The following is an 89,088-nucleotide window of genomic DNA, read 5'->3' on the forward strand; positions in this document are numbered from 1 at the left end:
CACGCTGCCGTGCAGATCCAGGAGTTCTTTGGCTTTCTCCTCAGAGATATTCAGTTCATCCATGATCATGCGTACGCCGCGGTCTACCAGCTTGTGGTTCGTGAGCTGCATGTCTACCATTTTGTTGCCTTTCACGCGGCCCAGTTGGATCATGGTGGAAGTGGTGAGCATGTTCAAGGCCAGTTTCTGACCAGTGCCGGCTTTCATGCGGGTGCTGCCGGTCAGGAACTCGGGGCCGGTTACTACCTCCACCGGGAACTTGGCCACGGCCGCCACTTTGCTATCTGCGTTGCAGACGATGCAGCCCGTGGTAATGCCGCGCTCGTTGCAGGCCTGCAAACCGCCAATCACATACGGGGTTCGGCCCGAGGCCGCGATACCTACCACCACGTCTTTCTCGTTCACGCCGTACGCGTCCAGGTCCAGGATAGCCTGCTGGTCGTCGTCCTCGGCGAACTCCACGGCTTTCCGGATGGCTTTGTCGCCGCCGGCCATGATCCCGATGACCAGGTCAAACGGCACCCCGAAGGTAGGCGGGCACTCAGACGCGTCTACCACGCCCAAACGGCCGCTGGTGCCCGCGCCAATGTAAAACAGGCGGCCGCCTTCTTTCAGCTTTGCCACCGTAGCCTCCACCAGTTTCTCCAACTGCGGAATGGCTTTCTCTACGGCCAGCGGCACGGTTTTGTCTTCTTGGTTGATGTTGGTGAGGAGTTCCTGCACGCTCATCTTTTCTAGATGATTGTAGTTAGATGCGGTTTCAGTTGTGCTCATGCGGTAAGTTTCTGTTGGTGGTACAGGCTCAGGCCTTGAATTGGACTTTCTACTATCTGACCTACGTGAATCTGGTGCTGTTGGGCTACCGTGCGCAGGATATCTGAGAAATAGAACGCAATGGAGCCCACAAAATGGGTTTCTTTCTGCTGGTAATTGGGGTACTTCATGACCGTCTTCCGGAAGAAATCACCGAAGCACTGGCAGATCAGTCCGTAGATGAACGGGTGTTCCCTGTGGTCTGACAGGAACCGGGCGTACGTGGCCATGTAGCGGTTGGGGTAGGGCTGGCGGTAGACGTGGTCCACAATCTCGTCGCGGTTGGTGTTGTAGCGAGCCATGAACAACTCATGCACGTCCTGGGGAAGTTCCTGGTTCAGGAAAGCCTGTACCAGCAGTTTGCCCATGTAGCCGCCGCTGCCCTCGTCGCCTAAGATAAAGCCCAGGTTGGGCACGTTCTGCACTATCTTTTGGCCATCATACAGGCAGGAGTTGGAGCCGGTGCCCAGGATGCAGGCAATGCCTTCTCTCTGGCCGCACAGCGCACGGGCGGCGGCCTCCAAGTCATGGTTCACCTGGATCTGGGCGGCAGGAAAAATCTCCTTTAGCGCCGAGGCCACTGCTTCCTTCTTGTCTTTGGCGCTGCAACCGGCACCATAGAAATAGATTTCCTGGGGTATGTGGCCGGCTAACTGCGCTAAAAGGTTGTCCTTCAACGTAAGGGCGATTTCCTGGCTGTTCTGGTAATACGGGTTGATGCCCGGAGTATGGGCCTGGGCTTTCACGCCTTCGCCATCTAGTAAACGCCAGGCGGTCTTGGTAGAGCCGCTGTCCGCAATAAGAATCATAGGAATTGAATCAAGAACTAAGGCCAAATCTCTGAAAAACCGCCCAAAACAGAGCTATTTTTTTAAGATTCCGATGACAGAAAACTTATCAAACACATACTCGGTGTGGGGCGCGTCCTTCAGTTCCTCCGTAAGGTCCTGGCCGGCCCAATGCTCATAGTGGTTCCCCCGCCGCCATAACCTGGACTTGGTCACATCATAGATCTCGCCCTTGTAGGCCACCCAGATCTCATCCCGGTCTTGTCCGTTTCTGAGGGCTAACTGCGCGCGGGTGTATTCTTGGAGGTTCATAATGTGCTAATGTGGGTAATATGCTAGTGTGCTATTTGTAAATTTGAATATGTGGTAATTAGAAAATGGACGGCTGTGTGCTTTTAGTGATTAAGATATTACAGAAAGCTGATGGCTTTCCTTTTTAGAGCTGTTTTCTGAAAAACTGGTCAGAAGCGTCTTTCGCTCTTTGCTTGCTCTTTCGTCGCATCTAGCCTTTCATTCTCTCCGCATCTTTCCCCACTTTGTCATCCTGAAAGGACCTTGTGGGCGAACTGTAATGCAGTTGGCTACTAAAGGAAAAGTCATCATTGAAAACAAACCTGCTAATTAATGCGCTTTTTCATAGCGACCTATTATGCAGCTTGCCCACAATATCCTTTCAGGATGACAAAGTAGGGAGGGAATAAGCCTGCATAAATTTTCTGGCGGCACTTTTAGTTACAAGTATCTATGCCTTCTGGATTCAAAATGCCTACTCCATAAAATAGCACATCAGCACATTAACCAATCAGCACATTACAGCCTCGCCTGCATCACAATCCAGCGATTGGGGACTTCGCCGTCGGCGGCGGTGAGGTAGTCTTGGTAACTGCAGGGCACAATGAGGGACGGGCGGCGGCCCGATAGGTCGTCTACCTGCATCCACCATTTCTCGTTCTGCCGGTTTTTGAAGAAGTACATCTTGTTGGGGTTGTCATGGAAACCCACCGAAAACCGCAGGAATTGGTTGCTGTGGAAATCCAGCGTGCCCTGCCGCTGGTAGAAGCCCTCAATGCTGTACCAGACCATAGTAGCCAAAGTGATAGCCGTCAAGGACCGGTGGTCAAACTCAGGGCGATAGCCGTAGAAACCTAGGGAACTGAGTTGGTCATTCTGGCCGGCGTACCAGCACAGTTGGCAGGCTTCCTCGCCGGTAAGCCCGAAAGGGTTTGCGGTAGCCTGGCCGGGCGCGTCCTGGTGCCGGATGGCCGAGACGTCAAAGCTGATCAGATCGGCTTGCCGGATGATGGGCTCCATCTCCTGCATCTGCTGGCGCACCTGGCCCAGGCGGTACAGTTCAAAATGAAGTTTTTCAAAGGCGGCCAGTGTGGTGGTATCCGTGAGGTAGGTCTGGTGCCCAATGTGGCTGAACCCGAAAAGATAGTTGGGGTCGTGCAGGAGAATGCGGTGCAGATGGTGTTGGTCTGGGGCGGTGTCTTCCACATGCGCCATGTCGGGTTGGCTGTCTACCATCACCAGGTTCACCGTTTTAGACAAATGCTCATACCCCAGGAACTGGCCATAGGTGAGGTCATGCGAACCGCCCAGCAGAATAGGGAACTTGCCGGCGGCAACCAGAATTTCAATGACTTCTTTCAGGCGCAGGTAGGTGTCTTCCAGGTGGATGCCCGGCAGCAGGTTGCCCAGATCCATGAGCAGCCAGGAGCCAGTCCCTTTCATGAGGCGGTACAGTTCCTGCCTTATCCTGTTGGGGCCCTCGTACGTGAGATCGGTGGCGTCTGGGGTGCCACGGTACTCCGGCAAGCCAATAAGCACCACCTCGGCAGAGCGCCAGTCTGGGAACGAGTGGATAAAAGGCGCTAAATAACCGCCCACGGATTTGGGCTTGTCTGTCCCCCCGAAGAGTTCTTCCGGAAGAGGTTCAAAGAAGATGGAAAGGTTCATGCAGTACTTGTGGCAAAAATCAAATTTAGGTATTTATAAGCCATGGGGAATAAGCATTTTTAACAATTCGGTTAAAGACGCGGAGCCTGATTTTGTTTTTTTTAAATGATTTTGCGTTATATTAACCGACTATTCCACTTAGAAAGAAGAATCTATGAAGGTGACCCGGGTTTTTGATTTACTAACCAACCAGTTAGAACAGTTCCCGCAACCAGACTGTCTGGCCGCAAAAATCAATGGAGAATGGGTGAAATACAGCACCCAGCAAGTATTGGAGACGGCCAATAAGCTGAGCCTGGCCCTGATCAAGTCCGGCATCAGGAAAGACGACAAGGTGGCCCTCATCTCCATGAACCGCCCGGAGTGGACTTTCGCCGATTATGGCATTCAGCAGACGGGTGCGGTAAGCGTGCCGCTGTACCCTACCATCACGGTGGAGGATTACCGCTACATCCTGAAAGACTCTGAGACCAAACTCATCCTGGTTTCTACCGAGGACCTGTATAACAAAGTAAAAGAAGCCGTGTCAGACGTGCCCGGAGTGCAGGAGATCTACACCTTTGACCATGTGCCCGGCGCCAAACACTGGTCTGAGCTTCTGAAAATGGCCGATGGAGAGGACTCCGCTACCCTGGAGCCTTACAAAGCCGCCGTGCAGCCAACAGACCTGCTTTCCATTATCTATACCTCCGGTACCACGGGCGCCCCCAAAGGGGTGATGCTCTCGCACAACAACCTGGTGAGCAATTTCACCTCGGTGATGCCGTACGTGCCCGTGAACAAGGAACACCGGGCATTGAGTTTTCTGCCGCTCTGCCACATCTATGAGCGCATGGTTTCCTGCATCTACTTCTCGGTGGGGGTGTCTATCTACTTTGCCGAGAGTATTGAAAAAGTAGGCGATAATCTCAAGGAGGTGGGGCCGCACATCTTCGTGACCGTGCCGCGCCTGCTGGAGAAAGTCTACGACAAGATTGTGGCCAAAGGCGGCGAACTGACCGGCGTGAAAAAAGGACTCTTCTTCTGGGCTTTAGGCCTGGGGCAGAAATACGATACCCGCACCTCGTCGGGTGCTTTCTATGATCTGCAGTTGAAGTTGGCACGCAAGCTTATCTTCTCTAAGTGGCAGGAAGCTCTGGGCGGCAACGTGCGCGTGATTGTGTCTGGCGGTGCCGCTTTGCAGCCGCGCCTGGCCCGCGTGTTCTGGGGCGCCAACATCCGCATCATGGAAGGTTACGGCCTCACCGAGACCTCGCCGGTAATTGCCGTGAACCGCTACGAGCCTGAGAACAACGTAATTGGGACCGTAGGTCCGGCTGTGGATGGCGTGGAGATCAAGATTGCCGAGGACGGGGAGATCCTTACCCGCAGCCAGAGCGTGATGGTGGGCTACTACAAACGCCCCGACCTTACCGCTGAGGTCATTGACCCGGATGGTTGGTTCCATACCGGTGACATAGGCGAACTGGTGGAAGGCAAATTCCTCAAGATCACCGACCGCAAGAAAGAGATGTTCAAGACCTCGGGCGGGAAGTACATCGCACCGCAACTGATAGAGAACAAACTGAAGGAATCGTTGGTGGTGGAGCAGGTGATGGTAGTGGGTGAGGGAGAGAAATTCCCGGCGGCGCTCATTGTGCCTGCTTTTGACGGACTGCAGGAGTGGTGCAGAATCCGCAGCATTCCTTATACCAACAATGAAGACATGCTGCAGAAACCCGAGGTGCTGGCCAAGTTCCAGAAGGAGGTAGATAAAGCCAACGAGCACCTGGCGCAGTACGAGAAGATCAAGAAGTTTGTGCTGCTGCCTAAGCTTTGGAGCGTTGAAACCGGCGAGATGACGCCTAAGCTCAGTATCAAACGCAAGGTCATCACCAACAACAACCGGAGCTTGATTGAAAACCTGTACCGTACGGCCTAGGGTAGAAAAACAGAAGAGGAGACGCTTACCAAGCGTCTCCTCTTCTGTTTCAGTCTGGGTTGGTTTAGCCCTGTTTTCCAGAATGTAGGGTATAAACGGAGTTCTGCACGGAAACCAGAAGCAGTTCTTCGTTGCTAAAGTAGCAATGCAGCGGGCCTTCTTTTGTCACCGCCGAAAGCAAGGTGGATTGAGCGGGGCTTGTGTTAACAGATTGAAAAATTTTTCGTTTATAGTATGCAAGCATAACATTTTTTTCTAAATTTGGTAAGAGACTGAAACACCACATGAAAGCAAACGAGACGGTAGACTATAACATAAAGGTATGTTGGCATGCCATCGCGCGCATGTACAATACCCAGGCAGTGAAAAACGACATCACCACTTCCATTGGGTTTGTACTGCTCAATATTGACCCCGAGAAAGGGACACCGGCCACCAAGATCGCGCCTTTGCTGGGGCTGGAGGCCCGTAGCCTCACCCGCATCCTCAAAAGCATGGAGGAGAAAGGCCTCATCTACAAGGTAGCCGATGAGCAGGACAAGCGCTCCGTCAGGATTCTGCTCACCGAGCTGGGGCTGGAGAAGCGGGAAGTAAGCCGGGTCACGGTGCGGCGGTTCAACCAGAAGGTACGGGAGATGATTCCTGAGAGCCAATTGCAGGTGTTCTTCCAGGTGGTAGGCCAAATCAACAGCCTCATTGAGTCAAAGAAGGTGTTCTGAAGCTGGGAGGCAGAGATATTTTCTGGTTTTGCGCCTGTTTTCTGAGAAAAAGGTCTAAAACGTGACTCGGATAAAGCCTTCATTTCTTGTGGGCTAAGAAGTACTAAAGGGAAAAACCGTGCGTCCCCCAAAAGCGCACATTCAGATACATAAAAGAGTAACTATGAAGAGAATCATTAAGAAAGTGGCGGTGCTGGGCTCGGGCATTATGGGTTCGCGCATTGCCTGCCACTTCGCTAACATTGGCGTGCAGGTGCTGCTACTGGACATGGTGCCGCGCGAACTACTTCCGGAGGAACAAGCCAAGGGCCTTGCCCTGGAAAACAAGTTGGTGCGCAACCGCATTGTGAACACCGCCCTGCAAACCGCCATTGCCTCCAACCCTGCCCCCCTTTACCGTAAAACCGATGCCCGGCTCATCCAGACCGGGAACTTTGATGACGATCTGCCCGGCATCGCCACCTGCGACTGGACCATCGAAGTGGTGGTAGAGAACCTCAAGATAAAACAAAGCGTGTTTGAGCGCGTGGAGCAGTTCCGCAAGCCCGGCACCTTGATCACCTCCAATACCTCAGGGATTCCCATCCACTTGATGCTGGACGGCCGTTCCGAGGACTTCAAAAAGCATTTCTGCGGCACGCACTTTTTCAACCCGCCCCGCTACCTCAAGTTGCTGGAGATTATTCCTACTGAGCAAACCGATCCCGAGATTACTGCTTTCTTATTAAACTACGGCGACCTGTACTTGGGCAAAACCACCGTACTGGCCAAAGACACGCCGGCTTTCATCGCAAACCGGGTGGGTATCTATGGCATCATGCAGGTGCTGCACGTGATGGAGAAACTGGGCCTGAACGTGGACGAAGTAGACCGTTTAACAGGTCCGGTAGTAGGCCGCCCAAAATCAGCCACCTTCCGGACTTCCGATGTGGTAGGTCTGGACACGCTGGCCAAAGTGGCGCAAGGCTTGTACCAAACCGGCGAGGCCGATGAAAAGCGTGACCTGTTCCAACTGCCCGGCTACATCCAGCAGATGCTGGAGAAAGGTTGGCTGGGCGATAAAACCCGTCAAGGCTTCTACAAGAAAACCAAAACCCCTGAAGGCGCCACCGAGATACTGACGCTGGATTTGAAAACCATGGAATACGGGCCTAAGCAGAAAGTCCGGTTCCAGAGCATGGAAACCCTAAAGCCCATTGAAGACTTACGCAAGCGCCTCAAAGCCTTCAGCCAGGCCCAGGACAAAGCCGGCGATTTCTTCCGGGAAACTTCATTCGGTCTGTTCCAATATGTGACCAACCGCATTCCGGAGATCTCAGACGAGCTGTACCGCATTGATGATGCCATGCGCGCCGGTTTCGGGTGGGAACTGGGTCCTTTTGAAACCTGGGATGCCTTTGGTGTACGCGAGACCGTTTCTGCCATGGAAGCCGCCGGCTACAAACCTGCTGCCTGGATCTATGAGATGCTGGAAGCCGGCCACGAGGCATTCTACCGCAGCCAGAACAACCAACGCCAGTACTATGACATTCCTACTAAAGACTACAAGCAGATACCGGGTACCGAGAACTTCGTCTTGCTGGATGTGCTGCGCGGAACCAACGTAGTTTGGAAAAACTCCGGATGCTCCATCATTGACTTAGGCGACGGTATCCTCAACGTGGAGTTTCATTCCAAGATGAACGCCATCGGGAGCGAGATCATCCAGGGCCTGAACAAAGGCATTGACCTGGCGGAGCAGAACTTCCGGGGCGTGGTGGTAGGCAACGAGGCTGCGAACTTCTCCGCCGGAGCGAACTTAGGCTTGGTGTTCATGTACGCTCTGGACCAGGAGTACGACGAGCTCAACCTCATGATCAAGCAGTTCCAGAACACCATGATGCGCATGCGCTACTCGGCTATTCCGGTAGTGGCCGCACCGCACGGCTTGACCTTGGGAGGAGGCTGCGAACTCTGCCTCCACGCCGACAGAGTACAGGCCGCGGCTGAGTCTTACATTGGCCTGGTAGAATTTGGCGTGGGCTTGATCCCGGGCGGAGGCGGCACGAAGGAGATGACCTTGCGCACCTCGGCCGCTTACGAAGAAGGCGACACGGAATACAACGCCTTGCGCAACGTGTTCATGACCATCGGGACGGCCAAAGTCTCCACCTCAGCCGCAGAAGCATACGACCTTGGTTTCATGCGCCACGGAGATGGCATCACTTTAAACACCAACCGTCAGCTCGCCGAAGCCAAGGCTGAAGCCATTCTTATGGCCGAAGCCGGTTACACCAGACCTACGCCAAAGACCAACATAAAGGTACAGGGCCGCGGAGGTTTAGGGATGTTCATCACCGGTGCCCACGCTATGCACGCCGCCGGTTTTATCTCTGAGCATGATCGCAAAATTTCTGAAAAGTTGGCCTACGTGATGTGCGGTGGTGATCTGTCTATGCCGTCTGAAATATCGGAACAATACCTTTTGGACTTGGAGCGCGAAGCCTTCCTGAGTCTCTGCGGGGAGCGCAAGACCCTGGAGCGCATCAAGAGCATCCTGACCACTGGTAAGCCCCTGCGGAATTAGCGTTAACGTTTAATTGTTTCAGGAAAAGAGGAAGTCGCGTTTAGTGCCCTTTTTCTCCAAAACACCTCAAAAACAGAAAAGAAAATGCAAACTGCCTATATAGTTGCCGGATTCAGAACCGCCGTGGGGAAAGCGCCCCGCGGAGTATTCCGGTTTACCCGGCCCGATGATTTGGCCGCCGATGTGATCAAGCATCTGCTGGCCTCGGTGCCGCAATTAGACCCTGCTCGCGTAGACGACCTGTTGGTTGGGAACGCGGTACCCGAGGCGGAGCAAGGCCTTCAGATGGGACGGATGATTTCCTTGTTGTCCTTGCCCATCAACGTGCCGGGTGCCATCATGAACCGCTACTGCGGCTCTGGGATTGAGACCATTGCCACGGCTTCCTTCAAGATTCAGTCCGGCATGGCCGATTGCATCATTGCCGGGGGCACTGAGTCTATGAGTTTGGTGCCGGTAGTAGGTTGGAAAACGTCTCCTAACTACAAAATAGCCAAAGAGCACCCTGAGTATTACTTGAGCATGGGTTTAACCGCTGAGGCGGTGGCGCATGACTTCAAAGTAAGCCGTGAAGACCAGGATGCCTTTGCCTATGCCTCGCACCAGAAAGCCATCAAAGCCATTGAGGAAGGTCGGTTCAAAGATCAGATCGTGCCTATCAACGTGGAAGAAACTTACCTGGACGAGAACGGCAAAAAGAAAACCCGCTCCTACGTGGTAGACACCGATGAAGGTCCGCGTGCCGATACGTCTATAGAGAAATTGGCCAAACTGCGGCCGGTATTCGCCGCAAATGGTAGCGTGACGGCCGGTAACTCCTCGCAGACCTCAGACGGCGCGGCCTTTGTGATTGTGATGAGCGAGCGCATGGTGAAAGAACTGAACATTGAGCCGATTGCCCGCCTGATGTCTTACGCGGCTGAAGGCGTAGACCCGCGCATCATGGGCATGGGACCGGTGAAAGCCATTCCGAAGGCCCTGAAAATGGCCGGCATGAACCTGCAGGACATTGACTTTATTGAGATGAATGAGGCCTTTGCGTCGCAGTCAATTGCTGTGATGCGGGAACTGGGCATCGACCCAGACAAACTCAACCCCAACGGAGGCGCCATTGCCTTAGGTCACCCGCTGGGTTGTACCGGTGCCAAGCTGAGCGTGCAGCTCTTCAGTGATCTGCGTCGCATGAACAAGAAGTACGGCATGGTAACGGCCTGTGTGGGCGGTGGCCAGGGGGTTGCCGGTATTTATGAGTTTTTAAAATAAACAGCATCTAAACATATGGAAACTGTAAGCAGAACATTGAAAGGCGGGGAGTTCATCATCAAGGAGACAAACGCCCAAGACGTTTTCACTCCAGAGGATTTCTCTGAGGAGCAGCGCATGATGGCCGAGACGGCCCGGCAATTTGTGGACACAGAGGTGCAGCCTTTAGTAGAGCGCATGGACAACCACGAAGAAGGGTTGTTGGAAGGCCTCATGAAAAAGGCAGGAGATTTAGGCTTGTTCGGGGTGGCTATTCCGGAGGAGTACGGCGGGCTGAACATGGACTTTAACTCGTCTTTGCTCGTAACCGAATCCGTTGGTCCAGGTCACTCCTTTCCGGTGGCGTTTGCGGCGCACACGGGAATAGGGACCTTGCCTATCTTGTATTTCGGTACCGAGGAGCAAAAAATGAAATACGTTCCCAAGCTGGCTACCGGCGAGTGGACCTCGTCTTACTGCTTAACTGAGCCGGGTTCCGGGTCTGATGCCCTGGCGGCAAAAACCAAAGCCGTGTTGGACGTGGAAGGCGAGAACTACATCCTGAACGGCCAAAAAATGTGGATCACCAACGCGGGCTTTGCCGATGTCTTCATTGTGTTTGCGCAAATAGACGGCGATAAATTCACCGGCTTCATCGTGGAGAAAGGCACTGAAGGGTTGAGCCTGGGCAACGAGGAGCACAAAATGGGCATCAAAGGCTCCTCTACCCGCCAGGTGTTCTTCACCGATTGCCGAGTACCGAAAGAAAACGTACTGGGCGAAATTGGGAAAGGCCATTTGATTGCCTTTAACATCCTTAACATTGGCCGGATTAAACTGGCCGCGGCATGCTTAGGTGCCTGTAAAAGCGTAGCCGATCTTTCGGTGAAATATGCCAACGAGCGCATCCAGTTCAAGATTCCGATCTCTAAGTTCGGTGCTATCCGCCATAAACTGGCGGAGCAGGCCATTCGCATTTTCGCGGTGGAGTCAGCACTTTACCGAGCTGGTCATGACATCTACAACAAAGAGCAGGAACTGCTGGCCGCCGGAAAAAGCTACAACGAAGCTGTGCTGGAAGCTGCCCGTGAGTTCGCCGTAGAAGCTGCTATCCTGAAGGTGGACAGCTCCGAAGTGCTGGATTATGTAGTAGACGAAGGGGTGCAGATTTACGGAGGCTACGGCTATTCCGCTGATTATCCTATGGACCGCGCCTACCGCGATGCCCGGATCAACCGCATCTTTGAAGGAACCAACGAGATCAACCGCATGCTCATTGTAGACATGGTCTTGAAGAAAGCCATGAAAGGCGAACTGGACTTGATGGGGCCTGCCGCTGCCGTGCAGCAGGAATTGATGGAAATTCCTGATTTCGGAGACGAAGACACCACCCTGTTTGCCTATGAGAAAAAGGCTATTGGGAAGTTCAAGAAAGCCATGTTGCTGACCGCCGGAACTGCCGTGCAGAAGTTCATGATGACCCTGGACAAGGAGCAGGAAGTCCTGATGTACATCGCGGATATGGCCATCCAAGCCTACATCGCGGAGTCTACTTTGCTGCGTGTGGAGAAACTAGTAAGTCGTGACGGCGAAGAAGCGCATGCCCGCCAACTGGATATGGTGCGTGTGGTCATCAACGATGCCGCGGACCGCATCAACAAAGCCGGTAAGGAAGCCATCGCCGCTATGACTGAGCCAGGAGATGAGCAGAAACTGCTGCTGATCGGTTTGAAACGCTTCACCAAACTGGAGCCGTTCAACACCAAAGAAGCCCGCCGCCGTATCGCTGCTGAGATGATCAAAGCCAACGAGTTTGTGTACTAACCAAGTTTTAGGCATGTTTTAGCTAAATGCCACTAAAAACAGAAAGCCCCGCCAATATGGTGGGGCTTTCTGTTTTATGAGCAAAACAAATATCCAATTCTAGGCAGGGGCAATCCCTTGTGGTTGCCCTTTACCGTGGTATTTGCCAAAGGGCAACCACAAGGGATTGCCCTACCTTATTTCAGCCTCATTTAATAAAATCAGCCTTAAAACAGCTCAATCTTTGAAGGTAATCCGACTTAGCCTTAGGCCTTTGGAGGATTTATTGGGCCGGTTCACGGCGGTGATGGTGCGTTCGTTGAGCCAGGTAGTGAAGTCTTTCACGAAGGCTACCTGCTGGTCATTGGCTACGTTGAGGCCTACGGCTTTGGGCGGTTCGGCGGCACCGGTTACCAGGTGAATGGAGCGGGTATACAGATCGGTTTTGCCCTTTAGAGTCTCCAGGGTGAGAATCTGCAGACGGTTCCCGGTGAGGTGCGCGTTGTACGAAATGCCAGCAAATCCTTCAGCAGCAGGAGCGGTCTGGTTTTTTAGGATTACTGAGTTCCAGGTGGGGTGTAGGTACTCGTCATAGGCAAACAGCAGGAGTTCCTTGGCGTGATAGTCGCTGTTCTCTCCGCCTTCGGTGTATTTTTTCTCTGCCATGATCAGGGTCTGGCCTTCGGTGCTGATGAGGATATCAGAAAGGTAAATGTCTTCCAGGCGTTTGGCGCCGGTGGCTTTGTTGAGCTTTTCGGTGAACTCGGGCGTAAACCGGAACTCATCCGCGAAGCGCATGTTGCCGGCGGCGTAGTCAAACCTTACCATCTTCAGGCTGTGGTACTCGCCTTTCTTCTCCTCGGCTACCAGCACGGCCGCGTAAAGGCTGCTATCTTGGTGCAACTTGAAGTAAGTGTCCATCACGTACACCTTCTCGCCATCAAATACCCCGCCCACCTGGACCTCCATCACTTTGATCTCGTTGTCGCGGTTGTTGTAGCGGCGCACGCTCAGGCGCATGGAGTTGTTGGTAAGGATGCTCACGAACTGGTTTCCGTGGTTGTCAATCTGCACCTGGGCGCTCACCTGGGTGCCGGCGCCGGCAAAGTCATAGGTTCTGTCTTTTATCTTGGTAAGGGAGGCGTCATAGACCGCGGCCTGCATGGAGCGAAGTTCCTCATTGCGGGTAACAGCATGGTAGACTACCAGTTTTGAGGCATCGGCGGAGGTGGCAACTGCCAGGCGGCGGCTTTTGCTGGGGGCTTCCAGCAACTTGGTTTGCTTTATTTCTTTGCCGGTATTTACGTCAAACAGGCGGCCGTAGAGCGCTTGGCTGCCTTGATCGGCTTGTACACGATGCGTGATTAGCAGAACGGTCTGATTGTTGTAGGAGAAAGCTTCCACCGTTTCCTGGCCTAAGAGGGAAACCGGGGTGGTCCAGGTGGGCTTCAGGTCGGCACCGTAACGGATAACCGCATAGCTGTTGTCGGCGGTACGGCTGAGGATCACGAAATCTGTGGGGCTTACCGTGTAGGCTTTCTTAGGAATCCGTTGGTTGTACTGGTCACCGGCTGCCTCGGGGGTATAGGAGAAAGGAGATGACTTTATTTTTTGGGCCTGCGCCGGGCTAATTACGGGCAATGAATTTACCAGAAACAAGAAAAATAGAAGCAGGAAAGGGTAACGCATAAATGTATAATTTGAATTTTGGCAAATATACCCCATATGTTCATGTAAGACATTAATTATATGCGAGTAGAAGAGGGGTAATATAATAGAAATGTTAAATGTGTAGCGGAATAATGTAATTAGAAAATTAATGTCTAACTTTGCAGCCGTTTGTAAATCAGGTAGAAGGGTATACAAATAATTAAAAAATTTTATATTAAAATATAGGAATTGTGGCTAACGAACACTTGTGGATAACTTTTAGGACATAATGATAACCCAATTGTAGTGTAACCGTAAATGCCTAGGCTTGTCAAAATAGTGATAAGATAGAATGGAAACTCCGGGGGAAATCTGTTAAAGAAGACTTAACAAAAACATGATTTTCTGTTGATAGTTCTTTGTGATTGAGACACGTATTTTGCTTGTATAGTTGATTAAATATCTTTTTATAGTTAGTTTATGAAATTCATTTTTAAAATGCTCTTTTTAGTAGGGATGATCTTAGTTGGAAAATTTCTAAAAGAGGATGCAACCAGTGAAATCAGTAAGAAAGGGAATAGTGCAACCGAGGATACTTACTCGTTGAATATCCAGGAGACTTCCCCTAGAGCCCAGCAAACCAATACCTTAGTAGTACCAACCGCTAAAAACCAAAATTCTGAAGAAACCTTTACTTACTCCTTCAATTAATTTAGTTCGCTAATTACCAGAAGTAAAAGATCCAGACTAAGGTCTAGCTGATCCGGCTCCAATTCACGGCGTTGGCACTCAGCGACCGGATGTGCCGCAGAAGGTTGGCATGCTCCGGAAGACTTAAGTCCGGATCTTTTTCTATGATCTGCAGGGCCGCATGACGGCTCTCTTTCAGGATTTTAGCATCCTTTGCCAGATCAGCTATCAAAAGGTCCAGCACGCCGCTTTGTTGGGTTCCCATCAAATCTCCCGGGCCACGCAGTTTCAGGTCAATATCGGCAATCTCAAAGCCGTTGTTCGTGCGCACCATGGTCTCTATGCGCGTTTTCCCTTCTTTGCTCAATTTGTAGCCCGTCATTAAGATACAGTAGCTTTGCTCGGCGCCCCGGCCTACGCGGCCCCGCAGCTGGTGCAACTGGGCCAGGCCAAACCTTTCGGCATTCTCAATCACCATTACGCTGGCATTGGGCACGTTAACGCCTACTTCAATCACGGTGGTGGCCACCATGATGTGAGTCTCATGCTTCACAAAGCGCTGCATTTCAAAGTCTTTGTCCTGCGGTTTCATTTTGCCGTGTACCATGCTCACGCGGTACTCCGGGAAAGCGCGGGTCACGCTCTCGTACCCGTCCATTAGGTCTTTGTACTCCAGTCCTTCCGATTCTTCAATGAGCGGATACACAATGTACACCTGACGGCCCAGTTTGATCTGCTCCCTGATGAACCCGAACACTTTTAGGCGATTGCTGTCATAGCGGTGCACTGTGATGATCTCCTTGCGGCCGGCGGGCAGCTCGTCAATCACCGATACTTCCAGATCGCCATATAAGGTCATGGCCAGCGTTCGGGGGATTGGCGTGGCCGTCATGACCAGCACGTGCGGGATGACGCGTGGGTTCTTCTGCCAGAGTTTAGACCGCTGGGCCACCCCAAAACGGTGCTGCTCGTCCACTATGCAAAGGCCCAGGTTCTGGAACTGCACCTCGTCTTCCAGCAGGGCGTGCGTACCCACAATCATCTTCATCTCGCCGCTGCGCAGTTGCTCGTGCAACACGCGGCGATCGGCTTTTTTGGTGGAGCCGGTGAGTTTGCCCAGCAGAATGCCCAAAGCCTCGGCGTATTTCTTTAGGCCTTGGTAATGCTGGTCGGCGAGGATCTCGGTAGGGGCCATGATGCAGGCCTGGGCGCCGTTGTCGGAGGCCAGGAGCATGGTCACAAAGGCCACGATGGTCTTGCCGCTGCCCACATCGCCCTGAAGAAGGCGGTTCATTTGCTTGCCCGCGGTTACATCCTGGTAAATCTCGCGCACTACCCGTTTCTGAGCGTTGGTGAGGTCAAAGGGCAGGTGGTTTTTGTAGAACTCGGTGAGCGTGGGCGTTTTGCTGAAGACCTGGCCCGCCAGTTCTGCTTTGCGTTTGGTGCGGGTGCGCAGCAGCTTGAGCTGGGTATAGAAAAGCTCCTCAAACTTCAACCGGAAGCGCGCAGCCTGCAAGGTGTCCCAGTTGGTGGGGAAGTGCACCTGCAGCATGGCCTCGCGTTTGGAGACCATGCGGTAGTGGTCTACCAACTCGGGCGTAAGGGTTTCTGAGAGGTGCGTGGGCGCCTGTTTGAGCAGATCGGCCATCATCTTTCCGATGACCTTGCTGTCTACCCGGTGGTTCTTGAGTTTCTCGGTGGTGTTGTAGACGGGCTGCAGAAAGCACTGGCCTTGTTTTACCTCGGTGGCTTCCTCCAACTCGGGGTGGGCCATGTTGAACTTGCCGTTGAACAGGCTGGGCTTCCCGAAGGCGATGTACTCCTGGTTTACTTTCAGTTGCACGTTCAGCCACTTTACGCCTTTGAACCAAACCAGTTCCATCTCACCCGAGGCGTCTCTGATAATCGCCGAGAGGCGCTGTTTGCGGCCCTCGCCCAAAAGGTTTTTCTCCAAGATACGGCCCTTGATTTGCACGTATTGCATGTCCTCGTTCAGGTCCGCGATTTCGTGGAACTGGGTACGGTCCATGTACCGGAAAGGGTAATGCTGGATGAGATCGCCGTAGGTGAAAATGCCCAGTTCGGTCTGCAACAGCGTGGCGCGCTGCGGACCAACCCCTTTCAAGAACTCAATTTTGGTATGGAAAAAGCCTGATGACACTGATAGGAAAAGCAGCTATGTTTTAAGCCTGTTTCCAAGAAATGGCATCGGAAACGGGAAGAGAGCCGCCCCGTAAAATTACGCAAAAGATAGGAGGCGGGCTAATGGGATTAGCCGGTTTTGTGTCAAGGTCAAAGGGCATCCCTTGTTTGGCGACCTATGCTGAATTTTTTCCTGGGTAAGGTGAAATTGGGTGTTTAAACCCGAATCCAAGTATAGGGTATTTCGTATGTAGCTATATCTATTCACTAAAGAAAGGAGCTAACATCTGTGCTAGGCTGTTACTGGTTAACGGTAAGCACCTATCACGCTGGGCGAGCGTTAAGCCATGGAGTGGCAAGTAAGGAGCCTCGGTGTACACCGGGGCTTTTTTTGCCTGTTTTCTGGGAATCAGCTTGTAAACGGTCTCCTCGCCCTTGACGCAAACAGCAAGAGGAACCCCCATTATGGAAGTTCCTCTTGCGGACAGTACGCCTTTGCTGAAGCGCTTAATTTCCCCGGTAGGTGCTGTACCCATAAGGAGAAAGGGTAATAGGCACGTGGTAATGGTCCTTGTCTTTGTTTTGAAACACCACCTCAATAAATGGATAGAAACTGTCTACCTTCTGGACTTTGAAATAATCGGCTACCAGAAAGGTGAGCCGGTAAATGCCTTTCTCTGATTTCTGGTAGTCCAGAAAGTCTTTGATGCGGCCGTTTGCGTCCGTGGTTTTAACCTCTACCTGCGACCAGGTTTTGGTCTGCTCATTGAGCTTCTCCAGTTTTACGGGAACACCCACGGCAGGCTTACCTGTGGAGATATCCAGAATGTGGCTGGAGAGTTGGTGGGTATGCGTCTGGGCAAAGGCGATGGTGGTGAGTACGCTCAGCAGGATGCTGAAAAGAATCTTTTTCATGGCTTGTTCTTAGGTTAAAAATTAATGAATTGTAATACCGGCTTCTGTAAGGGCGGTGGCTTTGGCAATGAGGTCATCCTGTTCCGGGCCTCCGCCGCCGGCCACACCCACTGCCCCGATGACCTGTCCTTGGTACCAAAGGGGAACTCCTCCGCCTAACAGGAGAAGCTCTGGCAAATGGGCCAGGTTCTGCGTGTCAGGGTTGGTTTTGGCGTTTCTGCCCAGGAGGAGGGTCATGGTTTTGGTGGAAAGGGCGGTAAAGGCTTTCCGGCGGGCGGCCTCAGTATTATGCGGTCCCACGCCATCGCCTTTGAGAAGTAAAATGGTCTGCCCCGAGGCATCCACCACCGCAAAGGCGATTTCCTTTTGCAGGGTGCCAGCCTGGGCCACGGCTTGGCGGTGCATCTGCAGGGCCGCTGCTAGGGTGAGCTGGTGGGAGGCTACGGTGAACTCCTTCCGGTCTGGAGCGGTACTGGAGGCTTGTCTGGCTGACGGGGTGTTTTTCTTGGAGGCTGCCTCCTGCGCCAACAGCAGGCTGGGGAAAAGCAGAAACAATAAAAAGGCGGTATTTTTCATGCGGGTGGCTCTTTCTACAAAGGTACCAGAGGCAGCACCGCCAAACATTGACCTAGGACAACGTTTTCAGAGCCTGGCTTTTACCCTGCTTAAGGTGCTGGGAGTGAGGCCCAGGTACGAGGCCGCCATCTTGTTGGAGACGCGCAGCAGAAAATCTGGCTGGTACTGAATCACCCATTGCACCTTCTCCAGCGCGTCAAACCCCTGAAAACCGTAGATTCTCTTCTGGGCGGTGATAAAGCCCAACTCAAGAATCTGCCGGTAAATGAACCCGAACGCCGGCACGGTATCTACCAACTGGTAAAAATCTGTTCTGGAGATTTGCAGCAGCTCAGACTTCTCAATGGTTTGCATGTACTCAGTGGCGGGGGCGTGTTCAATGAAACTGGGCAGGGCGGTGCCAAAGCCTCCCTCAAACGCGAAGAACCGTGACGTCTCTACCCCGTCTTTGTTCAAGGTGAAAAGCCTGATGCATCCTTTGTTGACAAAATAATACTGCTGGCAGGTCTCGCCATACTGGAGCAGCAGTTGGTTGCGCTTGGTCTTGAGAGGCGTAAAATGCGCGCAGATAGCATCCAGCGTGTGGTCATCTGTGGGCACTCTGGCCGTGATGTAGTCTCTTAACCGTTGGTACATGCTGCAAGTAGAAGGAAGTTGTCTTTCACTAACCGTTTTCCCTTATGCTTGTTTTACCAAGAGCCAGACAAGCCATTTCAGAGTTATTTTCCTAAAATCAGGCTCAAAGCGGAAGATTGGTTTTGTTGCTCTACCATGTGCTGCACCTTCTCAGAAACTACTTCCTTGAGGTCGTATTAAAAATGTAATTGGAGTTGCCTCAGAAACCGTCTTGCCGTACATCTTGATCACCCCAGGTTAGGGCTACTTCAAATGCAGCCTGAACCCAAACACCGGTAACTCTCCTTGCATGAAGTCCAGGTCTTCTGATCTGCTGAACCCAAGCTTTTCGTACATCTTCCAGGCGGTTTGCATGGCCTTGGTGCTGTGGATGATGACTTGCGACAGTTGATGATCTTTCGCGCGTTGGATACACGCTTGGGTCAAGGCCCTGCCGATACCCAGCCCTCTGGCCTCGGGGGACACCGCCAGCAACCGGAAGCCAGCGGCATTCTTCTCCTGGGTGGCCGTGCCGCCTGAGCCGTAAAATTGCAGGTCTCGGAAGAAAACCACGCCTCCGTTTAGGGTGCCTTTTTCAGAAACTGCCACCAAAATCTCTACCCCCGGGTGTTGGGTAAACTCCCCGATGTTGGAAAGCATCTGGTAATAGGCCGGCTGTTCCTCAGGTTTCGGGAAGCCGTCCAGTTGGGAGTACACCTGCACCATGAGTTGGCCTAGCGCTGCAAATTCATCTGGGGCTGCTTTTCTGATGGTGTAAGGTTGGGGTTGCATCTGGTAAAAGCGTTTGACGGTAAGTAAGTAGAAAGCGGAATACAGCAGCCCACCTTTATTCTGCTGCGTAGTGGGGTTGAAACTACCCATAAGGCTTCATTCTGGCAAACCCGCGTTGGGTATGACCTTGCCTAGGCTGCGTCCGTATGATACTGGAAGCTTTCAGGCCATTTCCAATAATCTATTATTTCTCTTCCCATGAAAATTGCTACCTACAATGTGAACGGAATACATGCCCGCTTGCCGGTTTTGCTTCGTTGGCTAACTGAAACCCAGCCGGATGTGGCCTGTCTCCAGGAATTGAAGACGCCGCAGGAGAAGTTTCCGGAACAGGCATTGTTGGACATAGGCTACCAGGCTATCTGGCACGGGCAGAAAAGCTGGAACGGCATCGCGATCCTGGCCAAAGGGCAGAAACCCGAGGAGGTGGGCAGAGGGCTGGCGGGTGACCCTGAGGATGACCAAAGCCGCTACTTGGAAGCCAGGGTGAACGGGGTGTTGATAGGCTGTCTGTACCTGCCCAACGGCAATCCGGCCCCCGGGCCTAAGTTTGACTACAAGCTGCAATGGTTTGATCGGTTTAGAGCCCGCGCCGCTGAGCTGCTTTCCTCCAATAGCCCGGTGGTGCTGGCCGGCGACTACAATGTGATTCCCACTGAAATGGATGCCTACAAACCCGAAAGGTGGGTGGAAGACGCGCTGTTTCGGCCAGAGACCCGCGCCGCGTTTGAGCAACTGATAGCCCAGGGCTGGACTGATGCGCTTCGGCAACTTCATCCTAATGAAACCATCTACACCTTCTGGGACTACTTCCGGAACGCCTACGGCCGCAACGCCGGCCTCCGCATTGACCATCTGTTGCTCAGTCCCGACCTGGCTGGAAAGCTAGCCTCCGCTGGAGTAGACCATGAGGTAAGGGGCTGGGAAAAGTCCAGTGACCATGGCCCCGTCTGGATTAAGCTTGATTTATGAAAAACGGCTTATAAATAGAAAGGCTTGTTTGAGAGTTAGCGTCTCAAACAAGCCTTTTTGTATTTAGAAAGCAATGCCTTAATTCCGTTTAGGGCCAGTTTTCTCAAAAGCAGCATCTAAACGCTACATCATTTTACCTGCTCTGTCCAGTGTAAAGTGTTTAACAAGTGCACGGCGTCTTTCTTCAGGTATTCAATGACTGGGGCCAGGGAGTCATTGGAGGTGGCGGTTCTGAAATAAAGCGCGCCCCGGAAGAAATGCTTGGTGCTGTCAGTGAGGTAGAACTGGAATTGACTGGGCACCTCGCCCTCCAGTTCAAACACGCTGGCGGTAATACCGGTGGGCGTCTTGATCTGGGTTTCCTCAATGGCGTAGGCTTTTATCTGGTGCCGGGAAGTAAGTTTGCGGGCATCCTCTACCAAGCCGTTGAACATCTTAGGGTCTTGGTTGAAGTTCTTGTACGTTAACTGAATATTGGCCTTAAAACGAGGGTAGTAGATGTCTATCCAGTGCGGCTCCGCAATGCGCGAGGAGTCTTTCAGGATTTTGGCGTAGACGGAGTGCTCAAAGGTATAGGGGTGCTGCTCCTGCAGTTGGGTGTACTGCGGATCAGGCAGGTCAATGCGGTTGAAGCCCTTTGGTTTAGGCGTGTACTCTTCGGCGCAGCCAGACAGAAACAGGAATCCGCCCAAAAGGGCGATAAAATTGAAAAGGTTATTCTTTCTCATTATGCGGGTGGGGTACCGGCTCGTGTACCCGTACTTTCTTTATTTTTTTACTGTCGGCGGCTTCAATGCGGAAGAGGTAAGGGCCCCACTGAATTTCTTCGCCGGTGTGCGGAATGCGGGAGAAAAGACGCAGCATGAGGCCGGCCACAGACTCCACGTTGTCTTTGGTGTCTTTCATCAGATCGGCAGGCGGGTCCACTATCTTGCAGAAATCGTGCAGCGAGGTACGTCCCTCAAACAGGTAGGTGTGCTCGTCTAATTGCGTGTAGTAGTGGTCCTCTTCTTCGTCTAACTCGTCGTGGATCTCCCCTACAATTTCCTCAATCACGTCTTCCAAGGTAATGAGACCGGTGGTTTCGCCGTACTCGTTCACCACCAACGCCATGTGCACGCGCCGCTCCTGAAACTCGCGCAACAGCTCGTCTATCTTTTTGTTCTCCGGTACAAAGTAAGGGGTTCTGATCAGGTTTTGCCACACAAAATCTGCGGGGGCGTTCAGGTAGGGGAGAATGTCCTTTACATACAAGATGCCGTCCAGCTTGTCCAGCCCCTGGCTGTACACCGGAACGCGCGAGTACCCCCACTGTTGAATCTGCTTCAGGAGGGCAGAATACGGCAACCGACGGTGCAAGGCAATCACATCTACCCTGGACCGCATGATCTGCTTAACGGTTATGGAACTGAAATTCACGATGGCTTTCAACAACCCTTTTTCTTCTGGCGAGGCAGGTTCTGTGGGGGCTTGGTCCAGTGAAAGGGAAAGTTCTTCTGTGGGCGAGGGCGTGCCAAAGGCCACCCGGGTTTGCCCCACCAGTTCTTTCAACGGAAGAATGAGCGAGACAAAAGGTGAACCGATGGCCTGAACAGACTTGAGAATACCTAAAAGTACCGGGCTGGAAGAAGATTCCTGTTTGCGGCGTCCCCAGTTGGCGAAGTACCCGCGCAACATCAGGAAGACGGTTGCCAGTACAGCAAGGCTTGCACTGGCCCAAAGCCAGGGATGGCCGGTAGAGGCAGCGAATAGGTTTCTCAGAAGCCAAAAGCCTGTTAAACCGGTCAACAGGTGAAGGGTAGACGCCAGAAATACCCCGGCCAGAACAGCGTTCTCCGGTTCTGTGTAAAGGTTTGTTGGCAAAGCCGCCGCCTTTTGGGCAGACGTTAAGGAAGTGGTGCTAAGAAACTGTTGAAAGGCCGCCAACGCAGCGGTAAGGACAAGGGTGCCGACTAAGAGCAGCGCCAGGAGAGCAGAAGGAAGAACCCAATCCACCTCATGTACGGCTGGAAGGGATAAAGTTAAGAGAGAGCCCCAACTGGAGGGCTCTCCTAATGGAGGTATACTTTCCAAAAGTCAATGTTTGGTTCAACAATAGGTTAGAAAGGCAGATCGTCTGGCTCCTCGTCATAGGCCACAGACTTAGAGCTTCCACCTTTGCTTTGGCCAGCGGTGCTGCTGGTATTGCTTACGCTGGCAGGGGCGGCATCGTTACCGAAGCTTCCGCCGTTTTGGCCTGCGCCACCTTCGCCGCGTCCGCCTAACATAGTCATGTTATCGGCCACAATCTCAGTGCTATAGCGCTGCACGCCATCTTTGTCCTGGTAGCTGTTGGTTCTTATTCTACCTTCAATATAGACAGACTGGCCTTTCTTCAGGTATTTCTCTGCCACCTCTGCCAGGCCGCGCCATACCACAATGTTATGCCACTCGGTGCGCTCCTGCCGATCTCCGTTCTTGTCTTTGAACGTTTCAGAGGTGGCCAGCGGGAAACGGGCTACCGCCACGCCGCCTTCTAAGTGACGCACTTCCGGATCTTTGCCAAGGTTGCCAATTAAGATAACTTTATTAATGCTTGCCATAGATTGAAATCTGGTGGTTTAAATTTGATTTAGCTTATAAAAATACTAAAAAAAATGCTCATTTAAAAATGAATGAATCAAAATAGGCTTAGGAAGTTCTTCTATTTCATCAATAGAATATAGCTGTATTCCTATGGATTCTTCTGTTTCTTCCCTTAAACGAAAAGGAAGCGAAACCAGATAAAATTGCGCCGATATTTTCTGGTGGCTCAGGATGTGCTTGTACACTTTGCCGGTGCTGGTGAAAGAAGCCGACGGAATGCCCAATGCTTCGGAAACCTGTTCCTGGAAAACCTCAGGGTCGGGGTGAAGCGTGTCTGTCTCCACCAGGAAGAAATCATACAGGCTTTGCCAGATGTCGTTTCCGGGCCGTTTTTTCAAATACAACCTGTTTTCGTGCTGGAGTACCAGATAGTGCAAAAACCGGTGACGGCTGCTTTTGGCTTTCTCTTTCACGGGCAGCAGGTTCACCAAACCATTCTGGAATGCGAAGCAATCCTGCTGCAAGGGGCAGAACAGGCAATCTGGGTTCACCGGCGTGCACTGGATAGCCCCAAACTCCATAATGGCCTGGTTGTAGGTGTCTGGATGATCGGTGGGAATCTGGTGGTTGGCAATTTCCTCAAAGACCTTCTTGCTGGCAGGCGCGGCAATGTTCTCGTGGCGGCCAAACACGCGGGCCAGCACACGGTACACGTTTCCGTCCAGCACTGCCACCGGCTCACGGTAGGCAAAGGAGGCAATAGCCGCCGCAGTATAGGAACCAACGCCCTTTAACTGCAACAATCCCTGGTAGTTACCTGGAAACTGGCCGTCAAACTCAGCCACCACCTGTTTAGCCGTGTAGTGCAGATTTCTGGCCCGGGAGTAGTAGCCTAAACCTTGCCAGAGACGCAATACTTCATCTTCGGGGGCGTTTGCTAAGTCATGCACCGTGGGGAAACGCTCCATGAATCTAAGGTAGTACGGCAGCCCTTGCCGCACCCGCGTCTGCTGCAGGATTATCTCCGAGAGCCAGATGGCGTAAGGGTCTGTGGTCTCCCGCCAGGGCAAAGGGCGCTGATGGCGGTGGTACCATTCTATAAGGGTATTACTAAAGAAAGTGGGGGTGCTGGTGGCCATGAAAAGGCTTTAACATATTGGTTTGCTGTTCTTACGCCGCCGCAAGAGAAGCAGATTTTTACATAAATTGTTTTACTTTCCGAAAAGGCCGACTACCTTTGTGCCCCGATTTCAGGGTGCTGTAGCGATACAGTAAACGTTTGTACAAACATATTCATCTTTACTCAATTACTTTAAAAGATTAAACAAGTGACTAAAGCAGAAGTTATATCAGAAATTGCGGATAAGACAGGGATTGAGAAGTCTGATGTTGCAGCCACAGTAGAAGCGTTCTTCAAAGTAGTGAAGGACTCCATGGCCGATGGTAATAACATTTACGTGCGTGGCTTTGGGAGCTTTGTAAACAAGAAGCGCGCTAAGAAGGTTGCCCGCAATATCTCCAAAAACACGTCTATCATCATTGACGAGCACTTTATCCCTTCCTTCAAGCCGTCTAAGACATTCGTTGCTAAGATCAAAAACAGCAAAAAAATCAAAGAACCAGTAGTTTCTTAGTTTTTTGTACCTTTGCAGCCTTAACTATTTGCTTCATAATAATTTCCGGATAACAAGAGTATGTCAAAAGGTCGGATAGCCCTCATTCTTTCTGCCGTGGTGCTGGCCGTATTGATGGCGTTGTTACCGAAAGTCATTATCAATAAAGATAAGAAAGGCGAATTTGCCGCTAATGGAGCCCCTGCCTCGGCGGGCGAGTCTTCGCATGACCCTAACCATGAGGGCCACGAGGACCACGCCGCAGAAGCAGCAGCTCCTGCCGCTGCGCACGTGGAAGCTACCCCCGCCCAGTTGAAGGAGATCGCAGAGCTGCGTACCAAGTTCAGCCGGGAAAGCAATTCACAAGCCAAAGGCAAACTGGCCGATGAGCTGGCGCAGAAATACGCGGCCATCGCCAAGCATGACAGTGCAGGTTTCTACTATGAGCAGGTAGCGCAGGTGAGACCCGGTGAGAAAAGCTTCCAGAAGGCGGCCGATCAGTACTTTGAGGCATTCACCTTTGCCGCCACGCAGGAACGCTCCCAGGAGCTGGGTGGCAAGGCGCAGGGGTTGTATGAGCAGGTCCTGAAAAACAACCCGTCTAACCTGGATGCCAAGAACAACCTGGCCATGACCTATATCTCCAGCAGCACACCCATGCGGGGCATCACCCTCCTGCGTGAAGTGATTGCCGCTGACCCTAAGAACGAGAAAGCCCTGTTCAACCTGGGCGTGCTGTCTATCCAGTCTAATCAATATGAGAAGGCGGTAGACCGGTTCAATGAACTGCTGGCCGTTAACCCCAACCACGTGGAGGGCACTTTTTACATGGGGGTGGCGTTAGCGGAGACAGGTAAAAAGGCAGATGCCCAGAAAGCTTTCCTTAAGGTGAAGCAAATAAGCAAAGACCCTGAGGTGCAGGCCTCAGTAGACAGTTACCTGCAGCGCCTGAACGGCGCACAGTAAAAGAGAGTTAAAATATTTTTCACACATAAAAAATCAACACTATGCCTTGCGGTAAGAAAAGAAAAAGACATAAGATCTCTACTCACAAAAGAAAGAAGCGTCTTCGTAAGAATAGACATAAGAAAAAATAAGGCCCGGCCTTTGATTCTGAGAGCCCACATTACCAACTAAGGTAATGATGGGCTTTGGTATATTCTTCCACCTAAGCATCTAATACATTGAGTAACGAATTAATTATTAATTCTACTCAAGATGGAGAACGAATAGCCCTTCTTCAGGATAAGCGACTTGTAGAGTATCACTTCGACCGGAATGATACAAACTACTCTGTAGGGGACATTTTCCTGGGCACCGTGAAAAAGGTGATGCCTGGTCTGAACGCAGCGTTCATTGACATTGGCTACACCAAAGACGCGTTCCTGCACTACCATGATTTGGGAGAGAACATCAAGACTCTCAACAAATTCGTGAAGACGGTGCAGACCCAGAAGAACACGCCTGCCAAGCTTAATTCTGTGAAGTTTGAGCCTGAAATAGACAAGCTGGGTAAGATGGCCGATGTCCTCAAAAAAGGGCAGCAGATCTTAGTACAGATTGTAAAAGAGCCAATATCTACCAAGGGGCCCCGGCTCTCTTGCGAGATTTCCCTGGCTGGCCGCTACCTGGTGCTTGTGCCCTTCTCTAACACGGTAAGCGTGTCAAAGAAGATTGTGAGCAAAGAGGAGCGTACGCGTCTAAAGCGCCTCATCACTTCCATTAAACCGGAAAACTTTGGGGTGATCATCCGTACCGTGGCCGAAGGCCGTGAGGTGGCGGAGTTAGACAAAGACCTCCGTACCATGCTGGCTACCTGGGAAGAAGGCATTGCCAAGTTGCGCACCGCCAAGGAGCGTGACAAGGTAATTGGGGAGCTAGGACGCTCCTCCTCCATGTTGAGAGACATCTTGAATGAAAGTTTTGACAGCATTGTGGTGGATGACGCCAAACTGCACGACGAGATCAGAACTTACATTGAATCCATAGCCCCGGATAAGCTGAAGATCCTGAAGCATTACTCGGGTAAGGTGAAAACCTTTGAACAGTTCAACATTGAAAAGCAACTGAAATCCCTTTTTGGGAAGACGGTGAGCATCCCCGGCGGGGGGTACCTGGTAATTGAACACACCGAGGCCCTGCACGTGGTAGATGTGAACAGCGGAAATAAATCCAACTCCGAGACGGACCAGGAAGCGACCGCCCTAAATGTGAATCTTACCGCGGCAAAAGAGGTAGCGCGTCAGTTGCGCCTCCGGGACTTGGGCGGAATCATTGTAGTGGACTTCATTGACATGAAGTCGGCCGAGAACCGGCAACGCGTGCAGGATGTAGTGAAGGAGGAGATGAAGAAAGACCGGTCTAAGTACACGGTGTTGCCCATTTCCAAGTTCGGCCTCATGCAGATCACCCGCCAGCGCGTAAGGCCTGAGCAGAACATTGTAACCGGCGAGGTATGCCCTACCTGCGGAGGCAGCGGCAAGATATCCGCCAGTATTCTGGTAACCGACGAGATAGATCAGACCATTGAAGATCTATTGACCCGCCAGAATCAAAAGAACATTACGCTGTACGTGCATCCGTTCTTGCACGCGTACTACACCAAAGGCATTCTCTCCAAACAGCGGAGATGGTTCCTGAAGCACTTCAAGCGGGTGAACGTGATGAAAGATACGGCGCTCGCCCTCACAGATTTCAAGGTGATGGATGAACACGGCGACGAAATTGAGCTGAAATCGGCTTACACTGAAGTAAATGGGTTACAAGACCGCGCGGTAGAGACAGAGTAAAACGTTTCCTCCGCCTGCGATATAAAAAAAAAGCCCCCGTTGTGAAACGGGGGCTTTTTCGTTGCTGTACAGATTGCTCTGTTTTGGGCTTCCTTCTACAGAAACAGGCCCAAAACGGAATTAGAACTTGATCCCGAAGTCCAGGGCAAAAGAGCTGTTCTTGAGTTCCACCTTGTTGTCATTGAAGATGCCGGCGTAGTAATCATCGTCTACATCGGTGAGGCCGCGGTGATAAGAAAGCCCCCCGAATATTTTGGTGCTTTCGCCCAGTTGCCACTCGGCGCCGGCGCCCAGCACGGCGCCAATCTCAAAGGTGTTGAAACGCTTGGTGAAGCGGTCACCCTCGGCGTCAACCTTCTTGTCGTTCACTTTGGCCGCCAGCAGGGTGTTCAGCGACGTGCCCGCCTGGAAGTACAAGCGCGTGTCGGTGGCTACCTCGTTGGTAAAGAGCTTCAGGGAGATGGGAATCTCCAGGTACTGCAGGTTGATATCGTCTGAACCAGAAACAACCGTGGAAACTCCGTCTGTAGACTGGGTGTAGTTGTATGATACTTCGCCGCCTTTTACGTTATAGATCAAACCAGTGCTAAAAGCGTAATTCGCCCCGAAGAAATAGTCGGCGATGACGCCCATGCCAAACCCTACGCCCGCGCCCTCATTCTTAAAGTTGTACTGGTCTTTGGCAATGGTACGGGTGGAGGTAACGGACGGGGCTACTTTCACCCCAATCTCTATCTGCGCAGAGGCTTCCTGCGAGAAAAATAAAAGAGCGGCCAGAACCAAAACCAGGGGAGTAAAACGAATCATCTTCATAGGGTAAGAGGGTATTAAGAATTAGTACGTTAAATTTGCTTAAAGATAAAGGAAGAATAAGGATGCGAGGCTATTTATTGCTGCTGTTTACTGTTGTATTGTTTTTTAGTTGTTCAAAGAAAGAAACGTGTGAGATTCCGGAGGAAGTATCCCGTATTGCGGTAGACCTAAAGATTGACCGCTTGGAGGAACGCTTTTTCAAGATAAAAACTGTGCCAGAGATGCAGGCTTTCTTGAAGGAGGAGCCGCTGCTCAGAGACAGGTTCCTGCTGCGCGACCGTTACCCCTCAGAAGAACTCATGGCCCAGAACCTGCTCCGCTTGGCCACCGATACCAGCATCCATAAACTGCATCAGCAGAGCAACGCCACGTTTGGCGACATGAAGACCGTGGAACAGGGCCTGGAGAACGGTTTCAAGCACGTGAAATACTATTTCCCATCTTTCCACCTGCCCAAGGTGCAATCCTTCATCTCGGGCTTAAGCCGCGATTTACTTGTGAGCGACAGCCTGGTGGTGCTGGGCCTGGACTTCTTCATCGGGAAGAAAGCCTCATATCGGCCGCAGGCGCCGGAGTACATCCTGAAGCGCTACGAGAAAGAGAACCTGGTGCCGTCTGTCATGCTGCTGGTCTCCAACAAATTCAACAAGACCGATTTTGTGAACAAGGAGATGCTGGACGAGATGATAGATTACGGCAAGTCTTACTATTTCACGCAGAAAATGCTGCCCTGCACACCAGACTCGCTCATTATCTGGTACTCTGGCCAGGAACTGGCCGATGTGAACTACAACGAAGGCAAAATCTGGGCGCACCTGGTGGAGAAAGGTTTATTGTATGAGACCAGCCAGTTTACCATCAGGAAGTACATTGGCGAGCGGCCCAACGTACCCGAGATCAGTGAGCGTTGCCCCGGTCGTATCGCTACGTGGGTAGGCTGGCAAATTGTGCGCAAGTACATGGAGAATAACCCAGACGTGACGTTGCCCCAACTCATGGAGGAAAAAGACGCCCGCAAGATTCTGGAGCGGTCTAAATACAAACCGCAGAAAAAGTAAGTTTTCCGTTTAGGGGCTGTTTTCTAGAAAACAGCCCCTAAACGTTACCTCCCTCCCCGTTGCCATGCACATTGCGCTGTTTCACCAGTATCACCATAACCCAGACTGCCCGGCCACGTGCCGGCATTACACGTTTATGGCAGAACTGGCGAAACGGCACCAGATCACCCTTATCACCTCCAGCGCCTGGGAGAGCAAACGCCTTACGCAACAGTATGACTGGGTACCGCCCGGCGTGGAGTTGGTATCCATTGACGTGCCGTACTCCAACAAGATGGGCGTGGTGCAGCGGCTGCAGGCTTTTGGGTCTTTTGCTACGCATGCACTGGTGAAAGGCTTACGGATGCCCAAGCCCGATGTCATCTGGGGCGTTTCTACGCCCTTGACCACGGCTTGGGCGGCAGCGCAAGTGTCCCGGTTCAGGAAAGTGCCCTGGGTGTTTGAGGTGCAGGATCTCTGGCCTTCTTTCCCCATCCAGATGGGCGCGGTGCCGTCTAAACTCGCGCAGCGCCAGTTGTACCGCATGGAAGCCTCCTTGTACAGGCAGGCCGCCCACATCATTCCGCTGTCTGCTGATATGGAAAGGTATATCCTGGACAAAGGCATCGCTCCCCAGGAAGTGACTACACTTGTAAACGGCACAGAGATACCTGCGCAGCCCATCTCTTTGGTCGAACAGCAGGCCTTGCGGGAGGAGTTGGGATTGCAGGGGAAGAAGGTGGTTCTTTATGCCGGAACCTACGGCCGCGCCAATGATATACCCTTGATAGTAAAGGCAGCCGAGTTGCTGCAACACCATCCGGAGATATGCTTTGTTTTCACCGGTCAGGGTTTTGATGCTCCTTTGCTGGAAACAGCCGCAAAACAGCAGAGCAATATCAAGCTATTGCCGCCTTTGCCCCGCCACGAAATCTTCCGCCTGTTCTCTATCGCGGAGGTGTCAGTTGTGTCTTTTATTGACTTGCCGGTGCTGGAAGCGAACTCCCCGGGAAAGCTTTTCGATAGTCTGGCGGTAGGAACTCCCGTCATCGTCACTAATCCCGGCTGGACCAAAAAGTTGGTGGAAGCGCAAGGCTGCGGTTGGTACGTACCCGCCGGAGATGCCCAAGCCTTGGCTCATTCTCTGGAGCAGAGATTATCGCAATCTGAGGAAATGACTTTCATGCGCGGGAAGGCAGCGCGAGTGGCCCGGGAGCAGTTCGATCGCCTCAAGATGATTCCTGTATTGGAAAAGATCTTTGAGCAGGTGACGCAGCAGAAAAGGTAACCCGTTCCGTCTTCCAGATGCAGTGTTCCACGTGACGAAAGACCTGCGTCGCTCTTTCAAGGGCAGCTATTCTTTCATGGCGATGTCAATGATTTTCTGGCCCGCATCGCCCAGGTAGGTTTTCACCATTTTCTCATAGGAACGGTACCCTTCATCCACGTTGGTCATCATGATCAAGCCTCTCTTTGATTTGGGAAGAATGAAGAACAGCGCGGCGGCCCCGTGATCCGATCCGCTGTGCGACAAGGCGTATTCTCCGTTCCCCAGATCATAGACCTCCATCCCTAGCCCGAAGTAGATGTTATCCTTGGTTTTTACCTGGTGCGAAACCATTTCAGCGTAGGTCTCTTTGGAAAGCCCGGCCCCGTTCATCACCGAGATCAGAAACTTGCTGTAATCTTCCACCGTGGTTAGAAGGTCATCGGCGGCATTGGCGCTGGTGTTCTTGTAGGTGTCGTAGAGGCCGCCTTTCGTGTTATGCCACAGCGCAAACCGCGTTTCATCCACGCCTTTGTCCCAGACGTATTTGGTGTCCTTCATGTTCAAGGGTTTGAAGAGGAGCGAATCGGCTAGTTGATCTAGGGTTTTGTTGAATTTCTTCTCTATCGCTTTTCTCAAATACTCCATGCCTTCCCCTGAGTACTGGTACTTGGTGCCGGGGTCAAATTGGAAAGCGAGTTTTTTGGATTCGTTCAGCCAGCGCCAATTGGGGAAACCCGTCTGGTGGGTCAGGACGTGGCGGGTAGTCAGTTTTTTGCTTCTGGGGTCATGGGCAATATCAGGGTCGGTCCAGTAGGTGGCCAGGGGCTCGTCTAGCTTCCATTTGCCGGCGTTCACCAGTTTCATGGTCACCATGGCGGTGATGGGTTTGGCCAGCGACGCCACATTGAAAATGGTGTTGTAAGGAGCAGGCGTCCCTTTTTTCAGCTCCCCGAAAACTTTCACCTGCTGGAGTTTTCCTTCCTTGATAATCCCGATGGCCATGGCCGGAAACTTGTTTTCCTTGAGCCAGGCCTCTATCTCTGCGTCGTTGGCAAAGGCCGCTTCTCCTACTCTAGGGGTAGTCGCGTTCACGTGGTCATAGCTCAGGCTCCGCACCAGTTTCCAAGCGCCATTTTCCAGGTTCCAAACGTGGGTGAACCGAGCGGTGCTGGCGAAGGTCTCGGCTTTTCCGGCCTCTTTTTCATAAAAGCGGTGCTTTCCCGTCTGGATGGCCCCGTACAGCACCTGATTGTCTTTGTACAGGGGAAACACCTCGGTACTGCCGGGGACCAATTCCCTCCGCGACTGGTACGTAGAGGGCGATTTGCATAAACCGTTCTTAAAGCTGGAGATAAAGGCCGCTTTCGTGGGCGTGATGCCGCCTTTGTCATGGTAGAACTCAAAATTGTCGCTCACCACGTTCTCAAACTGGGCCATATTACAGGTGTTGAACCCCACATTGAAGAGGAGGCTGTCCTGTACCATAATGGCTTTGTACAGCTTTGAGCTAGGCGCTTCCTGCGCCTGTCCCAAGAAAGACACAGAAAGGAACCCGAGTAGCAGGACCAGTATCCTGAGGTTTTTTGAAGGCATCATCAGTGTAGTTCTTTTTTGTCCAGGGGATTCAAAACGAAAGTACTACTACAAGAGACAGCCAACATCCCTTTTACCCTCTGCGGAGAAGGTGAAAAGCACGAATAAATTTCAGCGCTGTTTCTGGGCTGATTTTAAGAATTTGAGGCTAAAGCGAAGTCCAGAGGACTGATTTCTTCCGGTCTCCTTAGCTGATATCCGCTAACTTGATGATTTTATCCCCTGAGAAGGTGAAAACTGATTTGCCTTGCAGGGTTAGTTCATCGCCTTTTTTCATGCCGTTGGGCAGGTCCGTTGCCAGGATGGCACTGTACGCAATGTTAACCTCGGTCTGGTTCCCCTGGTGGTTCAAAGACGTGATCGTTTGTTTTCTGGAAGAAAAGTAGTTTTTAGCCTGCTCTGCTTGCGCTTTAAAGGCCTGCAGCCCGGTCAATGACAGGTTTGTTTCGCCGTTGGCGATGTTTTCGAACACCACGGCCTCATCAAAATCGCGCACCATGCCTTCCACATTAAAGTGGTTGTAGCTGTCTGTGTAATTCCGGATGATTTCCTCTCTGTCTGTCATAGCGGAGTAAGGTTACGCAAGCGATTTATTTTCTATTCGGTTAATGGCCGTCAGCGGCGGATACTGTAGAAGGATGGACAAGGGCAGAGGCTAGACGCGCTCCGGGGTTCCGTGGCCATATTTTTCTAGATAGCTGTTCAAGGTCCTGGACAGTTCTTCATGGCTGATGTCTAGCCCGGCGGCAGCGGTATTGAAGGGCGAGCCATAGTTGCTTACGTTGAACTGCATCATTTTCCGGCGGAAGAAACGGGTCTCCTGTTCAACCCAGAAATTTGGGTCCGCTACCTGAATAATGAAAAACTGCTGCCCCTGGATGCTTACCTCCTCAAAGCCTAGAATGTCTTTCCATGTCAGCACCAAGGGATTAGATCTGGTAGGGTAGAATCTCAAGCCGGTGGGATCAATGATGTAGGCCAACTCTGTTTTGAGTACTCTTTTGGTGGCCACCACCGCGCAACCCCCGAAGAACACAACCGCGGCCAAGCCTACTCCCTTCGGGATGAGCGGATTTCGCCCGGCCCAGCCGGTGAGGTTCTCTGCGTTCAGGAAAAGCCATACTCCTAATACCACAAACAAGAGCGCGCCAAAAAGCAGCAAAACCGATTTCTTCTTACTGGTGTAGATTTCTATCCTGTCCATGGATTTCTGAAGGGGTTCACTTTTTAGGCAGCAGTGCCTAGGGAGCTTTCCTGCGGAGGCAGACTATTTGCGCCCACCTGCCCGAAATATATCTTTAATATACTATGTATGCCGTAGAAAAGAAAATCCACCTGGTTTTTGGCCTGATTTCGTCAAAACTCCTTTAAAACGGCTCGCTTATCCCAGCTTGTTCTCCGGGTCATCGGGTTTGTTGGGCCAGTTCTTTTGGTAGTAGGCGCAAAAGTGGGTGAGGGGGCAGCGCTCGCACTGCGGGGTACGCGCCAGGCAGATGTAGCGCCCGTGCAGAATGAGCCAGTGGTGCGCTTTGGGCACCAGGTCTACCGGAATGTGTTTGAGCAGCTCTTTTTCCACCTCCAGCGGAGTTTTGGCTTTGGAACTTACCAGCCCCAGCCGCTTAGAAACCCGGAACACGTGCGTGTCCACTGCCATAGCGGGCATGTTGAAAATCACGGAGGCAATCACGTTGGCGGTTTTGCGGCCTACGCCCGGCAGTAGTTGCAGTTCTTCTATGGAAGAAGGTACCTCGCCCCCGAAACGCTCCGTCAGCATTTTGCCTAAGCCGGCCAGGTGCTTGGCTTTGTTGTTGGGGTAAGAGATGCTTTTGATGTACGGGAAGATGTCCTCTGAAGTGGCGGTACCTAGTACGGCTGGCGAGGGAAAGGCCTCAAACAAAGCCGGGGTGACCAGGTTCACGCGTTTGTCGGTGCACTGGGCGCTCAGGACCACGGCTACCAACAGTTCATACGGATTGCGGTAGTCCAGCTCCGTCTCCGCTTCGGGGAAGTTCTGGGTGAAATAGGAGATCAAATGGCGGTACCGCTCTGGTTTACGCATTAGGGTAGAAGATTAGAATACAAACTTAGGCAAAAGGAGGCTTTCTGCCAGAATATATGGTTGTTCTAAAAAGGAATGGGCTTATACAAAGAATGCAAGCTCAGCCAGAAATGCGATTTTGTTTGTCCGATGGAAACAGGGGAGTGGTTTTGGAAAGCGTCTAGTTTGAAGTCAAACCTTTCTTTTTAAATACAAGCGCCTTGACTACGGTGGCATCATCAAGGCGCTTGTATTTGGGAGTAAAGACGCTTACCGGTTGAAATCTACCAGAATCTGCACCCTTTCTGCGTAGGGATCGCTCATGCGGGTAACCGTTACCATGTCCGTCTCGCCGTAGTATTTGGCAATCCCCTTGATAATGCCCACGGCCACCCCGCACATGCGGCGCTTGGAGTAATAGTCAATGATCAGGCGATTCTCGCCCTGCTTTGTCACCAGCAACTTTGGAGGAGAAGTCCTGCTGTCTTCCTTCTTTACGGCCCCGTGCATGGACTCCTCGGTGTTGAGCAGCATCTCGTAGGTTCGCCACTCAGGCTTGATGTATTTCTTGTAGACCAGCAGCAAGTCGGGCACTAGGAACTCCCCGTATTGCTCCATGAGCTCGTAGGCGGAAATGCCTGTGTCCTCGGAGGCTTGGTGTACGATGGCGAAAAGCTCGTCGGTGGGGTACATGCCTTGCATCTGGTAGGAGGAATGCTCCACCCCCACTTTCTCCAGCAGCCGGACCCAGGTGCTGTAGTCGTAGGTGCCTTCCACAAAACGCTTCAGCAGCACGAAGATGGAGCCGTGCATCATGTCTTGGAGACCCGTTTCAGTTGTCATTTGTCTGTTTTTTGTCAGGAATATATACGGGTAAGCGGCTGAAGGTTTCCAAGGTGCCTTAAGAGGCGACCGGTACCGGTTCAGGGACCCAAGATAGTCTTTAAAATTCCTTGTCAAAAGGGAAGCGGCTGAGGTACTGTGGTTTGCTGAATTTTCCTTTGAGCAGCCTTCGTTCAGCAGAAGATTGGAATTGGGTGCGATTTCTTAAAATCAAGTCAGAAACCCAGGTTAGGATAGGGGAAAGGAGTCTTAGCGCGTTCAAATAGCAGTAAGCCACTCTTCTGCTGCTGGGTGATCTTGGAAGGTAGAGACCATGACGCCTTTGATCCCAAATTCAATGGCTTTATCGGTGGAGCGCCTGGCGTAAACATCTGGCGAGTAAACGTGGGCCAGGAACTTGCATCCGGCTTTCGCCATTCTGGGAATCTAATCCAGTGCCACCCACTCCGCAGCATCTGACCACATCCCCGTCACGTGCGTGTTGTCATTCAGAAGCTTGGGGCAGCGGTAATCCGTTAGAAACCTAAGGATTTCTCGTAGCCGTCGCGCACGTTTCCTCGGTCTGCTCGCCCAGCCAGTCGGCAGAAGGGGTGTCGTTCACCACATTGTACCAGATGGTGACGTGAGGCTCATGGGTTAACAACTGGCCCTTCATGCCAGGGTTCTTTTGAAATGTCCTGGATTAGGTGGTGCCCCGCTCAATGTTCTCCATCACCACAGAGGCAAGGCTCTCCAATACGCGCTGGTCAGACTCAGAGAACTTCCTTGGTTCTTTGTCCACGAGGCAGAGGGCGCCAATGTTAAAGCCATCGTTGGTTCTTAAGGGCGCAGCCGCGTAAAAGCGCAGGCCTAAATCACCGGTCACAAAAGGGTTGGCCAAAAGACAGGGTTCCTCCAGCGCGTTTTCAAACACCGTGGCTCCGTTCTTGAGCACCGCCAGGGAGCAGAGGCTGGTGCCCCTGGGTACCGGTGGAGCGGTGTCTAACCCTGCGTTGCCTTTGGTATGCACATACTCACTGTCTACAAAGTTGACAAGCGCGATGGGGACAGAGAACATGTGGGCGGCCATGCTGGCAATGTGTTTGAAGGTGCCTTCCTCGCGGTGGGTATTCAAAATATATAGGCTATGTAATTTGGCCAGCCTCTCCTCTTCGTTCTCTGGTATAATCGGCAAGCCGAACGTGTTCTTCATTGGTGTTGTAAGAATATGATTGGGCTTTTGCTGAGTAGTTGTTTTTACTCCTAAGTGTCTCAGTTGGGGGTTTGACATCCTTCAAAGGTAATGCTTTCATCACTTGCCGCACCATCATTTACCGGCACAGTTCAACTTTCTTTTTTTACATACTTTTCTACAACCAATTTCTTCAGTTATAAGGCATAAGGATCAGCTAAACCGATAAATTGGAGCCGGCGCAAAAGCCAGTTCTCGTAGAAAAATGCTCTTTTCTGGAAAACAGGCCTAAAACAGGAAGCCCTGACTATTGGGGATAGTCAGGGCTTCCTGTTTTACTTACTCTTGATTCTTTTACGGATGCAGACTTACAGTTTTGGAGTAACTGATGATGGCATCAGTGACCCGCTCGCTTGGTAGGGTGAGTGCTTCCTCTAAGCTTAGCTGGGTGAGGAGCAGATCAGCACAGGCTTCGGCTAGTTCCTGGTCCACCATTAAGGCTTCTTCCAGGGCCAGGCGTTGCTTTTTAGGCAGTTCGTTGTAAAGGTACTGTACTAGATCATGATGAGTAAAGGTTTTGGTCATAGGCTGTTTTATCATTGGACATTTTTTTCCGCAGGTTAATTAATGCGTATCTCATTCTGCCCAAAGCCGTGTTGATGCTGACACCGGTAGCCTCTGCGATCTCCTGGAAACTCATGTCAGCGTAGTGGCGCATGATGAGCACCTCTTTCTGCGCGGCCGGTAACTGTTGGATCAGTTCCCGTAGGCGGGCATGCGTTTCCTCTTTGATCCGGATGGATTCCACTGATTCTTCAGAGAAGCTCAACGTGTTGAACACATTGCTGCCGTCTTCCAAAGTAATCATTGGGCTCCGTTTCTCCCGACGGAAGTAATCAATAGCCAAGTTATGGGCGATACGGCAGATCCAGGATGAAAATTTGCCCTCTTCGTTGTAACGACCGCTCTTCATGGTATGGATAGCCTTCACAAACGTTTCCTGTAACAGGTCTTCGGCTGTGTAGGTATCTTTCACTATAAGCAGAATAGTGGTATAAACCTTGCTCTTGTGGCGGTTAACCAATTCCTCAAAGGCGCTCTCGTTACCAGCGATATACGACGTTACTAACGCCGAATCATTTAGCTGTACTGTATTCATCTAAATCTACAAATAAGGTAACGTAGAGGTTTATGCCATATTGTGAGGTTAGGTTAGTAAGATTGGTTTTATGTGATTACCAAATATAGAAAATAGGGCATTGAAATGCAACGCCAAAAAATATTCTAAAAAACTTTTTTTTCGTTTTGGACTGCTTTTCAGAAAACCCACTTTAAAACAGGTTAAACGCAGAAAACAGAACTGCCTCAAATATCACACCAATAAAAGGCGACAAACGCCCGTTCTGGCCGGTTTTGAGGCATAAACCACCCAAAAATGTCTTGGTTTATGCACCGTTAAGCTACTGAAAAGTTTTTGCCCACTTTTTAAAAAAGAAGTCAAAAAGGCCAAATCCTTCTTCAAAGATCCTGGCCGAACGGCAAAAGTAACAATCTCAGGCTTCCCGCCCCAATAAAAAGGAGATAAATTGACTTTGTCTAGCTTGGGGCTAATGCGACAGCGGTCTTTTCTTGATCATGCCGCCCGAGGTGTCATTGATGCTGTGCATGATGATGAAGGCCCCGGGGTCCAGTTCGGTGATCAGGGTTTTAAGCCTCTGTACCTCCAGGCGGGTAACCACGCAGTATAAGATGTCGATCTCCTCGCCGGAGAAACCCCGCTGGCCTTTGTAGATGGTCACCGCCCGGCCCAACTGGGTTAGAATAGCCTGCCGCATGGTGTCACTGTGCACCGATACAATGGTAACGCCGGTGTATTCCTCAATCCCGTTGATGATGAAGTCAATGGTCTTGGAAGCGGTAAGATACGTGAGCACCGAGTACATGGCCGGCTCGGCGCCCAACAGAAAAGCCGCCCCCAGGAAAAGGAAGAGATTAATGACTAGGATCACATCGCCAATGGTGAGGCTGGTGCGTTTGCTCAAAAGCAGCGCCATAATCTCGGTGCCATCCAGCACGCAGCCGCCCCTGATAGACAAGCCAATGCCCGCCCCCAGAAAGAACCCACCAAACACCGCCGTGAGCAATTTGTCATGGGTGATGCTGGGGAATTCTATGGTCAACAGAAGTACTGACAACCCGATGACCGCCAGCAGGCTTTTGAGCGCAAAGGAACGGGCCACCTGCGTGTAGCCGGCAATAAGGAAAGGCGCGTTGATGAGCAGAATTAACAGTGGCAGCGGAATCCCCGAGCTTCTGGACAAAAGCATGGAAAGGCCCGTTACCCCGCCGTCAATGAAATGGTTGGGAATCAGGAAGCCTTTGAGGCCTACGCCCGCGGAGCAGATCCCGAAACAAATGAGCAGGACATCGCGAAACCTTCCCCAGGGGCGCTTGATTTTCAGGGCTGCGAGCTTAGGCGGTAAAGGCGGATTCAAGGAAACAGAAGCTTATGATTTACTTAACCGGTGGAGAAAGCGCCTGCAGCTGTTGGTTGACAGAAGTCAGCTGTTTGTTCAGGCCGTTATAGTATGCTTCAATGCTTTGGCGTTCTTGGGCGGTGAGGTTGGCTTCCAACAGGGCGTTGCGCTGTTCCTGCAGTTTCACTAGCTGCTCCAGCAGTTGGATTCTCTTTTCCTGCGCCAGGCTGTAGGTGAACTTCTGCTTTTGGTTTCCCGCCGATACGATCTGGCCGTTTACCGTTAGGATGCGCACCTCCGTGTCGCCTACTACTTTCTTCTCGTGCTCTATAATAGTGTTGTGGGTGAAAATGTCATCGGCTACCAACACCACTTTGCCTTGGGGGTTCACGGCGTTCTTCTGTTTGAGCGTGTAGGTCTTGCCGCCGGCTAAGCTTACCTGGCCCGATGGCGACACCACTGTTCCGTTGCTGTACTGAACGGGTTCCTGTACCTCATAGAGTTTGCCGCCCCGGTGCTGCACCAGTTTTCCCTGTTGCCAGAAGATAGTGTTGTCTTTGATATTGGACCGCGTGATAAGGGAGTCTGAGGTCTGCTGCGCCAAAGACAATTCGGAAAGGCAGATAAAAGCCAAAAAGAAAGATAAGCGGTATAGAACGGTTCTTTTCATAGGTGTGAATTTGAATCAGGTTCTATATACGGTATTTGCTATCTAGATGATGGGGTTAAGGCTCGCAGAAAATAAGTTGCTATAGGTGGGATAAGTAAAAGATGCAGAAAGGTTCTTTGAAAAGTTAAAGATTTGGCAAATCCTTCTTAAAAATGCGGTCGTATAAACCTGTGTATGGAATATGAATTTAGCATGACGCCTGAGTTTAGGGAGGAGGTAAAGAAAGACCTCAAAGTGAAGGAGAAGGCTAATGCCGAAATCAAGGATACCCTGGCCATAGAGCGTACCTCTTTTGCAAATGAGCGGACGTTTTTGGCTTACTTGAGAACCTCGCTGTCGCTCATTATAGCAGGGGTTTTCTTGCATCAGTTTTTCAATTCCACGGTTTCCATGTGGATTGCCGTTTTTCTTATTCCGTTGGGAATAGTCATCGGCGGAATTGGTTACCGGAAATTCGCGAAAAAGCGTGCCTTGATCCAGCGCAAGCGCGATGCTTACGTGCCAGCAAAACAGATGCTGGTTTTGCTGAAAGCTGAGAAATCTATGCAGATGAACATCAGTCAGCAATGATTGAGATTGGTATGAAAATTGTACTTAAATGAAATAAGGAAGTGCGGCGATAGTACGAAGAGGTGCTGTTGGAATGCAAAATCGCCCACTTTCTTTTCTTTTCTCTTCCCGAATGGCGGGCCGCGTTTTTAGCTTAACGTTACCCATGTCATCTTACCATATACCCCCTACAAAGCAGCAACGGCAGCCCTTGAAAGGCTGCCGTTGCTGCTTTGTAGGTATTCCCTTTCTTCTAGATCAGAGACGGCTAGTTTTGGGGTAGATTTCTAAAAACAGGCAGTAATCGTCTTAAGGCTTTACCAGCGGCGTGGCCCAAAGGCCCATTTTCATTTGGAAGATGTTGGCAATACTGGTGGCTTTCTGCTTGGCTAATTCGGCCATTTCACCGGCAAACAGTTCTTCCACCGTTTGGGTGAAAAGCGCAATCCAGCGGGTAAAATGTGTTCGGTCTACGGGTAAAGCCAAGTGCTTGGGAAAGGGTTGGCCTTTGTAGGCCATGGAGCCAAACAATACCGTACTCCAGAACTCATACATCTTGGGCAGGTGGTGCTCCCAGTCCACCCTGGCAAACTCATTGAACACCGGGCTCAGTAGTTCATCTTGGTTTACATGGTCATAGAAAGCATCCACCAATCTCTTGATGTCTTCCTCAGTGGTTATATCAGGTTTCAGTTCTTCGTTCATATTGATAGGGGTAGCAGGTCGCCTCCCGTTCGTTCAACAAGGCAAGGTTACGCATTAGTGCCGTCCGGCGAAATGATGTTGGTCATTTTAGGGCCATTTTTATGAAAACAGGGGTGAAGTATGGGAAATAGTAAAGGAAGCGTTAGGACCATAGATGGAAACTTTCCCCTGTTCCCCTTTGAAGTAGAAATTCTATATCAATAATAGTGTAGTTGGAAACCGTAAAGCAGCCTGCGAACTGACCTAATGAGTGGTTAGGAGGCTCTCGCCTCACGGCAGTTGCAAACTGCCGATCATTTTGGGTCCAAGTCACAGACTTGAACCATGGTACTGGAGAGTAGACGCCATGATCAGCAGGTGTAAACACCCCTCTGCGCTCCCCTCAAGGGGAGAATCTCGCTTAGTAGGCGCATTCCCGTTTCAAGCCTTTCGGTTGAGCGCCTTGTCAGGTTCCGGTGCCGAAGGCATTGCGACTGAAAGGAGCAAAGGAAGCTGGCGCAGCGCGAGGCCGGAAGGCGGGGCCTCGCGGCCGTGAGCGCTCGGAGCCCAACTATGAAACAACCCAGCTCATGCACCCACGGTAACAGCGCAGCCACGCCAGCAGAAGCAGACTACAATTCCCTCTCAAAACCACCATCCCTGCAAATCAAAAACAAAGCGAGAGCTAATCGTAAGAAATCTCTCTTTTTCCTGTCCTGCTATTACTTCCTGTCTTACCTTTCCAGCGCTTTAGGCAGAGTATCCACTTATCCTTTATGCTATGGATGACCTTTTTGCCGCCCGGTCGCAGATGGCGCTGTCGCTGGGTTTTCACATCATTTACGCCTGCATCGGCATGGTCATGCCGTTCTTCATGGCTGTTTCCCATTACCGCTACCTAACCACCCACCAGGATGTCTACAAACGCCTCACCAAAGCGTGGAGCAAGGGCGTAGCCATCTTTTTCGCCACAGGTGCCGTTTCGGGGACCATGCTGTCGTTTGAGTTGGGGTTGCTGTGGCCAAGGTTCATGGAGCACGCCGGACCAATCTTCGGGATGCCTTTCTCGCTAGAGGGGACGGCCTTCTTTATTGAAGCCATTGCGTTGGGCTTCTTCCTGTACGGCTGGGGTAGGTTCAATCCGTGGTTCCATTGGTTCACGGGCGTAGTAGTGGGAGTGAGCGGATTGGCTTCCGGGATTCTGGTGGTAGCTGCCAATGCTTGGATGAACAGTCCCGCCGGGTTTGACTACGTGAACGGGCAGTACCTGAACATTGATCCCATCAAAGCCATGTTCAACGATGCCTGGTTTTCGCAGGCCTTGCACATGACGTTGGCGGCTTTCACCGCAACGGGTTTTGCCGTAGCGGGCCTGCACGCGCTCATGATCCTGAAGAAGCACAATGTGGTCTTCCACGCCAAAGCATTCAAGATCGCCGCCATTTTTGGGGCGGTGGCGGCCATTCTGCAACCCATCTCCGGTGACATCTCCGCGAAAGACGTAGCCCAGCGGCAACCAGCGAAACTAGCTGCCATGGAAGCACATTTCCACACCGAGAAATCAGCGGCGCTGGTGCTGGGCGGTCTGCCCGATGAAGATGCCAGGCAGGTGAACTATGCTATCAAAATACCCGGCATGCTCAGTTTCCTGGCGCATGGCAACTTTGAGCAGGAGGTGATAGGCTTAGACAAATTCCCGAAAGAAGACCAACCGCCGGTGCTGGTGACGCACATCGCGTTTCAGATCATGGTAGGATTAGGCTCGTTCCTGATGCTGGTGTCTTTGCTGTATCTGCTGGCGCTCTGGAAGAAAAAGAAATGGCTCTACAGTACCTGGCTGTTGCGACTGTTCGTGCTGGCCATTCCGCTGGGCTTTATCGCCATTGAGGCCGGTTGGACCGTGACCGAGGTAGGCCGCCAGCCCTGGATTCTCTATGGCATCATGCGTACCGCAGACGCCGTGACTCCTATGCCGGGCATCGCCTATTCCTTTTACCTGTTCACGGGGATTTATCTGTCTCTGACGCTGGTGGTGGCCTATCTGCTGTACCGACAAATCAAATCGGTGCCTACGCTTTATGACATTACCCCCGAACCTGCGCACGCCACACATTAACCAGAAGCCATGCTATACGTTGTCATCGCTTTTCTCTTCCTGGGTATTCTCCTGTACTTTCTGCTGGGCGGCGCCGATTTTGGGGCCGGTATCATAGAACTGTTCACCCACCGGCGCAACATCAGGAAAACCCGGACTACTATGTACCACGCCATCGGGCCTATCTGGGAAGCCAATCACATGTGGCTCATCATTGCCATCGTGATTTTGTTTGTGGGTTTTCCCAAGATTTACGCCACCATGTCGGTGTACCTGCATATTCCGTTGGTGCTGCTGCTCATTGGCATTATTGCGCGAGGCACGGCTTTCGTGTTTCGGCACTATGATGCGGTGGTAGATGAGATGCAGGTAGTCTACAACAACATCTTCGTGTACTCCAGCTTCCTGACGCCGTTATTTCTGGGCATCATCGCCGGAAGTGCGGTGTCGGGGCATATTGATGTGCAGGCAGACAATTTCCTGGATGCGTACGTGTTCAGTTGGCTGCATTGGTTTTCGGTGGCGGTGGGGTTCTTCACGGTGGCGCTCTGCGGATTTCTGGCGGCCATCTACTTAATCGGCGAAGCCGAGGAGCAGGACCGCCGACGGTTTGTGGAGAAAGCCTTGATTCTGAACATCGTGGCCGTGGTGTGCGGCGCGTTGGTGTTTGTGGCGGCCCAGGTAGAAGGCGTTCCGCTTTTGGAGTGGCTTTTCGGGAATGCGGTCTCGTTCACCGCCATTGTGCTGGCTACGCTGTCACTGGCGCTGCTGTGGTTCTTGCTGGGACGAGGACAGGGGAAGGTGCTGCGGGTGCTGGCTGGGTTTCAGGTGACCATGATTCTGCTGGCCATCGGGTGGGCCCATTTCCCCGATTTTATTTTACTGCGCGGCGGCGATCACCTGTCTTTGCTGGAGACCCAGGCACCGGCGGCTACCATCACGGCGTTGGGCTGGGCCCTGGTGCTGGGCAGCGTGTTTATCTTGCCCGCGCTTTTCTATCTGTTCTACAGTTTCCAGACCAAACCCATCCATGATTACGAGGTGTAAGCTGCCTGTTCGTATCCAATGAGGCCAAGGGGGGGTTCTGCGCCAATTTTCCAAAAACACCCTTAAAGCAGGGACGATAAAGGTATCAAATGAAGCGGCCCGATTGGTATTGTTCTACCAATCGGGCCGCTTTTCTATTTATTAGATCAGATGCGTTACTTGACCACTTCCACCAACTGGCATTTTTTGAGCCAATGCAAGGCTTCGGTTTCTGAGGTGAAGCCTTCAAAATCGGCGCCTGATCCGTACCAAGGCAGGGCTCGCATCTGCGTAGCCGAGGACTTGGTCTCAAGGTCATTGGCGTGAGCCGGAGAAACCAGGTAAGCCACATGGGTAATATGCCCCAGTTGGCCGTGCAAGGCCGGGAAGTAGGTTTCACGCAACCAGTCAACGTCTTCCTTGGAGAGAGGGCCCCGGCTTCTGATATCAAACAGCCAGTAACGGGCTTGCGTATCTTTGGCTAACTCCAAAACCTGCTGGTACACTTCCCGGGCTGTGAAGGCGTACACCGGCTGTGGCCAGCGCAGAATCAACACATCCAGGTCTGGACGGTAGGTCAACGCAATGGCATCTAGAAATAATGGAGACATAGGGAAACGCTTATTTACAGTAAACTTACAACATTACACACAATCATAGCCATTTTCAAGCCAAATAGGTGGTAAGCTTTTGAATATAGTCAACAGCTATATTTGGTTCAGCGTTCATTCTTAAGGCGTAATAACCGTAATCCATTGAAAAATGCAATACCTTTGAATTCCCTATTTCCTGACTTGTGACAACACCTACCCCCAACCAAGAGGAGCGGCATGATCCGTACGCCGTGCTCCGGATTCCTGAATTCAGACTTTTCGTTTCTGCCCGCTTCTGCATTACCCTGGCCATGCAAATACAGGCCGTGGTAGTGGGTTGGCAGATCTACGACATCACCAAAGACCCCTTTTCGCTGGGACTGATCGGGCTAGTGGAGGCGATTCCGTCTATCACGGTGGCACTGTACGCAGGGCACGTGGCGGACATCATTCCACGCAAGCGCATTATCATTACCGTCCTGAGTGTGCTGCTTTTCTGTTCGTTGGCGCTTTTGTTCTACACCCTGGATGTTGGTAAAATCCTGCACGCCTTTGGTACGCTGCCCATCTACTCGGTGATTTTCCTGAGCGGCATCGCACGCGGATTCATGGGGCCGGCCGTGTTTGCCTTCATGCCGCAAATGCTGCCAGACCGTAAAATGTATGCCAATGCTATTACCTGGAGTAGTACCACCTGGCAGGCAGGCTCGGTGGCGGGTCCGGCCATTGGGGGCTTGGTGTATGCTTTTGGCGGTGTGACGGCGGCCTTTGGGGTAGATGCCTCGCTGGTGCTGCTGTCGCTTTTACTGTACACGTTCATCGCTGCCCGGCCCTTGCCGGTGAGCGAAGGTCCGAAACTCAAGATCAAGGAAAGCCTGCAGACCGGCCTCAAGTTCGTGTTCGGGAACCAGATCATCTTGAGTGCGCTGGCCTTGGATATGTTCGCGGTGCTCTTCGGCGGAGCCGTGATTCTGTTGCCGGTATTCGCCTCGGATATCCTTAAGATCGGACCGCAGGGCTTGGGCTTGCTGCGTTCGGCGCCAGCTATTGGCTCTGTGACCATGGCGTTGTTCATGGCCTATCGGCCGATTACCTTCAACGCTGGGAAGAAAATGCTGTGGGCAGTGGCCGGGTTCGGGGCGTGCATCATTGTGTTTGGCTTATCTAAGTTGTTCTGGCTCTCGTTTGGGATGCTGCTGCTGAGCGGCGTGCTGGACAGCGTCTCGGTGATCATCCGGTCTACCCTGATCCATACGCTTACGCCCGAGCACATGAAAGGCCGCGTCTCCAGCGTGAACAACATCTTTGTGGGCTCCAGCAACGAGATCGGGTCTTTTGAATCGGGTTTGGCCGCCAAACTGCTGGGCGTGGTCCCGTCGGTGGTATTCGGGGGCACCATGACCATTCTCATCGTCGCCTTTACCGCCTGGAAAGCCGATAAGCTGCGCAAATTAAGTCTGTAGAGACCAAGCGCCACCTGGTCTCTTTTCCGCATTTTAAACCCGTTTTTACAGAAACAGCCTAAAAACAGCGAGGCCCGCCAGAAAAGATCTGGCGGGCCTCGCTGTTAGCAGCAAGAACTTAGGCCTTGCCGGCTACGGTGAGCTTAGCGGCTTTGGTGGCCTCATTTTTAGGTTTTTGAGGGCGGCTGTTGCCGTAAGAACCTTGGCTGATCTTGCCCTTTTTGCTTTTTTTATCTCCTTTTCCCATGGTGAATGTAGTTGGTTAGATTGAAACATTGGGTAACAAGTTCTCTTGTGCGAGAGTCAGGAAGAGAAAGTTACAAAGTCTGCGAAATAAGCGCAAGTTTCTTTCTGCGTTTCGGGCCTGGTTCTCAGAAAGTAACCTTAAAACGGAATCCGCGGGTACCCTTCTAAAAACCAATGCGTATGCCTACCTTTGCGGCTTGGCCTTGCGCTCATTTAATAACACGGGTAAACAGAATTATTCTGCCCCGGTTGTTGTTCTAGAGAGGCTATAATTCCATATGACAGAAGATCTCATCCAACAAGATACCGAATTAGACGCGCTGGACGCCCGCGAGCACATCATCATCAAACGGGCCCGCGTCCATAACTTAAAGAACCTGAGCGTGGCCCTTCCGCGCAACCAGTTCATTGTGGTCACCGGCCTTTCCGGTTCCGGTAAATCATCTTTAGCCTTTGACACGCTCTACGCCGAGGGGCAGCGCATGTACGTGGAGAGCTTGAGCTCCTACGCCCGCCAGTTCCTGGGCCGCATGGACAAGCCCGACGTGGATTACATCCGCGGCATCAGTCCGGCCATCGCCATTGAGCAGAAGGTGAGCATCCGGAACAACCGCTCCACTGTGGGCACCAGCACCGAGATTTATGATTACCTCAAGCTGCTGTACGCCCGCATTGGCAAAACCATTTCTCCCGTTTCGGGGCAGGAAGTGAAAAAAGACACCGTCTCCAGTGTAGTTGATTTCCTGATGACCCTGGAAGACGGAACCCGCATCATGATCCTGGCGCCGCTGCAGCAAAGCAAAGACCGCAAGCTTAGTAAAGAACTGGACTTGCTCCTGCAGAAAGGTTATTCCCGCGTGCTCTATAACGGCGAGGTCTCTTTCATTGAGGAACTCATCGCCGAAGGCCAGAAAGAGCCCAAAGGCGCGGTGTCCATCCTGATTGACCGCGCCGTGATCAAGCAGGGCGAGGAAGACGAAAGCCTGCAGATGCGCCTGGCAGACTCGGTGCAGACCGCTTTCTATGAAGGCCATGATGAGTGCCACATCCAGATCGGCGAAGAGACCCGCGTGTTCTCCAACCGCTTTGAGTTGGATGGCATGGTGTTCGAGGAGCCTAACGTGAACTTCTTCTCTTTCAATAACCCGTACGGCGCCTGCCAGACCTGCGAAGGCTGGGGCAGCGTGCTGGGCATTGACCCCGACCTGGTCATCCCAGACAAAAGCCTGACGGTGTACGAAGGGGCCATTGCGCCGTGGCGCACTGAGAAACAGAACGAGTGGCTGCAGCCTTTGCTCAAGAACGGCGTGCGCTTCGATTTTCCGATTCACCGCCCCTACAACGAACTCACCGAAGAAGAGCAGGAATTGCTCTGGACGGGTAACAAATACTTCGGTGGCCTCACCGATTTCTTTAAGCACATCTCGGCGCAGACGCATAAAATCCAGTACCGCGTGCTCTTGTCTCGCTACCGCGGCCGCACTGCTTGCCCGGACTGCAAAGGCTCGCGCCTGCGGAAAGATGCCAGTTACGTGAAAGTAGACGGAAAAAGCATCACCGACCTGGTGCTCATGCCCGTGACCAAAACGCTGGACTTCTTCCATAACCTGAACCTAAGCGAGCATGACATGGCCGTGGCCGACCGTCTGGTGACCGAGGTGACGAACCGTCTGAGCTACCTGACGCGTGTAGGCCTGGGCTATTTGACCTTGAACCGCTTGTCCAATACATTATCTGGTGGCGAAAGCCAGCGCATCAACCTGGCAACTTCTCTTGGCAGCGCACTGGTGGGCTCTATGTACATCCTGGATGAGCCTAGTATCGGGCTGCACCCCAAAGACGCTGACCAATTGATTGGCGTACTGCGCACTTTGCAGCAGATGGGCAATACCGTGATTGTGGTGGAGCACGAAGAGGGCATGATGGAAGTCGCGGATCAGGTCTTGGACATTGGTCCGGAAGCTGGTTCCGGTGGTGGAAACCTCATGTTTCAGGGTACTTTTGACGAACTCCTGAAAAGCGATACCTATACCGGTCGTTACCTGAGTGGCCGCATGGAAGTGCCGGTGCCTGCCCAGCGCAGACCATGGCGCAACTGCGTGGAAGTACACGGCGCCCGCGAGAACAACCTCAAGAATGTATCGGCGAAATTTCCATTGGATGTCATGACGGTGGTGACGGGCGTGAGTGGTTCCGGTAAATCTACCTTGGTGAAGAAGATTCTGGCCCCGTCGCTGATCAAAGCCCTGGGCGGCCATGCCGATGCTACGGGTAAATTCGATAAGTTAACCGGCGACATCAACAAGGTGGCCCACGTGGAGTTTGTGGACCAGAATCCCATTGGGAAGTCGTCGCGCTCTAACCCGGTGACGTACGTGAAAGCCTACGATGCCATCAGAACCATGTACGCCGATCAGCCACTGGCGAAAGCCCGTGGGTTCAAGCCATCGCACTTCTCCTTCAATATTGAAGGCGGCCGCTGCGAAGTGTGCCAGGGCGAAGGCCAGGTGAAGATTGAGATGCAGTTCATGGCGGATATCTATCTGACCTGTGAGGCCTGCGGCGGACAGAAGTTTAAACAGGACATCCTGGACATTCAGTACCACGAGAAAAATATCTCCGAAGTGCTGGACATGACCATTGACGACAGCTTGATTTTCTTCAAAGACCAACCGAAAATATTGGAGAAACTGAAGCCGCTGCAAGATGTGGGCTTAGGCTACATCCGGTTGGGGCAGTCCAGCAACACCTTATCGGGAGGGGAGGCGCAGCGCGTGAAACTAGCCTCTTTCCTGACCAAAGGCGCTACCCCGCACAACGGCAACATCCTGTTCATCTTCGATGAGCCTAGCACCGGTCTCCACTTCCATGACATCAGCAAGCTGTTAACGGCCCTGAATGCCCTAGTGGAAAACGGCAACACCGTGCTGGTCATCGAGCACAACATGGACATCATCAAATGCGCCGACTGGATTATTGACCTCGGCCCTGAAGGAGGTACCAACGGCGGTCACTTACTGTTTGAAGGTACCCCAGAAGATTTGGTGAAGCAGGAAGACAACCACACTGGCAAGTATCTGAAGCCGAAGTTATAAACCTGTTTAGCGGCTGTTCTTGAAGAAAAGGTTTTAAAACGGTAGCCATTGATACAGACCTGTGAAGTTCTCAAAACTTCACAGGTCTTTTTTATTGCTGGCGTTCCAAAGGTAGGGGCAATCCCTTGTGGTTGCCCTTTCACGTTTGCTACCTTAAATGGCAACCACAAGGGATTGCCCCTACAGTGACTGTTTTGAAAAAAAATATTTCTATTACCTTGTGGTATGAAACTCCGCTCAAAAATTCTACTGGCGTTATGGGTACTTCTTCCTTTGGTAACAGCTGGTTACTTTCTGGAAAAACGTTACGGGAAACCCAGCCCTGAAGAATACCAGGAGAGAGCGGCGGAACGGGTGCGGGAACTATCTGCTTCCAAGGAACTGCAGAACGGCGATCTCATTTTCCACACCTCACGCTCGGCGCAGAGCCAGGCCATTCAGGTGGCCACGAAATCAAAGTACAGCCACTGCGGCATTGTGTACCAGGAAGGCGGAAACTACTTTGTCTATGAAGCCGTGCAGCCGGTTTCTACCACGCCTTTGGCCAAATGGATTGCCCGCGGCGAGGGCGGCCATTTTGTGGTCAAGCGTTTGAAGAAGGCAGATGAGGTGCTCACGCCATCGGTGTTGGCCAAAATGAAGCAGGAGGGGCAGAAACTGGCCGGAAAAGACTATGACCTCACCTTTGAGTGGTCTGATGACAAAATCTACTGCTCAGAGCTTATCTGGAAAGTCTATCAGCGGGCCGCCGGCATAGAGATAGGCAAACTGGAGAAACTCAAAGACTTTGACCTAAGTGCCAAACCGGTGCAGGCCAAGATGCGCGAACGCTACGGCCGTAACATTCCGTATGAAGAAAATGTGATCTCGCCGGCCAGTATGTTTGCCTCTGATTTGTTGGTGACGGTAGTGGAGAAGTGAAGGAAGGTCAGAACAATTCTTAATGGCAATGGTTCACTATATTGTCCCCGCATCGTATAGCTGCCTTTGCGTCATCACTCTTATCAAGCTCACCCAAGAATGAAGGAACTCACCGCTCCGCTTCCTGTCCAAAAACTTCACCTGGCCGTGGGCATCATCTGCCTGTTCCACGTGTGCGGGCTTATTGGGTTCTACACACCTTTCCGAGATTGGTTTCTGAGCAATACGCCTTTAAACCTGGTGCTGGCCACCGGATTGCTGCTGTGGAACCACCAGGGCCTGACGGTAAAGATGGTGCTGGGTGCTGTGGGGGTGTTTCTGGTGGGCTTAACCGCCGAGATTATTGGCGTACGGACGGGTCAGGTGTTTGGCGCCTACCATTATGGCGAGGCGTTTGGGTACAAGTTCATGGACGTGCCGTTGGTGATTGGCATGAATTGGGCGGCTTTGTGCTTTGCCTCGGTAGCGGTGGTAAATGTTTGGCAACGACCTTATTGGGTAAAAGCGGCCCTCGCGGCGGCTATCCCGGTGACCATTGATTTCCTCATTGAACAAGTCTGCGAGAAGTTCGATTTCTGGTATTGGGACAGCCACACTCCGCCGCTGCAGAACTATCTGGCTTGGTACGTTTTCAGTTATCTGTTCGCGCTGGTGCTTATTCCGCTGCTCAAAAATTCCTGCAATTTTTTTGCGCCCTACTTTCTGCTGGTGCAGTTCGTGTTTTTCCTGTTGCTCAACGTAGTGGAGTTCTTTTATGCCGGATAAGTCCCTCACGTATGACTACATTATTGCGGGAGCCGGAGCGGCGGGCCTAAGCCTGATGTGCCACTTGCTGGGGCACCCGGAACTGCAATCCAAACGGATTCTGCTGCTGGACCGAGACGCCAAGCAAAAGAATGACCGTACCTGGTGTTTCTGGCAAACCGGCGAAAGCCCTTTTGAGAGCTGCCTTAAAAGCCAATGGAGCCAACTGTACTTCCACTCGCCCAAGTTCTCGGCGCTGCTGGACATCAGTCCGTACCGGTACAAAATGCTGGACAGCCTGTCTTTCTACCAGCATTGCTTCAGCCTGATGAAGGACTTTCCTAACGTGGAGTTCCGGCAGGACGAGATCGTGTCTCTGGACCCTGAGGGCGTGATTACCGGAAAGCAGGCGGTGTACCAGGCGCAGTACGTGTTCAACAGTGTACTCTTTCAGATTCCCAAAGTAACGGGCAAGCATTACCTGGTGCAGCATTTTAAGGGCATTTTCATCAAAACAGCCCAACCCGCCTTCAACCCCGCTGAGCCTACGCTCATGGATTTCAGGGTGGCGCAGCACCAGGACTGCCGCTTTATGTACGTGTTGCCGGTCAATGCCCACGAGGCGCTGGTGGAATACACCGGGTTCTCAGAGGCGGCGTTGCCGCAGGAAGCCTATGACTGTGAGATAAAGCAATACCTCCGAGACTACCTGCGCATCACCGAGTATGAGATCACCCATGAGGAGTTCGGGATTATTCCTATGACCGATGCGCCGTTCTCTAAAAGCATAAGTGAGCGGGTGGTCAACATAGGCACAGCGGGCGGGGCCACCAAGGCATCTACGGGTTACACCTTCAGCTTTATCCAGCGGCAGTGCGCGGCTATTGCCCAGAACCTGGCGCAGGGCAAGAAACCGCTGGCGGGATCGGCGAAGACCATAGACAAGTTCGCGTTTTATGATAGCGTGTTCCTGCGGGTGCTGCTGGAAAAGAAACTGGCGTCTTGGGAAATTTTCCATAGCATGTTCAGCAAGTTGCCAGCCAGCCTCATCCTCAAATTCCTGAATGAGGAAACTTCGCTGTGGGAAGACCTCCGGATCATGCACGCCATGGACCAGCAGGTTTTCCTGGCTGCCGCCGTTAAACAAGCTTCCGGCAAATGAGCGCTCCCCGGCCTGTGGCCGGAAGGAGGCACGCACATACGGCAAAATCCTTAACTTAGCGGCCCAACGGTCCATGCCTTCAAAGACTCGGGCCGTTTCAGACCTGTTTTCAGAAAAATGAACCTAAAAGGCGGCTGCGCTAGAGTCAGTCGTTTCCATCTATTTCAATCATTAGTGGCTATGAGAAAGAACATTGTTGCCGGCAACTGGAAAATGAACAAAACCTACCAAGATGCCCAGGCGCTGGTAAGTGAGATTGACAACATGGTGAAAGACGAGGTCACCGCAGACAACGTGGAGGTGATTGTAACGCCGCCGTTCCCGTTCCTGCACTCCATCAGCAAGCTCATCCAGGGCAACCAACGCATGCATTTGGCGGCCCAGGATGTGAGCGCCCACGAGAGCGGCGCCTACACTGGCGAGGTATCGGCAGCCATGTTGAAATCCGTAGGCGTGGAGTACGTGTTGGTGGGCCACTCAGAGCGCCGGCAGTACCACCACGAAGACGCAGATCTGCTGTTCAAGAAAATGAAAGCCGCGTTGGCGCAGGGCATTAAGCCAATCTTCTGCTGCGGCGAGCCGTTGGAAGTACGCGAGGCTGAGGACCATTTCCAATATGTGGGCCAGCAACTGCGAGACACCGTGGCGCACCTGAGCAACGAGGAGTTCGACCAGATTGTGATTGCCTACGAGCCTATCTGGGCCATCGGGACGGGGCGCACGGCCAGCAGCCAGCAGGCGCAGGAGATGCACGCCTACATCAGAGAAGAGCTTTCCCGCATCTTTGACGCCGAGGCAGCCTACAACAAAACCATTCTGTACGGCGGTAGCGCCAACCCCGGCAACGCGAAAGAATTGTTCGCGCAGCCAGACGTGGATGGCGGCCTCATTGGCGGCGCCTCGCTTAAGTCAAGGGACTTCACCGATATCATTAAATCCTTCTAGTTGACTATGTCTGGTCTACTTTAAGAGTGGTCAGAATATTTATATAGTATAATCTTTATATTTTGGGCCTGTTTTGTGCAAAACAGGCCCAAAATGCTTTTAGGCCAACTTGGTATCCGCTTTGGGGTAGCTTCGGTCATAGATTTTATTTTACACTTTTCGTTTCCTTTTCTGGAAATAAGTCTAAAACGCAAGATTTTACTCTTATTTTCGTTGAAATATTTACCACCTCTTCTGCCAAATGGCAGAATTTGTATAAACACGCGTATGAGTTTTATTGAAGTAACCATCACCGCATCGCCAGAATACTCAGAAATCCTGATTGCGGAGCTGGGCGAACTTGGCTTTGACACCTTCCAGGACACCGAGGAAGGATTCCAAGCCTATATTGAAGATGATAGATTCTCTGAGGAAGCTCTGCAGGAGGTTTTGGAGCGCTACCGCTTTGCCGGGGAGTTCCCGTACCAAACCCAGAGCATCGCCAAACAGAACTGGAACGAGGAGTGGGAGAAGAACTTTGAGCCGCTGCTCATTGCCGATAAAGTATCCGTGCGCGCCGATTTCCACCCCAAGCCCCAAGGAATTGAATACGATATCGTGATCACGCCTAAAATGTCCTTCGGGACGGGGCACCACGAGACCACCACGCTCATGATTGAAAACCAACTCACCCTTGACCACAGCGGCAAGCGCGTGCTGGACATGGGCTGCGGCACCGGCATTCTGGCCATCATGGCGGAACAACTAGGTGCGCGTGAGGTGCTGGGTGTGGACATTGAGGACTGGACCGTGGAGAATGCCTGCGAGAACGCCGAGCGCAACAAGTGCCAGACGCTGGAAGTGCGCCTGGGCGATGCCTCTGTGCTGCAGGGCGAGGCACCGTTTGACCTCATCCTGGCCAACATCAACCGCAACGTGCTCTTGGAAGACATGCCGGTGTACAGCCAATTGCTGCTACCCGGAAATCCGTTGGTGCTGAGCGGCTTCTACACCGAAGACCTTCCCATACTGCAAGAAAGGGCCACAGAGCTTGGCCTTATTTTTGAGACCTCCAGAAACAAGAACAACTGGGTTTCGGCCATTTTCCGGAAAACAGCCACAAAATAGCCTGTCTATTCAGCCTAAGATTATGAAGCATTGTTACCTCTTTCTGATTCTTTTACTGAGTGGCCTGGCCAGCCATGCCCAAACCTACAAGGTCTCCGCCGAGGATCCTGAGCAATTTGTGCTGGACATGCGCGCCATGATGGCCGGCACCAAGAACGCCGCCGCCGTGCAGGTGGGCACCGGTTTTGAGGGCGCCTGGGCCAGTGGCCGCCTGAGTTCTTCCCAGAAGAAAAAGGTCATGGACCTGGCCCAGGAGATGCTCAAGAAAAAGCTCAAGTCGCGGCCGCACTTTGAGAATTTCCTGGGTACGTTGGGTACCAGCGTGAACCAGTACCAGTACACCGGCGCCAACCTGGACCAACTCCTGAAAGTGATGGAGCAGACCCTCCAGAAGCAGGATGTAAAGGTGTATGAGCGTTTTCTGGCTAATACCCAGCAGTTCTTGCTGAGTAAGACGCTTTACAAAGGTCCTACCAACACCCTGCAGGCGCAAGGCGGCACTTTCTCCTTTGAGTACCGAGAAGGTACCGCAGCCGCAAGCCCCGCTGACGCTGGCTGGGGAGCCGCTGAGGAAACTCCTGCCGCCGTAGCGCCTAAAACAACACCGGCACCAACCGCCAAAGGCACCAAAGGCACTAAAGCTACGGCTCCTGCCCCTAAATCTGCCCCCAAGAAAGCAGTGAAGCCGGCGGAGGACGATCCTTGGGCCGCTCCTAAGAAAGCAGCCAAACCGGCTGAAGAAGACCCCTGGGCTGCCTGGGACACCCCTAAGAAAGTAACCAAGCCGGCACCAAAAACCGCCAAGAAATCCAGCAGCGCTAAAAAATCAACGGGCACTAAAACCGCGGTAGCTAAAAAAGAGCCGGATCCGGTAAAAGCAGAGCCCGCCAAGCCGGTGGAGGCAGAATACTTTGCTGTTCCTTTGCCAGTGCTGGCAGGTCCGGTGGTGGTAATGGAGAAAGCTGACCTGGTGTTTACCTCCGCGTCTGACTCTGTGACCATCAAAGAAGCCACCGGCGCTGTGTCACTGGCCAACGGGATTTATGCCGGTAACGGCGGTAAACTGGTTTGGAACCAACTGGGCGGCGATGCCACGGCTGAGTTCAAGGGCCTTACCTTTGAGGTAGCTAAACCCGCTTTCAAGGTAGAAGACGTAACCCTGACGTTCCCGGCGGTGTTGGAAAACAGCATCCGGGGTAACCTGGAATACCGGCTTACCAAAGCCAAAGCGAACGGAGACAACGGTTATCCTAAGTTTATCTCCCACACCAGCAACGCCAAGATCAAGCGCTTTGGCGAGGATATCAAGTACCTGGGCGGTCTTTCCTTATCGGGTGGTACCCTCATGAGTGCGGCGCTGGACGGTAGCCCCTCCACCATCTGGGTGTCAGACAAAGGGGAGCGCAAATTCAGGGCTACCTCGCGTAACTACACCATCAATGATTCTTTGATCACCGCTCCGGAAGCCGGCATCGCCTTATTCCAGGGGAAAGATTCGGTCACTCACCCGGGGGTGAAGTTCAAGTATAACAAAGCTGGAAAGCGCCTGGTGCTCATCAATCCCGAAGGATTGTACAAGCTTACGCCGTATTACCATTCCTACCACCAGGTGGAACTCACCACCGATATGGCGGCCTGGAACATCACGGAGCCTAACATTGAGTTCTCCATCCTGACGGCGAAAAACCAGGTGCCGGTGCAGGTGAACTCCAAGGAATACTTCACCGAGGCACGTTTTCAGCAGATCAAGACTATCTCCAATTTCCACCCGCTGTACACTACCGTAGGGTACGGAGCGAAGATTGGCAGCCAGACGTTCTACCTGGCCCAGATGGCCGAGGATACAAAGCTCAAGAAAGAGGTGTTGCACCAGGCGCTCACCACTCTGGCCCAGAGCAATTACCTGGATTATGACGCTACTACGGGACAGGTGCAACTCCGCGAGAAAGCCTATCACTACGTAGATGCCTCCCGCAACAAGAAAGACTACGATTACATCAACCTGAACGCACTGTCTCCGGCGGGCCGGAACGCCACCCTGGACCTGGCCAGCGGTGACTTGGTTCTACGGGGCGTGGAATCCTTTGCCTTTAACAAAGACTCCTCGGTAGTGGTGGAGCCAGACAGCCAGATTGTGCGCATCAAAAAGAACCGTAACATGCTGTTCAACGGCAAGGTCAAGTCCACTGACTTCAGTTTCAGGGGCAAGGAGTTCCTTTTTGACTATGACGGCTTCTTTATTGATTTGGCCAAAATTGACTCCACGGTCCTGACCACCAGAACCAAGAGCAAGGACGGCAAAGAAAAAGAAACACCTTTCACCTTGGTGAACCGAGGCGGCAAAGGCCAGGCCAAGCTGTACCTCAATCGCCCAGACAATAAATCAGGCAGCAAGAAATCTCAAGGCTATCCGGCACTAGACGCGATCTCTGGAGCTACGGTGTACTTCAACAAACCCGAAATCCTGGGTGGGGTGTATGACACTACCGTGTATTTCAACATTCCGCCGTTCAAGATTGACAGCATGGCCAGTACCAAGAACAACGTCATCGGGTTCAAGGGAACGTTCAACTCGGGGGGCATCTTCCCGCCTTTTGAGACCAAGCTCGCCATTCAGCCAGACGGAGCGCTGGGCTTCCAGTATCCGGTGCCAAAAGCCGGGTTTGCAGTGTACGGCGGCAAAGGACGCTTCACGGATACCCTCACCATGGACACCAAAGGTCTGCGCGGGAAAGGTGTTCTGAGCTACCAGACCGCTACTATGTTCTCGCCGGGCTTTGTGTTCTTCGTAGACTCCGCCATTACTACCGTAGGTAAGAAAGGAAGCTTCAAAGAAGGCACCGTGGCACAGGGCTCTTACCCCAGCGGAACCTTCAAGGCCTTCACCATGAAATGGAAACCTTTCCAGGACACCCTGCAGATCCATACCGTGGGGCGCGAGCTCATGAGCATCTTCAATGACCGGTTCACTTACAAAGGCATGCTGGGCTTCACGCCGTCTTCCCTATTTGGAAATGGCGTGGTGGAGAACAAAGAAGTGGCCATGAAATCTCCGCATTTCGTGTTCAAGAAAGGACTCATTCATGGAAACCAGGCCGGTATGGAAGTGGCTTCCGCCGATAAGAAGACGCCTGCGCTCACTACCTTTGATGTAGTCCTAGATTTCCACATGGATGAAGGCTACGCAGAGTACAAAGCCGAAAGAATAGGCAGCGCCACAACGGAGTTTCCGTTTGCCCAGTACAAATCTTCTCTGTCTGCGGGTAAATGGGATTTCAAATCCAGAAAACTCACGCTGACCAGCGGGAACGAGGGTGGAGGCGAGTCTTACTTCTATTCCATGAAAACCGGTGATGACTCACTTGCTTTCAAGGCCAAAGGGGCCACCTATGACTTCAGCAACTACACACTGGTAGCCACCGGGGTGCCGTACATTCCTATTGGCGATAGTTACATCATCCCAGACAGCAACCGGGTGCAGTTCATGAAAGGTGCCGAGCTGAAGACCTTCCAGAAAGCCAGCTTGGCCATGGACTCCGTGCAGAAATACCACCAGATGGTGAAGGGGGAACTGCACGTAGACAACCGGTTCGGTATCACGGGGAACGCCATTTACTCTTTCGCTAACGCGAGCGGGGACGCCTACAAGATCAAGTTCGATAAGTTTGGCTGGCAGCGGCCAGAAGGCGGGAAAAAAGACGATGCCAAGGCCCCGGCCTTCTTCCTGGCCGAGGGAACGGTAAATGAGAAAGACACCTTGTTTATCATCCCTAAGGTGCGCTACTACGGTAACGTGGCGGTAGCCTCCAATAAAAAGACACTGAACTTTGACGGATACGCCAAGATGCTCTTCGGAGGCAAGGAGAGCGCCGACTGGTTCCCTTATAAGCGCGACGGGGTAGACCCAGAGGACGTGCGCATAGAAATCAAGGACCCGGCGCTGGCAGACGGCACACCGCTGAAAACCGGTATTCACCTGAACACCACCTCCGGTAAAATCTACAACACCTTTGTTTCTAAGAAGCAGTTTGAAGATGACATAGACGTGTTTGACGTGCAGGGCGTGCTTTCTTTCAACAAAGAAGAGAAGATGTACAAGATAGGAGACGAAGGCCGCGCGTACGGAAACTCCTACACCGGAAACATGCTCCAGTACAATGACGCTACCAAAGAAGCCAAATACGACGGGCAGTTCAACCTGATCAGGCGGGTGAAAGGGTTCAAGATGACCACCGTGGGCACCGGTACCGGCCGCACTGATAGCAGCCGGTATGAGTTAGACACCTTCATTGCCTTTGACTTTGACGCCCCTTCCCAAGCCATAGAAAGCATGGGCGCGAAAGTGGCGAAAGAAGTAGCCGGACTCCCGGAAGGAGTAGACCTGAATAACCCTACGCTTCCGTTTAAACTGGCCGCCTTCATTGGCGACAAAGGCGTGCCGGCATTCACCGCGGCCACGGCCAAAGGATACGTTCCCTTCTCAAAGATCTCTGAAAAGCTAATCCATACGTTGGTGCTGAACCAGGTGAACTTTAAATGGTCCACGAAGAAAAATGCATGGTACAGCGAAGGGCCTATCAGTATAGCCGGTATTGACAAGGTAGATGTAAACGCAAAAATCACGGGGCACATTGAGATAAAGGCAGGCCCTGCCGGTGATGCCGTTGCCATGTACCTGGAGGTGAACCCCTACCTGTGGTATTACTTCAACTTCTTTGAAGGCGGTTTGGGCATGACCTCTTCAGATCCGCAGTTCAACGGAGCGGTGGCCTCCAAGTCAAAAGGAAGAACCGTGGCCGGAGGAGATTACACCTTCTACCCGTTGGAGGATATTGACCGAATGGAATTTGTGAACTACTTCCGGAAGACGTACCTGGGCAAAGAGCCTTTGAAAGCAGCCCCGCAGCCAGTGTACAATACCTTTGACACAGCCACCGAGGAAGACACTGGCAAGAAGAGCAAGAAGAAAAAGAAAGGCGAGGAGATGGTGGACACTGGCGCAACACCGCCAGGCTTTGATAATCCGGTAGACCAGCCAGAGGAAGACAAAAAGAGCAAGAAGAAAAAGAAAGAGGAAGCCGCTGATGCTGTTCCTGCTGGCTTTGAAACGCCGGTATCCCCAGTGGAAGAAGCCAAAGGAAAAGACAAGAAGAAAAAGAAGGAGGCCGAAGTTGATATTCCTTCAGGCTTTGAAACTCCGGTAACCGATGGAAAAGAAGAAACTTCTGACAAAAAGAAAAAAGACAAGAAGAAGAAAGCAGGGGAGACCCCGCCCGACATTCCGCCTACCGGCAATTAACTGAGGCTCAGAACCCCATTCTTTACCTTCAACAGCATCCCGTTTTCAGGCCGGTTTCCCAGAAACAGCCCGGAAACGGGATGTTCTGTGAACGGCCTAACAGGTGTTGGGCTATGGGCAGGGTTTGCCTATATTTGAAGGAATATATTTTTCAGAACCCTATCGGCGGCAGCCGTATCTAAGAAAGCAGATCTACAAAACCACGGACACACATGGAGCTAGTCATTATTGGCGGAATCATTTTATTGGCTTATCTGATTGGGTCTATCCCTACGGCGGTGTGGGTGGGCAAGAAGTTTTACGGCATTGACGTGCGGCAGCACGGCAGCGGCAACGCCGGCGCTACCAATACCTTCCGGGTGCTGGGCAAGAAGCCCGGCTCCATTGTCATGGCCGTGGATATTCTGAAAGGCTGGGCCGCTACCTCATTGGCCAACCTGCTGGTGAACTGGGAGGCGATTGAGCCGCAGCAACTGATTATGTTCAAACTCATTCTGGGCGTGGTGGCCGTGATTGGCCATATCTTTCCGATATACGTGGGCTTTAAAGGCGGCAAAGGCGTAGCTACGGTCATGGGCATGGTGCTGGCGGTACACTTGCCGGTGGCTTTGATCTGCCTGGGCATCTTTGTGGTGGTGCTGCTCCTGACCAAATACGTGTCGCTGAGTTCTATGCTGGCCGCAATTTCTTTCCCTTTGCTGCTGATGCTGCCCATGTTCCGGCCAGACAACCTTTTGCTGCCCATCTTCGGGATTTTCATTGCTGTAATGGTGGTCTTGACCCATAAAAAGAACATCAACCGGCTGTTGCAGGGCGTGGAAAGCAAGGCCAACATTAACCCTTTCAAAAGCAAGTAAACGCTCGCGGGTTATCGGCAGAAGTCAGATTTCCTTTTCGGGGTACTTCTAGGAAAACAGGCCGAAAACAGAAGAGCATTGCCGCAAAGCGGAAGCACAACTTCTGGAAGGCTGAGATTAAGCGAATTCATGATAAAAGCGGCTTTCTTTCCTTAGAAGGACGCTTTTTGTTTTTAACTTCACCCACCATCAATCCCATACTATGAAAGCCTATATTGAAGAGAACAAAGACCGGTTTCTGCAAGAGTTGCTGGAGTTGTTACGTATTCCATCGGTGAGCGCAGACCTGTCTTTTAAAGGAGACGTGATGCGGGCGGCTGAATTCCTGAGAGAGAAGTTAGAGGCGGCCGGGGCAGACAATGCGCAGCTGTTCAAGACGGCCGGCAACCCTATTGTCTACGCCGATAAAATCATTGATCCGGCCTTACCCACGGTGCTGGTGTACGGACACTACGACGTGCAACCCGCCGATCCCTATGAACTGTGGAACTCGCCGCCGTTTGAGCCCGTGATCAAAGACGAAAAAATCTACGCCCGGGGGGCCTGCGATGACAAAGGCCAGACCTACATGCACGTGAAGGCGTTTGAGACCATGATGCAGCAACAGGCCTTGCCCTGCAACGTGAAGTTCATGATTGAGGGCGAAGAGGAAGTAGGCTCTGTGAACCTGGCCACCTTCGTGAAAGAAAACAAAGAAAGACTCAAAGCCGATATCATTGTCATTTCAGACACCGGCATGCTGGCGAACGATGTGCCCTCGGTAACTACCGGTCTGCGCGGCCTCAGCTACCACGAGGTAGAGGTGACCGGACCCAACCGCGACCTGCACTCCGGGCTGTACGGCGGCGCCGTGGCCAACCCTATCAACATCCTGTGCAAGATGATTGCCTCGCTGCACGACGAGAACAACCACATCACCATTCCCGGGTTCTATGACAACGTGGAAGAACTAAGCCAGGAAGAACGTGCCGAGATGGCCCGCGCCCCTTTCAGCCTGGATGCCTACAAAATAGCCCTTGATTTGCCAGATGTACACGGCGAGGCTGGCTACAGCACCATGGAGCGTAATTCCATCAGGCCTACGCTGGACGTGAACGGCATCTGGGGCGGCTACACCGGCGAAGGCGCCAAGACGGTAATCCCTTCCAAAGCATTTGCTAAGATCTCTATGCGGTTGGTGCCGCACCAGACCTCAGAAGAAATAAGTGCGCTGTTCCAGAAACATTTTGAGTCTATTGCCCCGGCCAGCGTGAAAGTGGTGGTGAAACCGCACCACGGCGGAGAGCCGGTGGTCACGCCCACCACCTCGGCGGGTTACCAGGCAGCGGCCAGAGCCATGGAAGACACCTTCGGGAAGAAGCCGGTACCAGTACGCAGCGGTGGCAGTATTCCTATCGTGGCCATGTTCAAGTCTGTGTTGGAAACCGATACCGTGCTCATGGGCTTCGGGTTGGACTCAGATGCCATCCACTCGCCCAATGAGCATTTTGGGGTGTTCAACTTCATGAAAGGCATTGAAACCATTCCGCTGTTCTACCAGCATTTCGCCCAATTGCACGGCAAGAGCTAAGGAATTAATTGCCGCCGTTTTCAAGCCGGTTTTTTGAAAACAGCCCTTAAACAGAAAAGCCCTGCACTCACCAAGAGTGCAGGGCTTTTTTATGTGCGAAGTCTTCTGCCTTGCGTCTTTTCTCGTTGGATTATCTGCTCAGTGGGAAAGCCAGGGATAATTGGATAGAAGAGTGACGGGCGTTTTTAAACTCGCCACGGGCCGGAGAATCATCGGTCAGTTCTGTAAACGCACCGTTGTAACGCAGGCCTAAGCTGATGCCGTTACCAGCCGCAAACCCAAGCCCGGCAGCGTAACCTACCTCAAAGTCTGAGTAGCCAGACTTGCTTTTCTCGCTCACCGAGCGGTCTACCAGTTCGCCGTTGCGGTACTCTTTGGTTTTGTCGTTCACGCTCACCATGTAAGAAACCTGCGGACCAGCCTCAAAGAAGAAGCTGCTGGCTTTGATACGGGCCAAAACCGGAACATCAATGTAGTTGAAGTTAGAGGTTCCTTCGTAGCGGTACTCAGTGCCCAGCAAGTTGGTTTCTACTTTGTCATCATACTTATACCCTTTGTTGGAGTACAGCACTTCTGGCTGGATGGAGAAGAAATCACCTATTATAGGCGCGTTAAAGTAAACCCCGGCGTTGAAACCTATTTTGTTGTTGAATCTTTCCTCGTTCTGCAGATCACCAGAAAGGTTAGAATAGTTAAGACCTCCTTTGATCCCGAAGGTTGCCTGCGCCTGCGCTGCATAGGAGGCTACAACCGCTACAAATAAGAAGACGAATTTTTTCATGATTTTAAAAAGTTGAATTTAGTTCCCTTGTTTGAAGATATTTAATCAAACACTGTGCCTAACTTCTAGTATTGCTGTGCCAAACAAGATTTAGGGTGTTTGTGTAAGCTAAGTGGTTGAACAGTAGGGGTAAAAAAATAGGAGGAACCACTAGTAGCGGTTCCTCCTTATTTCAAGTACTTACTTTATTACCGGCTAGGGAACAAGAAGCCTAAGGTCAATTGGAAAGTAGAGTGACGGGCATTTGTCAAATCATCATTGTCACCTTCATTGGCCAAGGCATTAATACTACCATTGTACCGAAGGCCTAAACTAAGGCCGTTCTCTAACTGATAACCTAAACCAGCCACATAGCCAATTTCAAACTCAGAAAGATTGTCTTTTTCTACTTTTCTTTCGGTCTCTGTCTGGGTATTTCCAAGGAAAGTTTCGCTTTTGTCTTTGATGCCTAGCAGGTAAGAGGCCTGTGGTCCGCCTTCAAAGAACAAGCCACCTGCATTGATTCTTAGCAGCACGGGTAAGTCAAGGTAGTTGAAGTTGACACTTCCTTCGCTTCTGTAGTTCTGGTTGCCTACCATGTACTCATCATCGCGGTACTGGTAGCCACGCTGAGAGTAAAGCAGTTCTGGCTGTAAAGATAAGAAGCCATCACCGGTCAGGTCGAAGTTGGCCGTTAAACCACCCACAAACCCGAATTTGTTTTCATAGATGTCCTGGTTATCTAAGTCCCCAGAAATGTTAGACATATTTGCCCCGGCTCTGAGACCAATTCTAGGACCATTTTGTGCTTGTGCAACGCTGAAGGAAAGCACGGCTGCAAGAAATAATACAATCTTTTTCATAGAGATAATGGAATTAGGTTATGGGTTGTTTGTCTGACATACCCTTGTAAAACTCACCCCATTATACGGCACTGCAATAAAATGTTGGTATTTTCTGTATTAAGTTTCTGTGTAGGTAGAAAAATGCCGTATTTAAACAACTTAGAAAAAGATAAAAATACGGGGTAGAAGCTTTGTTTCTCAGCGCATTAAGCCTTTTAAGCCTGGTTAGGGGGTGAAACGCTTCCACACTCAAAATGGAAAATCAAAAATTCTCTTTTCTATCTGTTTTCTTGAAAAGACCCCTAAAACTCCTTCCACCCAAAAGAAGAACAGAAAGGCACTATGGCTCAATAGGATATTTAGTAAAGGAGCCTTAAAATGGTAGACAGAAAAAAAGGGCCTCTATTGAGGCCCTTTTCAAATCATGGGGAAGATGTATTATCTGCCTCCAAACATATAGCTCAAAGACAGTTGGAAAACAGAGTTGCGTACTTTGATGTCATCGTCTTCATTGATGCTGGTGATACCGCCTTGGTAGCGCAAGCCAATGCCAAGACCGGCCGGCATCTGGTAGCCTATACCAGCAGCGTACCCAAATTCGAATTTCTTGTATCCTTCTCCATCTTCGGTGTCCAAGTCTATTTCATCGCCACCAATTTCAATGGTGTTTTTGTCGTTCACCATGAAACCTAAGGTAGGCCCTAACTCAAAGAATAGGCCTCCGGCGTTGATGTGGGCCAGGATTGGAACATCAATGTAGCTCAGTCGTGACTTTAGGGTAGCCTCCTCGCCGTCTTCTTCGCCTTCAAACTTGAAGCCTTTCAAAGAATACAGCAGTTCTGGCCTGATAGAGATCATCTCAGAGATACCGTAGTCTGCGAAGAGACCACCATGGAAACCAAAGAGATACTCAGCGTCATCCAGGCCATCGCCCATAACGTTGGTAAAGTTCGCGCCTGCTTTTATCCCCAATTTGATGCCCTCCTGGGCTTGGGCGAAGTAGGTGGTGAACAATGCAGCAATAAAGAATACTAGCTTTTTCATGAAGTTTATTATTTAGGTTAGTAATTGATGATGGGGGGAGCCTCCAGTAAGGCATGTAGGCCGGAAATGAATCTTCCTGTAATTATCTCAGCGTGTAACTCACTCCCAGTTGAAAGGAAGAGTTGTAGACTTTGGCTTCTTCAGACTTGTCTAACTTGCTCAAACCACGGGTATAGCGTAAGCCAAGGCCAAGTCCGCTCTGGAACTGGTAGCCAAAACCGGCGGCAACACCAAGGTCAAACTTGTTTAATTCATCTGTTACGGTTTTGGTTTCTTCAAATTCCTCGCCTAGTAACTCGCCTTCTTCTCTTGTTTTCGCGCTTAAAAGGTAAGAGAAGGTAGGGCCCGCCTCAACAAAGAAATTACCCGCCTTGAATCTGGCTAAAACCGGAAGTTCTATGTAGTGGGTGGTGAGGTAAGATTTGTATTCAAAGTCTTCTTCATCGGCTTCGGCATAGAAGCCTTTCATGGAGTAAAGAAGCTCAGGTCTGATGGAAAACTGTTCTGTAAGACCATAGTCTAAGAAACCGCCCGCATGAAGGCCAAGGAGGTTGCCTAAGTTTTCTTCGTCTTTACCAACAACACTGCTCACATTAACACCTGCTTTCAAACCTAATTTGATGCCTTCCTGGGCTTGGGCAAAATAGGTAGTGAACAATGCGGCAATAAAGAAAAACACTTTTTTCATGATTGATAATAAGGGTTTAGGGATTTTAAGGGTTAGTAACGGGTAATGCTATTTAGGATAAATATTGGTTTTTGTATATACTAACAAGTAAGTATAAAGTCTCTGACCTGACCTGCTTCAGAATCTTTGAGGGTAGTAATCCTATAGGCAGATCTTGTTGGTTACAGTTCTTACTTCTCTTTCTTGCAACGCTCCTGAGCCAAATATCAATTGCCGGAAAGGGCTTCTGTGCTGCGTTGCTTCCTCTACTAGACAGCCTTATATTAGATTACCCCTATCCTTGATTAAAATAAAAATCCTCCTGACGAACTGCTTTCTAGAAGCATGGTCCGTCAGGAGGAAATGGATGAAGGAAGCGTGTGTCTTGCGAAGTGGCTTAGCCGGCCCAGCCTTCGCGGTCTAGGCTGCGGTACTGAATGGCCTCGGCGAGGTGTTCTATTTTGATGTCTTGGGAGCCAGCCAAGTCGGCAATGGTGCGGCTTACTTTTAAGATGCGGTCATAGGCCCGGGCCGAGAGCCCCAGTTTCTCCATGGCGGCTTTCAAGAGCAACCTGCCGGCCTCATTGATGCGGCATAGGTCTTTGACCATCTGCGGTGGCATCATGGCGTTGGAGTGGATGTCTGGGAAGTCCTGGAACCGGTTGGCCTGCCATTGGCGCGCCTGTTCTACGCGCTCCCTTATATCAGCGCTGGTCTCAGTTTTGCGAGTCTCGGTCATCTGATCAAAAGAAACCGGGGTAACCTCCACGTGCAGGTCAATGCGGTCTAATAAGGGGCCGCTTACTTTGTTCAGGTAGCGCTGCACCACGCCAGGTCCGCAGACGCAATCTTTATTGGGGTCATTATAGAAGCCACAGGGGCACGGGTTCATGCTGGCCACCAGCATAAAGTTGGCCGGGAAATCAATGGTGAGGCGTGCCCGCGAGATACTTACCCGCCGTTCTTCCAGCGGTTGGCGCATGACCTCCAGCACGGTTCTTTTGAACTCCGGCAATTCATCCAGGAAAAGAACCCCGTTGTGCGAAAGCGAAATCTCGCCGGGCTGCGGATTTCCGCCGCCGCCTACCAGTGCCACGTCTGAAATGGTATGGTGTGGTGCCCTGAACGGCCGCTGCGCCAAAAGAGAACCCTGTACACCCAACTTACCTGCGACAGAGTGAATTTTAGTGGTCTCCAATGCCTCATGCAAGGTGAGCGGCGGCAGGATGGAGGGCAGGCGTTTGGCCAGCATGGTTTTTCCAGCGCCGGGTGGGCCAATCATGATCACGTTATGACCGCCGGCCGCAGCAATCTCCAGCGCCCGTTTAATGTTTTCCTGACCCTGTACATCGGCAAAATCGGCGGAGTACTGGTGCAGGGTCATCTGGAAGTGGTCGCGGGTATCAACTTTAAGCGGCTCAATGGCCAGGTCGCCGCGCAGGAAGTCTATGGCTTCTTTAAGGTTAGACACGCCAATCACATCCAGGTTGTTCACAATGGCCGCTTCCTGAGCATTCTGTTTGGGCAAGATAAAGCCTTTGTACCCTTCTTTGCGGGCCTGTATGGCAATGGGCAGCACGCCTTTGATGGGTCTCAGTTCCCCGTCCAGCGCCAGTTCACCCATGATGAGGTACTGTTCCAGATGGTCGGTGAGGAGTTGTTCAGAGGCTGCTAGAATACCCAGGGCAATGGGCAGGTCATAGGCCGAGCCTTCTTTGCGCACGTTGGCCGGCGCCATGTTGATGACTACTTTCTGGCGCGGCATCCGGTAGCCATGGTGCTTGAGCGCAGATTCAATCCGTTGCTCGCTTTCTTTGATGGCATTGTCTGGCAAGCCTACCAAAAAATACTTGGTGCCTGGTGATACGTTTACTTCAATGGTGATGGTGAAGGCATTCACGCCCTGTACGGCGCTTCCGAAGGTCTTGACAAGCATAGATGATTCTAATACAATTTTGGATATTATTTTGAAGCGCAACAGCAAGCGGCCACAATAAATTCCGTAGGAAGTATTCAGAAGTGAAGCAACACCTGGAACCTCAACTACCTATTTAGCTAGGAGGTGCCAGGCGTACAGATAAAAGGAACTACGGTTTAGCCCTGTTTTAAGAAAATCAGGCGCAAAGCGCCCTTGTAAGTAAATTGCAGAACGCCTATTAGGCCATGTGTTTCTCCAGCAGCAGAATCAGGATGTGGATGACTTTGATGTGGATCTCCTGGATTCTATCGGCGTAGCCGAAATGGGGCACTCTGATTTCTACATCGCTCAAGGGCGCCAGTTTGCCGCCGTCTTTGCCGGTGAGTGTAACCACGTAGGCGCCCTGGGCTTTGGCGGCCTCGGCGGCTTTGAGCACGTTAGCCGAGTTGCCGCTGGTGCTGATGCCCAACAATACATCGCCGGGTCTTACCAGGGCCTGCACGTACCGGGAGAAGATGAGGTCATAGCCGTAGTCATTAGACACGCAGCTCATGTGGCTGGGATCTGAGATAGAGATGGCGGCCATGGGCGCCCGGTCATCGCGGTAGCGGCCGGTGAGTTCCTCGGCGAAGTGCATGGCGTCACACATAGAGCCTCCGTTGCCGCAGGAAAGTATCTTGCCTCCGTTCTTCAGGCTGTTGGCCATGAGCTGCGCCGCTGCTTCAATAGAGGAAACGGTGGTGGGCTGGGTCAGAAAATCGGTGAGCACCTGTTGGGCTTGTTGCAGTTCCTGCAGAATGAGGGCAGAAGGAGAGGTAGTCATGTACTATACAAAAGGCCGGTGTTCTGCCGGCGGCAGGTTGGGGTTTTCATCCGGATTTACGGTTGGCGGAATGGGAGCCGGCGTGATAATCAAAGTCTGCTCGTCCTCCGCCGAAGCATTCGAATGGCGGTGCTGTTGCGGCGCCAGGGGCTCAGCCCTGTTAGAGGCAGGCTCCGGGATAAGCGGCGTGGCCGAGGTTTTCAGCTGTTGGTCATAATGTTTCGCTTTCCACTCGGTGTGTTTCGCCTTCAGATCCGTGTGTTGGCGGCGCTCGCGTTCCAAGCTCCGTTTTAGGGTGGCAATATACACGTTTTCTACCAAGAGTTCTGCCAGCAGCAACACAGCCCCCATCCAAAGCAGGTAGTTGAAGAACTCGGCGTCATGGGCTAAGTCAAACAGCATCACAAACTTAGAAACGCTTAAAATGCGCAGCAGAAACAGAAAGGCAATGAGCAAATACACCATCACCGCAATATTTATAAACTTCTTCAGGGATTCCATAGCCGTACAGATTGTGGGTAAACATTAAGAATAATGAATATATACCTGTACGCAAACGCCAGGAAATAGCTGTGAAACGCCTGAAGATGATAGAAATGAGGTTCTGAAAAGTAGCTTGTTTGTCTATTTAGCGCCAACCCACCCCTACCCCTCCGAGGAGGGGAATTTTACCTTGCGACGCTATTACTACAAAACAGCGCCTTTACCACTCATTAGACCTATCATTATAATCTTCTTTATCTGATACTCCCCTCCTCGGAGGGGTAGGGGTGGGTTGGCGTTTTTGTGATGAAAACTTCCAGAAAAGCAGAAGCCGTTTAGCGGCTGTTTTCTGAAAACAAGCGCTAAACGGCTTCTGAACATTAGACGAAAATGGTTACGAGGTGTGCTGCATCTGGGTGAGTTTATGGTACACGCCGCCGTGCTGCACCAGTTGGGCATGGTTCCCGCGCTCCACAATACGGCCGCCCTGCAGTACAATGATCTCATCGGCGTGCTGGATGGTGCTCAGGCGATGCGCAATCACCAACGAGGTACGGTTCTTCATGAGGTTGGTCAAGGCTTCCTGCACCAGTTTCTCAGACTCTGTATCCAGCGCCGAGGTGGCCTCGTCCATAATCAAAATTGGAGGGTTTTTAAGGATGGCCCGAGCGATGCTCAGGCGCTGGCGCTGCCCACCAGATAGTTTGCTGCCCCGGTCCCCGATGACGGTCTGATAACCTTCCGGTGACTGCATGATGAACTCGTGCGCGTTCGCGATTCTGGCGGCGGCCATGACCTCGACCTCGGTGGCATCGGTCTTGTTAAAGGCGATGTTGTTGAAGATGGTATCGTTGAAGAGGATAGATTCCTGCGTCACAATGCCCATCTGCTCCCGGATAGAGAACAAAGAGCAATCGCGCAGATCCAGACCGTCAATGGTGATGGCGCCCTCGGTGGGGTCATAGAAACGGGGCAACAGGTCGGCTAACGTGGATTTACCGCCGCCGGACGGACCCACCAACGCGATGGTTTTGCCTTTGGGGATGGTCAGGTTAATGTTCTGCAGAATGGGATCATTGGCGTACCGGAAACCTACGTTCTTGAACTCAATGGCCTGGGTGAACTCAGGCAGCGTTTTAGAATCGGGCCGGTCTCTGATCAGGGGTTCGGTGTCAATAAGGGCCAATACGCGCTCCCCGGAAACTAATCCGCGCTGGATGTTGCTGAACGCGTTGGAGATGGCTTTCACCGGCACCAACACCTGAGAGAACAAAGCCAGATAGGCAATCAGGTCCTCGCCGCCCAGGTCAGACTCGCCGCGCAGCACCAAAGATCCGCCGTAGAACAGAATGCCCGCCACCGCCGAGACGCCCATGAACTCAGAGAAAGGCGAGGCCAGGCTGCGTTTGTTGTTCATGGAGGTGATGATGCGCGCGTACAGGCTATTGCTCTGCCGGAACTTGTCCAGCACGTACGGTTGGGCATTGAACCCTTTGATGACACGCAATCCGCTTAAGGTCTCGTCAATGATGCCCAGGATAGAACCCAGCGCATCCTGCCCCTGCGACGACTGCCGCTTCAGCTTCTTAGAGATGCTGGAGATGATCAACCCCGAAACTGGCAACACGAGCAAACTGAAAAACGTGAGCTGCGGCGAAATGTAGAACAGCACCACAAAATACCCGATCAAAAGGAAAGGCTCCCGGAACAGCACGTTCAAGGTACTCACCACAGAATTCTCTACTTCCTGCACATCGTTGGTGAGCGTTGACATAATATTGCCTTTGCGCTGGTTGGAAAAAAAGCCTAACTGCAGCTGCGTGAGGCGCTCAAACACCTGCATTCTGAGGTTCTTCACCACCCGGGCCCGTACCACCCCCTCAATCCGGAGGCCGATATAGCGGAACACATTCGCCAGCAGCACCGAGATCACCAGCATGAGACAGATGAAGCGCAAAGCCCCAATACTGCCTTCGGCCTGGATGATCTGACCCACATGGTAGTAGAAGAATTGGGTGAACCAGCTGATATTGAACTCAAATGCCGGGACCGCTGCCGGAATGTCATCCATGCTTTTGGCTTGCCCAAACAATACCTTCAGCAAAGGAGCCAGCAACCCGAAGTTCAGAACCCCGAAGATGGTGGCCAATAAGGTGGCCATGGCGTACCACGGAACGTATTGGCTAAACGGCCGCGCAAATTTTAAAATGCGGAAATAAGTTTTCATTCCTGCAAAGGTACGGCTTTGCCGGAATGTAACCGCACCCGGTTCTAATATGCCTTTCGGGCTTGTTTTCTGGAAAAGAGGCAGAAAACGGCAGCGCCTCCTTCTGGGTTAGAAAGAGGCGCTGCTTTGTTTTAGAGGGATTTTTAGAAAAAAGCCCCTAAAACTCATGGGTGCGTTGCGGGATGTTCCACCGGAAAGAGACGGCCGTGAAAGCGTTTTTCCGGTCATAGCTATCGACCTCCGCATCGGCGCGGCGCACTACCTGGGTCAGGTCCAGGAACATGTTGTAGCGCAATTGGAAAGAAGCGGTCGCCTCGCCATAGATTTGGTCGGTGGTGATGCCGCTGCCAATCTCATAGCCGTAATCGCCCTGGCGCAGGTTGTAAGATTTAAGCACGTTGCCGCCGTAGTTGTACACCGTGGTGCCGCCCTCGGGGTTCAAAGGATCTACGGTTGGCTCCGGGTCCTGCCCGTAGCGCGTGGCAATGGCTTTGGCGGTAAGGGTTAACTTAGGGATGGGCTGGTAGCGCACAATGGCCACGGCCTCGGCCAGGTTCGCGCCCATGGGATGTGCCAAAGGCTGCAGATAATGCTGGTAGTTCTTGGAAGGGTCTTCGTGCTGGTAGGTGAACGGCCGGGCCAGGTTCAGCTCGCCCTGCAGGTCCAGGTTAGGCACCCCGAAGGCATCAATGTACTTGGCTCCGCCCTGCAGCGCGAATTTATTTCCCCACCAGCCGTTGCCCGCGCGCAACTCACTGATCAGGAATTCATCCAGCACGGCCTGGCCGTAAAGCTGCACGCGGTTGTAGATGTTCCATTTGAAGTCAAATCCCAGCAAGGCATTGTCTTCTGAGCCCAGGCCCTGCTCCACGCTGCGGTAGAAGATGATAGGGTTGAGGTACTGCAACTCAAATCGGCCGTGGTCGCGGCCAAAGATCACCGACTCAAACACGCCCACGTTCAGGTTAGGCAGAATGTTCAAGCTGAGGTGGTGCAGCGTCATGTACTTCTTGTCGTACAGCTGATCTGCGAATTTGAAGTCCTGGGTGAGCTCGGCGTAGAGGTTGGTGTACTGCAGCTTCCAGACCTGGGTCTGCAGTTTCAAGAAAAAGTAAGGCGCCGCGTAGTCTGACAGGATCATGGAGCGATAGCCGTTGCCTATGAAATTGCGATCATGGCCAAGCATCACGCTGATGTGCTTGGTCGCCGCGTAATTGATATAGCCTCTCGCTGAGAAAAAGTCATAACCGCCGCTCTTCCCGAAGGGTTTCCAGTAGGCCTCATGCGGCACAATGTTGTCGCGGGTCACGCGCTCATTCACGTAGCCGGGCAGCTTCACCTGGTTATCGGCCAGGAACGTGTAGAAACCCAGCTTTTCGTCTATAGAGCCTTCTATCTGCAAGCCGCGGGTGTTGATGTAGCGCAGGCCGTCGGTCTCGGTGTCTTTGCCGGCCTGTAGCCCGATGACCGGGTTCACGCGCAGGGAGAACTCGGGGCTTTCGTAGTGGTAGAGATCGGTCTTGTTTCTGAAAAACGGGCCTAAAGACCGCTGGCTTTCGTTGTCGCGGGCGTAGCGGGTGTAGTTCCAGTTATCGTTGAGGAGGTAGTTGACGTTGTACTCATCGGTGCGGGAACCGGAGTAGTTGGTCTCCTGGCGGGCTTCCTCGCCCAGGGCAGCCACGCGGGCGCGACCATAAGGTTTAAAGGAAGTATGCAGGTTCTCGGTGTTGTGCTTGATATGGTAGCGGTCAATGACCCGGTACACATCCGGGTTAAGCGGCACAGTGGCATCCTGCGCCGATGCTGAACCTGCCAAAAAGAGGAAGCCCAACAGCAGACGGTAAGTTTTTCTCATAGACTAGAATTGTGGATCCCTAAAGATAAGGGAATTTTGAGCGTGTACTCTTCCGGGCCGCCTCAGGTTGCCTGGCAGCGCCCAGTGGAAGAACGCACAAGCACCCGTTTTTCTGCCGATTTTTCTAAAACCGCCTTCAAACACCTCCGTGCAGCGGCCTCAATCTTGCCGAAGGATTACCCGAGTGCGCCGAAAACAGTATCTTGCCGGTCACATGATCCAGCTGCTGCGCCACCACGAGATAGATTTTGCCCGTTGGGAGACTTGCCTCCAAAACGCCGGGGAGTCTTTGGTGTACCTGCAGGCCTGGTACCTGGAGGTGGTGTGCAGCGGTGAGTGGGAGGCCTTGGTGGAGATCCAGGCCGATGCCTACGTGTCTGTGTTTCCATTGCCTGTTAGAAGATTCTTAGGAACGAAGAAAGTGTACCAGCCACTGTTCACGCAACAGTTAGGCTTGGTAGTAACAGCGGGCAGCCAGCATACCTCCGCAGAAGAATATCTAAGTTTAGCGGCCAGTTTGTTCGGGCAGGTGCAGTACCAGATGCCGTGGCCGGAAGAAGCTGCTTTAAACCTGACGGAGCCCTGGACCTGGCGCCGGCGGCCCAACTATGAACTGCGTTTAGCGCCCGTTTACGCAGAAATAAGGGAGAACTACGCCATCAACCTGCGCCGGAACCTGAAGAAGACAAGCCAGGAGCAACTGACCTTGGTCCCCACAGAGTCCATCCAGCCGCTGCTGGAACTGTTCCAAAACACCAAAGGCAAGGAGTTGCCGGAGCTGCGGCCCCGGCATTACCAAAAGCTGGCAGTTCTCTACGCGCAGGCCAAACAGCACGGCGTGGGAGAGGTGTGGGAGGTGCACCGGCAAAATAAGTTGCTCGCGGCGGCGTTCATCTTGCGTACTGCACAGAGAACCACCTTTTTGTTCGGGGCCAGCTCCGCAGAAGGGAGAACGCACAACGCCATGGCTTTTCTGCTGGACCAGCTCCTTCAGCAAGAGGCAGGTTCTGGGAAGACCTTTGACTTTGAAGGCAGCGAGGTGCCGGGGGTGGCGAAATTTTACGCCGGTTTTGGCGCGCAGCCCGTCTCGTACGTATCTTTAAGCCTACAACCTAATCCATCCGTCTTATCATGGACTCCAAACGTCTTCAGATTCTTAGCCAGACACCTTCGTTAGCCAATCATTTTATCTCTGAGTTGCGCGATGTGGCGGTGCAGAAAGACAGTTTGCGGTTCCGCCGGAACCTGGAGCGCCTGGGCGAGGTAATGGCCTTCAAAATCTCCGAGACTCTGGAGTACGCTGATAAGACCATCCAGACGCCGCTGGCCCAGACGCCCCAGACGCTGCTCACCGAGTTTCCTGTGCTGGCCACGGTGCTGCGGGCCGGTTTGCCGTTCCACCAGGGCTTCCTCAACTATTTTGACCATTCTACCAGCGCTTTTGTGGGGGCCTATAGGGTAGAAGGGGGGCGTCAGCTGTCTGTACACTTAGATTACATGGCTACGCCGAACCTGGAGGAGAAGATCCTGATTCTGGTAGACCCTATGCTGGCCACCGGAAAATCTCTGGTGCTCACGTATAATGACATGCTGCGTTTTGGCAAACCCAAGCGGATCATTATTTCTGCCATCATCGCCAGCCCCGAGGGGGTAGCGCACGTACAGGAACAGATTCCCGAGGCAGAGTTATGGATAGGAGCCGTAGATGAGCGCCTGAACGAGCATTCTTATATAGTGCCGGGCCTAGGCGATGCCGGTGACCTGGCCTTCGGCTCTAAGAGCTGACAGAATAAAAATAATTTTAAACTAAAGATTTATGACTGTGTTGGTTAACTATAGTTGTATCTTTAAATCCCCCTGACCTTTGGTTCTTCTTAGGTCAATGTTTCTGCGGATTAGGTAAATACTATTGTTGGGTTTCATGTTTCAAGGTAAGGCTGTATGGTTGCTGCAGTTCTAAAATATATTTCTGTCTATCTTTTAAGTTCTGTGAAGTTCTTTGGAGGTCCTTTGGTTGGTTTTACCATGGGGGTGTCTTTCTGGGCTACCCTGGGGTTGACTATAGCCGGCATGATGACCAGCGTTTGTCTGTTCTCACTCATCGGGACTGCGGTGCATGACCGGTATGTGGCCCGGCAACGAACCAAGAACAAGCCTAAGTTCAGCAAAAAGAACCGGCGGATTGTTTCGGTATGGCAAAAGTTTGGGATGTCTGGCATCGCCTTTCTAACCCCTATCTTATTTACGCCCATTGTGGGCACCGTGCTGGCTACTGTTCTGGGGGTCTCCAAAAGCCGTATCATGCTGCACATGCTCTGGAGCGCCGTTTTCTGGGGCTTCACCGTAACCTTGACTTTGTTTGAGCTGAGCCACCTGCCTTTTTTGCAGTTCCTTAGGTAATTGCTGGTTGTTCATTGCTGATTGTTATAAAGAAGGAAGGTGCTTTAAGGCAGTTTTCGTTAAAACAGGCATAAAACAGAAGAGCCGCGTGATATACTCACGCGGCTCTTCTGTTTTTAGGTGCTTCCTCAAAAATCGGGCTTAAAACAAAATCTCTTTTCAGGGAAAGCAATCAACAATGAACAATCAACAATCAATTACCGGCTTTTGCGCTTGCTGGCTCCGCCTGATTTGGTTTTCTTCCAGCCGGCTTTCTTGGCGTCTCTCACTTTGGCGCCTTTGCCGATGTTCTCTTTCGGGCGGGCTTTTTTCTCGTGGAATGCGCCTTTGAAGTTGGGGTCCTCGCGGCGGCGCTGGTTGTCTAGTTCGCGGTCAATGAGCTGCTGCTCCTCAAACGGCGTCTCGTACACCCGCACTTCCGCAGGAATGGGCGCCTCCGGGATTTGCATCTTGATGAGCTTCTCAATCCGGTCAATGTGGTGCATCTCGGCCTCGTTGGCGAAAATGATGGATGCCCCGGTCTGCTCGGCGCGGCCCGTACGGCCTATTCTGTGCACGTAGTCCTCGTAGATAATGGGCACATCGAAGTTGATCACGTGGCTCACATCGTTGATGTCAATACCGCGGGCGGCTACGTCGGTGGCTACCAGGTAGCGCACTTCGCCCTCCCTGAATGCTTCTACGGCGTTGATGCGGGTATTCTGGCCTTTGTTGCCGTGTACCACGCGCACGCCGCCTTCGCCTTTGCGGTCCAGGAAGGAGCTCACGTTGTCGGCGTTGGTTTTGCTGCGGGTGAAGATCATGACCCGGTTAAAGGTTTCTTTGTCCTGGAAGAGGTGCTCCAGCAGCGCGATCTTGGTGCGGAGGTTGGGCACGCGGTACAGTTTCTGGCTCACGGTCTCCACCGGCGTGGCCTGCGGCGTCACTTCCACTATCATCGGGAATTCCAGGAACTCCTCAGACAGGATGTGCACCCGCTCGTGCATGGTGGCCGAGAACAGCAGGTTCTGCCGCTTGCGCGGGATAATCTCCAGAATCTGGCGGATTTGCGGCATGAAGCCCATGTCCATCATCTTGTCGGCCTCGTCCAGCACCAGCGTCTTAAGTTCTTTCAGGTGCAGCTCGCCTTTGCGGTAAATGTCCATGAGGCGGCCGGGCGTGGCTACTAAGATGTCAATTCCGGCCTGGATGCGCTCAATCTGGGTTTTAGGCCCCACGCCGCCGAAAATGCCCACCGTGCGGACATCAAGGTAAGCGCTGAACTTCTGGATATTCTCCTCAATCTGCATTACCAGCTCGCGGGTAGGCGCCAAGATAAGCGCGCGCGGATGTTTGCCTTGGGCATATTTCACTTTCATGAGCAGCGGCAACACGTAGGCGGCCGTCTTGCCCGTACCCGTCTGCGCGATGCCCATCACATCATGTCCGGCCATAGCCAGCGGAATGGTTTGCATCTGCACCGGCGTAGGTTTCTGGTAACCCAACTCAGAGATGGCATTCAATAACTGACGGTTCAGCTTGAAATCCTCAAAACTAGGCTGCTCTTCTTCCTGTGCGGTTTCCTGGGTGTCCTCTGGGGTTATAGGCTCATCCTGCTCGGGGGCAAGATTGTCGTTTTCTTCTTCTATCATCGGTGCAAAGGTACGGGTTCTGTTTTAGATTACGTTTCCTGGCCAATTTTGGGAAACTGTGCGGTTACAGAATAAAGGATTTCCGGTGATTTAGGAAGTGGCTGATCCTGTAGGTTCTCGCTGGCGCAATCGAGTTCGCAGTGGCGATCGTCTGGCTCTTATCTTTTCGGCCTGTTTTTAGAAAATCGACTTTAAAAACGCATGACTTACGGCAGGTGCCTTTATCTTAGCATCATGAAGAGCATCCTGATCAAGAACGCCCAGCTAGTCAACGAAGGCCAGATCCAACAGGCCGATGTGCTGGTGAAAGACGGTTACATCCATACCATTGGGCAGAACCTGAATGCCCCCGCCGATACCGTGATAGACGCCCAAGGCCAGTACCTGCTGCCCGGCATCATTGACGACCAGGTCCATTTCCGGGATCCCGGCCTCACCTACAAAGCCGATCTGTACTCTGAGCCCAGAGCAGCGGTGGCCGGTGGCGTGACCACCTTCATGGAGATGCCCAACACGGTGCCCAACGCCACCACGCAGGAGTTGCTACAGCAGAAATATGATACGGCGGCGGAGAAATCGCTGGCCAACTACTCGTTCTTCATGGGCGGCACCAATGACAATCTGGAGGAAATCCTGAAGACCGATCCGCGGAGCGTTTGCGGCATTAAGTTGTTCATGGGCTCCAGCACCGGCAACATGCTGGTGGATAACGTGCACACGCTGGAAGAGATCTTCAGACAGTCACCCATGCTCATTGCCACGCACTGCGAGGATGAAGCCACCATCAGGGCCAACATGCAGCAGGCTACGGAGCAGTACGGCGAGGAGAACATCCCGATGGGCGCGCACCCGGTGATCAGGAACGTGGAGGCCTGTCATAAATCCTCCAGCATGGCGGTGGAATTGGCTAAGAAGCATAATACCCGTCTGCACATCCTGCACATCAGCACCGAAGAGGAATTAGCTTTGTTCGCCAATGACGTACCGCTGGAGCAGAAGCGCATCACTGCCGAGGTCTGCGTGCACCACCTTTGGTTTGACGCCGCGCAGTACGAAACCCTGGGTGCCCAGATCAAGTGTAACCCGGCAATCAAAGAGGCCCGCCACAAAGAAGCCTTGTTCCAAGGTTTACTGGATAACCACTTAGACATTATCGCGACGGACCACGCGCCGCACACCTGGGAAGAAAAGCAATCCCCTACCTATAAAGGAGCACCGTCTGGTTTGCCGCTGGTGCAACACTCCTTGCAGGTAATGCTGGCATTCTACCAACAGGGCAAGATTTCACTTGAAAGAGTAGTGGAGAAAATGTGCCATGCCCCGGCCATCTGTTTCCAGGTAGAGAAGCGCGGGTTCATCCGGGAAGGCTACTGGGCCGATCTGGTGCTGGTTGACTTAGCGCAAAGCCAAACAGTTACTAAAGAAAACACCTTTTATAAGTGCGGTTGGTCTCCGCTGGAAGGTCAGACGTTACCGGGTGTGGTGACGCATACCATCGTGTCTGGGCACTTGGCTTACCAAAACGGGCAGTTTGACGAAAGTAAGAAAGGTGAACGGGTGCTGTTTAGCCGGTAGTCGGCAGGAATTGAGCTAATGAGGAAGTCCACAAAATGGTCATTTCATACACTCTACAATACTTTGAAAACGGAGTTCCCGCAGATTGAACAACTTCCAGTATGGAGCAAATACGACTGGAAGAAGGAACCAGCATTCCATTCTATCATCTTGTCTGATATTGCTAGGGAAATGGTCAACTGGGCCAAAAAGGGGGATTACGTTAATGTAAAAAGGCTTATGGATTACATGGAGTCTGCTTTTATAAACGGAAGCTTTGCCGTCCAGGCGTACCTGGGAACTGATTTTACAGTCTCTATATTGGAAACTAAAGAGAAGGAAGTTAGAGATAAAATCAAGTCCCTTATGGGGCCAGAAACGACCTATGCTTATAAATTGAATTTGAATGGATACAGAGAGCCCAACTAAATATTAGATAATCTATTACAAATCTATAGCAACAGTAATAATGGGAATGATAGGAAACCTCTACAGAGTTTCACCAGAAGAACTTGAGGAGATTTTAAGGAATTCTTCCATATTGGAAGACAAAGTATACTCTGAAGACCAGATCAGTTCTGAGTACCTTCTAGACCTTGATAAATCTTGGGAAGGAATCTTTTATTTATTAACAGGATTTGGTATTAATGATATGGAAGAAGTTAAGCCACCCTTGTCTTGGGCTATTTTTGGCGAGCAGATGATTGATGAAGAGCAAGACATGGGGTACGGGCCAGCAACTTACAGAACTCCAGAACAAGTCAAAGTACTGAATTTGGCGTTAGCTACTATTTCAGAAGATACCTTGCACGAAAGGTATAACAGCAAAGCAATGATGGAGGCGGGCGTTTACCCCCAAATCTGGGATCAGGAAGAAGCTTTTGAGTATTTGCAAGAGAATTTCAAGCAGCTTAAAGAGTTCTATGCCATTGCTGAAAAGGAGCAAAATGCTGTTATTTCTTTTTTAAATTGAGAATGCTCTGCTTAGTTGATTGGAGGGATTGATTTATTTGGTTTTTGCATCTTTATATCTGCCTCATTATCAATTTGCTTTCTTACGTCTAAGAAGACTGTTAGGAAAAAAAAGCAAAAAATTGCTGCCAAAGCTTGCGTTGAATAGAGAAAGCCCCTACTTTTGTTCTCAAATTACACGGTGGTCGTAGTTCAGCTGGTTAGAGCACCAGATTGTGATTCTGGAAGTCGTGGGTTCGAACCCCATCGATCACCCAAAAAGCTCCTGAGAGATCAGGGGCTTTTTTGTTTTCGGGCCGTTTTTTAAAAAGGAGCCTCTAAACGAAGAACTGTTACTATTGTGCGGAGGTGCGGCGCTGAGCAAACCACTTCTGTTACCTGAAGAATTGTAAAAGAAAACACATGAGTCTATTAGTAATCGGGTCGGTGGCGTTTGATGCGCTGGAAACCCCGTTCGGGAAACGGGACAAGATCATCGGCGGAGCCGGAACTTTCATTTCATTGTCGGCGGCCAATTTTGTGCAACCGGTGAACTTGGTGTCTGTGGTAGGGGGCGATTTCCTGAAATCAGACATTGAGATGATGCAGAGCAAGGGCATCAACGTGGATGGTCTGCAGATCAAAGAGAATGAGAAGTCGTTCTTCTGGTCGGGCCGGTACTTCAATGACATGAACAGCCGCGAGACGCTGGTAACGGAGCTGAACGTGCTGGGCGATTTCGATCCGGTGATCCCGGAGAGCTACCAGGACTGCAAATACCTGATGCTGGGCAACCTGGCTCCGCAGGTGCAGCGGCAGGTGATTGAGCGCCTGAACAACCGTCCCAAACTGATTGTGATGGACACCATGAACTTCTGGATGGACATCGCGCTGGAGGATCTGATCCAGACCATCGGCATGGTGGACGTGCTCAGCATCAACGACGAGGAAGCCCGCCAGCTGAGCGGTGAGTACTCTTTGGTGAAAGCGGCCAAAAAGATCATGGGCATGGGCCCGAAATACCTTATCATCAAGAAAGGCGAGCACGGCGCTCTGTTGTTCCACGAGGAGGAAGTGTTCTTCGCGCCGGCCTTGCCGCTGGAGGAAGTGTTTGACCCAACCGGCGCCGGCGATACGTTTGCGGGCGGTTTCATCGGGTATCTGGCTTCTACCGATGATATCAGCTTTGACAACATGAAACGCGCGGTGATCCACGGCTCGGCCATGGCTTCTTTCTGCGTAGAGCAGTTCGGAACCGAGCGCTTGGTAGATTTGCAACCCGATGAAGTGGTGCAGCGTGTGCTGGAGTTTGTGAAACTGGTGAATTTCCAGCCGCAGGCCTAAACCGTTTTGAGGCTTGTTTTCTGAAAACGGGCCTTAAACAAAAAAAAGCGAGGGGCTATTGACAAGATCAATAGCCCCTCGCTTTTTTTCTACCAAAGGTGGTCAATGTCCATTCTTTGACAGAAGCCATTTTTTGGCCGCGTTGATAGAAGTAAAGTATTGGATGTCTATCTGCCCCACCTGCACGGCTTGCTTGTTTGTGGCCTCCACGCTCATCTTCCCGAAGAAATCATCTGGGGTGAGAAACGCCATGTGCGTTACGCCGGCCCGTATGGCCCTGGGAAACCATTCGCGGTCTATCCACTGCTGGCTCTCCTTCTGGATAACCCTGGTTTGCCGCGTGTCTACCAGAATCTTGGAGTAACCGCTCTGTTTGATCAAATGTAAGCTGGCCTCGGCAATCTCCCTGAACTCTGGGTGTTTCAGGAATCCGTTATAGGTCGCCACCACCGCCTGTAAGCTAGTATCTACTTGATTTGTGCTCATCTCTAGTCTCAAAGCCCTCAAAATAACGTCATGGGTAGAACGTGCGAGGCTCACTAATTCTTGCCACGGTTTGCGGCAGATTTTACGAAATTAGCCCCAAAACCGAGGGAAGCCCCCGGAATCTCTGCCAGTTCTTCCTTGAAGTGGCATATAGCTGGACAAATATGCAAAAAAATCAGAATGCCGCACTAGCTGTGTTTGTTGGGGCGGTGGTATTCCTGGCCTTGGAGGTAATGGTCTATTATGGGCTGGTCACCTGGCTCGTGCCCACAGACCCCGAGGTAGAGGAGCAGGGCGGCTCCATTGTCCGCAACTGGAACAAGGTCATGACCTTTATCCTCGTGTATATGGGCGTGGTGGTGGGAGCGCTGTTGCTGGCCAGCTCGCAGGTGCCCCGCAGTTACCGTCGGCATGTGCTCTTTTGGTTCTACCTGTCTTTGCCCACCTTATTGCTGCTCTTGGTCCTAGCTTTTAGCTGATAAAGTGATATACTTTTGCCAAACCTGCTCGTATAGGAAGGTATTACTTAACCAAACGGAGGATTTTATGAGCAGCAATAAGAAAAATCACAGCGGAGAAAAGGATAACAAGAAGGGTGGATTTATTGATAACACTGACAAAAACCACCTGACCCCGGATGACCAAACGCCGCAAACCCCGGAAAGTAGTTACCACAGCTCTAAAAGCGGTGGCACCACCATCCAGGACGAGCGGGCCGTATCCAGATCCGGTAACAACAACCGCGAAGGCGTGAATGCCTCTTACGGCGATGGCGGCGACCGTCCGCGTAGCAACCCAAGTGACAACCAGGTAGACCGCGGTAAATAAGATACCCCGCCAATAAGGTAAAGAAAATGGGAGGCCGTTCTTCAAAAGAGCAGACTCCCATTTTTTCTGTTCCTGATGCAAGGCTGACGCTGGAGTAAGTTGCCCAAACTCAGAACTCAAGACTCAGAACTCTGGACTACCTGACCATGTGCCGGTAAATCATCTCTGAGACGTTGGCCATGGCCTGGATGCCTGCTTTCTCATCTACCAAGCCTTTAGAAAGCAGCACCAGCACATACTGGCGGCCATCGGGCAGGAAAACAATGCCTGAGTCATGCCGAACACCGGTAATCCAGCCAGTTTTATGGGCTACTTTCACTTCCTGGGGCAGTTTGGCCGGAATCACGTCTTTGAATTTCTGGTCCAGCAGCACCTTGATCATTTCCTTAGAGGCTGCCGGGCTTACGGTTTTTCCCTGGGCCATCAACTGGAAGAGCACCATCAGGTCATAGGCGGTAGTGGTGTTGTTCAGGCCCTGGCGGTATGCCTTGGTATCTTCCACACCACGCAGCACCTGCAAATCCCTGGCGCCAAGCTCGCGCATGGTCTGGGTCACCTTCTTCGCATCTAGTTGCTCAATCACGATGTTGGTGGCCAGGTTGCTGCTCTGGATGATCATCTTGTACAGCAGCTCGGCCAAAGGCCGCTTCTGCCCCAGTTGGGTATAGAGTTCCTGTTCGCTGTCATCTTCCGGCGCAATACTGAACGGACTACCGTCTACAATGCTCTTGAACTCGTTCTTGACCAGAATAGAATCTGTGATGGAGAATCTGCCCTCGGCGGCTTGTTTGTAGGCTTCTATGAGCACCGGTGTTTTCATGGTGCTGGCCGCGTGAAAACTCTCGTGCTCGTTGATCAGGAGTTCTTCGCCGGTTTTCAGGTCTTTGAAGGCCACCGCGAAGGTGCCTTTCTGCTTCCCCAATTCCGCCAGGACTTCTTCTCTTAACCGCAGCATATTTTTATTTTGTTTCATAGCCGTGCAGCCCAGCGCCAGGAACGCCAAAGCCAGCAGGGAAAGGGGAATGCGCATAGACTTCTTGTTTTTACCTCTTCAATGTAAGAAAGCGCCTTCAATTTTCCCGGAGATATTCCCCAGCCCTGCTTAAGCGTTTAAAGCCTGTTTTTTCAAAAGAGCCCCTGAAAGCATACTTTACCCTTTGGTTGCCTTTGCTGTATCCTTGAAGTCCTGCTTGAGCCAGGCTTTAAAATTGGCCTGCTGCTCGGCGGTAGCGGCTGGGTTCTTTTTCACGCAGTACTGCGGCAGGTGCACTGTACCGTCTGGCTTCAGTATTACCGTTTTCAGCCTTTTTTGCCGGAACAAGGTGATTTCTATCTCGGGTTGGCCTTTCACTAAATTTGCCAGGTTGCTGTTCTCCAATTTGCGACCGTTAACGGCAATCAATTCATCGTCTATGGCAAGCACCCAGGCCGCCGGCGAGTTGGGCGCCACGTAACCCACCACAGAGACAGCCGGGAGGGCAGCGTTCAGCCTGAAACCGTACAAGCTTTCATGGGGCAATACGGCAGGTTCTTTCTCCAGCAGGCAGCCCACGTATGCCAGCGCCGGCGCCAGGCAGGTCTCAAAAGGCACCGTCCCAAAAACCATTTCCTGGAAGTACTTCTCCAGTGATATGCCAGCCACTTCCTCCGCCAGCCGCTGGTAATCTTCTTCGGCGTAGCCGATGCCGGGCTTGCCGAACTCCAGCCACATCCGGCGCATAACCTCGTCCAGGGAGCGGGCATTCTGGGTAGCCCGTCTTATCTCCAGGTCCAGCACCAGCGCCGCAATACAACCTTTGTGGTAGATGCTCACCTTGCGGTCTGGAATGCCGGGTTTGTAGCCGTCCAGCCAGGTGTCAAAAGAAGAATCGGCAACGGAAAGGTTCAGTTCGCCTTGGTCTACGGTGTGGCGCTTGAGAACGGTGTTCAGCTCCTGGAAGTACTGCTCAGAAGTAAACACGCCGCTGCGAGCCAGCAGGTAATCGCCATAATAAGTGGTGACGCCCTCGGCCACGTAACCCGTTCTAAAGTAGTTCTCGCGCGTGAAATCATAGGGAAGCATCTCCTTCGGCCGGATTTGCTTGATGTTCCACGTGTGAAACAGCTCGTGGCAGCTCACGCCCAGCAGTTCTTTATAGAGCGCCGGCGTCATTAAAGCTTCCGAGGGGCCCAGCGTGATCACCGTGGAATTGAGGTGTTCCACCCCGTGGTAATGCTGGAAAGGCAGAATAAGGTTGAGGAAGTGGTAGTCCTTCACCGGAAAGTCCCCGAACAGCTCCAGTTGCTCTTTAGTAAATGCCTGGAAGTGCGGCAGGATCTGTTTCCAGTCTGGTGTGCAATCGCCCTGGAACCACACGTGGAACGGGATGCCTCTTTCTTCATAGACCTGGTGCTGCAGCGTAGCGCTGGCGATGAACGGCGAATCTACCAAGTGGTCAAAGTTCTGCGCCTCCAGCGTGCGTGGGGCTGAAACAGGGAGTCCGCAGGCAATCTGCCAGTCATCGGGGATGTCCAGCGACAAGGTGCAGAGTTCCTGTTCCTGACCTTCGGCGGTAAGCAGGCAGTTTACGGGGTTCACGTACAGGAAATCCTCTGCCAGCCAGGAGCCGCCGGCATCCATCTGGCGGGCGAAGAAGTTGTAGCGTACCTCCAGAGCCTGATGCCCTTGGGTTTCTACTCGCCAGCGGTCTTTGGTTTCTTTCCGGAAGGGCAGAGGAGAGCCATTTGGAGCCAGTACTTCAAAGGCCTGCAGCTTCTGTGCGAAGTTCTGCAGCTCATACCGGCCGGGCCGCCAGGCGGGCAGCTGCAGGTATAGTTCTGGCGTGGCGATGTTCTCAATAGACGTCCGGATCTGCAGAAAACCGGAGAGCGGGTTCTGGGAGGAGAGGTGGTAGTGCGGCACTGCGTATGGTTCTTAGGTGGTTTCTTCTTGGCTAGCGAAGGTAGAGCGTTTTCGGCCTCATTTCAGCAAAACAAGCCAAAAAGGATGTACGCAAAAGCAGCTCTCTCCGGTCAGGGGAATTTTTTGTGCTAAGACTTGGGTCAGCTATCTTTGTAGTCCTGAGCGCTGGTAGTGGCCGTATGGCGCTGGCGTTAACGGTCTTACTCTTCCCTGCGGGTCTGGGGGCTGATTTATGAAAATGGGCCTTGAAACGGCTTTTCTGGGGTTTGCTGGTGCAGCAAGGCTTTCAGAAGAGGAGGGTAACGTGCAATTAGTCAAATTAAAATGTGCAAAGGAGTTTGATTTATCAGAATTGATTTCCTAATTTTGCATCCCTTAATATAATGTTTAGTGTAAGATGAAAAGAACATTCCAACCTTCGCAACGCAAAAGAAGAAATAAGCATGGTTTCCGCTCTAGAATGGAGACTGCAAATGGTAGAAGAGTATTGGCTAGCAGAAGAGCTAAAGGCCGTCACAAACTGACCGTTTCTGACGAAAGAAGACACAAAGCCTAATTTTTCTGAGTAGCTCGCTGCAAGGCGCCTTGCGAATGGGTACCTTCACTGAACATTCTGCAGAAGAGCAACCGCTTTCTTATAGATTTCCGAAAGAAGAACGTTTACGGAGCAAGAAGCTGATTGAACAGCTTTTCCGTGAAGGTTCTTCTTTTAATTCCTACCCGCTCCGTTTCGTGGCGCTACAGGTGCCCGGCTCCGCTGAACTCCCCGTTCAGGTGCTGGTGTCGGTGTCTAAGCGGAGTTTTAAAAAAGCCGTGGACCGCAACCGCATCAAGCGGCAAATGCGGGAAGCCTATCGGCTGCACAAACACACCCTTTCCAAGGCAAATCCGGAGGGCGGCACGTGGTGCATCGGCATCCTTTACATAGGGAAAGAAAAAAGTCCTTTCAATGTTATCAGCAAAAAACTAAATTTAGGATTGGAGCGTTTGCTTACTAAATAGTCTTCCTTTTTTCCTGTTTTTTACTGCTGCAGATATGTTGAAGAAAACTTTTGCCGGCCTTCTGGTGGCGGGCACTGCGTACGGCCTTTTTGCTTTCAAAGGCGAAGGCTCTGAACGCTATTTCGATATCGCTAAAAACCTTGACATCTTTGCCACGCTTTTCAAAGAGGTGAACACCTACTATGTAGACGAGGTGGCGCCCTCCAAACTGGTGCGTACCGGCATTGACGCCATGCTTAAGTCGCTGGACCCTTACACCAACTATATTCCGGAAGACGATATAGAGGATTTCCGCACCATGACCACCGGCCAATACGGCGGCATTGGGGCGTTGGTGGGCAAGCGCGATGGCCGTATCATTGTCTCCTTGCCACACGAGGGATCTCCGGCCCAGAAAGCCGGCCTTATTATTGGCGATGAGATCCTGAAGATTGACGGCATTGACCTTTCCAAGAAAACTGACAATGAGGTAAGCAAACTGCTCAAAGGCCAGGCGGGTACCATTGTGAAGTTGGAGATCAAACGCTTTGGGGCCGAGAAGCCCATGGTGGTTGACCTTACCCGTGCCAACATCCAGATCAACAACGTGCCTTATTATGGTATGGTCACCCCAGAAATTGGCTATCTGCAACTATCTGGCTTTACCGTTGACGCGGGCCGCGAGGTGCACAATGCGGTGGTGAAGCTGAAGGAGCAAGGCGCCAAGAAGGTAATTTTGGACCTGCGCGACAACCCAGGCGGCTTGCTGAACGAATCGGTGAATATCTCCAATCTGTTCCTGCCCCGCGGCAAGGACATTGTGAGCACCAAAAGCAAGGTGGCCGACTGGAACAAAATGTACAAAGCCTTGGATGAGCCGCTGGATGTGCAGATGCCCTTGGTGGTGTTGACCAGTAGCAACAGCGCCTCGGCGGCTGAGATTGTGGCCGGCGCCCTGCAGGATTACGACCGCGCGGTGCTGGTAGGCGAAAGAACCTTCGGGAAAGGATTGGTGCAGATGACGCGTCCGCTTTCCTATAACTCACAGTTGAAAGTAACTACCGCCAAATACTACATCCCTAGCGGCCGCTGTATCCAAGCCATTGACTATGCCCACCGCGCTGCTGATGGCTCGCTGCACAAAACCCCGGATTCGCTTCGCGTGGCATTTAAAACCTCGAGTGGCCGCGTGGTGTATGACGGTGGTGGCATCAGCCCCGATGTGGAAGTGAAAGAACAACCGGTGCCGGATATCATCCGCAAACTGGTTTCTAAGAACTACATCTTTGATTATGCCACCCGGTTCAGGGCTGCCAATCCTACCATCGCCTCAGCCAAAGACTTCAGGTTGTCAGATGCCGAGTACCAGAAATTCGTATCCTTCCTGAACGGAAAAGACATTACCTACTCCACGGATGTAGAAAAAGCTTTGGACGACATGATCAAGAAAGCCAAGGAAGATAAACACTATGATGAGGTGAAAGGCGATATAGAGCAGATCAGGAAGAAGGTGGCCACGAATAAAGGCAATGACCTGATGCGCTTCAAAGCCGAGATTTTAGAGTTGCTGGAGCAGGAAATTGTTTCGCGCTATTACCTGCAGAAAGGTTTGGTGGAAGCCACCTTTAACGATGACAAAAACATTGTGGCTGCCGTGGAGGTACTCAACAATCCCAGCAAATACCAGAGCCTGCTCACCACCAGTACTAAGAAATAGAGATCGCATTATTCTATATAGTATAGTAAGGGCAACCGGAGCACGGTTGCCCTTATGTTTTAGAATAGCGTAGCTTTGCAGAATAGTTGCTGTTAAGCCTTTTTCAATCTATGGCGTACCTCTTATCCTTAGAAACCTCTACCACCGTTTGTTCTGTGGCTTTGCACCAGGACCGGCAGTTGCTGTCTTACGCAGAGCTGCAGATGGAGAAGTCTCATTCATCCCACATTACGGTTATGGTGCAGCAGGTGCTGGAATATGCCGGGGTGGGTTTGGAGCAGTTGGCTGCGGTGGCTGTGTCAGGTGGGCCTGGTTCCTATACAGGCTTGCGCATTGGGTCTGGCACAGCCAAAGGTCTGTGCTTTTCCCTAGATAAGCCTTTGATCTCGGTGAGTACGTTAGAGGCAATGGCGCAGCAGATTATCTCCGTAACACCGGCGGCGGAGCGGTACTTGTTCTGTCCCATGATAGATGCCCGTCGGTCTGAGGTGTACACTTGTCTTATGTCTCATGCCTTAGAAGTGCGGTTGCCGGTAGAGCCAGTTATTTTGGAGGCATCTAGTTTTGCCGAAGATTTAGAAAAGCAGCCCATAATCTTCTTCGGGAGCGGAGCGGCCAAGGCTAAAGAACTTCTGGCATCTCACCCGAACGCTTTTTACCTGGAGAATGTTAAACCTACAGCCAAAGCCATTGGCGAGTTAGCCTTTGCAAAATTGCAGGCAGCACAGTTTGAAGATGTGGCCTATTATGAGCCATTCTATTTAAAAGAAGTATATATCACAAAACCCTCAGGGAAATAAAGGAAAGATGGAAGAGTTTGTAAACCGAGTGGCCAACAGTGGCCTCATCACTTTAAACCTGGAAGAATACCTGCACCCCGGTGAGCGCGTGGTGTATGATATAAAGGATAACCTGTTCATGGGCTTAATGCTACGTGAAAAGGATTTCCGTGCTTTTGTAAAAGATAACGACTGGTCCCAATACACAGGCAAGAACGTTGCCATCATCTGTTCCACCGATGCTATTGTTCCCACTTGGGCATATATGCTGTTAGCAAGTAAACTTCAGCCTTATGTAAACAGATACGTGTTTGGCGATCTGGATTCACTTGAGCAAGCTCTCCTCCAGGATGCTATTGCTAAAATCAACGCTGAAGACTATCAGGAGGCTAAAGTGGTGATTAAAGGCTGTGGTCAGATTCCAGTACCGACCTATGCTTATGTAGAGATCATGCAGAAGTTGTTGCCAGTAGTAAGCAGCATCATGTATGGTGAGCCTTGCTCTACCGTGCCTATTTACAAGAAGCCTAAGGACAAAGTGGCTACAGCATAAATTTATTGCTGAAGCGGAACTTCCGACTACCCAACCTTGGTTTCACCTGAGGCTCCGGTCGGGAGCCCCGTCTGATTAAGGCAGAGTGAAAATCTTTCCCACCCCCGGGAACTTCGGGGCACCCAGATGCGGTTACGTAGAAGGCTCCGGACGGGAGCTGCCAACAGAAGGCAACCGATAAAAAAAATCCAGGTTGGAACTCACAGCATCTCAGGGTGGTTATGTCTTAGGCTGCGGTCCCAAACGGCTAAGTCCACACTACTCTTGAGCAAAGGCCTTGTTTCCCCGAAAAGGTTTGGTACCTTTGCAGCCCGCTCGGCAGGAGGGGGGCAAGAACGGGGCAACCTGGTAGAGACGAAAGGAAGAGAAAAAAGTTTTCCGCGGCTATTGCGGAAAGGAAAAACCTTCTTACCTTTGCACTCCCTTCCGAAAGGGGGTTCAGCTGGCCGGCCGGGCCAGTCAGAAAGCGAAAAAAAAACTTTGGCTGAGTGCTTGCAAAGAGAAAGGTTCTTCTTACCTTTGCACCCCGCTTCGGAACGAAGGCTTAGGCTGAGGAAAACGGAGCTTCTCTTCCCTGAACGGGGGAAGGGAAAAGGAAAAAAAAGTTTTGGAAAGTATTGCGAAGAGAGAGAAAGTTCTTACCTTTGCACCCGCTTCCTAAACGAAGCACAACGAAACGCCTGACCATCCGGGTCGGGAAGAAAAAAAAAGAGAGAAAAAAGTTGCCTGGGGGCTTGCAGACACAGTTTTTCTGCTTACCTTTGCAGCCCCTTCCGGAAGGAAGGGAAACGAACCGGAGAGCGGTTCGCTAGTCACCGGCGACAGGCCGGTGGGAGGTTCTTTGAGTGAATGGGATAGATAGGAAAAGAAAACATAGACACTATATATTATGTAGCGTCTAGGGAAGAAGTGAAGCGTATCGGCGGTCGATGTCAGACAAAA

The 89,088-nt window shown here is 51.9% G+C and carries 81 protein-coding genes, 1 tRNA gene and 1 pseudogene (1 of these 83 only partly in view); 40 read left to right on the top strand and 43 right to left on the bottom strand.

From position 1 onward, the window contains the following. The 4 genes from murQ to FOA19_RS08770 form a co-directional block, all read right to left on the bottom strand. A protein-coding gene (murQ, locus tag FOA19_RS08755; protein ID WP_149090351.1) for an N-acetylmuramic acid 6-phosphate etherase crosses the window boundary here: on the bottom strand, positions 1-774 show its 5' portion. Its footprint begins 33 nt before the window's first position; only the first 774 of its 807 coding nucleotides appear in the window; the start codon lies at positions 772-774; the stop codon falls past the left edge of the window. Continuing rightward, positions 771-1,622: an N-acetylglucosamine kinase gene (locus FOA19_RS08760; protein WP_149090352.1), complete on the bottom strand. Its 852-nt coding sequence runs from the start codon at positions 1,620-1,622 to the stop codon at positions 771-773. Before FOA19_RS08760 ends, murQ begins: the two co-directional genes overlap by 4 nt. 54 nt (positions 1,623-1,676) lie before the next feature. After that, positions 1,677-1,913: a cytochrome b5 domain-containing protein gene (locus FOA19_RS08765; protein ID WP_149090353.1), complete on the bottom strand. Its 237-nt coding sequence runs from the start codon at positions 1,911-1,913 to the stop codon at positions 1,677-1,679. A gap of 498 nt (positions 1,914-2,411) precedes the next feature. Further along, entirely contained in the window at positions 2,412-3,560 is a 1,149-nt protein-coding gene (locus FOA19_RS08770; protein ID WP_149090354.1) for a formimidoylglutamase, read from the bottom strand. A gap of 154 nt (positions 3,561-3,714) precedes the next feature. Between FOA19_RS08770 and FOA19_RS08775 the strand changes: the two genes are divergently transcribed. The 5 genes from FOA19_RS08775 to FOA19_RS08795 all read left to right on the top strand — a co-directional run bounded on the left by FOA19_RS08775 (position 3,715) and on the right by FOA19_RS08795 (position 11,832). Further along, positions 3,715-5,481, top strand: a complete 1,767-nt coding sequence (locus FOA19_RS08775; RefSeq protein WP_149090355.1) for an AMP-dependent synthetase/ligase — start codon at positions 3,715-3,717, stop codon at positions 5,479-5,481. 284 nt (positions 5,482-5,765) lie between these two features. After that, on the top strand, positions 5,766-6,200 hold the full coding sequence (locus tag FOA19_RS08780; RefSeq protein ID WP_149090356.1) for a MarR family winged helix-turn-helix transcriptional regulator: 435 nt from the start codon (positions 5,766-5,768) through the stop codon (positions 6,198-6,200). 163 nt (positions 6,201-6,363) lie between these two features. Next, on the top strand, positions 6,364-8,766 hold the full coding sequence (locus tag FOA19_RS08785; RefSeq protein WP_149090357.1) for a 3-hydroxyacyl-CoA dehydrogenase/enoyl-CoA hydratase family protein: 2,403 nt from the start codon (positions 6,364-6,366) through the stop codon (positions 8,764-8,766). An 84-nt stretch (positions 8,767-8,850) separates the two neighbouring features. Then, positions 8,851-10,029, top strand: coding sequence for an acetyl-CoA C-acyltransferase (locus FOA19_RS08790; protein ID WP_149090358.1), 1,179 nt, complete (start codon positions 8,851-8,853; stop codon positions 10,027-10,029). Between the two features lie 15 nt (positions 10,030-10,044). After that, complete coding sequence (locus tag FOA19_RS08795; protein ID WP_149090359.1) at positions 10,045-11,832, top strand: acyl-CoA dehydrogenase family protein; 1,788 nt, start codon at positions 10,045-10,047, stop codon at positions 11,830-11,832. A gap of 216 nt (positions 11,833-12,048) precedes the next feature. On the opposite strand, the gene FOA19_RS08800 is transcribed toward FOA19_RS08795, so the two are convergent. Continuing rightward, positions 12,049-13,500 carry a hypothetical protein gene (locus FOA19_RS08800; RefSeq protein WP_149090360.1) on the bottom strand — a complete coding sequence of 484 codons (1,452 nt, stop codon included), beginning with the start codon at positions 13,498-13,500 and terminating at the stop codon, positions 12,049-12,051. Positions 13,501-13,941: 441 nt separating this feature from the next. On the opposite strand from FOA19_RS08800, the gene FOA19_RS08805 reads away from it, so the two are divergent. Then, the gene (locus FOA19_RS08805) at positions 13,942-14,172 is read left to right on the top strand and encodes a hypothetical protein (RefSeq protein WP_149090361.1); all 231 of its coding nucleotides are present in this window, start codon (positions 13,942-13,944) and stop codon (positions 14,170-14,172) included. Positions 14,173-14,215: 43 nt separating this feature from the next. On the opposite strand, the gene recG is transcribed toward FOA19_RS08805, so the two are convergent. The 5 genes from recG to FOA19_RS08830 form a co-directional block, all read right to left on the bottom strand. Next, positions 14,216-16,312: an ATP-dependent DNA helicase RecG gene (recG, locus tag FOA19_RS08810; protein ID WP_149090362.1), complete on the bottom strand. Its 2,097-nt coding sequence runs from the start codon at positions 16,310-16,312 to the stop codon at positions 14,216-14,218. A gap of 488 nt (positions 16,313-16,800) precedes the next feature. After that, positions 16,801-17,208 carry a hydroxyisourate hydrolase gene (uraH, locus tag FOA19_RS08815; RefSeq protein WP_149090363.1) on the bottom strand — a complete coding sequence of 136 codons (408 nt, stop codon included), beginning with the start codon at positions 17,206-17,208 and terminating at the stop codon, positions 16,801-16,803. Between the two features lie 21 nt (positions 17,209-17,229). Beyond that, positions 17,230-17,784, bottom strand: a complete 555-nt coding sequence (locus FOA19_RS08820) for a GlcG/HbpS family heme-binding protein (protein ID WP_149090364.1) — start codon at positions 17,782-17,784, stop codon at positions 17,230-17,232. A 66-nt stretch (positions 17,785-17,850) separates the two neighbouring features. After that, the gene (locus FOA19_RS08825) at positions 17,851-18,420 is read right to left on the bottom strand and encodes a Crp/Fnr family transcriptional regulator (protein WP_149090365.1); all 570 of its coding nucleotides are present in this window, start codon (positions 18,418-18,420) and stop codon (positions 17,851-17,853) included. Positions 18,421-18,663: 243 nt separating this feature from the next. Continuing rightward, entirely contained in the window at positions 18,664-19,281 is a 618-nt protein-coding gene (locus tag FOA19_RS08830) for a GNAT family N-acetyltransferase (protein WP_223808792.1), read from the bottom strand. A gap of 108 nt (positions 19,282-19,389) precedes the next feature. On the opposite strand from FOA19_RS08830, the gene xth reads away from it, so the two are divergent. Then, positions 19,390-20,163, top strand: a complete 774-nt coding sequence (gene xth / locus FOA19_RS08835) for an exodeoxyribonuclease III (RefSeq protein WP_149090366.1) — start codon at positions 19,390-19,392, stop codon at positions 20,161-20,163. A 128-nt stretch (positions 20,164-20,291) separates the two neighbouring features. On the opposite strand, the gene gldD is transcribed toward xth, so the two are convergent. From gldD to mutY, 4 genes are all read right to left on the bottom strand, one after another. Then, positions 20,292-20,891, bottom strand: a complete 600-nt coding sequence (gene gldD / locus FOA19_RS08840) for a gliding motility lipoprotein GldD (protein WP_149090367.1) — start codon at positions 20,889-20,891, stop codon at positions 20,292-20,294. Then, a complete protein-coding gene (locus FOA19_RS08845) occupies positions 20,878-22,026 on the bottom strand; it encodes a transporter associated domain-containing protein (RefSeq protein ID WP_149090368.1) in 1,149 nt (382 codons plus the stop codon). The genes gldD and FOA19_RS08845 overlap by 14 nt, the downstream gene beginning before the upstream one ends. Before the next feature lie 236 nt (positions 22,027-22,262). After that, positions 22,263-22,745, bottom strand: a complete 483-nt coding sequence (locus FOA19_RS08850; protein WP_149090369.1) for a single-stranded DNA-binding protein — start codon at positions 22,743-22,745, stop codon at positions 22,263-22,265. 45 nt (positions 22,746-22,790) lie between these two features. After that, a complete protein-coding gene (mutY, locus tag FOA19_RS08855) occupies positions 22,791-23,867 on the bottom strand; it encodes an A/G-specific adenine glycosylase (RefSeq protein ID WP_149090370.1) in 1,077 nt (358 codons plus the stop codon). A gap of 189 nt (positions 23,868-24,056) precedes the next feature. Between mutY and FOA19_RS08860 the strand changes: the two genes are divergently transcribed. The 3 genes from FOA19_RS08860 (at position 24,057) to FOA19_RS08870 (ending at position 27,130) form a co-directional block, all read left to right on the top strand. Next, complete coding sequence (locus FOA19_RS08860; RefSeq protein WP_149090371.1) at positions 24,057-24,362, top strand: HU family DNA-binding protein; 306 nt, start codon at positions 24,057-24,059, stop codon at positions 24,360-24,362. 60 nt (positions 24,363-24,422) lie between these two features. Then, complete coding sequence (locus FOA19_RS08865) at positions 24,423-25,307, top strand: tetratricopeptide repeat protein (protein ID WP_223808793.1); 885 nt, start codon at positions 24,423-24,425, stop codon at positions 25,305-25,307. Positions 25,308-25,525: 218 nt separating this feature from the next. Continuing rightward, on the top strand, positions 25,526-27,130 hold the full coding sequence (locus FOA19_RS08870) for an Rne/Rng family ribonuclease (RefSeq protein WP_149090372.1): 1,605 nt from the start codon (positions 25,526-25,528) through the stop codon (positions 27,128-27,130). Positions 27,131-27,250: 120 nt separating this feature from the next. Here FOA19_RS08870 and FOA19_RS08875 read toward each other — a convergent pair whose 3' ends face one another. Next, the gene (locus FOA19_RS08875) at positions 27,251-27,943 is read right to left on the bottom strand and encodes a porin family protein (RefSeq protein WP_149090373.1); all 693 of its coding nucleotides are present in this window, start codon (positions 27,941-27,943) and stop codon (positions 27,251-27,253) included. Between the two features lie 62 nt (positions 27,944-28,005). Between FOA19_RS08875 and gldB the strand changes: the two genes are divergently transcribed. Next, positions 28,006-29,001: a gliding motility lipoprotein GldB gene (gldB, locus tag FOA19_RS08880; protein WP_223808794.1), complete on the top strand. Its 996-nt coding sequence runs from the start codon at positions 28,006-28,008 to the stop codon at positions 28,999-29,001. A gap of 64 nt (positions 29,002-29,065) precedes the next feature. Further along, a complete protein-coding gene (locus tag FOA19_RS08885) occupies positions 29,066-30,268 on the top strand; it encodes a glycosyltransferase family 4 protein (RefSeq protein WP_149090374.1) in 1,203 nt (400 codons plus the stop codon). Positions 30,269-30,334: 66 nt separating this feature from the next. Here FOA19_RS08885 and FOA19_RS08890 read toward each other — a convergent pair whose 3' ends face one another. The 12 genes from FOA19_RS08890 to FOA19_RS08935 form a co-directional block, all read right to left on the bottom strand. Continuing rightward, the gene (locus FOA19_RS08890) at positions 30,335-31,846 is read right to left on the bottom strand and encodes a class A beta-lactamase-related serine hydrolase (RefSeq protein WP_223808795.1); all 1,512 of its coding nucleotides are present in this window, start codon (positions 31,844-31,846) and stop codon (positions 30,335-30,337) included. A 184-nt stretch (positions 31,847-32,030) separates the two neighbouring features. Then, complete coding sequence (locus tag FOA19_RS08895; protein ID WP_149090375.1) at positions 32,031-32,408, bottom strand: nuclear transport factor 2 family protein; 378 nt, start codon at positions 32,406-32,408, stop codon at positions 32,031-32,033. Between the two features lie 90 nt (positions 32,409-32,498). Continuing rightward, positions 32,499-33,047, bottom strand: a complete 549-nt coding sequence (locus FOA19_RS08900) for an STM3941 family protein (RefSeq protein WP_149090376.1) — start codon at positions 33,045-33,047, stop codon at positions 32,499-32,501. Between the two features lie 177 nt (positions 33,048-33,224). Then, entirely contained in the window at positions 33,225-33,902 is a 678-nt protein-coding gene (nth, locus tag FOA19_RS08905) for an endonuclease III (protein ID WP_149090377.1), read from the bottom strand. Between the two features lie 249 nt (positions 33,903-34,151). Then, complete coding sequence (locus tag FOA19_RS08910; RefSeq protein ID WP_149090378.1) at positions 34,152-34,724, bottom strand: heme NO-binding domain-containing protein; 573 nt, start codon at positions 34,722-34,724, stop codon at positions 34,152-34,154. A gap of 258 nt (positions 34,725-34,982) precedes the next feature. Further along, positions 34,983-35,141 (bottom strand): hypothetical protein, encoded by a 159-nt coding sequence (locus FOA19_RS23335; RefSeq protein WP_190300331.1) that lies wholly within the window; start codon positions 35,139-35,141, stop codon positions 34,983-34,985. A 106-nt stretch (positions 35,142-35,247) separates the two neighbouring features. Next, the gene (locus FOA19_RS23675) at positions 35,248-35,379 is read right to left on the bottom strand and encodes a hypothetical protein (protein ID WP_262713902.1); all 132 of its coding nucleotides are present in this window, start codon (positions 35,377-35,379) and stop codon (positions 35,248-35,250) included. Between the two features lie 27 nt (positions 35,380-35,406). Next, positions 35,407-35,916 (bottom strand): GAF domain-containing protein, encoded by a 510-nt coding sequence (locus FOA19_RS08915; RefSeq protein ID WP_149090379.1) that lies wholly within the window; start codon positions 35,914-35,916, stop codon positions 35,407-35,409. A 333-nt stretch (positions 35,917-36,249) separates the two neighbouring features. Continuing rightward, complete coding sequence (locus tag FOA19_RS08920; RefSeq protein WP_149090380.1) at positions 36,250-36,480, bottom strand: anti-sigma factor; 231 nt, start codon at positions 36,478-36,480, stop codon at positions 36,250-36,252. Next, entirely contained in the window at positions 36,455-37,054 is a 600-nt protein-coding gene (locus FOA19_RS08925; RefSeq protein ID WP_062543751.1) for an RNA polymerase sigma factor, read from the bottom strand. Before FOA19_RS08925 ends, FOA19_RS08920 begins: the two co-directional genes overlap by 26 nt. Before the next feature lie 448 nt (positions 37,055-37,502). Beyond that, positions 37,503-38,390, bottom strand: coding sequence for a YitT family protein (locus tag FOA19_RS08930; protein ID WP_223808796.1), 888 nt, complete (start codon positions 38,388-38,390; stop codon positions 37,503-37,505). A 19-nt stretch (positions 38,391-38,409) separates the two neighbouring features. Further along, positions 38,410-39,042, bottom strand: a complete 633-nt coding sequence (locus tag FOA19_RS08935; protein WP_149090381.1) for a DUF6799 domain-containing protein — start codon at positions 39,040-39,042, stop codon at positions 38,410-38,412. Positions 39,043-39,216: 174 nt separating this feature from the next. On the opposite strand from FOA19_RS08935, the gene FOA19_RS08940 reads away from it, so the two are divergent. Beyond that, positions 39,217-39,612, top strand: coding sequence for a YidH family protein (locus FOA19_RS08940; protein WP_149090382.1), 396 nt, complete (start codon positions 39,217-39,219; stop codon positions 39,610-39,612). Between the two features lie 288 nt (positions 39,613-39,900). Here the strand turns inward: FOA19_RS08940 and FOA19_RS08945 are convergent, their stop codons facing one another. After that, positions 39,901-40,296 (bottom strand): group III truncated hemoglobin, encoded by a 396-nt coding sequence (locus tag FOA19_RS08945; RefSeq protein ID WP_149090383.1) that lies wholly within the window; start codon positions 40,294-40,296, stop codon positions 39,901-39,903. A 760-nt stretch (positions 40,297-41,056) separates the two neighbouring features. Here FOA19_RS08945 and FOA19_RS08950 point away from each other — a divergent pair. Both FOA19_RS08950 and FOA19_RS08955 read left to right on the top strand, forming a co-directional pair. Continuing rightward, entirely contained in the window at positions 41,057-42,391 is a 1,335-nt protein-coding gene (locus FOA19_RS08950) for a cytochrome ubiquinol oxidase subunit I (RefSeq protein WP_149090384.1), read from the top strand. Between the two features lie 9 nt (positions 42,392-42,400). Continuing rightward, a complete protein-coding gene (locus FOA19_RS08955; RefSeq protein ID WP_149090385.1) occupies positions 42,401-43,417 on the top strand; it encodes a cytochrome d ubiquinol oxidase subunit II in 1,017 nt (338 codons plus the stop codon). A 155-nt stretch (positions 43,418-43,572) separates the two neighbouring features. Here FOA19_RS08955 and FOA19_RS08960 read toward each other — a convergent pair whose 3' ends face one another. Next, positions 43,573-44,007 (bottom strand): hypothetical protein, encoded by a 435-nt coding sequence (locus tag FOA19_RS08960; RefSeq protein ID WP_149090386.1) that lies wholly within the window; start codon positions 44,005-44,007, stop codon positions 43,573-43,575. A gap of 185 nt (positions 44,008-44,192) precedes the next feature. On the opposite strand from FOA19_RS08960, the gene FOA19_RS08965 reads away from it, so the two are divergent. After that, positions 44,193-45,452, top strand: coding sequence for an MFS transporter (locus FOA19_RS08965; RefSeq protein WP_149090387.1), 1,260 nt, complete (start codon positions 44,193-44,195; stop codon positions 45,450-45,452). Between the two features lie 118 nt (positions 45,453-45,570). Here the strand turns inward: FOA19_RS08965 and FOA19_RS08970 are convergent, their stop codons facing one another. Next, on the bottom strand, positions 45,571-45,699 hold the full coding sequence (locus FOA19_RS08970) for a 30S ribosomal protein THX (RefSeq protein ID WP_149090388.1): 129 nt from the start codon (positions 45,697-45,699) through the stop codon (positions 45,571-45,573). 277 nt (positions 45,700-45,976) lie between these two features. Between FOA19_RS08970 and uvrA the strand changes: the two genes are divergently transcribed. The 9 genes and pseudogenes from uvrA to FOA19_RS09015 form a co-directional block, all read left to right on the top strand. Further along, positions 45,977-48,793, top strand: coding sequence for an excinuclease ABC subunit UvrA (gene uvrA / locus FOA19_RS08975; protein WP_149090389.1), 2,817 nt, complete (start codon positions 45,977-45,979; stop codon positions 48,791-48,793). Between the two features lie 225 nt (positions 48,794-49,018). Then, entirely contained in the window at positions 49,019-49,714 is a 696-nt protein-coding gene (locus tag FOA19_RS08980) for a YiiX family permuted papain-like enzyme (protein WP_149090390.1), read from the top strand. Between the two features lie 99 nt (positions 49,715-49,813). Continuing rightward, positions 49,814-50,479 carry a carotenoid biosynthesis protein gene (locus FOA19_RS08985; protein ID WP_149090391.1) on the top strand — a complete coding sequence of 222 codons (666 nt, stop codon included), beginning with the start codon at positions 49,814-49,816 and terminating at the stop codon, positions 50,477-50,479. Continuing rightward, positions 50,469-51,620, top strand: a complete 1,152-nt coding sequence (locus FOA19_RS08990) for a lycopene cyclase family protein (protein ID WP_149090392.1) — start codon at positions 50,469-50,471, stop codon at positions 51,618-51,620. Before FOA19_RS08985 ends, FOA19_RS08990 begins: the two co-directional genes overlap by 11 nt. Before the next feature lie 180 nt (positions 51,621-51,800). Then, on the top strand, positions 51,801-52,565 hold the full coding sequence (tpiA, locus tag FOA19_RS08995) for a triose-phosphate isomerase (protein ID WP_149090393.1): 765 nt from the start codon (positions 51,801-51,803) through the stop codon (positions 52,563-52,565). 267 nt (positions 52,566-52,832) lie between these two features. After that, positions 52,833-53,672 (top strand): 50S ribosomal protein L11 methyltransferase, encoded by an 840-nt coding sequence (gene prmA, locus FOA19_RS09000; protein WP_149090394.1) that lies wholly within the window; start codon positions 52,833-52,835, stop codon positions 53,670-53,672. A gap of 22 nt (positions 53,673-53,694) precedes the next feature. Further along, positions 53,695-58,971 (top strand): hypothetical protein, encoded by a 5,277-nt coding sequence (locus FOA19_RS09005; RefSeq protein ID WP_149090395.1) that lies wholly within the window; start codon positions 53,695-53,697, stop codon positions 58,969-58,971. Between the two features lie 212 nt (positions 58,972-59,183). After that, positions 59,184-59,828, top strand: a complete 645-nt coding sequence (gene plsY / locus FOA19_RS09010; protein WP_149090396.1) for a glycerol-3-phosphate 1-O-acyltransferase PlsY — start codon at positions 59,184-59,186, stop codon at positions 59,826-59,828. A 190-nt stretch (positions 59,829-60,018) separates the two neighbouring features. Next, positions 60,019-61,398, top strand: a pseudogene (locus FOA19_RS09015) (dipeptidase); the annotation flags it as partial. A 130-nt stretch (positions 61,399-61,528) separates the two neighbouring features. Here the strand turns inward: FOA19_RS09015 and FOA19_RS09020 are convergent. The 9 genes from FOA19_RS09020 to FOA19_RS09060 form a co-directional block, all read right to left on the bottom strand. Beyond that, positions 61,529-62,179, bottom strand: coding sequence for a porin family protein (locus FOA19_RS09020; RefSeq protein WP_149090398.1), 651 nt, complete (start codon positions 62,177-62,179; stop codon positions 61,529-61,531). Positions 62,180-62,367: 188 nt separating this feature from the next. Next, on the bottom strand, positions 62,368-63,021 hold the full coding sequence (locus tag FOA19_RS09025) for a porin family protein (protein WP_149090399.1): 654 nt from the start codon (positions 63,019-63,021) through the stop codon (positions 62,368-62,370). A 420-nt stretch (positions 63,022-63,441) separates the two neighbouring features. Beyond that, a complete protein-coding gene (locus FOA19_RS09030; protein ID WP_149090400.1) occupies positions 63,442-64,047 on the bottom strand; it encodes a porin family protein in 606 nt (201 codons plus the stop codon). 82 nt (positions 64,048-64,129) lie between these two features. Continuing rightward, positions 64,130-64,735 (bottom strand): porin family protein, encoded by a 606-nt coding sequence (locus tag FOA19_RS09035; RefSeq protein WP_149090401.1) that lies wholly within the window; start codon positions 64,733-64,735, stop codon positions 64,130-64,132. 376 nt (positions 64,736-65,111) lie between these two features. Beyond that, positions 65,112-66,650 carry a YifB family Mg chelatase-like AAA ATPase gene (locus tag FOA19_RS09040; RefSeq protein WP_149090402.1) on the bottom strand — a complete coding sequence of 513 codons (1,539 nt, stop codon included), beginning with the start codon at positions 66,648-66,650 and terminating at the stop codon, positions 65,112-65,114. A 220-nt stretch (positions 66,651-66,870) separates the two neighbouring features. Further along, positions 66,871-67,455 carry a D-sedoheptulose 7-phosphate isomerase gene (gene lpcA, locus FOA19_RS09045; protein WP_149090403.1) on the bottom strand — a complete coding sequence of 195 codons (585 nt, stop codon included), beginning with the start codon at positions 67,453-67,455 and terminating at the stop codon, positions 66,871-66,873. Between the two features lie 3 nt (positions 67,456-67,458). Continuing rightward, complete coding sequence (locus FOA19_RS09050; RefSeq protein ID WP_149090404.1) at positions 67,459-67,956, bottom strand: hypothetical protein; 498 nt, start codon at positions 67,954-67,956, stop codon at positions 67,459-67,461. 376 nt (positions 67,957-68,332) lie between these two features. Beyond that, positions 68,333-70,165 carry an ABC transporter ATP-binding protein gene (locus FOA19_RS09055; RefSeq protein ID WP_149090405.1) on the bottom strand — a complete coding sequence of 611 codons (1,833 nt, stop codon included), beginning with the start codon at positions 70,163-70,165 and terminating at the stop codon, positions 68,333-68,335. Positions 70,166-70,322: 157 nt separating this feature from the next. Then, on the bottom strand, positions 70,323-72,020 hold the full coding sequence (locus FOA19_RS09060; protein ID WP_149090406.1) for a hypothetical protein: 1,698 nt from the start codon (positions 72,018-72,020) through the stop codon (positions 70,323-70,325). A gap of 214 nt (positions 72,021-72,234) precedes the next feature. Between FOA19_RS09060 and FOA19_RS09065 the strand changes: the two genes are divergently transcribed. From FOA19_RS09065 to FOA19_RS09075, 3 genes are all read left to right on the top strand, one after another. Further along, the gene (locus FOA19_RS09065; RefSeq protein ID WP_223808797.1) at positions 72,235-73,197 is read left to right on the top strand and encodes a GNAT family N-acetyltransferase; all 963 of its coding nucleotides are present in this window, start codon (positions 72,235-72,237) and stop codon (positions 73,195-73,197) included. Next, positions 73,152-73,805 carry a uracil phosphoribosyltransferase gene (gene upp, locus FOA19_RS09070; protein WP_149090408.1) on the top strand — a complete coding sequence of 218 codons (654 nt, stop codon included), beginning with the start codon at positions 73,152-73,154 and terminating at the stop codon, positions 73,803-73,805. Before FOA19_RS09065 ends, upp begins: the two co-directional genes overlap by 46 nt. 204 nt (positions 73,806-74,009) lie before the next feature. Further along, positions 74,010-74,420: a hypothetical protein gene (locus tag FOA19_RS09075; protein WP_223808798.1), complete on the top strand. Its 411-nt coding sequence runs from the start codon at positions 74,010-74,012 to the stop codon at positions 74,418-74,420. A 197-nt stretch (positions 74,421-74,617) separates the two neighbouring features. Here FOA19_RS09075 and FOA19_RS09080 read toward each other — a convergent pair whose 3' ends face one another. After that, a complete protein-coding gene (locus FOA19_RS09080) occupies positions 74,618-76,051 on the bottom strand; it encodes a DEAD/DEAH box helicase (RefSeq protein ID WP_149090409.1) in 1,434 nt (477 codons plus the stop codon). Positions 76,052-76,285: 234 nt separating this feature from the next. Between FOA19_RS09080 and FOA19_RS09085 the strand changes: the two genes are divergently transcribed. The 5 genes from FOA19_RS09085 to FOA19_RS09105 all read left to right on the top strand — a co-directional run bounded on the left by FOA19_RS09085 (position 76,286) and on the right by FOA19_RS09105 (position 79,900). Next, positions 76,286-77,626 (top strand): dihydroorotase, encoded by a 1,341-nt coding sequence (locus FOA19_RS09085; RefSeq protein WP_149090410.1) that lies wholly within the window; start codon positions 76,286-76,288, stop codon positions 77,624-77,626. A 63-nt stretch (positions 77,627-77,689) separates the two neighbouring features. Then, positions 77,690-78,034 carry a DUF7674 family protein gene (locus FOA19_RS09090; RefSeq protein WP_149090411.1) on the top strand — a complete coding sequence of 115 codons (345 nt, stop codon included), beginning with the start codon at positions 77,690-77,692 and terminating at the stop codon, positions 78,032-78,034. Positions 78,035-78,074: 40 nt separating this feature from the next. Continuing rightward, positions 78,075-78,578, top strand: a complete 504-nt coding sequence (locus FOA19_RS09095) for a YfbM family protein (protein ID WP_149090412.1) — start codon at positions 78,075-78,077, stop codon at positions 78,576-78,578. Positions 78,579-78,758: 180 nt separating this feature from the next. Then, a tRNA-His gene (locus tag FOA19_RS09100) sits at positions 78,759-78,832 on the top strand. A 147-nt stretch (positions 78,833-78,979) separates the two neighbouring features. Next, complete coding sequence (locus FOA19_RS09105) at positions 78,980-79,900, top strand: PfkB family carbohydrate kinase (protein ID WP_149090413.1); 921 nt, start codon at positions 78,980-78,982, stop codon at positions 79,898-79,900. A 102-nt stretch (positions 79,901-80,002) separates the two neighbouring features. On the opposite strand, the gene FOA19_RS09110 is transcribed toward FOA19_RS09105, so the two are convergent. Next, positions 80,003-80,386, bottom strand: coding sequence for an STAS/SEC14 domain-containing protein (locus FOA19_RS09110; RefSeq protein WP_149090414.1), 384 nt, complete (start codon positions 80,384-80,386; stop codon positions 80,003-80,005). Positions 80,387-80,550: 164 nt separating this feature from the next. On the opposite strand from FOA19_RS09110, the gene FOA19_RS09115 reads away from it, so the two are divergent. Further along, entirely contained in the window at positions 80,551-80,865 is a 315-nt protein-coding gene (locus FOA19_RS09115; RefSeq protein WP_149090415.1) for a hypothetical protein, read from the top strand. 67 nt (positions 80,866-80,932) lie between these two features. Beyond that, entirely contained in the window at positions 80,933-81,214 is a 282-nt protein-coding gene (locus tag FOA19_RS09120; RefSeq protein ID WP_149090416.1) for a hypothetical protein, read from the top strand. Between the two features lie 136 nt (positions 81,215-81,350). Here FOA19_RS09120 and FOA19_RS09125 read toward each other — a convergent pair whose 3' ends face one another. Beyond that, complete coding sequence (locus tag FOA19_RS09125) at positions 81,351-82,244, bottom strand: serine hydrolase (RefSeq protein WP_149090417.1); 894 nt, start codon at positions 82,242-82,244, stop codon at positions 81,351-81,353. Positions 82,245-82,364: 120 nt separating this feature from the next. Continuing rightward, positions 82,365-84,116, bottom strand: a complete 1,752-nt coding sequence (locus FOA19_RS09130) for a M61 family metallopeptidase (protein WP_149090418.1) — start codon at positions 84,114-84,116, stop codon at positions 82,365-82,367. Between the two features lie 397 nt (positions 84,117-84,513). On the opposite strand from FOA19_RS09130, the gene rpmH reads away from it, so the two are divergent. The 5 genes from rpmH (at position 84,514) to FOA19_RS09155 (ending at position 88,146) form a co-directional block, all read left to right on the top strand. Then, positions 84,514-84,672, top strand: coding sequence for a 50S ribosomal protein L34 (rpmH, locus tag FOA19_RS09135; protein ID WP_071885432.1), 159 nt, complete (start codon positions 84,514-84,516; stop codon positions 84,670-84,672). Between the two features lie 35 nt (positions 84,673-84,707). Next, entirely contained in the window at positions 84,708-85,118 is a 411-nt protein-coding gene (gene rnpA / locus FOA19_RS09140; RefSeq protein ID WP_149090419.1) for a ribonuclease P protein component, read from the top strand. Positions 85,119-85,152: 34 nt separating this feature from the next. Then, positions 85,153-86,814 (top strand): S41 family peptidase, encoded by a 1,662-nt coding sequence (locus FOA19_RS09145; protein WP_149090420.1) that lies wholly within the window; start codon positions 85,153-85,155, stop codon positions 86,812-86,814. Between the two features lie 110 nt (positions 86,815-86,924). Beyond that, the gene (gene tsaB / locus FOA19_RS09150; protein WP_149090421.1) at positions 86,925-87,614 is read left to right on the top strand and encodes a tRNA (adenosine(37)-N6)-threonylcarbamoyltransferase complex dimerization subunit type 1 TsaB; all 690 of its coding nucleotides are present in this window, start codon (positions 86,925-86,927) and stop codon (positions 87,612-87,614) included. A gap of 7 nt (positions 87,615-87,621) precedes the next feature. Continuing rightward, complete coding sequence (locus FOA19_RS09155) at positions 87,622-88,146, top strand: DUF2480 family protein (protein ID WP_149090422.1); 525 nt, start codon at positions 87,622-87,624, stop codon at positions 88,144-88,146. Positions 88,147-89,088: the final 942 nt, after the last annotated feature.

This window comes from Rufibacter hautae (assembly GCF_008271695.1).
In the GTDB taxonomy this organism is placed as follows: Bacteria; Bacteroidota; Bacteroidia; order Cytophagales; family Hymenobacteraceae; genus Nibribacter; species Nibribacter hautae.

What these genes read in the sequence shown, in the direction of transcription:
- FOA19_RS08760 (WP_149090352.1), bottom strand. Translation starts at nt 1,622, where the DNA reads ATGATTCTTATTGCGGACAGCGGCTCTACCAAGACCGCCTGGCGTTTA.
- FOA19_RS08765 (WP_149090353.1), bottom strand. Translation starts at nt 1,913, where the DNA reads ATGAACCTCCAAGAATACACCCGCGCGCAGTTAGCCCTCAGAAACGGA.
- FOA19_RS08770 (WP_149090354.1), bottom strand. Translation starts at nt 3,560, where the DNA reads ATGAACCTTTCCATCTTCTTTGAACCTCTTCCGGAAGAACTCTTCGGG.
- FOA19_RS08775 (WP_149090355.1), top strand. Translation starts at nt 3,715, where the DNA reads ATGAAGGTGACCCGGGTTTTTGATTTACTAACCAACCAGTTAGAACAG.
- FOA19_RS08780 (WP_149090356.1), top strand. Translation starts at nt 5,766, where the DNA reads ATGAAAGCAAACGAGACGGTAGACTATAACATAAAGGTATGTTGGCAT.
- FOA19_RS08785 (WP_149090357.1), top strand. Translation starts at nt 6,364, where the DNA reads ATGAAGAGAATCATTAAGAAAGTGGCGGTGCTGGGCTCGGGCATTATG.
- FOA19_RS08790 (WP_149090358.1), top strand. Translation starts at nt 8,851, where the DNA reads ATGCAAACTGCCTATATAGTTGCCGGATTCAGAACCGCCGTGGGGAAA.
- FOA19_RS08795 (WP_149090359.1), top strand. Translation starts at nt 10,045, where the DNA reads ATGGAAACTGTAAGCAGAACATTGAAAGGCGGGGAGTTCATCATCAAG.
- FOA19_RS08800 (WP_149090360.1), bottom strand. Translation starts at nt 13,500, where the DNA reads ATGCGTTACCCTTTCCTGCTTCTATTTTTCTTGTTTCTGGTAAATTCA.
- FOA19_RS08805 (WP_149090361.1), top strand. Translation starts at nt 13,942, where the DNA reads ATGAAATTCATTTTTAAAATGCTCTTTTTAGTAGGGATGATCTTAGTT.
- uraH (WP_149090363.1), bottom strand. Translation starts at nt 17,208, where the DNA reads ATGAAAAAGATTCTTTTCAGCATCCTGCTGAGCGTACTCACCACCATC.
- FOA19_RS08820 (WP_149090364.1), bottom strand. Translation starts at nt 17,784, where the DNA reads ATGAAAAATACCGCCTTTTTATTGTTTCTGCTTTTCCCCAGCCTGCTG.
- FOA19_RS08825 (WP_149090365.1), bottom strand. Translation starts at nt 18,420, where the DNA reads ATGTACCAACGGTTAAGAGACTACATCACGGCCAGAGTGCCCACAGAT.
- FOA19_RS08830 (WP_223808792.1), bottom strand. Translation starts at nt 19,281, where the DNA reads ATGGGTAGTTTCAACCCCACTACGCAGCAGAATAAAGGTGGGCTGCTG.
- xth (WP_149090366.1), top strand. Translation starts at nt 19,390, where the DNA reads ATGAAAATTGCTACCTACAATGTGAACGGAATACATGCCCGCTTGCCG.
- gldD (WP_149090367.1), bottom strand. Translation starts at nt 20,891, where the DNA reads ATGAGAAAGAATAACCTTTTCAATTTTATCGCCCTTTTGGGCGGATTC.
- FOA19_RS08850 (WP_149090369.1), bottom strand. Translation starts at nt 22,745, where the DNA reads ATGGCAAGCATTAATAAAGTTATCTTAATTGGCAACCTTGGCAAAGAT.
- mutY (WP_149090370.1), bottom strand. Translation starts at nt 23,867, where the DNA reads ATGGCCACCAGCACCCCCACTTTCTTTAGTAATACCCTTATAGAATGG.
- FOA19_RS08865 (WP_223808793.1), top strand. Translation starts at nt 24,423, where the DNA reads ATGTCAAAAGGTCGGATAGCCCTCATTCTTTCTGCCGTGGTGCTGGCC.
- FOA19_RS08875 (WP_149090373.1), bottom strand. Translation starts at nt 27,943, where the DNA reads ATGAAGATGATTCGTTTTACTCCCCTGGTTTTGGTTCTGGCCGCTCTT.
- gldB (WP_223808794.1), top strand. Translation starts at nt 28,006, where the DNA reads ATGCGAGGCTATTTATTGCTGCTGTTTACTGTTGTATTGTTTTTTAGT.
- FOA19_RS08885 (WP_149090374.1), top strand. Translation starts at nt 29,066, where the DNA reads ATGCACATTGCGCTGTTTCACCAGTATCACCATAACCCAGACTGCCCG.
- FOA19_RS08890 (WP_223808795.1), bottom strand. Translation starts at nt 31,846, where the DNA reads ATGATGCCTTCAAAAAACCTCAGGATACTGGTCCTGCTACTCGGGTTC.
- FOA19_RS08895 (WP_149090375.1), bottom strand. Translation starts at nt 32,408, where the DNA reads ATGACAGACAGAGAGGAAATCATCCGGAATTACACAGACAGCTACAAC.
- FOA19_RS08900 (WP_149090376.1), bottom strand. Translation starts at nt 33,047, where the DNA reads ATGGACAGGATAGAAATCTACACCAGTAAGAAGAAATCGGTTTTGCTG.
- nth (WP_149090377.1), bottom strand. Translation starts at nt 33,902, where the DNA reads ATGCGTAAACCAGAGCGGTACCGCCATTTGATCTCCTATTTCACCCAG.
- FOA19_RS08910 (WP_149090378.1), bottom strand. Translation starts at nt 34,724, where the DNA reads ATGACAACTGAAACGGGTCTCCAAGACATGATGCACGGCTCCATCTTC.
- FOA19_RS23335 (WP_190300331.1), bottom strand. Translation starts at nt 35,141, where the DNA reads ATGGCGAAAGCCGGATGCAAGTTCCTGGCCCACGTTTACTCGCCAGAT.
- FOA19_RS23675 (WP_262713902.1), bottom strand. Translation starts at nt 35,379, where the DNA reads ATGAAGGGCCAGTTGTTAACCCATGAGCCTCACGTCACCATCTGGTAC.
- FOA19_RS08915 (WP_149090379.1), bottom strand. Translation starts at nt 35,916, where the DNA reads ATGAAGAACACGTTCGGCTTGCCGATTATACCAGAGAACGAAGAGGAG.
- FOA19_RS08920 (WP_149090380.1), bottom strand. Translation starts at nt 36,480, where the DNA reads ATGACCAAAACCTTTACTCATCATGATCTAGTACAGTACCTTTACAAC.
- FOA19_RS08925 (WP_062543751.1), bottom strand. Translation starts at nt 37,054, where the DNA reads ATGAATACAGTACAGCTAAATGATTCGGCGTTAGTAACGTCGTATATC.
- FOA19_RS08935 (WP_149090381.1), bottom strand. Translation starts at nt 39,042, where the DNA reads ATGAAAAGAACCGTTCTATACCGCTTATCTTTCTTTTTGGCTTTTATC.
- FOA19_RS08940 (WP_149090382.1), top strand. Translation starts at nt 39,217, where the DNA reads ATGGAATATGAATTTAGCATGACGCCTGAGTTTAGGGAGGAGGTAAAG.
- FOA19_RS08945 (WP_149090383.1), bottom strand. Translation starts at nt 40,296, where the DNA reads ATGAACGAAGAACTGAAACCTGATATAACCACTGAGGAAGACATCAAG.
- FOA19_RS08950 (WP_149090384.1), top strand. Translation starts at nt 41,057, where the DNA reads ATGGATGACCTTTTTGCCGCCCGGTCGCAGATGGCGCTGTCGCTGGGT.
- FOA19_RS08955 (WP_149090385.1), top strand. Translation starts at nt 42,401, where the DNA reads ATGCTATACGTTGTCATCGCTTTTCTCTTCCTGGGTATTCTCCTGTAC.
- FOA19_RS08960 (WP_149090386.1), bottom strand. Translation starts at nt 44,007, where the DNA reads ATGTCTCCATTATTTCTAGATGCCATTGCGTTGACCTACCGTCCAGAC.
- FOA19_RS08970 (WP_149090388.1), bottom strand. Translation starts at nt 45,699, where the DNA reads ATGGGAAAAGGAGATAAAAAAAGCAAAAAGGGCAAGATCAGCCAAGGT.
- uvrA (WP_149090389.1), top strand. Translation starts at nt 45,977, where the DNA reads ATGACAGAAGATCTCATCCAACAAGATACCGAATTAGACGCGCTGGAC.
- FOA19_RS08980 (WP_149090390.1), top strand. Translation starts at nt 49,019, where the DNA reads ATGAAACTCCGCTCAAAAATTCTACTGGCGTTATGGGTACTTCTTCCT.
- FOA19_RS08985 (WP_149090391.1), top strand. Translation starts at nt 49,814, where the DNA reads ATGAAGGAACTCACCGCTCCGCTTCCTGTCCAAAAACTTCACCTGGCC.
- FOA19_RS08990 (WP_149090392.1), top strand. Translation starts at nt 50,469, where the DNA reads ATGCCGGATAAGTCCCTCACGTATGACTACATTATTGCGGGAGCCGGA.
- tpiA (WP_149090393.1), top strand. Translation starts at nt 51,801, where the DNA reads ATGAGAAAGAACATTGTTGCCGGCAACTGGAAAATGAACAAAACCTAC.
- prmA (WP_149090394.1), top strand. Translation starts at nt 52,833, where the DNA reads ATGAGTTTTATTGAAGTAACCATCACCGCATCGCCAGAATACTCAGAA.
- FOA19_RS09005 (WP_149090395.1), top strand. Translation starts at nt 53,695, where the DNA reads ATGAAGCATTGTTACCTCTTTCTGATTCTTTTACTGAGTGGCCTGGCC.
- plsY (WP_149090396.1), top strand. Translation starts at nt 59,184, where the DNA reads ATGGAGCTAGTCATTATTGGCGGAATCATTTTATTGGCTTATCTGATT.
- FOA19_RS09020 (WP_149090398.1), bottom strand. Translation starts at nt 62,179, where the DNA reads ATGAAAAAATTCGTCTTCTTATTTGTAGCGGTTGTAGCCTCCTATGCA.
- FOA19_RS09025 (WP_149090399.1), bottom strand. Translation starts at nt 63,021, where the DNA reads ATGAAAAAGATTGTATTATTTCTTGCAGCCGTGCTTTCCTTCAGCGTT.
- FOA19_RS09030 (WP_149090400.1), bottom strand. Translation starts at nt 64,047, where the DNA reads ATGAAAAAGCTAGTATTCTTTATTGCTGCATTGTTCACCACCTACTTC.
- FOA19_RS09035 (WP_149090401.1), bottom strand. Translation starts at nt 64,735, where the DNA reads ATGAAAAAAGTGTTTTTCTTTATTGCCGCATTGTTCACTACCTATTTT.
- FOA19_RS09040 (WP_149090402.1), bottom strand. Translation starts at nt 66,650, where the DNA reads ATGCTTGTCAAGACCTTCGGAAGCGCCGTACAGGGCGTGAATGCCTTC.
- lpcA (WP_149090403.1), bottom strand. Translation starts at nt 67,455, where the DNA reads ATGACTACCTCTCCTTCTGCCCTCATTCTGCAGGAACTGCAACAAGCC.
- FOA19_RS09050 (WP_149090404.1), bottom strand. Translation starts at nt 67,956, where the DNA reads ATGGAATCCCTGAAGAAGTTTATAAATATTGCGGTGATGGTGTATTTG.
- FOA19_RS09055 (WP_149090405.1), bottom strand. Translation starts at nt 70,165, where the DNA reads ATGAAAACTTATTTCCGCATTTTAAAATTTGCGCGGCCGTTTAGCCAA.
- FOA19_RS09060 (WP_149090406.1), bottom strand. Translation starts at nt 72,020, where the DNA reads ATGAGAAAAACTTACCGTCTGCTGTTGGGCTTCCTCTTTTTGGCAGGT.
- FOA19_RS09065 (WP_223808797.1), top strand. Translation starts at nt 72,235, where the DNA reads ATGATCCAGCTGCTGCGCCACCACGAGATAGATTTTGCCCGTTGGGAG.
- upp (WP_149090408.1), top strand. Translation starts at nt 73,152, where the DNA reads ATGGACTCCAAACGTCTTCAGATTCTTAGCCAGACACCTTCGTTAGCC.
- FOA19_RS09080 (WP_149090409.1), bottom strand. Translation starts at nt 76,051, where the DNA reads ATGATAGAAGAAGAAAACGACAATCTTGCCCCCGAGCAGGATGAGCCT.
- FOA19_RS09085 (WP_149090410.1), top strand. Translation starts at nt 76,286, where the DNA reads ATGAAGAGCATCCTGATCAAGAACGCCCAGCTAGTCAACGAAGGCCAG.
- FOA19_RS09095 (WP_149090412.1), top strand. Translation starts at nt 78,075, where the DNA reads ATGGGAATGATAGGAAACCTCTACAGAGTTTCACCAGAAGAACTTGAG.
- FOA19_RS09105 (WP_149090413.1), top strand. Translation starts at nt 78,980, where the DNA reads ATGAGTCTATTAGTAATCGGGTCGGTGGCGTTTGATGCGCTGGAAACC.
- FOA19_RS09110 (WP_149090414.1), bottom strand. Translation starts at nt 80,386, where the DNA reads ATGAGCACAAATCAAGTAGATACTAGCTTACAGGCGGTGGTGGCGACC.
- FOA19_RS09115 (WP_149090415.1), top strand. Translation starts at nt 80,551, where the DNA reads ATGCAAAAAAATCAGAATGCCGCACTAGCTGTGTTTGTTGGGGCGGTG.
- FOA19_RS09120 (WP_149090416.1), top strand. Translation starts at nt 80,933, where the DNA reads ATGAGCAGCAATAAGAAAAATCACAGCGGAGAAAAGGATAACAAGAAG.
- FOA19_RS09125 (WP_149090417.1), bottom strand. Translation starts at nt 82,244, where the DNA reads ATGCGCATTCCCCTTTCCCTGCTGGCTTTGGCGTTCCTGGCGCTGGGC.
- rpmH (WP_071885432.1), top strand. Translation starts at nt 84,514, where the DNA reads ATGAAAAGAACATTCCAACCTTCGCAACGCAAAAGAAGAAATAAGCAT.
- rnpA (WP_149090419.1), top strand. Translation starts at nt 84,708, where the DNA reads ATGGGTACCTTCACTGAACATTCTGCAGAAGAGCAACCGCTTTCTTAT.
- FOA19_RS09145 (WP_149090420.1), top strand. Translation starts at nt 85,153, where the DNA reads ATGTTGAAGAAAACTTTTGCCGGCCTTCTGGTGGCGGGCACTGCGTAC.
- tsaB (WP_149090421.1), top strand. Translation starts at nt 86,925, where the DNA reads ATGGCGTACCTCTTATCCTTAGAAACCTCTACCACCGTTTGTTCTGTG.
- FOA19_RS09155 (WP_149090422.1), top strand. Translation starts at nt 87,622, where the DNA reads ATGGAAGAGTTTGTAAACCGAGTGGCCAACAGTGGCCTCATCACTTTA.